Source organism: Myxococcus xanthus (assembly GCF_013116825.1).
GTDB lineage: Bacteria > Myxococcota > Myxococcia > Myxococcales > Myxococcaceae > Myxococcus > Myxococcus xanthus_B.
In genome coordinates, this window is sequence record NZ_JABFNS010000012.1 from 1 (window position 1) to 93771 (window position 93771).

Below are 93771 nucleotides of genomic sequence, written 5' to 3' on the forward strand. Positions count from 1 at the left end.
AGGGCGGGCGGGCGAAGGACACGCGGTGGGCACGCTCCTCGTGCTCCAGCTCGCGCTCGCGGAGCTCTGGCGCGCGTGCGGTCTGACCCCCGCCGCTGTTTCCGGCTTCGGCGTGGGAGCACTCTCCGCGGGAGTGGTCGCGGGAGCGCTCAGCGTGGACGACGCCGTGCGGATCGCCTTGCGGCTGGCTCCATCGCAGTCCGTGCGTCCTCAACCCGTGAAGTGCCCGTTCTTCTCCACCGCCGATGACGCCTGGGTCGAAGCGGGCGCCACGGTGGCGGGCGCTTACTGGGAGTCGCAGCGCGCCGAGGTGAGCAACCCGGCGTCATCCGTGGCGCACCTGGGGGCGCGGAACGCCTCGGCTTTCATACAGGTCTCTTGTGAGGCTTCCGTTGGGGAAGCGTTGGAGGCCGCTGCACGAAGCCGTGGAAGCAAGGCCGTCCTCCTGCGTGCCAGCAGGCCCGGCGATGATGCCTGGACGGGTGTCCTGGGCGTCATCGCGGGTGGGTACGCCTCCGGAGGCTCCATTCGCTTCGAGGAGCTCTTCACGAGGGCGCGAAAGACGGTGGTTCCGACGTACCCGTGGCAGCGTGAGCGCTACTGGTGGGACGGAGCGGTCGCTCCAGCGCCGAGCAGCGTGCAGCCCGTCCGGGATGCATCCCCCCGGGACCTCTTCTGCGAACTCACGTGGAATGCGCGCACGGTGGGGCAGGGGCCCGTGGACGCGGAGGGGCGCTGGCTCATCGTGAGCACGCAGCCGGCTGCCTCGGAGTCGCTTCGGCAAGCCCTGGCCACCGCCGGAGGCACGGTGCGCGTGGCCATCGCGGGCTCCGAGCAGGCGTCGGTGCTGCGGGAGTGGCTGTCCGAGAGCCCGGCGCCTCGAGGCGTCATCTACCTGTCGGGTTCGGAGCACCCCGAATCACTGGAAGGGCTGCACACAGCGGTTCAGCGAGAGGTCCACGCGGCGGCGTCGCTCGTGCAGATCCTGGCGCGGCAGTCGGTGCCTACGCTGCCTCGGTTGTTCCTCGTCACCCAGGGCGCGCAAGCCGCTGGCGAGGCGGCTGGACCCACCGCGGTTGCTGGCGCGCCGCTGTGGGGCCTGGGACGGGTCGTCGCCTACGAGCACCCGGAGCTTGCCTGCAAGCGCATCGACATCGAACCCGCGGCCTTCGGTGCGCTGGTGACGGAGCTGGCGCGCAAGGTCCCTGCTTCCGCTGACGACGACGAGGTCGTGCTGCGCGGCGAGCAGCGGTTGGTGCCCTCGCTCACGCAGACCCAGACGATTCCGGAAGGCGCGGGGGCGTTTCGTCCCCGGCACGACCGCACGTATCTGATTACGGGTGGGCTCGGTGGAATCGGACTGCGGCTCGCCGCCTGGCTGGTGGAGCGCGGCGCGCGGCACCTTGCCCTCTGTGGAAGAAAAGGTGAGACCGACGAGGCCCGGCAGGTCCTGGCGCCGCTGCGTGCGGCGGGCGCGCGGGTGGAGACCTTCCGCGTCGATGTGAGCCGCCCGGAGTCGGTGGCGGAGATGCTGGCCGCCGTCCGCCGAGGCGGAGCGCCGCTGGGGGGCATCTTCCACAGCGCGGGTGTGCTGGCGGACAGCTCGTTGTTGCAGTGGGAGCCCCAGGACTTCGAGACGGTCATGGGCCCCAAGGTGGACGGTGCCTGGAACCTCCATGCGCTGGCCACTGACACCACCCTCGAGCACTTCGTCCTGTTCTCCTCGACGGCGTCGCTGATGGGCTCGCCGGGGCAGGCCAGCTACGCCGCGGCCAACGCATTCCTCGATGCGCTGGCGCACTTCCGTCGCGCACGGGGACTGCCGGCCATCAGCCTCAACTGGGGGAGCTGGGGCGAGGTCGGCATGGCCGTCGCGGATGCCCGGCGTGGCGACCGGCTGGCGGAGCGGGGCATGTCGCCCATGTCCGTGGATGAAGCCCTGGCGGCCATGGCGCTGGTGCTCGCGGAGAACCGCGTCACCCGGGGCATCGCGCGCTTCGATGTGACGCGATGGACCGCCAGCCATCCTTCCATCGTGGCTTCGTCGCTGTTCCGGCCCGCGTCCGTCTCCGATGAGGTGCCTGACGTCGTGGAGGCGCCGCGCAAGCTGCGCGAGGTGTTGCTGGCGCTGGACGGCTCCGCGCGTCGCGGCGTCCTGGAGGCGCGGCTCAAGGAGATGGTCAGCGAGGTTGGAAAGATTCCGACGGCGAAGCTCTCGTCCACGGACTCGTTCGACGCGCTGGGGTTCGACTCCATCATGGCGCTCGAGTTGCGGGACATGGTGCTGGGCGAGCTCGACGTGAGCATGCCTCTCAAGAGTTTCGTCGATGAAAGTTCCATCGAGCAGGTGACGGCTGAGCTTCTCGGAAAGCTCGCCGTGGCCAGTGTGCTCAGCGCTGCCTCCTCGGAGCGCGATGAATCGAAGCGGGTCCTGCTATGACATTGAATGAGCTTCTTCAGGCCCTGGCTGGGCACGGCATCAAGCTGTCGGTGGAGGGGGACCGCCTGGCGGTCGATTCGCCCACTGGCGAGATTCCAGGAGCGCTGCGCGAGCAGCTCGTGGCGAACAAGGCCGCGCTGCTGACCCTGCTGTCGGAGCAGCGCATGCCCCAGGCGGAGGCGCTGCCGCAAATCACGCCCCGGCCCGAGGAGCGGCACGCGCCGTTCCCGATGACGGAGATTCAGCAGGCCTACAGCGTGGGCCGGCAGGCCGAGCTCGAGATGAACGCGGCGATGCACGCGTACAACGAGATTGACTGCCACGCGCTCGACCTGGGCCGCTTCGAGGACGCCTGGAACCTGCTCATCGCCCGCCACGAGATGCTTCGGGTGGTGGCGCTCCCGGGCTTCCAGCAGCGCATCCTCCCCGACGTGCCGCGCTACGTCCTGCCCGTGGAGGACCTGCGCGGACGCGACCCGGAAGAGACGGAGGCTCGCTTCCAGGCCATCCGCGAGCGGCTGTCGCAGCAGGTGTTGGCGCTCGACCAGTGGCCGTTGTTCGAGCTCCGCGTGTGCCAGCTCGACGGGGGCCGCTCGCGCCTCTTCATGAGCATCGATGGGACCTTCATCGATGGTTACAGCTTCCAGATTCTCTACCGGGAGCTCGTCCACCTCTACAAACACCTGGGTGGGGCGCCCGCGCTGCCTCAACTGGACCTGTCCTTCCGTGACTACGCGCTGGCGGTGCAGCATGCGCGCGGGGCTCGTTACGCGCGTTCGCTCGAGTACTGGCGCTCCCGCCTTCCGAACCTCCCGCCCGCGCCGGACCTCCCGCTCGACAAGGACCCGGGGTCGCTGCGGCGTCCTCGTTTCGGCCGCGTGTTTGAACGGCTGGGGCCGGATATCTGGCAGCCGCTCAAGCAGCGAGCCCGCGCGCGCAAGCTGACGGAGCCGGAGCTGCTGCTGGCGGCGTACGCGGAGGTCATGGCGCGCTGGAGCCGCAGCCCTCGCTTCACGCTCAACGTCCCGCACTTCAACCGGCTGCCCCTCCATCCCCAGGTCAACGAGATTGTCGGAACCTTCGCCAGCTTCACGCTGATCGAGGTGGACCACCGGCCGGAGCGGACGTTCACCGAGCGGGCGCTGGCCATCCGGGATCAGCTCTTCCTGGCGCTGGAGCACCGTGAGGTCAGCGGCGTCGAGCTGCTGCGGGAGCTGTTCAGGGCCCAGGGGCGTATCGCGGGCGCCATCATGCCCGTGGTGATGACGAGCTTCGCGTCTCACTCCAAGAGTAAGGACTCGCACTGGGTCGACTTCCTGGCGGAGGAGTTCGGCGAGCTCATCGAGGCGCTGACGCAGACGCCCCAGGTGTGGATCGACCTGCAGATTGTCTACCAGCGGGGCGGCGTCTTCCTGAACTGGGACGTGGCGGAGGAGCTGTTCCCGCCCGGCATGATTGAAGACATGTTCTCCAGCTTCTGCGCCCTGCTGAGGCGCCTGGCGGAGGACGACGCGGCGTGGGACCAGCAAGGGCTGGACACCCGTCCGGTCCGGCAGGTGGAGCTGCTGGCCCGCGTCAACGACACGGCGCGCGCGCAGAGCGGGGAGCTGCTCCACACGGGCTTCTACCGCCACGCCGCGGCGCGCCCGGACGCCCTGGCGCTGGCCTCGTCGAGCGTCAGCCTGAGCTATGGCGAGCTCGCCCGGCGCTCCAACCGGCTCGGACATGCGCTACGCGAGCGTGGCGCCGCGCCCAACCGCATCGTCGCGATTGTGATGGAGAAGGGGTGGGAGCAGGTCGTGGCCGCGCTGGGGGTCCTCAGCTCGGGAGCGGCGTACCTGCCCATCGACGCGGGGCTGCCGCACGAGCGGCGCGTCTACATGATGCGGAACGGCGGGGCCGAGCTGGCGGTGACGCAGCCGAAGTTCGCCCAGGAGTCCTGGCCCGAAGGGGTGCAGGTGCTGGTCGTCACGCCGGACGCCTTCAGTGAGTACAGCGAGGCGCCCCTGGCGCCCGTGCAGAAGCCCGAGGACCTGGCGCACATCCTCTACACCTCCGGCTCCACGGGGCAGCCCAACGGGGCCATGCTCACCCACGCGGGGATGGTCAACGGCGTGGAGTGGACGAACCGGAAGTTCGGCGTGGGGCCGGAAGACCGCGTCATCGCGCTCAGCGCGCTCCACCACGACTTCTCCGTCTACGACGTCTTCGGCACCCTGAGCGCGGGCGCGGCCCTGGTCATGCCGGACGCCTCCTCGCGCAGGGACCCCTCCCACTGGGCCGAGCTGATGTCCCGTCATGGCGTCTCCATCTGGAGCACCGTGCCGGCGATGATGGAGATGCTGCTGACGTATCTCGAAGGCAGCAACGCCCGGCTGACCTGCCCGCTGCGTCTGGTGATGCTCGGAGGAGATTGGCTCCCCGTCACCATGCCCGCACGGCTGCGGGCGAAGTTCGGCGACGTGAAGCTGATGAGCGTCGGCGGCCCGACAGAGACGTCCCTGTGGAACATCTCCCATCCGGTCGTCGAGGCCGATGAGCGGCGCCGCAGCATCCCGTACGGCAAGCCCATCTCGAACACGAAGTACTACGTGCTGGACGAGCACCTGGACGAGCGCCCCATCTGGGTGCCCGGCGAGCTGTGCTGCGCGGGCGTGGGCGTGGCGCTGGGCTACGTGGGCGCGGGAGCGGGCTCGAAGAAGTTCACCGTGCACCCACGGACGGGCGAGCGCCTCTACCGCACCGGCGACCTCGGGCGGTACCTGCCGGATGGCACCATCGAGTTCCTCGGCCGCGTCGACTTCCAGCTCTCCATCCGTGGCCAGCGCATCGAGCCGGGTGAAATCGAGGCCGCGCTGCTCCAGGAGCCGAGCATCAGCGCCGCGGTGGTCGGGGCGGTCGGCGAGCACCATGAGAAGCGCCTGGTCGCCTACGTCGTCGCCTCGGACACGAAGCGCGGCGTGGATACCCGGCACGTCCGCGAGTTTCTGTCCCGCAAGCTGCCCGAGCACCTGGTCCCAGCGACCTACGTCGTGCTGGAGGCGCTGCCGCTGACCCGCAACGCCAAGGTGGACCGCAAGGCGCTGCCGCATCCGGACCACGTCGCCCGGCCCACGCAGCGCGAGGAGAGCAAGCCCGCCGTCGCCGCCCGTCCAGGTCGTGAGGCCCAGGCGCTTCAGCAGTCCATCGCGAAGGCCGTGGCGGAGGTGCTGGGTGTTCCAGACGTCCACCCGGACCGGAACTTCTTCGAGCTGGGCGCCAACTCGGTGCACCTCATCAAGCTCCACCTCGAGCTCAAGGAGAAGCTGGGGCTGTCGGTTCCCGTCACGGACCTGTTCGGCAGGCCCACCGTCAAGGTGCTCGCGGCCAGGCTCGCGGCGGCAGGCGGGGAGACGAAGCCCGAGGTGGCACTCGCGCCGCGCGAGGAGACGCCGCGGACGGAGGATGCGCGGGACATCGCCATCATCGGCATGAGCTGCCGCTTCCCCGGGGCGTCGACGCCCGAGCAGTTCTGGCAGAACCTGATGCAGGGCGTGGAGTCGGTGGGCACCTTCACCGATGACGAGCTGCTGGCCGCGGGCGTCAGTCCGGAGGCGTTCCGGAATCCCGGGTACGTCCGCTCGTCGGCGGTGATGGAGGACTTCGACGCCTTCGACGCGGAGTTCTTCTCGCTGACGCCCCGCGAGGCGCGCGCGTTGGACCCGCAGCAGCGGGTGTTTCTGGAGTGCGCCTGGGAGGCGCTGGAGCACGCGGGCTATCCGCCGTCGGGGCGCAACGGGCTCGTCGGCGTGTATGCCGGGAAGAGCGTCAGCCACTATCGCTATCCCTACCCGGACCTGACGCGCCCCATCGGCTTCTTCCAGGACCTGATGGCCCAGGATAAGGACTTCCTGGCCACGCAGGTGTCCTACAAGCTCGACCTGCGCGGGCCCAGCATCAACGTCCAGACGGCGTGCTCCACGTCCCTGGTCGCGGTGTCCGCGGCGTGCGCGGCGCTGAATGAGGGCAGCTGCGACCTGGCGCTCGCGGGCGGCGTGGCCATCAAGGTGCCACACCGCGTGGGCTACTTGTACGAGGAAGGCAGCGTCTTCTCGCGCGACGGCCACTGCCGCCCCTTCGACGCCGGGGCCAACGGGACCATCCCGGGAAGCGGCGCGGGCATCGTGGTCCTCAAGCGCCTGAGCCAGGCGCTGGCGGATGGGGACCGGGTGCTCGCCGTCATCAAGGGCTCCGCCATCAACAACGACGGGCACCGCAAGGTGGGCTTCATGGCGCCCGGCGTCGAGGGCCAGACGGACGTGGTGCGCCGCGCGCATCAGCACGCGAAGGTGGACCCGCGGACCATCTCCTATGTCGAAGCCCATGGCACCGGAACGGCCATTGGTGACCCCATTGAAGTCTCCGCGCTGACGGAGGCGTTTGGGGGACAGGTCCAGACGCAGTCGTGCGGCCTGGGCTCGGTGAAGGGCAACATCGGCCACCTCGACAGCGCGGCGGGCGTCGCTGGGCTCATCAAGGTCGTGCTCGCGCTTCAGCACCGCACCTTGCCGCCCACGCTCCACTATCAGTCGCCGAACCCGCGGCTGGAGCTCCACAAGACGCCCTTCTACGTGGTGGACAAGGCCCGGCCGTGGACCGCGACGCAGGGTGCCTTGCGGGCGGGGCTCAGTTCGTTCGGAATCGGCGGCACCAACGTCCACGTGGTCGTCGAAGAGGCGCCGCCGCAAGCGACGCCAGCGCCGGACGTGCAGCAGATGGACCGCTCGCGGCACCTCCTAGCGCTCTCGGCGCGGAGCCCCGAGGCGCTGCGGCAGCTCGCGGGCCGCTACCGGGCGGCGCTCGAAGCACCGGGCGCATCACTCGCGGACGTGTGCTTCTCCGCGAACACCGGGCGTGTCGCCTTCGACCACCGGCTCGCGGTGGTGGGGGCGGACGCCGCGCAGGTGGCCGCCGTCCTGGGCGCGGCGGAGCGGAAGGAGGAGCACCCGGGAGTCATCCAGGGAGAGGCCGACACGAAGCAGGCGGTGAAGGTCGCGTTCCTGTTCTCCGGCCAGGGCTCGCAGTACGTCGGAGCCGCGCGCGAGCTGTACCAGACGCATCCGGGCTTCCGCCGGCGCATCGATTCGTTCGACCAGATGCTCCGTGAGTATTGGGACCGTTCGCTGATCTCCGTCCTCTACGCGGAGCCGGGGGCGCCATCGCCCATCGACCAGCTCGACTACGCCCAGCCAGTGGTCTTCGTGCTGGAGTACGCGCTGGCCGAGCTGTGGATGTCGTGGGGCATCCAGCCGGACGTGTTGCTGGGGCACAGCACGGGCGAGCTGGCGGCGGCCTGCATCGCGGGCGTGTTCAGCGTGGAGGATGGCCTGAAGCTGGCCGTTCACCGCGGACGGCTGATTCAGCAGCTTCCGGAGGGCAGCAACATCGCGGTCTCCGCCGCGGAGCCGGAGCTGCGCCAGTTCCTCGCCCAGGGCGGTTGGGCCAGCTCCATCGCGGCCGTCAACGGGCCGGACAACGTCGTCATCTCCGGCATCCCCGCGGAGATTGTGGAGATAGGCCGAGCGCTGGACGCGAAGGGCTACAAGGTCAAGCGGCTGAACATCCCGCGCGCGGCCCACTCGGTGATGATGGAGGCCATCCTCCCGGAGTTCCGGGCCGTCGCCGCGTCGCTGCGCTATTCGCCGCCGTCGATTCCGATGGTCTCCGGGATGACGGGCGAGCTCATCACCGACGGGCTCTGCACGCCGGACTACTGGTGCAGCCAGCTTCGCAACCCGGTGCAGTTCGGCCGGGGCGTGGAGGCGCTGTACCGCGACGGCATGCGCGTCTTCGTCGAGGTCGGCCCGAAGGCGACCCTGCTCGGCATGGCGGCGCGCTCGGTGCCCGAGGGCGCGGGCACATGGCTGCCGAGCCTGCGCGCCGATGACGGGGGCTGGCGGCAGATGCTGGAGAGCCTGGCGGCGCTGTACGTGCGCGGCGCTCCGGTGGACTGGGCGGCGGTGGATGCCGGCTACCCACGGCGCAAGGTGGAGGTCCCCACCTATGCCTTCCAGCGTCAGCGCTACTGGGAGGAGGGCGCGGGCCTCCAGCGTCCCAACGGGCGAAGCGTTTCCCGCGCCGAGCACCCGCTGATTGGCGAGCGCGTGCCCCTGGCCGTCCTGGAGGCCGGTGAGCTGTTGTTCGAGGCCACGCTGGGGCCTGCCTCGCAGGCGTTCCTGGGCCAGCACCGCGTCTTCGGAACGCCCACGCTGCCCGCGACGGGCTACGTCGAGATGGCATTGGCCGCTGGGAGCCGGCTGTTGGGCACGACCGCGCTGGAGTTGACGGACCTGGCCATCCTCAACGCGATGACCTTCCCGAAGGATGCCGAGCGGAAGGTGCAGTGCGCCGTGCGCCGCGACGGAGAGGGCAGGGCCGCTGTGCGCATCTTCAGCCGGACGGGTGAGGGCGCGGAGCGCGCCTGGAGCCTTCATGCGACGGGCACGCTCGCCGTCCTCGGTGATGATGCATCGGCCACCGAGGCGCACGACCTCGACAGCGTGTTGAAGGACCTGCAGACCCCGCTCCCGGTCGATGACTACTATCAGCGGGCGCGGAACGCGGGCGTCGACTTCGGGCCGGAGTTCCAGGGCATCACCGAGCTGCGCCGGGAAGGCGAGCAGGTCCTGGCGCGCATCGAGCGCCCGGCGGGCCTCGGGAGCGGCGGTGGCTACCTCGCGCATCCCGCCCTGATGGATGCCTGCCTTCAGGTGGTGGGCGGCGCCTATCCGGACATGGATGGCACCGAGCTGTACGTGCCGGTGCACATCGAGCGCCTCCACGTGCTGGGCAGCATCGAAGACGGCGTGTGGAGCCATGCCGTGGTGCGGCCGGTGGACGAGGCTGGGAAGCGGTTGCGCGCGGATGTCCGCATCTTCGGCAGAGATGGCGCCCTGCGCGCCTGGGTGCGCGGCCTGGAGCTTCAGCGCACGAGCCAGGAGGCGCTTCGCGCCGCGCTCTCCACCTCGCTGGATGAGTGGCTCTACGAGCGGCGGTGGGAGCCGCTCGCATTGGAGGGGACTCGTCCGGAGACGCTGGTCCCCGCGAGCGGCGCGTGTCTGATTCTCTCGGAGCGCGACGGTGTGGGGCAGCAGCTCGCACAGGTGCTGACGCGCGATGGCCGCGCCTGCTTCGTCGCCATCCGTGGCGCGGAGCCGCGCCGTATCGATGAGACCACCTTCGAGGTCCCCGACGCGCCCGACGCGCTCATGGAGGCCTTGCGAGCACTGCCACTTCCCGCGGCGCTGTCCGACGTCATCCTGATGTGGGGCTCCCACACCGGGGACGCGGAGACGCTGGATGCGGATGCGCTGGGGCAGGCGGCTCGGGTGACGGGTGGTGGCGCGCTGGGCGTGCTCCAGTTCCTGCTGGACCGTGGGTACTCCGGAACCGTGTGGCTGGTGTCGCGTGGCGCGCAGCCCGTGAAGCCGGGCGCTCCGTTGCCCGGGCTCGCCCAGTCGTTGCTGTGGGGCATGGCGCGGCCTCTGGGCATCGAGGCGTCGGAGTTGGACTGCCGGTGTGTCGACCTCGATGCCCAGGGCGAACCGAGCGCCCAGGTGGAGTTGCTCGCGCAGGAGATTCGCCGCCGCGCGGAGGTGGCGGAGGACCAGGTGGCCTATCGCGATGGCCGCTACGTCGCGCGACTCCGGAGGGTCGAGTCACGGAAGCTCGTCGAAGCGTCCGCGGAGCGCGTCGAGTCCTTCCGGGCGGACCGCACCTACCTCGTGGCGGGCGGACTCGGGCGTCTGGGCTTGCTGACCGCGGAGTTGCTGGCGAGCCGGGGGGCACGCAACCTGGTGCTGACAGGCCGGGGGGCTCCGGGGCCGCAGGCGGTGGAGCGTCTGGAGCACCTGCGTCAGCAGGGCGTCCGCGTCGAGTACCGGAAGGTCGACATCGCGGATGTGGAGCCGCTGGCCGCGCTGTTGAGCGAAGTGGCGCGGGACATGGCCCCTCTGGGCGGCGTGTTCCACTCGGCCGGTGTGCTGGATGACGGCGTGCTGCGGCAGCAGCGCTGGGAGCGCTTCGAGACCGTGCTGCGGCCGAAGTTGCGTGGCGCCTGGAACCTGCATCGCCTGACCGCGGGGCTTCCGCTGGACTACTTCGTGATGTTCTCCTCCGTCGCATCGCTCGTCGGCTCGGCGGGACAGTCCAATCACTGCGCGGCGAACGCCTTCGAGGATGCGCTGGCGCACCACCGCTGTGCCCTGGGGCTGCCTGCCCTGAGCATCAACTGGGGCATCTGGGCCGGTGACGCGGGCGCCCAGGTGTCGGTGAGCGAGGAGGCTCGGACGCCGGGCTTCGGCGTCATTCCCAAGGCGCAGGGCCTGCGCGCGCTGGAGCTGCTCCTCACGTCGCGCGTTCCGCAGGTCGGCGTGGCCGCCATCGACTGGGCTGTCTTCGGAAGCGGCCGGCCCACGCCCTACATCGCGGAGTTGCGCGAGCGGGCAGGGGGCGAGCGCACGGAGGAGCGCGCGTCGTTCCTGGACACGCTCACGGCGGCGCCTACCGAGATGCGTCGGCAGTTGCTGATGGACTACGTGCGCGAGCAGGTGGCGTGGATGCGAGGCGTGGGCTCCAGCGAGTCCATCGACCCGGCGCGTGGGTTCCACGAGCTGGGCATCGACTCGCTGGCGGCGCTCCAGCTCAAGAACCGGCTTCAGAGCGGGCTCGGCGTGTCGCTGCCGGCGACGCTCGTCTTCAACTACCCGACGGCGGAGAAGCTCGCGACGCAGCTCATGGACGCGTTCATCCCTCTGGAGTTCACGGAGGAAGCGCGCGTCACGTCGAAGTCAGACGCCCCGGTCGAAAGCCCACTGGAAGGGCTGGCTGAAGCGAACCTCGCGCACCTGCTCTCCGAGCAGCTGTCGAAGATGAACTAGGGACGGAACGATGTCAGCGCAAGGAAGTGATACGAGCTACGGCGAGCTGATGAAGCGCGCACTCCTGAAGTTGCAGGAGACGCAGTCGAAGCTCGATGCCCATGAGCAGGAGAAGCACGGGGCCATTGCCATTGTCGGCATCGGCTGCCGTTTCCCGGGGGGCGTTACCAGCCCTGGCGATTATTGGCGCCTGCTCTCCGAGGGCGTGGACACCGTCACCGAGATTCCATCCGACCGGTGGAACGCGGACAGCTTCTTCCACCCCGACCCGGACCATCCCGGTGGCATCTACACGCGCCACGGGAGCTTCCTAAGGGACATCGACCAGTTCGAACCGCGCTTCTTCGGCATCTCCCCGCGTGAGGCGGCGCGGATGGACCCGCAGCACCGGCTGTTGCTGGAGGTCGCCTGGGAGGCCGTGGAGCGTGGCGGCCGGAACCCCACGAGCCTGAGCGGGACGCGGACCGGCGTGTTCGTCGGGCTGATGGGGCAGGACTACACGCAGATTGCCACCCAGTCCCCGGAGCTCATCGACGCCCACACGGGCGCGGGAAACGGCGCGAGCGTCGCCGCGGGCCGCCTGTCGTATTCCTTCGGGCTCGAAGGGCCCAGCCTCACGGTCGATACCGCGTGCTCCTCGTCGCTGGTCGCGGTGCACCTGGCCATCCGCAGCCTGCGTCAGCGGGAGAGCGACTTCGCGCTGGCGGGCGGGGTGAACCTGGTCCTCTCTCCCGTCGCGACGCTGATTGAGTCGCGCACGCACATGCTGTCGCCCGATGGCCGGTGCAAGACCTTCGACGCCTCGGCCAACGGCATCGGGCGAGGGGAGGGCTGCGGGCTCGTCTTCCTGCGGCGCCTGTCGGACGCGATCGCGGATGGGGACCCCATCGTCGCGGTGATTCGCGGCTCGGCGGTGAACCAGGATGGGCGGACCAGCGGGCTTACGGTGCCCAATGGGCTGGCCCAGCAGCGCGTCATCCGGGATGCCCTGCGGGACGGACAGGTGGAGCCCGCGAAGGTGGGCTACGTCGAGGCCCACGGGACGGGGACGTCGCTGGGCGACCCCATCGAACTGGAGGCCCTCGCGTCCGTCTACTGCGCCAGGACGGGGCGGCAGCAGCCGCTGATGGCCGGCTCGGTGAAGACGAACATGGGGCACCTCGAAGGTGCGTCTGGAATCGCGGGGTTGATCAAATCCGCGTTGTGCCTGGCGAACGAGGAGGTCCCGCCGCATCTCCACCTGCGCACGCCCACGTCGCATGTGGATTGGAAGCAGCTGGCCATCGAAGTGCCGACCGCGCGCCGTCCGTGGCAGGGGACGGAGTCGCGCTTCGCGGCGGTGAGCTCGTTTGGCTTCTCGGGGACGAACGCGCACGTCGTCCTGGAGTCCGCGCCACGGCCGAAGTCTCCGGTCCGGGACGTGGAACGCCCTCGGCACGTCCTGGCGCTCTCCGCACGCTCGAACGCCAGTCTTCGCAGGCTGGCCGGGTCCGTCGCGGAGGAGCTGTCGCTGTGCCCCGCGGAAGGGCTCGCGGATGTCTGCCACACGGCGAACACCGGCCGGAGCGCCATGGAAGAGCGCGCGGCCTTCACGGCTACGACTCCCGAGGAGCTGGCCGAGGCGCTGCGTGCGTTCAGCCGAGGAGCGCCCACCGTCCCCGGGACCTGCGTGGAAGGCCGCCGCGACGCCGAGGCACCGCGCGTCGCGCTCCTCTTCACGGGCCAGGGCTCCCAGTACGCGGGCATGGGCCGGGAGCTGTTCGACACGCAGCCCGAGTTCCGCCGCGAACTCCTGCGCTTCGAGGGCATCCTGACGCCGCACCTGGAACGGCCGCTCACCGAGGTGCTCTTCCACGACACGGAAGGAGCGCTGGACGAGACGCGATACACCCAGCCGGCGCTGGTGGCGCTGGAGCTGGCGTTGGCGCACCTGCTGCGAGCGTGGGGCGTGCGCGCCGACGCGGTCCTGGGCCACAGCGTGGGCGAGTACGCGGCGGCCATGTTCGCGGGCGTCCTGGAGCCCGAGGTCGGCTTGCCCCTGGTGGCTGAGCGCGCTCGCCTGATGCAGGCGCTGCCCGAGCGCGGCGCGATGCTGGCCGTGTTCGCCGAGCCATCGCGCGTGCTGCCGCTCATCGCCGGGCATCCCCGGGTATCGCTGGCGGCCATCAACGGGCCGCGGAACACCGTCATCTCGGGGGACAGCACGGCCATCGAAGCCGTGGTCCAGGCGCTCGTGGAGTCGGGCATCGAGAGCCGGCGACTGAAGGTGTCACACGCGTTCCACTCTCCGCTGATGCAGCCCATGCTGGCGGAGTTCGAGCGGGCCGCCAGCCGCGCCACCTTCCAGAAGCCGCGCCTTCCCCTCATCTCGAACCTCGACGGACGCGAAGCAGGCGAGGCCATCACCCAGCCGGGCTACTGGTCCCGGCATGTCCTCCAGCCCGTGCGCTTCGAGGATGGCATCCGGACGCTCCTCCAGCGCGGGGTGCGTGTGTTCCTGGAGGTAGGCCCCAAGCCCTCGCTGTCCAACCTCGCGCGGGACGTGGTGGCGGGTGAAGAGTCGCTGTGGCTGGAGACGCTTCACCCGCGTCGCTCCGACTGGGCCGGCCTGCTCCGGGCGATGTCCGAGCTGTATGTGCGCGGCGCCAGGCTGGACTGGGAGCGCTTCGATGCGGGCTATGGGCGGACCCGCAAGGCCCTGCCGACCTATCCCTTCGAGCGGCAGCGGTACTGGCTGGACGTGCCCGCGCCGTGGACGCGCGCGTCGCGCCGCGCGTCGACCCACCCGTTGCTGGGGACGCGTCTGGAGTCCGCCGCTTTGAAGGAGGGGACGACCGTCTTCTCCAGTGAGCTGTCGGCGGGAGCCGTGTCATTCGTGGCGGACCATCGGGTGTACGGCAAGGCGGTGGTCCCCGCGGCGGCCTACGTGGAGATGCTGGCCTCGGCGGCGGCGCAGGTGCTCGGGACGGAGTCGCTGCGGCTGGAGGACATCTCCCTGCTCCAACCGCTGGTGCTCCCCGAACAGCAGACGCGGGTCGTCCAGACGTTGCTGGAGGACCAGGGCGAGGCGGGCCTTGCGTGCAAGGTGGTGAGCCGGGGAGACGAGCGCTCGGAAGAGGGCGGCGGCGCGCGCACGGCCTGGGTCACCCACGTGACGTGCCGGGTGTCGGCATTGAGCGCCGTGGCCCCATCGGTGGATCGGGAGGCGTGGGGGCGTGACTGCTCGACGCCTGTCTCCATCGATGAACTCTCCGCCGTCTTCACGCACCACGGGCTCGACTATGGGCCGTCCCTGCGCGTGCTGACGTCGCTGCATCGGGGGGCGGGGGCCGCGCTGTCGTTGGGCCAGGTGGAGGACCGGAGCGGGCACTACCGCGTCCACCCGGCGCTCTTCGACGGCTGCTTGCGCACGGCGGCGGCGGTGTCACAGCTCACGGCGGAAGACGCGCTGCACCTCCCGGTGGCCTTGCAGACGCTCGACCTGTACCGGCCGCTGCCGGAGCGGGTCTGGACGTATGCGTCGCAGCCTCCCCGGGAGGGACAGGAGGGCTTCTCCGCGTCGGACCTGACCCTGTGTGACGACGATGGCGCCGTGGTGGCCGTCGTGTCCGGGTTCTCGGTGCGCAAGGCCGAACGCGACGTGTTGCTGCGTGGGCTCGACAACGACTTCCAGGACTGGCTGTACCGCCTCAACTGGGTGCCGCGTGCCGTCACGGAGGAAGCCCACTCCGCGAAGCAACATTGGGCCGTCTTCACCAGCGAGGACGACTTCGCCTCGGACCTGGTGCAGGTGCTCTCTCAGCGTGGCGAGCGCTGCACGTTGGTTCGCAAGGGGGCGTCGTTCAGCAGCACGCCGGAGGGCTTCCGCATCAATCCCGCCAACCCGGAGGACGCTGCGCGCCTGGTCGAGGCGTGGGCGAATCAGCCTCCCACGGGGCTGTTGTACCTCTGGGGCCTCGATGAGGGCGGCCAGGCGGGTGACGCGGGCGCCAGGCTCGACGCGGCTCAGGAGTCGGGATGCCTGGGCGCGCTGCGGTTGACGCAGGCCCTGTCGCGTGGGCAGGGCGCGTCGCCCCGGTTGGTGCTGGTGACGCGGGGCACGCAACGCCTGCCCTCGGATACACACGGTGCCCGCGTCGCGCAGGCGCCGCTGTGGGGCTTCGGCCAGGCCGTGGCGACGGAGTTGCCCGAACTGCGGTGCCTCCGCATCGACCTGCCCGCGGAGCTCCGGTCCGAAGACCTGGGCACCTTCGTGCGGGCGCTCGCGTTGCCGGATGGGGAGTCTGGCGCTGCCGTTCGCGGCGGCGGTCTCTACACCCCCCGGCTCGAGCGGGCCCGTTCACGGTCGGTCGCGGCGAAGAAGGTGTCCATCGTCGCGGAGGCCACCTATCTGGTCGCGGGCGGCCTGGGGGGACTCGGTCTGCGTGCGGCCAGCTGGTTGGCGGCGCAGGGCGCACGGCATCTGGTCCTGATGGGGCGCAGTGCTCCGGCGCCTGAGGCCCGCGCCCAGCTCGATGCGCTCGAGGCCCAGGGCGTGAAGGTGCGGGTCGCACGGGTGGACATCGCGTCTCACGACGCCATGGCAGACCTCTTCGCGAGCCTGCGCGAAGCCCCGCCCGTGCGCGGCATCATCCATTCGGCGGGCGTCCTCCGCGACGGAACGCTCGCCAACCAGACGCCTGAGCAGTTCCGGGAGGTGCTGGCCCCCAAGCTTCAGGGGGCGTGGAACCTCCATGCGCTCAGCCAGGGCATGGCGCTGGACTTCTTCGTCTGCTTCTCGTCCGCCGCCTCGCTCATCGGGTCGCCGGGCCAGGCGAACTACGTCGCCGCGAATGCCTTCCTCGATGCGCTGGTCCATCTGCGCCACGCGGAGGGGCTGCCGGCGCTGACGCTCAACTGGGGCTCGTGGGCGGAGACGGGCATGGCGGCGCGGCTGGAGCGGGCAACCTCCGCGCGGCCGGGGGCGCAGGGCTTCGGCGCCATCCCGGTCCAGCAGGGCTTCACCGTCCTGGAGCGCCTCATCGGCAGCGCGCAAGTCCAGTGGGGCGTCTTCCCCGTGGACTGGGCGCGGCTGGCGGAGCAGTTGCCAGGGCTCGCGCGGCAGGCGCTCGTCCAGGGCCTGCTGGGGAGCGTGCCACAGCGGGTGCAAGCGCCGGCCTTCCGCGCGCAGTTGGACGCGGCGCCGCCGAATCGCAAGGCGGAGTTGCTGCGTCAGCACGTCGCGGGGCAGGTGTCCGCGACGCTGGGCATGCCGGAGTCGGAGCGGCTGTCCGGAAACGAGCGCCTGTTCGAACTGGGCGTCGATTCGCTGCTGGCCATCGAAATCAAGAACCGGCTCGCGAGCAGCCTCGGGCGAAGCCTGCGTTCGACGTTGATTTTCGACTTCCCCACCGTGAACGGGCTCGTCGCGCATCTGGCGGAGGAGCTGGGGCTGGGGACCGAGGTTCAGAAGAAGCAGGAAGCATCGCGGGAGGCGCAGGGCGCGCTCTCCGCGGAGATTCAAGGGCTGTCGGAGCAGGAGCTGACGTCCCTCATCGACCAGGAGCTGGAGAGCGCGCTCACCAGATGAGACCCTGATGGCGAAACTATCTACACGCATTTCCGAATTGCCTGTCGTCAAGCTCGCGTACCTCGCGAGCCAGCTGCGCTCGAAGAAGGAGCTGCTGGCGGCCGAGCCCATCGCCGTGGTGGGCATGTCCTGTCGCTTCCCCGGCGGAGGTGACCTGCCAGAGACGTTCTGGGAGCTGCTCGCCGAGGGCCGCGACGCGACACGGGAGGTGCCTGCCTCTCGCTGGGACGTCGACGCGTTCTACGACCCCACGCCCGGTGTCCCGGGGAAGATGTACACGCGCCGAGGCGCCTTCATTGACGGTGTCGACCTGTTCGACCCTGGCTTCTTCGGCATCACGCCGCGTGACGCCAAGGGCATGGACCCACAGCAGCGCTTGTTGCTGGAGGAGTGCTGGCGCGCCCTGGAGCGCGCCGGCATCCCGCCCGCCGGCCTCACCGGGAGCCGCACCGGCATCTTCCTGGGGCTGATGCACAACGACTACAACCTGCTGGGCATCGCCGAGAACCTGGAGTTCCACTCGGCGTCGCTCAACTACCCGTCCGTCGCCGCGGGACGCATCTCCCACACGCTGGGCCTGCAGGGGCCCGCGGTCTCCGTGGACACGGCGTGCTCGTCGTCCGCGGTCGCCATCCACCTGGCCTGTCAGAGCCTCCGCAACGACGAGAGCGACCTCGCGCTCGCCGCGGGCGCGAACCTGAACCTCTCTCCCGTCACGGTGATGGTGGAGTGCCAGAACCGCATGCTGGCGGCGGATGGCCGCTGCAAGACGTTCGACGCCTCCGCGGACGGCTTCGGGCGCGGCGAGGGTTGCGGCGTCGTCGTGCTCAAGCGCCTGTCGGACGCGCTGGCCCATGGCGATGCCATCCTCGGCGTCATCCGGGGTTCGGCGGTCACGCATGACGGCCGCAGCAGCGGCCTGATGGTGCCGAACGGGCGCTCACAGGAGCGCGTCATCCGGGCGGCCCTGGACAGCTGCGGCGTGGAGCCGGACCAGGTGGGCTACATCGAGGCCCACGGGACGGGGACGCTGCTCGGCGACCCCATCGAGATGGAGGCGCTGCGGTCCGTCTTCGGGCGCAAGGGTGCTCGCGCTGAGCCGCTGTACGTCGGCTCGGTGAAGACGAACATCGGGCACCTGGAGGCCGCCGCAGGCGTCGCGGGGCTCATCAAGGTCCTGCTCGCGTTGCAGAACGAGGCCATCCCCGCCCACCTGAACTTCGAGCGGCCCAATCCGAACATCCGCTGGGACGACATGCCCGTCACCATCCCCACGGCCACGCGACCCTGGCTGCGGGGGGACAAGCGCCGCATCGCGGGCGTCAGCAGCTTCGGCTTCAGCGGCACCAACGTGCACATGGTCGTGGAAGAAGCCCCCGTGCTGGCGCGGCTCCGCGTGGAAGCGGAGCGCCCGGCCCATGTGCTGACGCTGTCTGCGAAGAGCGAAGCCGCGCTCGAAGCGCTGATGGAGGCGCAGGAGCGCGCGTTGCCGGAGGACCCGGTGACGCTGGGAGACTGGTGCTACACGGCGAACACGGGCCGCTCCCAGTTCGAGCACCGCGCCGCTGTTTCGGGCGCCACGGCCGCGGAGCTGCGCGCGAACCTGACGCGGCTGCGCGAAGAGAAGCTGCGCCCGGCGCGCGAACCCCTGCGCGGAACGGAGAGCCCCCGGCCCGTCTTCCTCTTCACGGGGCAGGGCGCGCTTCGACCTGGCGTGGGACGGGAACTCTTCGAGACGCAGCCGGTGTTCCGGGCCGCGGTGGAGCGGTGCTCGAAGGCGCTGGAGGGCCTGCTCGATTGCAGCCTCGAAGCGCTCCTCTTCGGGGACTCCTCGGCGACGCTTCTGGAGGACACGCGCCATGCGCAGCCCGCGCTGGTGGCCCTGGAGTATGCGCTGGCGGAGCTGTGGGGCGCCTGGGGCGTCACGCCAGCGGCCCTCATCGGGCACAGCCTGGGAGAGTATGCCGCGGCCGCTGTCGCGGGGGTGTTCAGCATCGAGGAGGCGCTGCGTCTGGTCGTGACGCGCGCGCGGCTCATCGGCGAGCTGCTGGGCCCCGGCGCGATGCTGGCGGTCTCTGCTTCGCTCGACGCGGTGAACCGGGCCATCGCGCCGCACGCCGGCGCGGCCTCCCTGGCGGCGGTCAACGGCCCTGATGACGTGGTCATCTCCGGGACGCCCGACGCCATCACCGAGGTGGAGCAGGCGCTGTCGAGCCAGGGCATCCAGACGAAGCGTCTGCGGATGTCCTACGCCTTCCACTCCACGCAGATGGAGCCCGTGCTGAAGCCCTTCGCCGAGTCCTTCCAAGGGCTCACGCTGTCGGCACCGCGCATCCCGCTGGTGTCCACGCTGGAGGGCCGGCGTGTCGGCGACGAAGTCTCCCGGCCCGAGTACTGGTGCCGCCAGATTCGAGAGCCCGTCGCCTTCGCCAAGGCGCTGGAGGCGTCGCGGGAGGACGGGCACCGGACCTATCTGGAGCTGGGGCCAGCGCCCATCCTGGCTGGCATTGGCCGCAGGACGTTCCAGTCGGAAGAGCTGTGCTGGCTCCCCAGCCTGCGTCCGTCCACCGGAGAGACAGCGCAGCTGCTCTCCAGCGTGGCGGAGCTGTACATGCGTGGCTTCGACGTGGACTGGGCTGCGTTCGATGCGCCTTTCGAGCGGCGTCCGCGCTGCTTGCCGACGCATCCCTTCCAACGTGAGCGCTACTGGTTGGACTCGCAAAGCCCCGAGAATCGCCGGGGCCATGTGGCGCGTGACGATGCCGCGCGAGGCGAGGCGCACTCCCTGCCGGGGACGCCGCTGTCGCTCGCGGGTGCGAAGGAAACGCGCTTCGCGGCCCGGCTGAGCAGGCACGAGCCCGCCTTCATCGCGGAGCATCGTGTGCTGGGCAACCCCGTGCTGCCAGCCGCCTGCTACGTCGAGATGGCGCTCGGCGCCGCGCACCACGCGGCATCGGGCGGGAAACCTCTGGCGCTCACGGCCATCGAGCTGGAGCGCGCGCTGGTCTTCGCCGAGGGACAGTCACAGGACGTCCAGACAGTGCTGACGCCTGAAGAGCAGGGCTCCCGCTTCGAGATCTTCGGGCAGACGACAGGGACGGCGGACCGGAGCTGGGCCCGGCTGGCGCAGGGCCGCGTCACAGAGGGCCGCACGCACCCGGAGAAGGTGGCCCTGGAATCGGAGCTGTTGCAGGCGTTCCCCCGGCAGGGCTCCGTCAGCGCGCACTACGACATGATGGCGCGCGGTGGGTTGGAGTACGGCCCTTCGTTCCGAGGCATCGATGCGTTGCGGTTCGGCGGGGAGGGATGCCTCGCCCACGTTCGGCTGCCCGATGCGCTCGTCATCGGTTTGGGGGACTACTGGCTGCATCCGTTGCTGCTCGACGCATGCTTCCAGACGGCGGCGGCGGCGTTCACGGACGGCGGCGCGCAGGTGGCGGGAGAAGGGCAGGGGCGCATCCCAGTCGCCATCGAGCGGCTGCGTTGGTTCAAGCGGCCCGGGAGCAGCATCTGGGTGCACGCCCGAACCGGGGCGCGCACGTCGCTCGCCGAAGGATTGGTGAGCGCCGACCTCCGCATCCTGGATGAAGACGGCGTCGTCGTCGCCGAAGTGGAAGGCCTGCTGCTCAAGCAGGTCGACCGCCGCGCGTTCCAGGCGGCCTTCTCGGGGGCGATGCAGGAGCTCCTCTTCGAGCTGGCGTGGCGGGAGCAGCCCGTGCCCTCCGCGCGTGACCAGGTGGCTTCGCAGTCCGGGCCCTGGCTGTTGCTGGTGGACTCGGACCGCGTCGCGGACGAAGTCAGGGAGTTGGCGCGGCAACGCGCTTGGACCTGCGTGGTGGCCACGCCCGGTGCATCCTACGAACGCGTCGACGCGACCCACTACCGGCTGTCCCCCCATGACGCCGCGGGCTTTGACCGGCTGCTCCAGGACGTCTCCGCTCCAGCGGCCGTGGCCTACCTGTGGGGGCTCGGCGACCGTTCTCCTGAATCGCTCTCCGGCGTGGTGATGGCGAGCACCGTGGGCGCGCTTCACCTCGTGAAGGCGATGGCGCGTGCCAACTGGCCGCAGCCGCCTGCCCTCTGGATGGTGACGGAGAGCGCGGTAGCCGCCACGCCCACGGATGCGGTGGAGGGCTTTGCTCAGGCCTCGCTCTGGGGCTTCGGCCGCGCGGTGGCCATCGAGCACACGGAGCTCATGTGCCGCACGGTGGACCTGGAGCCGGGCTCCGAGTCGCTGGAGCGCTTGTTCCACCTCATGGCCCAGCCGCCGCAGGAGAACGTCATGGCCCTGCGCGGCGGCCGGCTCCTGGGCGCGCGCCTCGTGCGTCCTGGCAAGCCGCCTGAACGCGCGGCCCCCGCGCGGATCCACCCGGAGGGCGTCTACCTCGTCACGGGAGGCCTCGGAGCGCTGGGGCTCGCGACGGCGGAGTGGCTGGTGGGGGCCGGAGCGCGGCACCTGCTGCTGGTGGGACGGAGCGAGCCCACGGACGCGGCGAACGCTCGGCTCGCGGCGCTGACCGCCCGGGGCGTCGGCGTCACCGTCGCGCGCGCCGATGTCTCTCGCCAGGAGGACGTGCAGCGGCTGGTGGCGGGCGTGTCCGAGCGGGGCCAGTCCCTGCGAGGCATCATCCACACGGCGGGTGTGCTGGATGACGGCGTCATCCTGCACCAGGATGCGGAGCGCTTCTCGCGCGTGTTCGCTCCCAAGGTGCAGGGCGCGTTGAACCTGCACCGCGCCACGGCCGGGATGCCGCTGGACCTCTTCGTCATGTACTCGTCCGCGGCCTCGCTGGTGGGCGTGGCGGGGCAGTCCAACTACGTGGCGGCGAACAGCGTCCTGGACTCGCTGGCGCACCACCGGAACCGCCTGGGACTGCCAGCCCTCAGCATCAACTGGGGACGGTGGGCGGGCGCGGGCATGGCCGCCAAGAGCGCGGACCGGCCGGAAGCGTCGGAGGCCGCCAGCCTCTCACCCGAAGTCGCGCTCCAGGTCTTTGAGCAGCTGCTGGAGCAGGGGGCCGTGCAGGTGGGCGTGGTGCCCTTCAGCGTCTCCTCGCTGGAGGCGGGGCCTTCGCCCGGCCATGGCCCCTTGTTCTCCGAGCTGATGCTCCGTGAGCAGGCCCGGTCCGCGACGGCTTCGCGGATGCATGAGCTGATGGAGGAGCTGAAGCGGGCGGACGGAGAGCGCCGGCGCGCGCTGCTGACACGGTACGTGCAGAGCCGGCTGGGGCCCTTGCTGGGCTTCGCCCCGGACCACGAGGTCCTCCAGAAGAGGATTTCCTTGAATGAGATGGGGCTCGATTCGCTGCGCGCGGTCGAGCTGAAGAACCGCATTGGCCGCGAGCTGGGAGTGGACCTGCTCATGGCGCGTTTCATCGACGGCACCACGCTCGACGGGATTGTGGATGCGCTGAGCACCCAGCTCGAGCTCAAGGAGTTGCTCGCGCGTGCTCCTGCGGCCGAGGCCGCAGCCGACATCGAGGAGTTGACGGTATGAACCTGGGGGAATTGCTCGCCGAGCTGAATCGGCGGGGCCTGGAAGTCCGGGTGGAAGGCGACGCGCTGAGGCTGCGCGGACCGAAAGGCGCCGCCACCTCGGAGCTTCGGCAGTCACTGGCGGAACACAAACCCGAGCTGCTCGAGCTCCTGCGTGCCCATGACCGGGGGCAGGAGGAGGCGCCCATCATCCCGGTTCAACGCACCGGGCCCGCGCCGCTCTCCTATGGGCAGACGCGGCTGTGGTTCCTCGACCGCCTGGAGCCCGGGAGCACCGCCTACAACCTGATGCTGGCGTTGCAGGTCGAAGGGCACCTCGACGTGGCCATCGTGAAGCGCTGCTTCACCGAGGTCATCCGCCGCCACGAGGTGCTGCGCACGCGGTATGCCGAGCACGCGGGCGTCCCGGTCCAGATTGTCGATCCGGAGCCCCGCTTCGACTTCCGCGTGCTCGACGAGCGCGAGGTGCTGGCCTCCGAACCCGCGGGCGTGGAGGCCTTCCTCCAGCGCGAGGGCAAGCGGCCCTTCGACCTGGCCACGGGCCCCGTGATGCGTGTGCTCATCATCGAGCGGGGGCCCCAGGGACAGTACCTCCAGCTCTGCCTGCACCACATCGCGGCGGACGTGTGGGCGCAGGCCATCCTCGTCCGCGAAATCGTGACGTTGTATGGCGCCTTCGCCAGTGGCCAACCTTCGCCGTTGCCGCCCCTGACGCTCCAGTACTCCGACTTCGCTGTCTGGCAGCGGGAGTACCTCCAGGGCGAGGTTCGCCAGAAGCTGGTGGACTACTGGCGCAAGAAGCTGGAGGGAGCACCTCCGCTGCTCGAGCTTCCCACGGACCATCCTCGCCCCAAGGTGCAGTCGAACCGAGGCGGCGAGGTGCGCTTCGAAGTGGGCCCCCAGCTCACCGGCGCCCTGAAGGCGCTGAGCCATACGGCCCGCACCACGCCCTTCGTGGGGATGCTGAGCGCGTTCTTCGTGCTCCTGCACCGCCTCACGGGGCGTGAGGACCTGGTCCTGGGCGCGAACTCCATCAACCGGACGCGCACGGAGCTGGAGCCGTTGGTGGGCTTCTTCGTGGACAACCTGGTGATGCGGGTGGACCTCGGCGGAAACCCGGGGTTCGCCGCGGTGCTGGAGCGCGTGCGTGAGACGGTGCTCGATGCCTTCGCTCACCAGGACCTGCCCTTCGACCTGCTCGTGGAGGAGCTGAGGCCCGCGCGCAGCCTGGGCTTCAACCCGTTGTTCCAGGTTGTCTTTGCGTGGGTCCGCGCTTCCGGCGAGGCCCAGGACGAGACGGGCCTGCGCATGCGGCCGATCGAGTTCGAGGCGGAATCATCCCGCTTCGACCTCAACCTCTTCGTGGATGACCACGGCGACCGGTTGTCGGCGCGGATGGTGTTCAACCGCGACCTCTTCGAGCAGGGCACCATCCAGCACTACGTGGACTGCTTCCAGGTGCTGCTCGAAGGGCTCGTGGCCGAGCCCCAGCGGCCGGTGGGCGAGCTGCCCGTGCTCCCCGCGGATGTCCGCGAGCGCGTGCTCCGGCAGTGGAACGACACGGGGACGCCGGAGGCGGAGGGCGCGTGCCTCCATGCCCTCATCGAAGCCCAGGCGCTGCGCACGCCGGATGCGGTGGCCGTCGTCGTGGATGACTGGGAGCTGACCTACGGCGAGCTCGACCAGCTCAGCGACCGGGTCGCGGCGTCACTCCAGGATTGGGACGTGGGACCGGAGGTGGTGGTCGGCGTCTACCTGGACCGCTCGGCGGAGCTCATCGTGAGCCTGCTGGCGGTGATGAAGGCAGGGGGCGCGTTCCTCGCGCTCGACGCAGACGAGCCCGTGGACAGGCTCCGCCACATCGTCGCGGATGCCCGGCCCCGGGTGGTGATTTCTTCCACGAAGCTGTCCGAGCGCCTCTGGGGCATGGGGGGCTTCGTCACGCTCCACGTGGACGAAGGCTTTCAGGGCGTGCCCGCCGCGCCCGGCCAGCAGCTCCGCCGTGACGTCCTCCCCGACCAACTGGCCTACATCCTCTACACGTCAGGTTCGACGGGCCGGCCCAAGGGCACGGAAATCACGCACCGGAGCATCGTCAACTACCTGCGCTGGAGCGTGGACGCCTACCGGCTTCGCGAAGGGACGGGGAGCCCGGTGATTGGCTCCGTCAGCTTCGACGGCACGCTGACGAGCCTCTTCGCGCCGCTCCTGGCGGGCCGCGCGCTGTTCCTCGTGCCACGCGGTCACGAAATCGACCAGCTGACGTCCCGGGACTACCCCGAGCAGGGCTTCAGCTTCATCAAGATGACGCCGTCGCACCTGCGGGCCTTCAACGGCCTGGGGCGCACGCGCGAGGTGCTCGGCCGCACCCACGCGGTGGTGCTGGGCGGGGAAGGGCTGCACGGCGTGGACCTGGCCGCCTGGCGGGAGCAGGGTATCCCCACGCGCGTCATCAACGAGTACGGCCCCACCGAGGCCGCGGTGGCGTGCTGCTTCGAGACGCTGCTGCCGGATGGCCCGCCGCCCCCGGAGCGGGTGCCCATTGGCCGGCCCATCCCGCACATGCGGTTGTACATCCTGGACCGGTATCTCCAGCCCGTGCCCGTTGGCGTACCCGGCGAGCTGTACATCGGCGGCGTCGGACTGGCCCGAGGCTACCTGCGCCGGCCGGACCTGACGGCGGAGCGCTTCGTCCCCAACCCCTTCGACGGGGGCCCCGAGGGCTCGCGGCTCTACCGCACGGGGGACCACGCCCGGTATCTCTCCGACGGCCGCATCGAATACCTGGGCCGCCAGGACGACCAGCTCAAGATTCGCGGTCACCGCGTCGAGGCGGGAGAGGTGGAGGCCGCGCTGGGCCGCCATCCCGACGTCGTCCAGGCCGCGGTGCTCCTGCAGCGCCTCCCAGGCGGGGCGCCGCGCCTGGTGGCCTACGTGCAGCCTCAGTCGATGGAGAACGGTGACCTGCGGGCCGAGCTGCGCAAGTCCCTGCGTGAGGTGTTGCCCGAGTACATGATGCCGGAGGTCATCGCGGTCCTCCCGGAGCTGCCGCTGACGCCCAGCGGGAAGATTGACCGCAAGGCGCTCCCGCCCGGGGTGTCCGAGGCCCCCGTCGCCGGCGCACTGGCCCGCACGGAGGCGCGGACCGACACGGAGCGGCAACTCCAGGCGCTGTTCGGCGAACTCCTGGGGCTGAGCACCGTGGCGCCCTCCGACAGCTTCTTCGAACTGGGAGGCCACTCGCTCCTCGCCGTCACGCTCATCTCGCGCATCTCCGCGAAGCTGGACATCGAGGTGCCCCTCAACGAGGTGTTCGACCGTCCCACCGTGGAGTCCCTGGCGCACTGGATTGAGGAACACTCCAGCAAGGTCACCGCGCTGATTCGCCAGCTTCCGGCCTGTGTGGTGGCGCTGAAGCCGCTGGGGCGCAAGCCGCCGCTGTTCCTCGCCCCGCCGTCCGCGGGCAGCCCGGCCGTCTACGTCGCCCTGGCCCGCCACCTGGACGCGGAGCAGCCCGTGTTCGGCTTCCAGATGCCTGGCGTCATGGACGACCAACTGCCTCCGGAGACCATCGAGGACACCGCCGCGCTGTATGTGGCGGCCCTGCGGCAGGTCCAGCCGCGCGGGCCGTACCGGATCGCGGGCTGGTCCTACGGAGGGCTCGTCGTCTGTGAGATGGCGCGGCAGCTCGAAGCGCTCGGGGAACAGGTGGCGCTGCTCGGCTTGATTGACGGCGCGGCGCTGGACCGGCTGGCCGCCCATGACGGTACCCCGCAGGAGATTCCCGCGGGCTCCCAGCTCATCAAGGTGCTGGGGGAGGCCCAGATGCCGCGGGACTACGCCAGCCTGAGATTGATAGGCGAATGGATGGGAATCAGCCTGCCCGAGGCATGGGCAGACCTGCTTCGTCGGGATACAGATGGGCAGTATTCATACCTGTGGCGTTTCTTGCGAGACAGCGCGCTGACAGCCCGGAATTTCCTGGCAACACGCCGCTCGGAGCAACTCTATACGTTCTCTTCGTATGGAGGATTCGCCACACTTTTCAGGACGGGTCCGGTGACGATTGGAGGCGATCCGCTCGTCGACAGTGTGCGCAGATTCGCGCTCGCGGGGACGGAAGTGATACCGGTTCCAGGCAATCACATGACGCTCATCATGGATGAGCGGAATGTCGCCGTGCTTGCAATTGAAATACAGAAATGTCTGGATAGGGTTTTGCCGCTACCGCCAATCGCAGAAGTGTCTCGGGCGGAAATGCCAGCAACGGGGCTGGCTGCGCAGCTCCCCATGGAGGTCATGTAATGCCGCACCGAGTCCTTGCAATGGATGGTACGTCTATTTCCGGCGGTGAGGGGTATGTCACCGCGGGCTTGCTCAAGTCGTTGAAGGAGACGCTGACCAGCCGAGGCGGCGGGCAGAGCCTGCTGAACGACGTGGAGCTGTTCTCCGGAACGTCCGCGGGGTCCTTCAACGCCGCGTTCTTCGCCACCTACGAGAACCCCGATGACGCCTTCCCCAAGATCCTCGACTTCTGGGGGGAGGTCGTCCAGATGAACCGCAAGGCGGTGTCGCTGGGGCGGACCGCCATGGCGCTGACGGGCAACGCCGCGCTGCTCGACTCCAGCTACATGCGCGACTTCTTCTGCAGCTACTTCGGCGCCACGTTGCGCCTGGGAGACCTGAAGCGGAAGGTGGCGCTGCCGTCCTTCCAGCTTGACGGCCACCGCAAGTCGCTGCGGACCTGGAAGGCCAAGATCTTCCACAACACCGGCCCGGACAACGACTCCGACCACAACGAGCTGGTGGTGGACGTGCTGATGCGCAGCGGTTCGCCTCCGCTCTCCTATCCCGTCTACCAGGGCATCCGGGAGCAGGGCAGCGGCTACGTCGACGGCGGCATCTTCGCCAACAACCCGTCGCTGGTGGCGCTGGCGCAGATCATCAACAACATCACCCGCAAGAGCCGCTCGGAGAAGGTGGAGACGCTGGAGACGGAGCCGCCCGACCTGACGAACATCCTGATGATGTCGGTGGGCAACGGCTGCATGTCGTCGTACCTCACGCCGCGCTTCTGCAAGGGCGTGGCCAACTGGGGCTTCTCCAAGTGGCTGCTGGACTTCCACGACCCCATGGTGCTCGTGAAGATGATGCTGGAGGCCGGCTCGGACGCGGCGGACTACCAGTGCCGCATGATTCTGCGGAAGAAGTACTTCCGGCTGAATCCCGTGGTGGACCAGACGCTCTCCGCGGCGAACCTCAAGCAGGTGGAGTCCACCGTCCAGAGCCTGCTGAGCACGCAGTCCACCGTCTCGCAGCTCAACCGTGCGCAGACGTGGCTCGGGAAGTCGGGCTGGGTGTCTGACGCGGCGAAGGCGGCCTAGCGCGAGAGGTGGATTGAGATGGCCAGGATCATTCTTGTCTCCGGTACCGGCGGTTCCGGGAAGACCACGGTGGCGGCCGCGACGGGGCTCGCGGCTTCCCGCCGGGGGCTTCGGACGCTCGTGCTTTCGTTCGACCTGTCTCGCGGCCTCAGCGCCGCCATGGGCGTCGAGAGTCCACTCTTCGCTGGCCCCCGGGGCGTTCCCGTGGGCGTCAACGACCACCTGTCCTTCCACGAGGTGGATGTTGGAGAAGAGCTCCGTCGGGGATGGAACGGAGGCCAGGGCGGACTGGCCGCGCTCGTGGATGGCGGGCCAGAGCGCGTGAACGCGGAGGAGGTGGCGATGACGGCCGAGGCGGCCCACGTCGTCATGCTCCTCCGGCTGGGCGAATACCTCCGCGAGCAGCAGCACGACCTCGTCATCGTGGATTGCCCGTCCACCCGCACCGCCCTGCAGTTGCTCAACACCGTGCCAGCGATGAGCTGGTACGCACGCAGGCAGCAGACCCCCACGCAGGCCGGGCGCAAGGCACGCCTGCTGGCGGCGAGCCTCCACGGCGCGGACGCGAGCCTGGAGGTTCGTGACCGGCTGAACGCCGTGGACGCGCTGCTGCATGACCCGGAGGTGACGACCCTCCGGCTGGTGACCACCGCGGACACGGTGTCCGGACAGGAGGCGCAGCGGGCGTACACGTACTTCAGCCTGCTCGGCCTCGCGGTGGACTGCGTCGTCGTCAACCGACTCGCACCGGAAGCCGCCGACGCCGGCTCCGACCCGGTGCGGGCGCAGCAGCCACACGTCGAGAGGCTCCAGCGCGCCTTTTCGTCGCTGCTGGTGTTGAAGGTCCCGCACCAGGCCACGGAGGTGGTGGGGGAGAAGCCGCTGGAGGTCTTCGCGGAGCAGCTCTACCAGGGAGAGGACCCCGTCCGTCTCACGGCCCCGCAGCCTGCCCTGGGCATCCGCAAGGACGCAGTGGATGCGTACTCGCTGGAGGTGCGGCTCCCCTTCGCGGCGAAGAGCGATGTCGAGCTCTCCCGTCGCGGCGCGGAGTTCGTCATCCAGGTCGGGGCCGTCCGGCGCAACGTCGTGTTGCCTCGGATGATTGCAGTCCTCCCGACGTCGGGCGCCCGCATGGAGGGTGACCGGCTGATCGTGAGTTTTCAGAAAGAGAGAGGTGTTTGATGTCCACGCAAGATGATCGTTATCCGCAGGGTTCCTTTGGCGCTTCGCCGGAGTACGGCGCTCGGTTCGCCGAGCTCACCAACGCCCTGATTCCGGGCGGGCGAGGCCTGGTGCAGCAGCTCTTCCGCGCGAAGCAGGAGGCGCTCAAGGGCGTCGCGCAAATCCTCGATGCGCAGATTCACGAGCTGCAGCACATCGACGCGGCCATCGAGGACCGGGCGAAGCAGGCGCACACGGCCCCGGCGGCGGGCCAGCCGCACCGGTCCGGCGTGTCGTTTGGCGATGTGCTCCAGAAGGCGGGGGACCTGATCCTCGCGAAGCGGCCGAAGGGGACGACGGGTTCCGAGGCTTGCGCCCGGCCCAGCGATCGCCGTGCGCCTCCTGAGAGCGCTACCACTCCGGATTCAAGCAGCCCGGCCGCTGCGTCCAGCTCCGCGCCGGAACCGTTGGAAAAGATCTCCATCAGCTAGTCGAAGCGAAAGGGGTGGGCAGTGTCGGATGAGTCCATTCGAGTGAGGATGTCCAACGAGGAGAATGCTCTCTCGATGGAGTCAATGACGCCCTTGCAACGGGCGGCATTGGCCATCAAGACCCTCCGGGCGCGCGTGGATGGATTGGAGCGCGCGCGCTCGGAGCCCATCGCCGTCATCGGCATGGGGTGCCGGTTCCCCGGCGGCGCGAACGACCCGCGCGCCTATTGGGAGCTGCTGCGCGGCGGCGTCGATGCCGTGAGCACCGTCCCACCGGACCGCTGGGACGTGGACGCGTACTACGCGGCGGACCCGGACGCGGGCTGGAAGATGGTGGTCCGTGAGGGTGGGTTCCTCAACCAACCCATCGCCGGCTTCGACAGTGAGTTCTTCGGCCTGTCTCCGCGCGAGGCGAACTACGTCGACCCGCAACAGCGCTTGATGCTGGAGGTGTCCTGGGAAGCCCTGGAGGACGCTGGAATCGCCCCGGGCTCCCTGGTGGGCAGCGACACGGGCGTCTATGTCGGCTTCCTGAGCAGTGACTACGGGCGCGTTCCCTTCAACGCGGTGCAGACGCGGGACCTGCCGTACATGGGGACCGGGAACGAGCTCAGCTTCTCCGCGGGGCGTGTGTCCTACGTGCTGGGCCTCCAGGGGCCGTCCATGGTGGTCGCGACCGCGTGCTCCTCGGCGCTCGTCTCCGCCCACCTGGCCTGCCAGGCGCTGCGGCAGGGGGAGTGTTCGCTGGCGCTCGCGGGCGGGGTGAACGTGATTCTCCGGCCGGACAACAACATCGTCCTGTCGAAGATGCGGGCGCTGGCGCCGGATGGGCGCTCGAAGACGTTCGACGCGTCCGCCAATGGCTACGGGCGCGGCGAAGGCTGCGGCGTCCTGGTGCTCAAGCGGCTCTCGGATGCGCAGCGGGACAAGGACCGCATCCTCGCCGTCATCCGCGGCTCCGCGGTGAACCATGACGGGCTCAGCGGCGGCCTGACGGTCCCCAACGGACCCGCGCAGGAGAAGCTGCTGCGCAAGGCGCTGGAGTCGGCGAGCCTGGCTCCAGCGGACGTGAACTACATCGAGGCCCATGGCACGGGGACGCCGCTGGGCGACCCGATCGAGCTGCGGGCGCTGGACGCGGTGCTCCGGCATGGGCGCGGCGCGGACGCGCCGTTGCTCGTCGGCTCCGCGAAGACGAACCTCGGGCACCTGGAGTCCGCCGCTGGGGCCGCGGGGATGATCAAGGTCGTCCTGTCGCTGGGACAGGACGAGATTCCTCCGCACCTGCACTTCCGTACGCCCAACCCGGCCGTGGACTGGCAGCAGTTGCAGATCGCCATCCCCACGCAGGTGACGCCGTGGCCCAAGGGCGACAAGCCCCGCGTGGCCGGTGTCAGCGGCTTCGGGCTCAGCGGCGTCAACGCGCATGTCCTCATCGAGGAAGCTCCGCCCGCGCCTGCCCGGACGCCGGATGTGGCGCCGCGGCCAATGCACGTCCTGACGCTGTCCGCGCGCAGCCCCCAGGCGCTGAACGAACTGGCGCAGCGCCATGCGCAGGCGCTGGGCGGCCCGGGGCTCGCTGCACAGTCGCTGGAGGACATCTGCTTCACCGCGAACACCGGGCGTGACGCCTTCCGGCACCGGCTCGCGGTGCTGGGGAGCTCACAGGAGGCCATGCAGGCGCAGCTGACGTCCTTCCTGTCCGGGCAGACGCCATCGTCGGTGCTGCGCGGGAAGGCGGACGGGGAGCCCCGGCTGGCCTTCCTGTTCACCGGGCAGGGCGCGCAGTGGCTGGGCATGGGGGAGGAGCTCTTCCGCACCGAGCCCACCTTCCGCGAGACGCTCCTGCGTTGCGACGCGGTGCTGAAGCCGTTGCTGGGCCAGTCGCTCATCGACCTGCTGCACCCCGCTGAACGCGACGCGCAGGCGCGAGCCCGGCTGGACGAGACGGGCTTCACCCAACCCGCGTTGTTCGCGCTCGAGTACGCCCTGGCGCAGGTGTGGATGCAGTGGGGCCTCCGCCCGGACTTCGTGATGGGGCACTCCGTGGGTGAGTTCGTGGCGGCCTGCGTGGCCGGCGTCTTCACCCTGGAAGAGGGATTGGAGCTCATCGCCACGCGCGCCCGGCTGATGCAGTCCCTGCCCGCGGGCGGGACGATGGCCGCCGTGTCCGCGGATGCCGCGGAGGTGGAGGCGCTGCTCTCCCGGTACGACGGGCAGGTGTCCATCGCGGCCCTCAACGGCCCCCGCAACGTGGTGATTTCGGGGCGCGAGGCCGCCGTCAATGAATGCGTGGCCGAGCTGACGCGGAAGGGCAAGCGCGGAACGATGCTGCGCGTCTCGCACGCGTTCCACTCCGCGTTGATGGACCCCATCCTCGACGCGTTCTCCAACGCCGTGGCGAAGGTGAAGCTCCAGCCTCCGTCCATCCCGCTGATCTCGAACCTGAGCGGGCACGAGGCCGGGAAGGAGATCCTGACGCCCGGGTACTGGGTGCAGCATCTTCGTGAGCCGGTGATGTTCGCCCGGGGCATGCAGACGCTGGAGCAGGCCGGCGTGAAGGCCTTCCTGGAGGTCGGCCCGAAGCCGACGCTGGTGACCATGGGCCAGTCCTGCATCACGCGGGAGGACACGCTCTGGGTGGGCAGCTTGAGGCCGGAGCGCTCGGACTGGCAGCAGATGCTGGAGGGGCTCGCGGCCCTTCACGTCGCGGGCGTGCCGGTGGACTGGCGGGGCGTGGACCAGGGGCGCGAGCGCCACAAGGTCGCGCTGCCCGTCTATCCCTTCCAGCGGCGCAATCACTGGATGGACCTCAACGGGTCCACCTGGGACATCCCGGGCGTGAGCTCCGCGCCGGAGGCAGGGGCCTCTCGAGGACATCCGCTCCTGGGCCAGCCGCACGCGTCGCCTTCACAGGTGCGTCAGTTCGAGTCCTCCGTGGGCGCCGCGAAGCCCGCCTTCCTGAAGGACCATGGCGTCTACGGACAGATTCTGATGCCGGGCGCGGCCTACGTGGAGATGGGGCTCGCCGCGGGGGCTTCGCTCTTCGGCTCAGCGGGCGGGACGGTGGACGAAATCACCTTCTCGCAGGCCCTCTTCCTTCCGGAGGAAGGGGCGCGCCGGGTGCACCTGCTCTACTCGCCGGAAGGCGAGCGCGCCGGGCGCTTCGAAATCCACAGCCAGGAGGAGCGCACGGGAGAGGGTGAGCCGGCGTGGATCCTCCATGCCCACGGAAAGCTCTCCGCGACGACGGCCTCGCCAGCCGAGCGCGTCGACGTGGAGCGTCTGCGGGCCTCGCTGACTCGCGAGGTGCCGGTGGAGGGCTACTACGCGAAGCTGGGGCAGGCGGGGCTCGCGTATGGCCCCAGCTTCCGGGGCATCCAGTCGCTCTGGCGGGGTGAGAACGCGGTGCTGGGGCGCCTGGCCCTCTCAGGCAGCGCCGCGGCGGACGCGGGGCAGTATCAGCTTCAGCCCGCGCTCCTGGATGCGTGCTTCCAGATGGTGGGCGCGGTGCTCGACGAGGAAGGGGATGCCGCCTACCTCCCCGTGGGCGTCGGCAAGGTGCAGGTGCAGCGCGGTGGGCTGGGTGAGGTGTGGGCCCATGCGACCCTGGCGCGGAGCGATGACCCGAAGGGCCCGGGCTACGTGTGCGACATCCAGTTGCTCACGGCGGATGGGGAGCGCGTGGCCACGGTGGAGAAGCTGCTGCTGCGGCGCATCACCCGGGAGGGGCTCCTGGGCGCGAAGAGCAAGCGCTACCAGAGCTGGCTGTACGAACTGGAGTGGCAGGCCCGGCCGCTGGAGGCGCCAGCGGCAGGGGCGGAGGAGGCGCACGCCGGGACACAGTGCCTCATCCTCGCCGACGCGGCGGGGCTGGGCGCGCGCCTGGCCGAGCGACTGACGCAGCGAGGCTGGCACGTGGTGACGGTCCCTGCTGGAGCGCGAGCCACGGTCGATGGCCGCGATTCGGCGCTCGCGCTCCTGGGCCAGTTGCGCCCGGAGGCGCTGCAAGGGCCCCTGCATGTCATCGACCTGTGGAGCCTGGACGGTGGTGGGGACGACATCCCCGCGCAGGCCCTTGGACACGGGACGCGGGTGCTCGTGCTCGCCCAGGCGCTCGTCGAGGCCAAGGGAAAGAGCACCTCGCTCTGGCTGGTGACTCGCGGTGCCCAGGCGACCTCGGAGAAGGAGCGCATCACCCACCTGGGGAGTTCGGTCCTCTGGGGCCTGGGCAAGTCCATCACCCGCGAGCATCCGGACCTCCATTGCCGGCGTGTGGACCTGGATGCCAGCGCGTCCGAGCATGAAGTCGCGCAGCTTCAGGCGGAGCTGCTCGGTGCGAGTGCCGAGGACGAACTCGCGTTTCGCGGAGCCACGCGTCGCGTGCCCCGGTTGGTGCGCAGCCGGAAGCTCCGTGGGGCGAGCGGCGAGCCCGCGCTGAAGCCGGACGCGAGCTATCTCGTCACGGGTGGCCTCGGCGGACTGGGGCTCATCGTCGCGGAGCGGCTGGCGGAACGCGGAGCCCGTCACCTGGTCCTGATGGGGCGGCGTGAGCCGGGGCCCGAGGCGCGCGCTCGGCTGGAGGCGCTGGAGCAGCGCGGCGTCACCATCCACTGCGTGCAGGGCGACGTGGCGGTGGCCGCCGACGTGGAGCGCGTCCTCGCCGGGCTCTCCGGACGAGTGCCGCCCCTGCGTGGCGTCATCCACTCCGCGGGCGTCATCGATGACGGCCTCTTCGTGCAGATGACGCCGGAGCGGCTGGCCAGGGCGTTCGCGCCCAAGGTCTCCGGTGGGTGGAATCTCCACCGTGCCTTGCAAGGCACGGCGCTGGACTTCTTCGTCGTGTTCTCCTCGGCGGCGTCGCTCATCGGCTCGGCGGGACAGGCCAACTATGTGGCCGCGAATGCCTTCCTGGATGCGCTGGCCCGCTCCCGCCAGGCCGACGGGCTGCCCGCCCTGAGCCTCAACTGGGGCGCCTGGGCCGAGGTGGGCGCGGCGGCGGAGGAGCAGATTCGACGCCGCATGGAGCAACTGGGCTTCGGCGTGATTCCTCCGGAAGACGGCCTCCAGGTGTTCGAGCAGTCCCTGGGGCTGAGCGGTCAGCTCGGTGTCCTTCCCGTGGATTGGGCGGTGCTCGGCCGGCGCGGACGGTCGCCGCTGTTCGAGGCCTTCATCGAGAAGGCCAGCCCCGCGGCGAGCGAGGGGATTCGTCAGCGGCTGGAGCGGCTCGAGCCCAAGGAGCGGCGCGGTGCCTTGCGTGCGCACGTGGGCGAGCTGGTCAACGGCGTGCTGGGGCGTCCCACGACGGAGTCGCTGGACCCGAACCAGGGCTTCTTCGAGTTCGGCATGGACTCGTTGATGTCCGTGGAGCTGCGCAACGTCCTGCAGCGGAGCCTGGGCACCTCGCTGCCCGCGACGGTGGCCTTCGACAACCCCACCGTCAACGGGCTGGTGGACTACCTGGCGGCCGAGGTCCTGGGCCTGAAGGAAGAGGCAGCCGCGCCCGTGGAGGAGGCTCCCGAGGACGCGGAGCTGGAGTCGCTCCTGGCGGACGTGGACAGCCTGGACGATGACACCGTCCAGGCCATGCTTCGCCGGGGCCGCTGAGCGGCTACGGCTGCCGGGGCCTCGCGTCGTAGACGAGGTCGGCGATGGCGGAGATCGTCTGAAGGTTCTCAACCTTCAGCGACTCCGAGGGAATGGTGATGCCGTACTTCTTCTGGACGAAGCCCATCATCCGGGCGGTCTCCAGCGAGTTCAGTACGCCGAGCTCCAAGAGGGGCGTGGAGGAGTCGAGGTCCTCCGCGTCCCCATCCAGGAGTTCATCCGCGACATAGCGAGTCAGGACATCGAGCAGGTCGTCTCTGTTCATGGTGTTGGGGTTGCTCCGACTGCGAGTTCGGCATGGACGGCCTGGACCACCTGGGCCGTCAGCTCGTTGAGGAAGAAGTGGCCGCCTGGGAACATCTTCATCGAGAAGGACTGCTGTGTTTGCAGTCGCCACTCGTCGAGCGCGGCTTCCGAGACGCGAGGGTCGCGAGTGCCACCGAAGGCACACAGCCGCACCGGAAGCGGAGGCTCCTCCTGGTAGGTGTAGCGCTCTGAAATCTTCAGGTCGGCGCGCAGGATGGGGAGGATGAGGTCCAGGATCTCCGGCTGCGCCAGGACCTGCTGCGGAATGCCGTCATAGCGAGCGGACAGCTCGCGGATGAAGTCGTCTCGCCGCAGGCCGCTCAGTGGGGGAAGTCCACTGCGCCGGGAGGGCGCCTCGGAGCCGGAGACGACCAGGGTGCCAGGCAGCGGAAGGCCCCGGCGGCGGAGCTCTCGCGTCAGCTCGAAGGCGATGAGCGCGCCCAGGCTGTGGCCGAAGAAGGCGAAGGGGCCATCGAAGAGGGGCGACAGCTCCCGCACGAGCGCGTCCAGCAGTCGTGGGAGTTCTTCCACGGACGGCTCATGCAGGCGGTTCTCCCGGCCGGGCGGCTGAACGGCGCACACCTCGATGTCCGCTTCGGGGAGCAGGTCGGGCCAACGGAAGTAGGGGAGGCTGCCGGCTCCCGCGTAGGGGAAGCAGAACAACCGGAGGGCAGGCGACGCCTGGGGTTTGCGGCGGACGAGCCAGGGGGACTCGGCCGCCGCGATGCTGGATTCAGGGTTCATTGACGATGGATGAGGTGATGGACAGGGGTTCTATTTCCGGCAGCCGTCGCGGACCCCGCGGGCCGTCGCCGCGAGGGCCTCGATTCCCAACGCGAGCCAGTCCGCGCCGTCGCGCGAGAACCGCTCGGCCAGCTCTGCGTCCACCACCGGGGCCCGCTTTGAGCCAGGGCGAAGCTGCTGGAGGAAGTTCTCCCGGGCGGTGACGGAGTTCCGAGCGGAGCGCTCCGCGAGCTTGATTCCGCTGGCGAAGACCTCCGACAGGTTGGGGTCGCGCAGGTTGGACGGAGAGCCCTCGGTCGATTCGCGGCAGCGCCGCGCGAAGTCCGCCGCCGTGTGCTGGGAGGGCGACGTCAACAGCACGCGCTCCAGCACGGAGGCCTCCGGCCCGGGCGTGTCGAAGTTCGCCGCGTCTCCCTCCGCCTCGCAGACATCCATGGCGTCCAGGGCCGCTGCTGGCGCCAGCGCCCGAGGGCAACCGCCGAGCTGTTGCAGCTCCCGCCGGCAGGACTCCACGTCCACGGGCGGAAGCGGCAGGGCGGAGATGAGGGAGAACAGCGAGTGCAGCACGGGCAGCTTCACGGTTTCCGAGCCCGGCAGCGCCTTCAGGACGCGCTGCACGGAGTCCCAGGGCTTGGGGTCCCCGGGTGTGTAGAGCTTGAGGTAGCCCTGCTGGAGGAAGCTCAGCCAGCCCTCCGCGAAGGCTTGGGCGCGCTTGCGGCTCTCAGGCGAGGCGATGCGAGAAGCTTCGTCATACACCGCGAGGAAGTACTCGAAGCAGATGGCCTTGCGCAGCCGGATGATGCGCTCCCCCGCGGTGGCGGCCAGCGTCGCGGGCGGCGTCGTGGACAGCCCCAGCAGCTCGAGCTCCTCCGCGCTCAACCACACGCGTCCCCGCTCGAGATCCGCCTGGAGGTCCACCCCATCATCGAACATCTGCAGGCCCACGGCGGAGAGCTTCGCGATGCGCCGCACCGTGGCTTCGTCCACGTCCTCAAGCTGGAGTCGCTGCGCCATGTAGGCGCCCGGCACGGCCTTCAGGTACCAGAGGGAGAACAGCTCATGCGCGGTGAGCGGACGGCCCTGGTCCAGCGCGTCCCGTTCCGCGGCGAAGGCGCGAAGCTGCTCCACGAGCCTCCGGCGGCCGTCCATGAGCGGGGGCGCGGCGGCCATGAACTCCCGCAGCGCCACGATGGCGTCCAGGTCCTCGGTGAGGAGGGAGGCGTCGTCGAGGGCCGCGTAGCCGTTCGCGCGGACCCACTCATCGATGCGCCGGACGCCAAACCAGTAGTACGTCCAGAGGCGACCTTCAGACTCCGTGGCGGCAATCTGTGGCAGGTAGCCCAGCACATCGACTTCGAGGAGCCATCGCCGCATCGCGGCGAGGGAGATGTCGCTCAGTGGGTTGCCCTGCAGGTCGACCGCGCTTTTCATGTCACGCCTCCTCGGGAAGAGCCAGGAGGGTGACAGGATAGTGAGGGGGGCTGCATGCTCCAGAATGCCCTACATCGGTTCTGCGAGGCACACTGCGCAGGTTGGGAAGCGGGCCGCTGGGACGAATGCCCAGCGGCCCCAGGCCATCAGGACTGCTGGCCAGGCCTGGGGGCTGACGGCGGATGCGTCAATCGCTGAGAATGATTGCGCGAGCCGCGTGTGGTTTCTTCAGAACGCCGCGCATCCCTTCACGCGTCGCGGCAATGACTTTTGCATCATGTCTCGCAGAGCGTCATGTCCAAACAGGCTCACGAGTTCCTCGACGCTGACTGCTACGCCGGAGTTGGTACCAGACGGACGCTTGGTTATAGTCGCGGCTCCCTTCAAGACGCCAAACAAGCACCCATGACGACCCAGAAATTCCATGTCGCGCAGCTGGCGATTTCGCTGGCACGCGAACCCCTTGACCACCCCCTGATGCAAGACTTTGTCGCGCAGCTCCGCCCCGTGAATGAGCTGGCGGACCGCTCACCTGGATTTGTCTGGCGGCTGCAGACGGACGAGGGCAACGCCACCGGAGTCCGGGGGTTCGACAACCCGTTGATCCTGCTGAACATGTCGACGTGGGAGTCGGTCGAGTCGCTCTTCGACTTCGTCTACAAGAGCGAGCACGTGGTGCCCTTCCGCGAGCGCCGGAAGTGGTTCCTTCCCGTCGAGGGACCGCCGTATGTGCTCTGGTGGGTGCCCGCCGGCCATCTTCCCACGGTCGCGGAGGCCAAGGAGCGGCTCGACCTGCTCGCGAGCGAAGGGCCTTCGTCCCGAGCCTTCGACTTCAGGCGTCGCTTTCCGGCCCCGGGTGAAGCGCATGCGCCGGTGGAGCCCCACGGCAAGAGCGCGTCAGGCCAGGTCTGACGCCAGGCCACCTCGAACGGAGCCCTTGAACCATGTCTGGCATCGTCGAACTCAGTCGAACGGAAGTCATTGAATTCCACCGTGTCCTGGAAGCGTGGCTTCGGGGGACGGGCCCCGCCGCCGCGTCTGGGACGGCCCGGATGGCGGAGGCCTTCGCGCCGGACTGCACGCTGTATGCTCCGGGCGGCGTGGCCGAGAAGAAGGCGGTGTTGTTGGAGCGCCTCTCCCAGGCCCTCGGCGCTCAGCCGGACATGAAAATCACCATTGATGATTTCGCTCCGGTGTGGGCCCGGGATGAGGTCGCCCTGGTGCGGTACGTGGAGTGGCGCGAGGCTGGCGGGCAGAAGACGGGCAGGTACGCCACGGTGCTGTTCCAGGCAGACGCAGCCGCGCCCGGCGGTGTGGTGTGGCTGCACATCCATGAAACCTGGATGGCCAACCACGGCCCCAGGTAGCGAGTGCGCCCGCTCCCGGAGAGGAAACACACGTGAGACTGAGTACGCTCGCCGACTTCGACCTTCACTACACCTGGATGGAGTACCTGGACTTCGGCAGTGGAGGCCAGTACCTCGCCATCGTCGACGGAGTCCTCACCGGCGAGCGGCTCGCGGGCCCGGTGCGCTTCTTGAACACGCCGGTGAAGCGGCCTGACAACGTGAATCTGCCCGCGCTGCGGGGCGTGCTCACCACCCCAGCGGGAGGCAAGGTCTTCCTGGAGTTGAATGGCGTCTCGCTGCTGCGAGCCCATGACAAGGCTCGTGTCTGCACAGCGTCCGTGATGTTCCGCAGCAACAGCGCGGAGCACGCCTGGCTGAACGATGCCTTCGGCCTCCTGGAGGGTGTCCTGGATGCCTCCAACCGGGCGCGCGGCCGGATCCACCTGTGTGAGAACACCATCGGCCTGGATGCGCCCGGGGGGCCGGCCCGCTGACGGACGCGCCGAGGCTCACGCCGTCCGGTTCTGGCGTCCCGGCCGGAGCTCCGCGTCGACCTCGGTGCCCAGCCGCCGCACCAGGCTCGGCAGGCGCTCGATGTCCGCGAGCGTGGTGTTGTTGTTCACGATGCAGACACGCAGCGCGGCCTGGCCTTCCACGTCTGTATGCGAGGGGTAGGCCGCGCCGCTGCGCTGCAGCCGCTTGAGCAGGGCCTTGTTCAGGGTGTTGAGGTAGTCGCGGTGCGCCTCCGCCTGGGGCTCGAGGTCCGCGGGGATGAAGCGGAACGTGGTGATGCTCAAGCCGTGGGTCAGCGGCTCCAGCTCGGGCTCGGCCTCGACACAGTCGTAGAGCCGGCGCGCGAGCCGGATGTCGTCGGAGATCATCCGCGCATAGCCCGCCCGTCCCTCGTGTTGAAGGCACAAGCGCACCTTGAGGGCGCGGAGGCTGCGGGTGGTCTGCGGCCCCAGGTCCCGGAGCTGGAGCGTCTCCGGGCCTCCCATCAGGAGCTGCTCGTCGCTGTCCGCGTAGTAGGAGGCGCCCTGGTGGAAGGTGTCATACAGCACGCGCCGGTTTCGCGTGAGCAGGCACCCGACATCCGCGGGCAGGTACATCCACTTGTGGGGGTCGACGACCAGCGAGTCCGCGAGCCGGAGCGCCCGCAGCTCCAGTGGCGCGTCGGGTGACAGCACGGCCAGCGCGCCGTACGCGCCGTCCACGTGGAACCACAGCCCCGCCTCCTGGCAGAGGGCGGAGATGTCGGGCAGCGGATCCACCGCGCCGGTGCCCGTCGTCCCCGCGGTCGCGGCGACCATGAAGGGCCGCAGCCCCGCCTTCCTGTCCGCGGCGAGCCGCTGCGCCAGGCTGCTGAACCGCATCCGTCCACTTCGGTCGGTGTCGATCTTGCGCACCGCGTTCGACCCGAGGCCGCAGAGGTTGGCGGCGGACACGATGCTCGTGTGGGACTCGGCGCTGGCATAGAGGCACAGGGGCGCGCCCGCTGGCCCCCGCACCCCTTCCGCGCGCACGTCCCAGCCGGCCTTGTCGTGCAGGGCCGCGCGCATGGCCACCAGGTTGGCCAGGGAGCCTCCGCCGAGGAACAGCCCGCCACAGTCCGTGGGGAAGCCGACGAGCCGCGCGAGCCAACGCACCGTCTGCGCCTCCAGCGACACGGTGATGGCGCACGTCGGGTAGCTGGTGACGGGCGGGTTGATGACGGACGCGAGCAGGTCCGCCAGCGCGCCCAGCGGGCTCGGCGAGCCCATGATGTAGGCCCAGAAGCGAGGATGCGCCGTGGAGACGGCGTGCTCACGCAGGAGCGTGAAGGCCCGCTCCAGCGCCACGCCAGGCGCCACTCCCTGCTCCGGAAAGGCGTCCTCCTCCAGGATCGCGCGGATGCGAGGCGCCGAGTCCTCGGACCGGACGGGCTGCTCCGGCAGCGCGGCCAGGAAGTCGCCAAGCTGGTCCACCAATCGGTGCCCCAGCTCCCGGAACTCGGCCGCGGACATGCCCGCGGCCCGGGTGCGCCCTCTGGCATCGGGACCTTCAGTCATCGGCGCGTTCCGCCTCTTCCCGGGCCAGCTCCGCGGCGACGGCGTTGGCCCCCGCGGTGATGAACGTCTCCAGGTCGGACGTCTGCAGGTGCTGCTTCATCACCTGGACGAGCCGCGCCTTGGCCTTGTCGTCCAGGGTGCTCTTTCCATGGGCGAGCTCACGGACCGTCTTCCGGTAGAGGTGCAGGTAGCGGCGCTGGGCCTCCAGGCTGGCCTTGGAGGCGCTGGGCGCGCCGTGCCCCGTGAACAGCAGCGCGTCCGCGGAGAGCTTCGCCTCCAGGCGGTCCAGGTTCTTCAGCCACAGGGCGGAGTGGCCGTCATTCATGAACGAGTGGACGCCGCCGAAGACGATGTCCCCCACGAACGCCACGGACGCGTCGCGGCCGACGACCCAGTAGCTGTCCCAGTGGGACTCGCCTTCCCCCAGCTCCCAGACGGTGAACGGGACGCCGTCGAAGTGCAGCGTCTCCCCCTCCTTGACGAACTGGTTGGGGAAGCGCCGCGTGGCGGGCCAGTCCTCGCCGAAGATGGGCTTCCACTGCTTCTCCTTGGCGTCGTCGATGCGGCGGATGACCGCGTCCACGCCCTTGGTCGCAATCATGGGCACGTCCAGGCCCCGGGTGATTTCGGCCGCGCCGTTGTAGTGGTCCGGGTGCCCGTGGGTGACGATGAGGCCGACGAGCGGCTTGCCCGTCGCCTCGACGCGCGCCCGCACCCCCCGGGCATCGGAGACGCGCATCATCGCGTCGATGACGACCACGGACCGGGCCGTCTCGACGATGAAGGCGTTGGTGAACAGCCCCTCGCTCCCCGAGTTGTGGACGTGGACCTTGAACTCATCGGCGGAGTGGGGGGCGGGACGTTCGCGCTGCTGTGGTTTCACGGATTCACCGGGGGGGAAGAAGGCTGGGAGTCCGCGAGCTCCCTCATGAGCGCGGAGAGCCCCTGGGCGGGCTCGGGGGAGACACGGGCCTGACACAGCAGCGCGCTCAACCGGGGCAGGTCCTTGGCCACGACGCCGGGGAAGACATGGTGCTCCCGGTGCAGCGTGCGCGGCAGCCCGCTGATGAGCAGCGCAGGCAGCAGCCCCAGCCGGGTGGAGCGCGCGTTCACATTGAGGTCGCCCTCCTCGCGGGTCCACCGGTGCTCCGTGAGGTCCATGAGCGTGAGAATCATGGGGTACACGGTGTACATGGGGAGCAGCCACAGGAGCAGGAAGGGACGCCAGAGGCCAAAGTACGCCACGGCGCCCAGCGCGACGGCGAAGAAGAGCAGCTTGAGGCGCCGCTCCCGCTCCATCTCCGCGTCGTCCCGGAACGGGAGGAGCAGCGCCCGAAGGTGGTTGTCCCGCCATTTGACGGTGTGGTTCCCCTGGGGCGGCACGTAGTCCTGGCGGCCTTTGAAGAACTCGAGGACGCTCAGGAGCCCCGCCTTCACGCACGTCCAGAGCAGGCGCCCTGGCGAATAGGGGCGCTGGGTATCTCCCCGCAGGTGTCTGCCCAGCCAGTTGGGGTCCTCCGGGGTGAACAGGTGCCGGTGGTGCAGCATGTGCACCCGCCGCCACTGGACGAAGGACCAGGCCTCCGGGTGGTGGAACATCACCAGGTTCGAGAACACCGTGCCGACAAAGACATTGGCCTTGTGGGAGCGGAAGAGGCCGTAGTGGCTCGCATCGTGGTTCAGGATGTAGAGCGAGTGCTGCCGACCCGCGATGATGACAATCGCGAGCAGGGTGACCAGCGGATGCTGGAACCAGGCCTCTGCGGCGAACGCCAGGGCAATCCCAGCATAGACTTCCAGATAGAGCAGCACGCTGCGCCAGGGCCGGGCCTTGTGCAGCGCCCGGACCTGCTGCCAGACGTCCTTGGGGAGCAGATGGCTTGCCTGCGCCCCCAACTCGGGCCAGTCCGGGCGCGCCACGGGCGCGGGCTCCCCGGAGATGGGAATCGGTTGACTCATTTCGTCAATTCCTTGGCGCCCCCGCGCCTAGAGCTTCTCACCCCGAGCGCGGGCCTCGCGGCGCAAGGCCACGCTCGTACCATGAACGCCCCAGTTCTCCGGATCGATTTCCTGGATGACAATGAACGTGGTCGCGGGGTCCTTGCCGAGCACATCCACGAAGACCTTCGTGATGCGCTGGATGAGCTCCAGCTTCTGCTCCGCGGCAAGCCTATCTCCAGTGAGCTGGACATTGACGTATGGCAATTTTGAGCCCTCGGCGTGGCCAGCCCCATTGGGACATGGGGCGGCCAGGAATGACAGTCGGTACGCGTCGATTCGAGCGTGAGCGCCACGGCGCCCCGCATCAAGGGACGACGTGCGAGCCGCGGTACGCCCCGACGGTGGACACCTGGAGGTTCTTGATGTGGGGGTAGAGCCTGTCAATCACGGCCCCCGCGGTGTCCAGGCGGAGCAGGATTCCCAGGACGATATCGGGCATGACGGCCGGGTTGCGCTCGAGGAGTGGCAGGATGATCTCCCCCATCCAGGCGTTGGCGTGCTCCACGTCGACCGTGGTGTGCTCCAGCAGGTACTCCAGCGGCTTGTCGCCCACGCCGAGTCGCCGCCAGCCCTGGATTTGCCACTCGAAGCGCCCGGGAATCATCGTCTCCGTCGCGAGCAGCGCGCCCAGGATCTCCGTCAGACGCGAGCGGTTCGTGGCCATGCTCATGTACATGTTGACGAGCGCCAGCTCCTCCCGCACCAGCAGGTCGAAATTGTGGGTGTAGACATCCTTCGGGAGGTCCAGGAACTCCATCAGCCGGAAGCGCATGTTCCGGTGGACGCGCTCGTCCTGCGCGTGGCCGACCTCATCCCAGAAGTTCTTGGCCAGCTCGAGCTTGATGCCGCCATACACGCCCGGCATCATCAGCGCGATGATGTCACCGAAGAGCGATTCGAGCGGCGTCTCCTGGAGGATGAACTCCCGCATCTGCTCGAAGGTGGCCTGGTCACGCAGGAACGCGAAGATGGGGTGCGTGACGTTGGATGAATGAGATTGGACGCGCTGCGTAACCCAATCACGAAACTGTGACGCGGGAGGCAACGCGGCAAGGATTGGGGCGTACTTCTTCCGCGAGGCCTGGTGCCAACACTTCTCCAGGATGCTCTTCATCTGGCCAAATAGCGGGTCGCCCACGTTCAGGCGCTCGACCGTCCACGGGGCGGTGAGCAGCGCCATGTTGATGGCGTAGAGCACCCGGTGCGCCTCGGTCAACGACGCGTCGTCGTCTTCCAGGAAGGCGCTGCGTGCCAGGAGTTCCACCTGCTCCCGCAACTGGTTCCGGGCCCCCACGGCCATGCTGTCGATGTCATGGGAATAGAGCCACGCCTTGACGTCCAAATGGATGTTCTGAAGTTTGGTTTGACCCGACATTTGGCATTCCTCGAGCTGATGAGGTCCAGGGATGATGAAAAGCCCGCTGCCAGCCCCCATCCGGCAGTAATCAGCGAGGCCGCACGCTGTGTACCAAACAAGACACACTGCGGATAGTGGCAAATTTGACTCTCGGAGAATTGGAACATTTTCGAGACACGGCCTTTTTAGAAGCCGCATCATGAACCGCTGCGTCATGGGCCGGAGAGGTCCCCAATGACACATGGGCCATACTCCTCGGGGGGTAGGTTCCCTGTCTTTCCGGCGCGTGGCTGAGATGCAACCCTGCGCGTGCATGCCCACGCTCACGCCGTTGAAGAGTCCCGCCGATTCCCTTTGCTGGGTGGCGCCGCCCGCGGAGAACCCCGAGCTGACCTCGGAAGACCCGCTCGCGCTCGACTATGTCTCGCAGCAGGTGGGGCTCTGGGGGCTGCCCACGCTGACGACTCGCTCCAGCAGGGCCCAGGCCTTCGCGATGGTGCTCTATGGATTGCAGCTCGTGGAGCGGGCCATCGAGCACCATTCCTACCCCGCGACGGACGAGGTTCGGCGAGAGCTCTTCGAGCGTTGGGAGCGCTTCTGGGCCCTGGCCACGCTGGAGTTTCGTGAGGGCCAGCTTCCTCGGGGCGATTGGGATTCCATGCGGGGCGTGCGAGGTGCGCGAAATGCGTGGCGCTCAGGTGCGTCGAGCCTGCCGCTCGACTTCCAGCTCATCTCGCGTCAGCAGGAGCTGGGGAACCTGGGGGCCTACCTGGCGCCGCTGCGGCGCTCCGGGCTCGTCATCGAGGGTTCCCTGCGGCCGGGCCCGGGCGCGCTGGCGCTCATCGACGCGTTCTGGGACGAGCCCTCGGAGAACAAACACCGGGGGCGATACGAGGAGTACGCGCTGGTCGCGCTGGACAGGAAGTCGACGAGCGTCGCGCGGGCCCATGGACGGCTGACGCTGGCTCAGGTGGGGCGGTTCAGTCGTCTGACCTCCCTGGTCGAGCGCGGACGCACCGCCCAGCAGCACCGGTTGTTCGAGGCCCTCTTCGTTCACGCGCGGGACCCGCACTCGTTCGCGATGAGCCAGCTGGTCGAGTCGGCCGCGAAGGCCGGGGTCTCTGCTCCGCGAGACATCCTCGACGCTGCGCTGGCGGGCCGGCTGGGGCGGCTCTCGGATGAGCTGCTGGCGCTCCTGCTGACAGCGCGCCGCTTCGGTGAGGTGATGCAGCAGCTCGTCGCTGCCTTCGACAGGGTCTATTCCTGCCTGGATGGCGCCGGGTGGGTCGCTCCCCGCGAGCGTATCGGGCGCGAGGCCCTCGATGCCGGGACACTTGGGGCGCTGAAGGGCGCATGCGCGGCGTTGCTGTCCTCGCCGAAGGTCGGCGCGATCCGGCGACTGCCCATGCATGGCGCCGCTCTTCTTCGATTGGTCGAGGCGCTGGTGGATGCGGATTCACTCGCGGCGCTCGACCTGTTGCTGCTCTATCACTCCAGTGTGCAGCGCGAGCGGCGACGCGGCGAAGGCTGGATTCGCAACGAGGCCGGCAAGCTCATGCTCAGCGTCACGTCCTACACCGCGCGTCCGGAGTCGGAACGCTTCCCCTCGTTCAAGCTGGATGTGGTCCGCACACTCCTGACGGACCTGGGACGGCTGCCCATGAGCCGGGAGCTGGATGCTCTGGAAGGTGCCGCATGATGATCGAGTCCCGAAGGCTCATCGAGCAGGTCCTCGTCTCCGAACAGCCTTGTCTGGGAGCCGTCTTCTGCTCCTACACGTTCGACCCTTCCTACTTCGAGGACCGCATCCTGCGTGCATTGCTGCGCCTGCAGGGGGATCCGGAGGAGGAGGCTGCCCGCTACCATGAGGAGGCCCGCGCGGCGCTCCGCGAGACACCGGTGGCGTGCTTTGTCGACGCCCATGTCCGCCGGGGAGGCCGTCGCCTGCCATACGACCTCCAGCTCATCCGGGAGCGGACGTTTCACCCGAAGGTCATCCTGGTGCTGTACGACGGGGAGGCGCGCGTCGCCGTGGGCTCGGGCAATGCCACCAGGCCGGGCCACGAGCAGAACGCCGAACTCTTCTTCACGCGCACGTTGCGCTACGACGTCCCCGCCGACGCGGCGTTCCTACGGGCGGTGGACAGGTTCCTCCGTAGTTGCGCGGCGCTCGCGACCCACCCGGGAACCCAGTTGACGCTGGTCCGCTCCGCGCTCGCGGCGAGAATCGCCGACACGCCGTTTCCCAGCGGCCACGCGCCGATGGATGCACTCTTCGTGGACACCTTCAGCGCGTCCATGCTCGATCATCTGAAGGATGCGCTCCCCGAGGACGCGCGAGTCACTCGTGTGGGCATCCTGTCCCCGTTCTTCGAACAAGATGACCTCGACATCGCGAATGACACAACGGGGCTCGCGTCGGTGCTCTCCGAGTTGCTCGCGCTTCGCCCCGGGAGTCGGCCGCCGCTGGATCTCGGCGTGCCCTGGGAGGACGCACCACTCGCCCCTCCCTATCGCGGGGGAGCGCCCGTGCTTGCGGAGGGCGAAGGGCGGCTGTGGGCGTCGCGCTATCGCGAGTCGGTCGACGGCGAGAATCTCGAGCGCCTGGAGTACTTTGGGGTCAACCGCGTCACGGCGAAGCGTGTCGAACTCCAGCTCGGCTCCGGGCGGGCGGGGCGGTACGAGCGAGAGGCATTCGAGCATGAAATCGCGGAGGGGCGGATGTGGCCGCTGGAGCCACCGACGGTCCATGCGCCGAGGCGGATCCTCGAACGCATCGTCCGCGAGCACGAGGTACAGCTCTGGCTCCATCCAACGGCGACGCTGACACCTGCCGGGCGCGCAAGCCGGCGCCCCCTGCATGCCAAGCTCTTTCTGCTGACGGTGACGAGCGCGGGCAGGACGCTGACCTATGCGCTCGTCGGGTCCGCCAACGCCTCCGCCGCCGCGCTTTCGCGTGGGGTGGAGCAGGGGGGCAACGCCGAGGCGGGCGTGCTGCTCTGCCTGGACGGCGAGGTGCGCTTGTCGGAGATGTTGCCCTCGCTGGTGTGCGCGCCCTTCGAGTCGGTGCGCTTCGAGGAGCGAGAGGCGCCCGGGGCCGACGTCGACTTCTCGGCGTGGATCGAGGACGTCGTCCATGACGCGGCCGTTCGTACATTGACCGTCACCTGGAGTCAGCAGGGGCCAGAGGGACTGGAGGCCTGGTCCTGGTGGTACCTGGACAGGGAGCTGGCGAAGGGCGTGGGGCCGGGCTCGGGTCCGGTGGTGCTCTCCGACTTCGATCTGGCCGCGGCGGGAGCCGAGCTGGAGTTCCGCGCGGGGGGACGGTCGTGGCTTGTTCCCATCCGCGTCGCGGACCTCGCGATGCTGCCCACGAGTGCGCATCTGGTGGGCCTGGGAGTCCGGGAGTTGCTGGCGCTGTTGGCGCGGCGTGTGGGCGCCGAGCGGCTGTCGACCCTTCGCGAGCAGCGAGGCGTGGCGGGGGTCGACTCCGTCCTGGACTCCGTGTTTGGCGAGGGCTTTGGCCCCACGGATGTCTTCAAGGCCTGGTGGGGACTGAAGGAGGATCTGCTCGCCGCATCGACGGTCTCCGCGTTTCGTTATCGGTTGTTGGGGCCGATGGGGGCCCGGACGCTCTGGGAGCGGCTGCGCGACCTGCCTCGGGACTCCGTGTCCGATGATGAAATCTGGGTCTACGGCTGCGAGCTGCTTCGAGAACTGGAGCAGCTCGTGTTGCCCGAGAGCGCGGATCGGGAGGCGAAGCAGGCGCTGCTCGCGGAGCTGCGGACCCTGCTGCGCGCGGACTTGACGCGGCTGCGACCGCGAGGTGCGGGGTGGCTGGACGGTGTCGTTCGTTTCTACGGGCTCGAGGGCACCCATGGAAAGACGTGAGCGGACGTGGTTGCGGAGCTTCCTGCACCTGGATGCACGGGCCGATTCGACGGTGGTGCCCCTGCGTGACATCGAGCGACAGGAGGACACCGTCCTCCGTGCGCTGGAGATGTTCGATGACCAGCCAGGAGTCGTGCTGGCGGATGAAGTGGGGATGGGGAAGACGTATGAGGCGCTCGGCGTCCTTGCGGCCCGGTTGCATCTGATGCCGGACGCCCGGGCGCTGATTCTCACCCCGGGGCCCGACCTCAATACGAAGTGGTCCAAGGAGCTGCGTGCCTTCTGTGACACCAGCCGCCCCATGTATCGGGGCTTCGCGGGGCAGTCCAAGGCCGCGAGCACCCTGGCGGAGCTGGTCGCGGCCGCTCGCGAGACGCGAATCACCATCGCGCCCGTGAACATCTTCGCGGGAAGTCGCTCCCTGGCGGACCAGGCCTGGCTGCTTTCGTTGTGGGCGGATGCACAGGGGCTCGCCGGCAATCAGGTGGCGGCCATCTTTCGTCGCTACCGGGAGGGCGCGGTGGCGCGCGTGGACGTCGAGCAGCAGGCGTTCCTTGATACCTTCGAGTGGTCGGTCATCAGGCCCCATGTCCGAGAGGCGTTGAGGAGACACAAGCAGCGCGCGGGAGAGGGCTCACTCGATGCGCTCTGGAAGAGCGAGGAGTACGACGGCTTCGCGAACCAGCGGTGGGTCGATGATGCGCTGATGGACCTGCGCTTCCGCCTGGTCGGGCAGCTCATCCCCGACTTCGACCTGCTCATCGTTGACGAGGCCCACAAGCTGAAGAACGTGGACTCGGTGCGGGCCACCGGGGTGCGCACTGTTTTCGAGGGGCGCTTCGACAAGGCGCTGTTCCTCACGGCCACGCCGTTTCAGCTCTCTGTCGACGAGCTGAAGCAGGTGCTCTCGCTCTTCGCCCTGGCCCGGTCCGCGCCTGCTGACCTGATGGAGCAGGCCCAGCGATTGTTGGACGACGTGGCGGACTACAAGCAGGCATACAACGAGCTTGAGCGTGTCTGGTCACAAGCGGACGAGGCCGTCGTCTCGGACTTCGGCGCGTTGTTTTCCAGGGACCCCCAACTCGTGGAGGAGCCGGCGGATGCGTCCCTGCGGGCGGTGGTCCTGTGCGCGCGCCGGTTGCTGTCCCTGAAGGCGGAGCGCATCGAGCCGGGCTTCCGGCGGTGGATGATTCGGAGCCTCCGGGAGGACAAGCGTGTCTACCGCAGGAGCCACCGCTCCCGGCTGCGGGCCCAGGGTGGGGCGGGCGTTCCCTTCATGCTTTACGAGCGGTTCATCGCGGAGCTCTTCCGGGAGAAGAGCCGAACCCATAAGGCGGCGGTTCAGATCAACATGGTCTCCTCCTACGGCGCCGCGCGCGAGGGGGCGCTGCTCTCGAGTGAGCGGCAGGCCCTGCCTGACGGCGACGCCGAGGTCTACCGCGGGCTCTTGCGAAGCGTGGTGGGGGAGCTGCGCGTGGAGCAGGGGGGCCACCCGAAGGTGGACCACGTCGTGCGGGACGCGCTGGAGGCTGTCGCTCGCGACGAGAAGACGCTCATCTTCTGCGCCCGCATCGAGACGCTCCGTGAGCTGAAGCGGAGAATCGAGGCGGAGTGGGAGAATCTCCTGCTGGAGCGATGGAGGAAGGTGTTTCCAGCCGCGAGCCACGGCGACATCTTCGAGCATGAATTGGGCGGCAAGCGGGTGGATGGACATCACTCTCGCCTGCGTGATCGGTTCGGCCGCGCTCAGGATGCGCTCTACCTCGCGCTGCGAGAGCGGTATACCGGTACGCTGCTGGAGAGCGTCGTGGTGGAAGGGGCCCACCTTGAACGCGTCATCGAGCGGGCGAACGGCCTCCTGCGCCAGCAACGCGTTTCGAAGACGCAAGCGGAGAGGATGGACTGGTCCCTGGTCAAACGCTGTGTCGAGCAGGCCGTGGCCCTCTTCGTGCGAGACGGAGTATTGGCGGGGGATGTCGACCCGGAGGTGTTGAGGCGCCTGACGGACGCGCGCTTCGTGGCGCTCGGCTTCGACCTCGTCGCCGACGATGTCGAGGACTCCGCCGAGGGGGACAGGACGCCTTCCTGGTCGATTGACGCAGGGGCCGCGGCCCTCGTGCTTCGCCGCGAGCATCTCTGGTCCTACCTCAAGGCGCCCCTGCTCGAGGTACCTCCCGAGCTGCGGATCCGCACCGTCGAGCGGCTCGCCAGCTACCTCGTCGCTCGCAATGTCCCCTTCCTTCCGGAGCTGCTGGCATTCGCGAAGGAGCAGGGCGTTGACGTGGAGGCGGTGGAGTCCCGGGCGCTGTTGTCGGTGGTGGACCGCTTCTGGACCACGCCTCGGGGACGGCCCTGGTTTGAATTGCTGAAGCGCTTCCTGACCTATGCGGGGAAGCTCGACGAGGAGCGGCGGCGCGAAGTGCTCGATGATGCGGTTCACGCGGGTGCGCTCGTCCGCCACACCGTGGATGGCGAGAGCCGGGAGCGGCTGCGCGAGGCCTTCAACACGCCCCTGTACCCGATGGTCCTCGTGGCCAACGAGGTCATGCAGGAGGGGCTGGACCTGCATCATCACTGCCGTCGGGTGGTTCATCACGACCTGGCGTGGAACCCCGCGCAGCTCGAGCAGCGCGTGGGGCGCGTCGACCGACTGGGGTCGCTCGTCCAGCGGCTTCGCGCGCGACAGCCGGACACCACCCTGGACGTTCACCTTCCGTTGATTGCCAACACCATCGACGAGCGCCTGGAGCGAACGGTTCGGCTGCGGGAGCGCTGGCTGGAGTTCCTTCTGGGGGCGGCGCCCCGCATCGAGGAGTACGGCTTGGCGGATGACCCCCTGAAGCCTCTGCCAGAGGCCTTCGCGCAGGCGCTCCGCGTGGAGCTGGGGCCCGTGGCGAAGGCACGGCTGCCAGACGGTTGATGCTCATTTCGGTACGGAGGCCGTATCGCAATCGAGCGCCGCCAGGTTCCTGGTTTTATTCGGTTTTTCTCGATTTGCGCCCCCATGCGGCCCTGCGGATTCCAAGATTTTGGGAAACCGGACGCAACTCCGGGAGGGCCGTGACGACAATGGGAACCAGGAGACCTGAATGTCCACGTCCATCAATTCGAGCCGCCGGGGAGCATCTTCCTCCTACCTGATTCGCAAGGGGGACACCCTCTCGGAGCTCGCCGTTCGCTTCAAGACGTCGGTGAAGGAGTTGGCGCGCATCAACAACATCGCCAATCCGGACCTCATCTACGCGGGGGCCACGCTGCGCCTCCCTGGGAGCGCTGGCGGCCGCGCCACGGGCCACAGCGGCAAGGACTCCTTCGACTCTGGCAAGAGCGGTCCGCGGGGCTCTGGCGGTGCGTCGGGCGGCGGAGCGGTCAGCGGGAGCGGCGGTGTGGCCCCGGGCCAGGCGACCCCCGCGATGCGCAGGCTCGCCGAGGCGGGCCGTCAGGCCGCGCTGAGCATGGGCGGGTACAACAGCCAGGGCCTGTGCGCCACGGGTGTGAGCCGGGCCATCCAGAACGCCTTCGGCTTCAAGGTCTGGGGCAACGGCAACCAGATCGACAACAACCTGCCGCGCGACAAGTTCAAGCAGGTCAACATGTCGCTCGAGCAGGCGCTGAAGATTCCGGGCCTCGTCCTCACCTGGGAGAGCACCTCCACTCGACTGGGCAGCATCTACGGCCACACGGCCATCACCACCGGCGACGGCCACTCGTCCGCCAGTGACTTCATCGAGCGCAACACGACCAACAGCGGCCGCACCGGCTTCAAGGTCTTCATGCCCCTCATCTAGTTCCGCCGCACGGTGGAACCTGTCGTCTCATCGCCTCCGGGGCATTTGACCGGAGGCGATGTCGTGTCCGGGATTCAAGTTCACGGGGGACCGGCGCCTGACGGAGCCCCCTCCACATGCCGGATTGCGGCCCAATCGAGTCACGTACTTGTCCGCGAAACAGCAGGCTCGGCACCTGTCATGACACGTCAAGTGAAAGCGCTTGACGCGTCAGTCGCTCCTTCCGGTCAAGTCCCTCATCTTGTGTCGTGGGTTCGGAGGGGGCGGGGTTGTTCCGCGTCCACCGAGGGGCGAGAGTGGGCGCCGCGATGAGTGAATCCCCTGATGCGTTCCTGCTCGGCATGTTCCAGAAGTCGGGCCTGGTCTGTGGCTCCGTGGACGAGGCCTGGCAGCGCTCCGAGTACCTCTATCCCTTGCTGGGCTGGCTGACGGCGCGGTTCCCCGAGCCCACGGCCTTCCAGATTTGTGCGGAGTGGTTGCGGCTGGCAGCGACGCGCGTCGAGGGCGCCGGCGCCGCCGCGGACCTCTTCGCCCAGGCCCGCGGTGAGGCCTATCGCCAGGGGCATGTCAGCGCGGGGGCGCTGGGGGACCTGCGCAACACGTCCATCCTCGAACAGAAGCCCGCCGTCGCCGCGTTCGCGGACGCCGCCAGCCACCTGTGTGAAGTCTGGGCCGCGGTGACGACGAACGAAGCGGACGCGGAGACGAATCCCTGGGCCCGCGCCAAGGCCGCCGCGGGCGCCATGGTGACGGCGCTGGTGGTGCAGCGAGGTCATGACGGGAACGAGCCGGCGGCGAAGGCGCAGGCGCGTGTCGAGCTCACCGAGCTCCTGCGCACTGCCCGGGCCGCCGTCACCGCCCGCTGAGGCAGCCGTCAACCCGGCGGCGAAGGTGTTGCCCCGCAGGACCGGTTCTCCCGGTCCTCGAATCTCCCTAGCTTGAGTGCGCCGATTCCTGGAAGCCCACATCGGATGCACCCCCCACCAGCCGTGTCGCGTCCTCCAGGTCTGGCGCGCACGGCTGTTCCGCACTCATGCCCATGACACGAACCGCTCCATACCACCCGGAAGACGCCGCGATGCCTGCGGCCGCACTGCACCCGTTGCGAGACTTCGCCGAGAAGCTCGGGCGTGAGTTGCGCTTCGAGGACATCCGTTCGGGCGCGTGGCACGCCCGGCTGGTGACCGCCTACGTGCGTCACTACGAGGCGCGGCGCGCCGGTACCGCGTCCGCCGTCCGTGCGTCCGAGACGGATGCCCTCATCCGGCGTGCCAGCAAGGAAGCTGCGCTGGTGGGGGCAAGCGCCGCGGGTATCTCCACCAGCGCGGCCATGTTCACCCTGGACACCGGCTTCGTGGGAGCACTCGTGGCCGTCCCCGTGGCCGGAGCCGCCATGGGATTGGACACGATGCTGCGCTCGCTCATCCAGGCCCGGATGATGTGCGACGTGGCGTCCGCGTTCGGCTTGCGCATCGACCCGGATGACCCGTGGGATCTGCTCCACCTGAACGCCCTCACGTCGGGCTCGGAGACGTGGGAGGACTCGGACCACGGCGGTGCCGGGCTCGTGGGCCGGATGCTGACCGAGGACACGGAGGCGGCGGAGCGGAAGCTGGGCAACCGCTTGATGGGCGAGGGCGTGCTGCGAAACCTCCTTCCCTTCGCCAGCGTCCTGACCTCCTCCGTCACCAGCTGGCGGCACACTCGCCGGCTGGGCGAGGCCTCGGTGGCGTATGCGCGCTACCGCCGCGCCCTGGATGATGCGTTCTCCGCCGTGCGCGCCGTGGACGCGCGGTGCGTGGAGCTGCTCATCGAAGGCGCCTGGTGCCTGTTTGGAACGGACGGGGACCTGCGGTCCGAGGCGACGGTCATGCTGGCGCACCTGCTGCGCAACAGCCCTTCCGCGGCGCGCAAGCGGCTGCTGGAGCGCCTGGGCGAAGACGAGGCGCAGTGGGTCGAGCGTCTCCACGAGGTACCCGAGCCCGCGCGGGATGCCTTCCTGCACGCGCTCGAGGTGATTGCCGCGGTGGACCTGTCCATGTCGAACGCGGAGTGGTTGCTGCTGCGACAGGCCGCCGCCGCGCTCAACCGCCCGTTGCGCCGCGAGCGGGTGCAGGCCCTGCTGAAGCAGTTCCGGACCCAAGGCGTCGTTCGTGCGCCGCAGGGCGACTCGTTCGAGCCGCGCGACGGGCGGATGCCGTCGTCTCCCGTCGTCGGGCTGGACGCTGACGCCCATGCCGCTCCGGGGGGGCTATGAAGACGGCGGTGGCATTCCTGGCGGGCGTGGCCAGCGGCTGGATGGCCCGGAGCACCGTCGACAACTCACGCGGCGCGGTCGTCTCCGTCGCGACGGCGGCGTTTGATTTGGTGGCGTGGACGCGGCGGGTCATCGCCACCGAGCGTGAGTACCTCTCCGACCTGGTGGCGGAGGCGCGCTCTCGGGCGAACCTCCATCAGGCCCACAGCCGGCGTGCGGCGGACGGTGGCGCCCGGCCCGTCGCGGACAGCCGAGAGGGGCACGCATGAGGCTCGACCCGGACTCGGGCACCATCGAAGGGGAGTGGTTGTTGCTCGTGCACCACTCCCCGGGCCGGCTTCGCGTGCGCGCGAGCTGCTTCCGAGATGACTCGGAAATCGCGGACCGCGTGCGCGGTGAGCTGGGGGAGACGCAAGGCGTGTTCGGCACCGTCCATTCTCCTCTCACGGGCAGCTTGCTCGTCGAATACAGCCCGGACGAGGCCGACGTGGAATCGCTCCTGGCGGCCATCGTCGACTCGGCGGGCCTGGACGGCATCGTTGACGCCAAGTTCATGGTGAAGTCGCGGAAGGCCCCGGCCGAGCACGTGGTGAGCGGCGCCCGGTGGCTGGACGGACTGGCGCGTGAGCTGACGGGGGCGGGCCTCTACGAGTTGATTCCCATGGTGCTGACGGCCACGGGCATCTACTCGCTGGTGGCGAACCCGTCGCAGAAGGGCTGGCTGCCTCGCTGGGACAACGCGCTGTACTGGGCCTACAGCGTGTTCCGTGACGGTGTGCGGGAGCAGGAGCTGGAAGACGCCGCTGGCGTCAGCGGGACAGTGGCCTTCCGGCCCCGGCCCCACGCGTGAGGCCGCGGTTGCACTGCGTTCAGCTCGGGGGGCGTTCATGCGGGCGGAGGTGGAGTTCCTGAGTGGCATGGCGCGCGGCTTCAAGGGGCGCGCGCACGATGTCCTGGATGGGCATCAGCGGCCCGTGTCCGTCCACGTCACGAACGTGGCTCCGGGCCGGCTCCTCATCCGAGGCGCGGCGGAGGATTCCAAGACGCTGCGCCAGTTGCTGGGCTGGTTGGAGTCCCGCCCCGAAGTCCAGGTGGCCACGTGTCAGCGGAGCACGGGCCTGGTCAAGGTGCACTACCAGGAGTCCCCGCGCTTCCCTGGCGCGTTCGCGCTGCGGGTGCGGGACTTCGCCTTCACGTTGCACCAGCTTCCGCCCAAGCCGTTCCAGGTGGAGCTGCTGCACGCAGTGCCCGGGCGCGTGCGCCTGCACGTCCGGGGGCTCGAGGACGACGACATCCTCAAGCTGGCGGCCTGGGCCGCGACGCTGGCGGGGGTGCACAAGGCGAGCGCCTCGCCGGCCATCCATTCGCTGGTGGTGAGCTTCGACCCGGAGATGCTCAACGCGAGCCAGTTGATGGTGGCCCTGCGCGCGAGCGACCCGTCCACCTGGCCCGCCGCGCCCGAGCCGCCCCGGCGGGAATGGGCCGCCACGGTCTTCAATTCGGCGGTGCTCGCCGCGTGCGTCGTGAATGCGGCGCCCATGCCCGTGTTGGCCGCGGGCGTCGCGTTGACGAGCCTGCCGCTGGCACAGCGCGCCTTCCAGTCGGTCGCGGAGCGGCGCATCACCGTGGACCTGCTCGACCTGGTGGCGGTGGGGGTATCCCTGGCCACGGGGCAGGTGCGGACCGCGGCGCTCATCACCTCCCTGCTGGGCATTGGCGACTTGTTGATTGAGCGCAGCGCGGACCGCGCCCGGTCCGCCATCTCCCGGTTGATGCGGCTGGAGGTGCTGTACGCCTGGCGGCTGCGGGTGGACGGAGAGGTGGAGCAGGTCCGGGCGGACCGGCTCAAGGAGGGCGACCTCATCATCGTGCACGCGGGGGAGAGCGTGCCCGCCGACGGGACGGTGGTGGCCGGCACCGCGTGGGTGGATGAGAAGGCGCTCACGGGTGAATCAGAGCCCCGGGTCCGCGAGGCGGGAGACCGCGTGCTGGCCGCGTCCGTGGTGGGCGAGGGCAGCCTGCGGGTGCGGGTGGTGCGCGCGGGCGTGGAGACCACGGCGGCCAAGATTCTCCACATCCTCGAAGGCGCAGGCGCCAAGCCCATGACGCTTCAGGCGAAGGTGGACTCGGTGGCGAACGGCGTTGTGCTGCCGACCTTCGGGCTCGCCGCGGCGACGGGGCTGTGGACGCGCGAGGCGTCACGGCCCATCAGCATCCTCATCACGGATTTCGGGACGGGGGTCCGCATCGTCGTGCCGGCGAGCGCGCTGGTGGCGATGACGCTCGCGGCGCGCCAGGGCATCCTCATCAAGGGGGCGCAGTACCTGGAGCGGCTGGCGCAGGCGGACACCATCGTCTTCGACAAGACGGGCACGCTGACCTTGGGTGTCCCGGAAGTGGTGGACGTCATTCCCGCGCGGGGCTGGGACGCGCGCGAGGTGCTGTCGCTGAGCGCCGCCGCCGAGCTGCGTCAGTCTCATCCCGTGGCGGAGGCGGTGCGCCAGCATGCCCAGGCGCAAGGCGTGGAGGTGCCGCAGCCCGAGGCGGGACTGGAGGAGTTCGTCCTGGGGCGGGGCGTCTGCGCCCAGGTGAAGGGGCGCCGCGTCTGTGTGGGCAGCGCGCGCTGGATGCAGCAGCAAGGTGTGGACGTGGCGGACGCGGGCTCGGCGCTGGCCTGGTCCGTGCCGCGCGATGTCGCCACCCTGTGGGTCACCGTGGATGGCGCGTTGGCCGGGTGCATCAGCTACGTGGAGACACTGCGGCCGGAGAGCGCGGGCGTGGTGCAGGCCCTGAAGGAGAACGGGCGCCGGCGCATCATGCTGCTGTCCGGGGACTCGCCGTCGCGGGTGGCGGAGGTCGCGAGCCGGTTGGGCGTGGACGAGGCCATCGCGGAGCTGCTTCCCGAGGACAAGGCCACGCACGTCCGCGCGCTCCGGCGCCAGGGACGCATCGTGGCCATGGTGGGGGATGGCATCAATGACGCCCCGGCGCTCGCGCTCGCCGACGTCGGTATCTCCTTGAGGGGGGCGACGGACGTGGCGCTGGAGACGGCGGACGTGGTGCTGCTGCGTGGCAGCCTCGATGACCTGTTGCTGGCGTTCGACGCGGGCCGCGACACCCTGGCCCGCGTGCACCTGGGGCTTGGGCTGGTGCTGGTGCCCAATGCCGTGGCCATGGTGCTCGCGGCGCTGGGGTGGCTGCCGCCTGTCGCCGCCGCCGTCATCAACAACGGCTCCACGGTGGTGGCTGGCTTCGCCGCGCTGGCGCCGCTGTTCCGTCAGGCGCGCGCCGCCCAGCGCGAGGATTCCATCACCCACTGAGCATCAGGGCGTCTGGGGCGCGGCCGCCTGGGGCCTGGGCTTCACGTCCGTGTTCTGGCCTGCCAGGATTTGCCACTGCCCGTTCTCGTGCTTCATCACGTACCGCATCTGCGTGCGCAGCAGGCCGGGCTCGGTGTCCTGGACACCGGGGGGCAGGCTGGGATGGCCCGTCACCTCGTGCAGGGTGTCGACGATGGCCAGGTCCTCCTGGATGAACTGGACCTTGCGCACGGTGACCTGGCTCTGGCTGCCCTTGAAGATGGTGGCGAAGATGCCCGCGTGGCGCTCCTGGATTTCATCGCGGCCTTCGAAGACGGTGCCCACGATGTTGATGAAGGCCGCGTCCGGGGCGAAGTCCTTGGACCAGGCCACCGCGTCCTGGCGGTTCCAGGCCTCCGTCTGATCGCTCACGAGTTGGAGGATGTCCGCCTCCGCTGGCGCCGTGCCGGGGGTCGCGCACGCGGACGCCAGCAGGAGGAGGGGGGCCAGGAAGCGAAGGGGAAGGGCGCGGCGCATCATTGGAAGCCTTCTTTCGGGAAAAGCCGGTTGTCGTGTCAGGTCCCATAACACGGCCGGCTTCTCCCGAGCGCCCTTCCCGGAGCCTCAGGCCTTCGCCTTGTCGCCGCGTTCGCCACCGCCGACCTTGATGCGCTTGGGCTGCTCCTCGGACTTCTTGGGGATGCGCACGTTGAGGACGCCGCTCTTGAAGTCTGCCTGGACGTCGTCGGTATTCACGCCTCGGGGGAGCGTGAAGGTGCGGCTGAACGAGCCATAGTTGCGCTCGTAGGCGTAGTAGCGGTCGCTTTCGTCGCGGCGCTCTTCTTCCCGCTTGCCGCTGATGGTGAGCCGGTTCTCCGCGAGGGTGATTTCCAGGTCCTTCTCCTCCACGCCGGGGACATCGGCCTTGAAGATGAAGGCATCCTGGGTCTCCTTCACCTCGAAGTCGGGCACGAAGCCGCCTTCCCGTGTGCCCTGGGGGCCGAGCATCCGGCCGAGGTCGAATCCCAAGAGCTCCTGCATGCGCTCGAAGGGGTCCCAGCCGCGTGGGGCTCCCAGCATGCCTCCGCCTCTGCGGGCAGGTAGGTCCGCCATGATTCCGTCTCCTTTCAGCCCTGCTCCGTTCGTCGAGGCAGGGGTTCAGGGACTCACGGTAGGGAGACGGTGGCCGAAGGGGAGGCACCGGGGAGCCTGCCGGTGCCTCGTCTCGCGCCTGGGATGGGCGCCCGGCGCCCCGCGTCAGTTCCCTTCGGCGTACTGGCGGCGGTGGTCGCGAATCTCCGTCAGCCGGAAGGCGCCGGGCGACGGCGCCACGGCCTCGGGCGCATCCGCTGGCAACCTCATCAGGCGCTCGTATTCCTCGATGGAGACGCGCTCGCGCCGGGCGAGCACCGCCTCCAGGTCCGCCTTCGCCATCCGCTCGGCGGCCTTCTCGCCCACCGTGCCGGAATAGAATTCGGCCGCGCAGCCGCTGCCATAGGACAGCAGGCCCATGCGCTGTCCCGCCAGCGCGCCGGCCTCGTGGTGCAGCAGGCCCGCCAGCGCCAGGTAGAGGGACGCGGTGTACACGTTGCCGATGCGCGCGTTGAGCCCCAGTGAAGTCGCCACCTGGGCGTCATAGCTGGCGGCCGACTTCGCCTGCGCCTCCCGCGACTCCGGCGTCGAAGCCGCCGCGCCCGCCGCATCCTCCAGGTCGCACAGGCGCAGCTGGGTGTGCGCCTTCCGGGCCATCTTGCAGAAGGGCACGTGGTAGGCGATGCGTGCCAGCTGTTCGCCGGGCAGCGCGTCCGACCAGCGGACCAGGCCCGCCGCCAGGGCCTTCTCGCGCCAGCCCCGGTAGGCGCCGGACAGGGCCTCCAGGTAGCAGGTGATGGAGTAGTGCCCGTCCACCAGCGCCTCCCGCCGGCCCACGGGCCGCCAGAAGTCATACACGTCCATGGTGCACACGCCGTTGAGGCCCACGTCCATGGCGAGCAGGTCGGGTTGCTCGGAGACCAGCAGCGCGACCGCGCCGCCGCCCTGGGTGGGCTCGCCCGCGGTGTGCAGCCCGTAGCGCGCGATGTCCGAGCACACCACCACGGCCACCTTGCCCGCGCCCGCGCCGGACGCAATCCACTCCACCGCCGCCATCAACCCGGCGGTGCCGCCGTAGCACGCGTGCTGCGTGTCATAGGTCCGCATGGTGCGTGGCAGCTTCAGCAGGCCCTGCACGTGCGAGGCGACGGGCTTCGAGTGGTCGATGCCCGTCTCCGTGCCCACCACCAGCATGCCGATGCGGGACGGGTCCACGTCCTGCTGACGGATGAGGCGGGCCGCCGCGGTGGCGGCCAGGGCCACGGTGTCCTCGCCGGGGTCGGTGACGGCCATCTCCCTGGCGCCCAGGCCCGCCGTGTACTTGGCCGGGTCCACGCCCCGTGCCCGGGCCAGGTCTTCGATGTCCACGTACCGGGACGGCACCGCGACCGCCAACGCTTCGATTCCCACGCGCTTCTTCATCGGACTCCTCGATTCCTTGTCGTGCTCTGGATTCCAGCCGCCGCTTCGCTCACGCCTCGGGGGGCACCAGCACCAGCCGGCCCGCCACCTCGCGGTTCTCCAGCCGGAAGTGGGCCTTCGCGGCCTCGGCCAGGGGCACCGCGTCCGTCACGAACTGCCGCACGCCGCCGGTGGCCGTCAGGCGCAGGGCCTCGTCCAGCTCCGCCTGCGTGGTGGCGTAGGCCCCCAGGATCTCCAGCTCCTTGACGATGACGAGCCCCGGGTTGAGCTGCACCATCCCCGACTCCAGGTTGCCCACCACCACCACGCGGCCTCCGGGCGCCATGGACTTCAGCGTCTGGTCGAACGTGGCGCTGCCGACGATTTCGACGGCCACGTCCACGCCCGCGCCCTGGGTGCGCTTGCGGACGTCCGACGCGAAGTCCAGCCCGCGCGACACGATGACCTCGTCCGCGCCCGCCTCCTTCAGCGCCTGCACCTTCGCCTCGCTGGACGTCACCGCGATGACGCGCGCGCCGTCCAGCCGCGCGAGCTGCACGGAGGACAGGCCCACGCCGCCACTGGCGCCGGTGATGAGCACCGTCTCGCCCGCGCGCACCTTGCCGCGCGTGCGCACCGTGTGGACGGCCGTGCCGGTGGTGCAGCACACGGTGGCCGCCTCGTTCCAGGGCAGCGACGCGGGCACCCGGCCCAGTCCGCCGACGGGGGCCACCATGAACTGGGCGTAGCCACCGGCCAGCTCCTCGCCGAAGAAGCGGTTGTCCGTCTTGCAGAGGCTGTTCCGGCCGCTGCGGCACAGGGCACAGTCGCCACACGACATGCGCTGGAGCGTCGCGGCGCGGTCTCCCGTCTTCCAGCCCGGCGTGTCCGGGCCGACTTCAATGACTTCACCCGCGGCCTCGTGGCCAAGAATCGCGGGCACGCTGGTGCGGGGCAGGTTGCCTCGGCGGTTGATGACGTCGTGGTAGCAGACGCCACAGGCATGCACGCGCAGGAGGACCTCGCCTCGCCCGGGACGGGGCATGGGCACGGTCTCCATCTTCAGGTTGCCCGCTTCACCAAAGCTGCGCAGTACGACGGCTTTCATCTGGGTGCCTCCGTGCATCTGAATTCGTGGAAGGGGAACGGCCCGGCTCAGGCGCCGACGAGCGCGTCGCGGTAGCCGCGCGGGTCGATGGCGCGAATGGCCGCCACCGTCCGGGCATCCGGAAGCGAGGTGACGGACAGCGCTTCGGAGACCTGGAAGGCGAAGCCCGTGCGCTCCGCGATGTGCGCTTCCGAGGCCCAGGGGTGTCGCGCGAGCAGCCGCGCGCCGGACGCGCCCAGTTCGAACACGCCCAGGTCGGAGATGAGCGTCACCGGCCGGCGCGGATCTCTCGTGGTGGCGACCTGCACCTCCGGCACCAGGTTGCGGCGCGACTGGCGCGGCACCAGGAGCACCGGCCGGCGCACCCACTGCCGCAGCGTCGCGGCGCCCGCCACGCCGGGGAACTTCGTCCGCGGCTTGTCCAGGCTGCCGCTGGCCGTCATGTTGGTGCGGCCCTCGGCATCCACCTCGGCCGCGCCGAAGAAGACGGTGTCCACCCGGCCGCGCCGCGCGTGGTCGAACAGGTCCGGAATGGTGATTTCCGCGGACCGGCCATCCAGGTAGCCCAGGTCCTCGGAGGAGGGCAGCAGCGTGGGAATGTCCGGGTCCAACGAGCCCACGCAGGCCAGGTACGTCAGGTCCGGCGCGTGCGTCGCGCGCGCCACGGCGATGGCCAGGATGGCCAGCGGTGACGCCACGCCCGTGGCCACCACGCCGCCGTCATCAATCTGCCGCGCCAGCAGGGAGACCACGGTCTCCGCTGGGGTGATGTCCAGCGTCGCGCTCATGCCGCCCTCCGCGTCAGCACCGTTTCCAGGAACTCCGCTTCACGGCCCGTCTCCGCCAGCGACAGGTAGCGGGCCAGCATCCCGTCGTCGTGCGGGTAGAGCCCGGCGCAGCCGGTGGGCAGGGCGCCGCCGGGCGCCAGGACGATGCGGTCCACCTGGAAGCCGGGCAGGGTGGCGCGGGGCAGCTTCGCCACCCGCTCCTCCACCGTGGCGATCACCCGCTTCGCCGCGCCCGCCACCAGCAGGTCCGTGGTCGGGTCTTCCATGTAGAGGTTGCCGCGCTCGTCCGCGGCGCGCGCGTGGAGCAGCGCCACGTCCGGATAGAAGGCAGGCTCCACCGCCACGCGCAGGCCGGTGAAGGGGTCCTCCACCGTGGGAGGCGGCTCCGTCCGCGCCAGCCCGGACACGTCCGCGTCCGGCGCGGGGATGAAGGGCAGCCCCATGGACGCGGCGCGCAGGCGCTGGACGACGCGGTAGCCGTCATGTTCGCGCCAGGCGAGGGTGCCTTGCTCCATGGCCCGCTTGAGGCAGGGCATGGGGCGCACGCGGCCCTGGAGGCTCAGCGCGCCGAAGGCGATCTCCAGCCTGCCCAGACAGCCGCCCGCCACCAGGAACTCCGCGGGCAGCGGGTTGGGGAGGGAGATGAGGCCCAGGTCGCGCTTGCCCTGCGCGATGAGCTCCATCACCAGCGCCATGGGGGCGCGACCCAGCATGAAGCCGCCGGTGGCCAGCGACGCGCCATCCGGAATGGAGGCCACCGCCTCCTCCAGCGAGCACCAGCGCGCCGTCTTCATGCGCCCTCCGGATCCGTGCCGGTGGCCGACACGCTCGGCACCATGCGCAACGGGGAGGGCCCTGCCTGTCCAGCGGTGTCCCCAGCGGCGGCGAAGGGCGGGAACAACATGCCCACCATGCCGTCGGCGATCTGCTCATCCGTGAGGCGCCCGTCCGGCTTGAACCACTTGTAGATCCACAGCACCATTCCCAGGAACGAGAAGGCGCCCACCGTCGGGTCCACGGGGCGGATGAGGCCCTGCTGCGATGCCTGCGAGAAGGCCTCCTCCAGGAAGTCCACGTACTTCTTCTTCCGGGCGTCGATGAAGGCGCGCGTCTCGCCGGTGAGCGTGGCGTGCTCGTGGAGGATGATGATGACCTCCTTGCTCCACCCCCGCGTCACCAGCAGGATGTTGTGGCGCATGCACGCGCGAAGCCGCTCCACCGGATTCGCGATGTCCTGCACCCGCGAGAGGACCTGCTCCTCGAACAGGTCCATCCCGTAGTTCATGATGGCGAAGAGCAGCTGCTCCTTGTTCTGGATGTGGTGGTAGAGGCCCGCCTTCGTCATCCGGCACGCGGCGGCGATCTCCTGCATCGACGTGCCCTCGTACCCCCGGTCACAGATGAGCCGCGCCGCCGTTTCAAGGATGGCTCGGTAGCGCTCGCCCTCGTCCGGCTTCCGTCCTCCGGTGTTCGTCACGTCTGCTCCCTTCTGGAGACCTACCGACCGGTAGGTAGCAGCGCCCGACGCGGAGTGTCAATCGCCAAAGTCGGCCCCCGGGCCGCCGAGCCTCCTAATTTCCCTGCTATTTCAAGGGGTTGGGGAGGGGCTGGCGGTTAGACTCCGCGGGCCATGCGGTACGCGCTCGTCCCCATCCTGTTGCTCTGTGTCGCCCTCACGACGGTGGGGGTGGGGGTGTTCACCCTGTTGGAGCGCAACCGGGAGGCGCAGTGGCACCAGTTCGCGGTGGAGCGCCAGGCCCAGTTGGATGAGGCCACGCGCGGGGTGGCGGAGACGCTGGATGACGTGGCGGAGGACCTGCGCTTCGCTGGGGAGCTGATGTCCCAGCCCGGCACGTTGGCGGAGCACCGGCGGGAGATGCGGGCCCTGTTGGAGGCGGTGGGCCAGTACAAGGTCCTCATCGCCTACGACGCCAGCGGCAAGGAATGGCTGCGCATGTTGGACCGGCGCATGGGCAAGCAGGTGGCGCGAGCGCCCGTGCTGGCGCAGATGGCGGAGGCGGCCCGGCGGGCCCTGCTGCGGCCGCCGGGGGACGTCACGTTGTCGCCTCCCATGGAGGAGGGCGGCTTGGACTCGCTGCGGGTCATGGCCACGGCGCTGCCCGTGGATGAGCAAGGCCGGCCCGAGGGCGCGGTGGCGGTGCTCGTCGACACGACATCGTTCTTCACACCGCTGCGCATCGTGACGTCGGACCCGGACGCGCGGCTGTTGCTCCTGGGCACCTATGGCCAGCCGACCTCCGCCAGCGACGCCACCCTGGCGGACTGGTTCCGGCGGCTGGAGGCGGAGGGCTCCTCATTGGTGCCGGGCTTCACGACGCTGGTGGCCCGCATGCGTGAGGGGGAGCGCGGCGCGTTGCCGCTGCGCGCGGAGGAGGCCGAGCGATTGGGCCTGGGCCGCTCGGAGGCCATCGCCGTGTTCACGCCCATCCGCGTCCGCGGTGGCAGCCATTGGGCCGCGGCCACGTTGGTGTCTACCGCGACGCTGCGAGCGCATCAGCAGGCCCTCATCTGGCGGCTCCTGGCCGCGGCGCTGCTCGTGGCGCTCTTCCTGGTGACGTTCGCCGTGTACGTGGTGCTGGCGCAGCGCCGCGCGGCCGCCTTGCGAGAGAGCCGCCAGCACGCGGACCAACTGGCGCACCTGCACGACAAGACGCAGAAGATTCTCGACCACATTCCTTCCGGGGTGCTGGCGCTCACCGTGGACGGGCGCATCAGCGCGGTGAACCAGGTGCTCCGCGAGCGCATGCCTCCGGACGCCATCGGCGCGCCGTTGGAGACGGCGTTCCCCCAGGCACCGGCACCCGTGGTGTCCCGGATTCGCGCCCTGGTGGAGGCCGCCGCGAGCGAGTCGCGCGCCCATGGCATCCTGGGTGAGACGCTGGTGCTCTTCGGTGAGGAGGGCCGCTTCAATCTCCACGCGGTGCCGCTGGAGGCGCGCCACCCGGAGGTCCAGACCTTGTTGGTGGTGGAGGACCTGAGCAACGTGCGCGCGCTGGAGACGCAGTTGCTGCGCGCGGAGAAGCTGGCCACGGTAGGCGTGCTCGCCGCCGGTATCGCGCATGAGATTGGTACGCCGCTGGGCGTGGTGCGTGGGCGCGCGGAGTACGTGCTGGGCAAGCTGGGCCGGGAGCACCCGCAGGGGCCTGGCATCGCCGTCATCATCGAGCAGATCGACCGGGTGAGCCGCACGCTGCGGCAGCTCCTGGACTTCTCGCGCCTCCAGCCCACGGCGGTGCGGCCGGTGCCGCTCATCTCCCTGCTCCGGGACGTCCAGGAGTTGCTGCGCATGGAGGTGGAGCGGCGCGGGGTTCGCTTCGAGGTGACCGTTCCGGAGACGCTGCCTCCCCTGGCCGCGGATCCGGACCAGCTCCAGCAGGTGCTGGTGAATCTGGCGCTCAACGCCTGCCACGCGTGTGGCGAGGGCGGGCAGGTGACGCTGTCCGCGGCGGTGCCAGAGGCGGAGCCGTGGGGGCTGGTGGCGCTCACCCTCCGCGACGACGGCTGCGGCATTCCGCGGGAGCACCTCAATCAGGTATTCGACCCCTTCTTCACCACCAAGAAGCGGGGACAGGGCACGGGACTGGGCCTGACGATGGTGGCTCACGTCGTGCGCAACCATGGTGGCCGGCTGGAGCTGGAGAGCGAGGAGGGGCGGGGCACCTGCGTCACGGTGCTCTGGCCCATCGCGAAGCCCAGCGCGGAGGAGCGGTATGTCGGTTGAAGGACGCATCCTGGTCGTTGATGACCACGTGGACATGGGCCTCATGCTGCGGGAGCCCCTCACGGACGCGGGCTACGTCGTGGACCTGGCCACGGGCGGCGAAGAGGCCATCCGGATGGCGCGCGCACAGGCCTACGACGCGGTGCTGTGTGATTTGCGCATGGAAGGGGTGGACGGCCTGGACGTTCTGGAGGCCGTGCGGGCGCTCGACTCGGACATCCCCGTGTTGATGATGACGGCCTTCGGCGGCGTGGAGAGCGCGGTGGAGGCGATGAAGCGCGGCGCGTACCACTACTTCACCAAGCCCTTCCGCTTGGATGAGGTGCTGCTCTTCCTCGAGCGTGCCTTGAAGGAGCGCAGGCTCCAGGCGGAGAACCGGGCCCTGCGGCGCGCCGCCGCCGAGCGCAGCGGGCTGGGGGCGCTGGTGGGCCGAAGCGCGGCGATGCGGAACCTCTACGAGCTCATCGACCGCGTGGCCTACGCCCAGGCGGCGGTGCTGCTGCGAGGCCCGAGCGGCACGGGCAAGGAGCTGGTGGCGCGCGCGCTGCACTTCCAGGGGCCTCGCGCCTCCGGGCCCTTCGTGGCGGTCAACTGCACGGCGCTGCCACATGACTTGCTGGAGAGCGAGCTGTTCGGTCACCTCAAGGGGGCCTTCACCGGCGCGACCCACGCCCGCCGCGGCCTCTTCGTGGAGGCGGATGGGGGCACGCTGTTCCTGGACGAGATTGGCGACATGCCGCTGGAGCTCCAGGCTCGCCTGCTGCGCGTCCTGGAGGACGGCGAGGTGCGCGCGGTGGGCGCCGACGGCAGCCGCACCGTGGACGTGCGCATCGTCGCCGCCACGCACCAGGACCTGGACGCCCGCGTGCGCGAGGGCCGCTTCCGCGCGGACCTGTTCTACCGGCTCAATGTCGTGACGCTGCTGTTGCCTCCGCTGGCGGAGCGGCGCGAGGACATCCCCTTGCTGGTGGAGCACTTCACGGCTCGCGCCCGCGCGCGCAACCCTCGCTCCCGCATGCAGTCCCTGGCTCCGGAGGCGGTGGCCGCGCTCGCGACCTTGCCTTGGCCGGGAAACGTGCGTGAGCTGGAGAACCTGATAGAGCGGCTGGCGGTGATGGTGGCGAGCGAAGTCGTGGGGCTGGAGGAGTTGCGCCCACACCTGCCACCCGAGGCGCCGGAGGTGCAGCCCTTGGTGATGGCGCAGCACGCGCTGTGGCCCCTGCGGCGGCTGGAGGCGGAGTACATCGCGTGGATGGTGACACGCTGCGGCGGGAACAAGACGCGCGCCGCGGAGGTGCTCGGCATCGATGTGTCCACCATCCACCGCCGCGAGCGGGAGCGCGGGTAGGGGCGCGCGAGACACCGTGGTAATCCGCCAGGGACGTCTGGCGTGATGCAACGGTTCGCCCGCACGTTGCCCGGACTCTCGGGGCGGGGACAGCGGGCATGGGCATTGCTTGATGTTGCAACGTGAAGTCCTCGTCCATCGCCCGTGCCCTCCTGCTCGGAGGGGATGCGTCGCTCAGCTCGCTCCTGATGGACGTGCTGGCCGAGCTGGGCATCGCGCTGGAGTCGGGCGCGCCGGCCGGTGGGTGTCCGGACCTCGTGCTCGTCCACGTCGAGCGCGGTGAGAGTCTCCAGCGTCGGCTTCAGCGCGCCCGGGAGCTTGCGCCCCAGGGGCCCATCATCGTGTTGCTGCCCTTCGCCGATGAGCGGCTGATGGGACTCGCCCTGCGGCTGGGCGCCCGCGACTGTTTCGCGCTGGGCGGGCCGCTCGGTGAGCTGCGCCGGGTGTTGCTGGCCCACGTTCCAGGTCATCCGAGTTCCGTATTCATCTCTCCCGGCGGGGCCGTGCCGCCGTCGACCGAGTCGCCCCATGATTGAGCCTCTCGCCGTGTCCGCGGTGCCCGCCACTCCCGCGTTTCCGGACCGCCCGCTGGTTGCGCCGCCCGCTCCTTCCGAAGTGCCGCTCTTCCAGGACGCCGGCCTGCGGGTGACGACCGAGCGGATCGTCGCCCGGGGCAGGATGCTGCTGCTCGCGGACGTCCAGCGGGTGGAGACGGTGCGGCGCACGCCTCGCATGGTCCCCGTGCTGGCCACGCTGGGCCTGTGCATGAGCGTGGGGCTGCCGGCCCTGTCCGCGCTGTCCGTCTCCAGCAGCACGGCGAAGGGCGTCTACGAGGCGGCGCTGATCGCCGTCGTCATGATCATCTTCGGGTGCATCGCGCGGCTCGTCCTCGCCGAGGAGTCGTACCGGCTGGTGCTGCATACCCGCGCCGGCTCCTGGCGCGTGCGCGCGAGCAAGGACCCGAAGTCCCTCAAGCTGCTCGCCGGGCTCATCCAGGACGCCGTCGCGGCGCGGGGCCGGCACTGAGCGCAGCGGGAGCAGGGCGGGCCGACGCCAGGACGTGGTCGCGCGGTGGCGATACTGCGCGAGCCGCCCATCGCTGCGGGAGCGACGCGAGACTTCAGCTGGGCATGGCGCGGAGGCGGGGGCCGCCAGCGCCAGGTCGCGCTGAGAAGGCAGCCCTGGCCCAGTGACGCCGGCGTAGGTGTCTCGTGCTACGGCACGACATCCCCGCGCAGGCGTTCGGCTTCCAGCGCATCGTGGATGGGACGGCCCCATTGCTCCGCCAGGGCCCGCCCATGCGATGAGACGCGGCGCGCCTTCTCCTCCGTGTCGTCCTCGAAGGGCAGCACGGGGTTCTTCGCGTTCCGCTCCAGGACGTCGCGCAAGCGCGGGGTGTCCTCGTCCGTCAGCTCGAGAGCGAACAGCTCCGTGAGCACCCGCAGTCCTTCCGGCTGGAGCTGCCGGTAGTCCATCAGCCGCGCCTGGGCTGTCCGCGCGCGATAGCCTTGGAGGCCCGCTTCGCAAATGGCCGCGAGGACGCGCGCGCCGTACTCGTCCAGGGGCATGCCTGCGATTTGCCCGGGCTCCAGGCCCAGGTGCGCGGGGTTCAGCAGTCCCGGCAACATGTGCGCGCCCCGGTGATTCTGATGCGACGCCATGACCTCGACCGGATCCCGGTAGAGGAACATCCACGGCACACCGGGGAAGGCGCGCTGGAGCAGCGGGAGCTCCAGGACGTGCCACGCGTCCAGCTTGAGGAACACCGCGTGCTCCTCCGGATGCCGCTGCTGTCCGAGGGCTCCCACCACCGCGCGCAGCCATTCGATGCGCTGCGTGTCCGTGACGCCTGGCACGTACTGGTGCGCGCGCAGCACCGTGTCCACGGGTCCGGCTTCGGACAGCACGACGTGGCGCGGCAGCGCGGCCAGCAGCTGCGCCACCAGCGTGGAGCCGCAACGGGACATGTGGAAGACGAGCCCGCGCACTGGCAGGCCGGGCTTCGCGGCATGTCGTGCGACCAGCGCGTCCATGGACGTCTGATGCCGGAAGAGCAGGGCGAATGGGTGGCGGAGCCTGCGCTCCAGCGTCTCGTTGAAGAATGGCTCCGTGAATCGCTGGCCTCCCAGGTGGCACCAGTCCACCCGCGGTTGTCCGCCGTCCAGGTGGATGCGCGCGGGCATCCAGCCTTCGAGGTCTGGTGTCATATCCATCGCTGCCGCCAGTCCCGGCGGGCCGCGCGCAGGGCTTCGTGGATGTCCTCGGCGCTGAAGTGACAGTCGTGCGCGGCGCCCAGTTGGATGGCGCGTGCCACGAAGGCCGGGGTGTCCGGAGTCTCGCGCAGTGCATCCTGGAGCGTGGCGTCCTCCAGGACGCGGAGACGGAATCGTTCAAACGCCTCAGCGCTCATTCACGGCCCTCATGAAGACGTCTCGCATCCAGTCATTCACGTCGCAGTCCAGCACCAGGTGGACGCGGTCGGTGTCGCTGGGGTTGTCCACCCGGTGGGGACGGTTGAAGTCCAGGTACCAGCACTCACCGGGCTGGAGGATGACTCGCTCGCCGCCAAGGAAGAAGGCCACGTCGGGGTGCGTGGTGATGGGGACGTGGAGACGCACCTCGCCGTCCGCGTAACCCAGGTTGTAATCGGTGTGCTCGCGGATGCGCGCGCCCGCCGCGAGCTTCAGCAGACGCGCGGCGCCGATGGGACACTGGAACGTGGCCAGCACGGCGCGGAGCGCGGGGCAGCGCGCCAGCAGGGGCGTGTCGGCGTAGCGCTCGCGCCCTGTCGGATCCGGATAGATGCGGCCTTCCATGCCGCCAATGGAGCGCAGGGGCACGCCGCTCCACTCGCCTTCGTATTCGCGCTTGTTGAAGTGGGGAACCCACGCCTCGGCGGGCAACGCCGCGAGCTCCTGCTGGAGCGGCGCGACGTCGAAGTGGAAGGGCAGGCGGAGGCGGTCGGGAACGGGCGTCGACATGCGGTGCTCCTCGTCGCGGTGAACGGTTCCAGCGTGGCTCATGCCAGCCGCAGTGGCCGGTGTCCCGTCTTGGCCCGGATGAGCGCTGCCTGGGCTCGGGCCAGCGTTCCCTGGGGGTCTTCCTCGCCCTCGACGGTGACGGTGGTGGACACCACATCGGGTGCGCCAGGGGTGTCGCGCAGCTTCTGGCGCAGTGCTTCGGCCCGCGCCGCGTCCACGCCAGGAAGGGCCAGGAGGAACGCCCCGCCTTCCCAGCGCACCGCGAAGCCTCCAGGGACTCCCAGGGCTTCGATGGTGCGGGCTCCATCTCGCAGCGTGGCGTCCCCCGCGTCGAAACCTCGCGTCGCGTTGATGCGCCCCAGTCCCACAAGGTCCGCGAGCAGCACGCTGAAGGGCATGCCATCCCTGCGGCAGCGGCCAATCTCGCGCAGCACCCGTTCCTCGCCCGCGCGCCGCGACACCAGTCCCGTCAGCGCGTCCACCCGGTGCTGCCGCTCCCGCTCCTCACGGGCTGGCCGGATGTGTCCGATGTCAGCGAGCGTCAGCATCTGCGCCATGCCGCCAGGGATGGGGAAGGGCCGCGCCACCCAGCGCAGCCGGTGCGGCTGGGGCCGCTCCAGGACCAGCGTCAGGCGGAGGCCTCGCGACGATTCGGAGGCCAGGTCGAGCTGCCGCAGCGTGCTCGCCGGGTCCGCGGTGAGTCCCGCGACGTGCTGGCAGAAGGCATCGAACGACATGGCCGGGAAGGGCTCCGGCGGCAGGCCCAGCAGGTCCGTCATCGCGGTGTTGCACGCGTGGGGTTTGCGTCCAGGCGCCACCAGCAGGGCTGCGACATCCAGGGCCTGCACCGCATCACGCAGGAGCCCCAGGGCCGACGCTTCGGTGAGCGCGGGCTCTGCCGGGGCCTTTCCGGTGGCCGGTTTCATCCGGGCCCGTTGTTCCAGGTCCTCCGCGACACGGTTCGCGAGCTCCCGCAGCGCGGCCAGGTCCTCGGCTCCCAGGACGAGCGGGCGCGTGTCGATGACGCACAGCGAGCCCAGGACTTCGCCCGTGGACGTCAGCAGCGGTGCGCCCGCGTAGCTGCCCACGATGCCATCGCGCACCAGCGGGTTGTCACGGAAGTAGGGATGGCGCCGGGCGTCCGGTACGACGAGCGGCTCGCGCCCCTGCACCACGTGGTGACAGAACGCCCAGTCGCGCGGCGTGCCCCGGTCCTTCGCGAGGGCGGGTGGCAGGCCGACGTGGGCCTTGAACCACTGGCGCTCGCCCAGCACCAGCGTCAGCAGCGCCACGGGAACACCGAAGGCCTGGGCGACCTCCTTCACGAGCTGCTGGAGCTCCGTCTCGGGCGGTCCGTTGTCGACCAGGTGCATGGCCGCGATGCTCGCCAGCCGTTGCCGCTCCTGCTCCGCGGCCCCCTCCGCCGGAGGCGGCTGTGGCGCGAGCTGCCCCGCGAGTACGCGACGCAGCGTGTCCCGCATCACCTCCGAGGAGGCCCGGCGACTGAGCAACGCATGGATGCCCAGCGCCTCCTTGAGCTGCCATGCGCGGACGCGCAGCTCGTCGAAGGCAGTGACCACCACGACCTGCGTTGCGGCGGAGTCCTCCTGTTCCCGGAGCCACGTCAGCAACGCGAAGCCGTCCAGCCGGGGCAGCGCCAGGTCCGTGACGAGCAGCAGGGGCGCACCGCGCTGGCGCACGACATCTTGGGCTTCCGCTCCATCCTTGGCGACGACGCCTTCCAGGCCTTCCTCCGTCATCAGGGACAAGAGGCCAGCGGCTCGCTGTGGATCGGGCTCGGCGATGAGGGCGTAGCGGCGCATGCGGGAGCGAGGATGCTGCCACGGCTGCTGCCTGGCTCAAGGCTTCGTGTGGCGCGGGTTCGCCCGGAGCGGTTGTTTGGCCACCTGCTAGTCCTGGTGCGCTGCGTCGGCGCGGGCGCGCTGGGCGTCTCGCCGCGGCGCCGTCGGCTCCACCGATGCCTGGGGGTAGCGGATGAAGAGCCGGCGGAGGGCGCCTCGCTGCCGGCCCATCTCCTGCGCGCGCGACGCCGCGTCCACCACCAGCATCAGCATGAGGCCCACCCACGAGGGGACCAGCGGAATCACCCAGCCCGGGTCCGACGCCAGCCACGCCACCAGCGCCGTGTGCAGGATCGCCAGCGTCACCGCCCATCGGAGGACCGCGCCGGACGTGCGCGCGCGGCGGCAAAGCCAGACGAAGGCCGCGAGCACCACCGCGGTCTCCAGAACGCCCAGCAGCGCCACCAGTCCGGATGAGCGCATCAGCCGGCCCGACCGCAGGTTGTCCAGGGCGAAGGCGTGAATCTCCACGCCGGGCACCGCCACCTGGCCGGGCAGGGTGCTCTGTCCATGCAGCCCCGTGGCGGTGACACCCACGAACACTGTCTTGCCTCGCAGCGCCAGGTCCAAGCCCACCGAGCGCGGGTCCGCGTGGAGCAGGTCCGCCAGACTCACCCGGGGAAGCCAGTCGGGCGCGGGCAGCCGCATCAAGGGTGCGCCGTGGTCCCATGCCGCCAGCTTCCGCAGAGGCTCCGCCCGTTCGGGCGTCAGGTGCAGCGCGGTGGCCAGTGCCAGCGAAGGCCAGGCCTGTCCGCTCACGCCCACGGCGTAGGGATAGCGACGGATGACGCCGTCACCGTCCACCAGCATGTTGAGGGTTCCACTGCCCCGAGCCGCCATGCGCAGGGGCGCGATGCTCCCCGCCACCTCCTGGGCCTGGAGCCGCAGCGCGTGGGGGGGCAGGGCCAGCGGCGTGCCCAGGGCGCCATCCTGGAGGGGCGCCATCACCGGGACGTCGTCCGTGAGCGCCGCGGCTCCCAGGACGACACCGTTCCCTTCCGAGATCGCTTCGGCCAGCCGGGCATCGCCGTCGCGCGCGAGGAGCCGGGCCTCCAGGTCCGCCGCCAAGGCTTCACCCGCGGGCTGCTCCGTCAGTCCAGAGCGGCGGAGCGCCTCCAGGATGTCCTCACCCATTTCCAACGCATCACGCGGCCCGGGCTGGTCGAAGACGACGTCCACCGCCACCGCGGCGGGGCGCTGGGCGGCGAGCGCTTGGAATGCGCGTGCCCACGTGGTGCGTGAAAGCGGCCAACGCTCACCCAGCGTCGCGAGGGCGCGGTCATCCACTTCCACCAGCACCAGGTCCGCGCTCGGCGGCACGGCGGGCAGCAGCCGGCTCACCGCCTGGTCGTAGAGCGAGCGCTCCAGGAAGCCCGGCGCGCCGCCGGTGGCCGCCGTCGCCCCCGCCAGCGCGATGCCCACGCACGCACCCAGCACCCGCAATACGGCGGGCGAGGGCAGACGGAGACCGTCGCGGCGGTGGGGCTCGGCGGGACTGGAGTCCATGGGCGGGGGCCTGCTGTCAGGCAGGGCCCGGCCATCATGCGTGCGCGGGTGGGCGCACGCAACGCAACAGTCTCAGGGCGGGACGTCGAACGCGTAGATCTTCGAGGGGAAGCCCACGAAGCCGTCTGGGTCCACGGCCATCACCCGCCAGAACCACTTGCCGTGGCGGGGCCCGGGAATCGCCAGCTCCGGGCTGGCGCTGTCATAGGTCTGGACGCTCGCGGCGAAGTCCGCCGTGCGGGCCACCTCCACGCGGTATGTCGCGGCGCCCTCGAGCGACCGCCAGGACACCTTCGGGGCCGTGGCGAACGCGCCTCCCCGAGGGCCCACCAGCGTGGGCGCTGGCAACAGCGGGCGAGGCGGCTCCGGTGGCGAGCCCGGCTTCGCGCGCGAGCCATGTCCGCCCGACACCTCGACCTCGGCCTGCTCCGCGCTGAGGGCCACCTTGCCTTCCAGTGTTTCCAGCCGGCTGGTGCCGTCGTCCTGGGCCGACACGCGGAACCGGGTGCCCCGCACACCGGCCACCGCGCCGCGCGTTCGGACCTCGAAGATGGAGCCCGCGCCACCCGGCGCCGCGTCCGTCTCCACGGTGCCTCGCAGCAAGTCCAACTGCACCTTGCGCTGGAGGTTCGCCATCAGCTCGATGGCGCCCACCTTGATGAGACTGTTCTCCACCACGCGCACCATGCTGCCGTCCGCCAGGGCCAGCTCCGCCCGGGCGTCCGCGCCGGTGCGCAGCAGCTCGCCCGGGTAGAGCGAGTCACCCACCGTCCGCGCGAGGAGTCGGGCTTCCGTCGCGCCGGCCTCCACCGCGCCGCTGGCCGCCCGTAGCCGGGCCACCGCGGGCTGTGCGGGCCGCTCCACGTAGGCGAACTGGAGCTGTGCGGGCTCGCCCTCCACGGACGGTGGCGCCATGGCGGACACGCGCGTGCGGGGCACGCCCGCCGCCACCAGCACATCCGCGGCCCGTTTCGCCGCGGCCAGGCCCCGGCCGTCCAGCCGGTCCGCGTCCGGAAGCTTCGCCGCCACCGTCACGGAACGGATGGCGGGGCGCGCCAGGAGCGCTTGGGCCACGTGCGCCAGGCACGCGTCCGTCTCCGCGCCCTGGGGGGCCAGCGGCCGGCCGAACACGATCCGGCCGCTGTCGAAGCGCAGCCCGCCGCACGGCGCCTGCGTCTGCGCGGCGAGCGCGGGTGGACCCGCCAACATCACCGCCATCATCCAAGGGGCTGTCCGCATCAACGCGTGCCTCCTCCCGTCGAAGGCTCGGCGACCTTCACGATGTTGAACTCGACGCGCCGGTTGTTCTCGCGCCCCTTGGCCGTCTCGTTGGTGTCGACCGGCTTCGCCTCACCATAGCCCACCGCGTCCAGCCGCTGCGCCGCGATGCCATCCTTCACCAGGAAGGCCACCACATTCCTCGCCCGCCGCTGGGACAGGTCCAGGTTCTTCGCGTCATTGCCCTGGTCGTCCGTGTGGCCTTCCACACGGACCATCTGGAGCTGCGGGTTCGCCTTGAGCGTGGCGGCCACCTGCCGCAGCAGGCCGTGGGACCTGGCCAGAATCACGTCCTGGCCCGTGCCGAAGTACACCTTGTCCAGGATGACGATGCGCGCGCCCTCCACGCGCACCTGCGCCTTGCCCGGGTCCGGGCAGCCGTCGTCATCCTTCACGCCGTTGATGGTCTCCGCCTCCAGCGGGCACCGGTCCTCTGCGTCCGGGATGCCATCCTGGTCGTTGTCGGGGTCCGGGCAACCGTCTTCGTCCTCGAAGCCGTCCAGGTCCTCCGGCTCGGCCGGGCACAGGTCCTCCGCGTCGGCGACGCCATCCTGGTCGGTATCCACCGGCGCGGGCGGCAGCGCCAGGGGCGCCGGGGCCGGTGCGGGCTGGCCCGCCTCGGTGGGCGGCTGGTGGGCGTTCGGGTCGTCCGGGCAGCCGTCCTCGTCTTGGAAGCCGTTGAAGCTCTCCGGCTCGGTGGGGCACACATCGGTGATGTCGGGGATGCCGTCACCGTCGTCGTCCGGGTCCAGGCAGTTGTCGTCGTCCTGGAAGCCATCGAAGTCCTCGGGCCCCAGGTCGCAGACCGGCGCGGCGGAGGCGGGGCCTCCCTTGGATTCGAACGGCGTCCAGGCCACACCCGCGAGCACGCGGAAGGACGGGGTGCCATAGCCCCGCGACAGGCCCGGGCCCGCGCCCACATGCGCGGCCAGCCCCGGAGTGAAGCGGTACTTCAGCGCGGCCAGGACTTCCATGGGCCGCTCCTCGGCGCTCGTCTCCTTCAGGCCCAGCGCGCCCGCGAGGGTGGCCTGCGCCGTGAGGGCCTGCGTGAGGGGCACCTCGGCGCCCACCGCGTAGGCGAACTCGTTGCCCACGCGGAGGTTGCGCAGCTGCTCCTCGCGGCGGACGTTGAAGCCCACGTTGGCCAGCAGGCGGACGGCGGTGGTGGCCCACTCCGCCACGAAGCGCGGCTGGAACGTCACCGTGTCCGAGCCCAGGAACTTCGAGCCGCCGCCCGTGGGCAACGTCAGGGGCGCCGTCACCGCCAGGTGGATGCCGATGTCGGTGGAGAGCAGGCGGACCTTCGGCACCAGCCGCAGGTCACCCACGCCCGTGGTCCCCACGCCGTTCGACAGGTCCGGCGCCACCGCGGCGGCGGGTTCAGACGTCGTGTGGGAGATGGGCAGCGCGACGCCAAGCTCCACCCGGTCGAACAGGGAGATGGCGCCCATCAGGTCCAGCGTGAGCTGGCTGTCCACGATGCGGTAGAGGAACCGGTCCGCTCGCGGGTCCACGAGGTTGAGCGGATCATTCGCGTAGTTGAGCGACGCGCCCAGGTTCCAGGAAAGGTGCGGCGCGATGCGCGCGCCATGCATGCCGAGCACGTCATGGGCACCCGGGGCCGGCTTGTACTGCTGCACGTCGATGGCCTGCGACGCAGCGGGCTGGGCGCTGGCGGTGGCCGTAGCCACCAGCAACAACGAGGCGGCGAGCCGTGTCACGCGGCGAAGGAAGCTGCGCGGTGAGGACGGTGTGAAGTGAGGAATGCGCATGGAAGGTCGAGGCTGGGACGGGCCCCGCCGAGGAGCCGCGAAGGTTGTCACCGGCGGATGACCGACTCAAGAAACGATGAGCCGTCGGTGTCCCAGTGGTTCGGGGCGTCCCGGCGACATGCAACTCGATGACGCGTCGTCGCGCGGGGGCTGGGCGGCGCGCACGCGGCGGCGGGAGCGCGCACTACACGGCCGCGGCGAGCAGGCGTGAGACGTGCTCAGCCAACGCGGGCAGCGGCTGCGGCTTGGAAAGCACCAGGTCCACGCCCAGCGCCTGCGCGCGGTCGGTGAGCTCCTGGGTTGCGAACGCCGTCAGCAGCACCACCCGCGTCTGGGGCGTGTAGCGGCGCACGAAGTCCGCCAGCATCAGCCCTTCTTCGGAGAGCGTTCCGCTCAGGCGCAGGTCGCTGATGACCAGGTCGTAGCGGCCCGTCGTCATCAGGTCCAGGGCCTCGTCCAGCGCGCCGGCCGAGTCCACGCGGTAGCCGGCCCCGGAGAAGAACTGGCCCAACACCCAGCAGAGGGAGGACTCGTCGTCGACGATCAGGATGTTCTGGGCCACGGAGTGGGCCCCCCAAGCAAGCTCAGGGCCAGAGACGCGCTTGTCTCGGTTCCAAGCAAATTCGGGTACTTGTTCCCGCGCAAGGGCTTGAGACTGCTTGCTGCGTCCAGGCTACGGATCCGGTTTCTGGAATCCGGACCGGTTGATGCCCAGGCGCTTCAGCCGCTCGTAGAGGGATGACCGGGGGATGCCGAGCCGCGCGGCGGCGCGCTCCACGTGTCCGTGCTCGAGGCGGAGGATGCGCTCGATGTGGCGGCGCTCCAGCTCCTCGAGGGTGAGGTGGTCGTCGGCGTCGGAGGCGGGCTCGCCGGCGCTGGCCTCGAAGCGCAAGTCCCCCCGGGACAGGGGCCCGCCGCCGGACAGCAGCACCGCGCGCTCCAGCACGTTGCGCAGCTCGCGGATGTTGCCAGGCCAGGCGTAGCGGGTGAGGGCCGTCTCCGCGTCGGGTTGCAGCCCCACGCCGCCGCGGCCTCGCGCCGCGCCCAGCTCCGCCAGGAATTGGTGCGCCATCCCGACGATGTCCTCGGGCCGCTCACGCAGCGGGGGGACATGGAGGATGAGCGTGCTGACGCGGAAGTAGAGGTCGCTGCGGAACCGCTTGTCCCGGGCGGCCACGGCCAGGTCCTGGTGCGTGGCCGCGATGAGGCGCACGTCCACGCGGCGGTCCCGCACGTCGCCCAGCCGCCGGAAGCGCTTCTCCTCCAGCACCTTCAGGAGCTTGGGCTGGACGGCCGAGTCCATGTCGCCAATCTCGTCCAGGAAGAGGGTTCCCCGGTCGGCGACCTCCAGGAGTCCCTGCTTGGCGGCCACCGCGCCGGTGAAGGCGCCCTTCTCGTGGCCGAACAGCTCCGAGTCGAGCAGGTCCTTGGAGAGCGCCGCGCAGTTGAGGTCCACGAAGGGCGCGTCCTTGCGCGGGCCGCCTTCATGCAACCACCGCGCGAGCACGCTCTTGCCGCTGCCCGTCTCGCCGGTGATGAGCACCGGGCTGTCGCTTTCGAGAATGCGTTCGGCCTGCGCCTCGAGCGCGCGGATGGCGGCGCTGCCACCCATGAAGGGGTTCACCTTCCCTCGGACGATGCGCGAACGCTCCGCCAGCAGGCGCTGCCGCTCGCGGCGCTGCGACACCAGCCGGTCCAGCACCACCTTGAGGACGGCCAGCTCCACCGGCTTGGTGAGGAACTGCTCGGCGCCTTCCTTCACGGCCTGGACGGCCAGCTCGATGGAGCCATGGCCGGTGAGCACCACCAGCGGCACGGAGGCGTCGATGTCCTTGAGGCGCGGCAGCAGCTCCAGCGCGGTGCCGTCCGTGAGCCGGTAGTCCACCACGGCCACGTCCGGACGCGAGGTGCGGAACGCCTCCTGCGCCTCGACGAGGCTGGTGGCCTCGTCCACGTCGAACCCATGGGCGGTGAGGAAGCCTCTCATGCCCAGGCGGATGCCGGGCTCGTCGTCCACGAGGAGGATTCGAGTGCGCGTCATGAAGTCAGGGAGTCTACGTGCTGGGGTGATACACGCGAAGAAACAACAGGAAGCAGCAGCGTGACCTCCGCGCCGCCCTCCGGGTGATTGCGCAAGCGGATGATACCCTGATGCTCCTCCAGGATGCGTTGGACGATGGACAGGCCCAGCCCCGTGCCGCCGCGCCGCTTGCTGAAGAAGGGCTCAAAGACATGGGACAGGTCCTCCGCGCGGAAGCCTGGCCCACCGTCGCGCACGGTGCACCGCACCCAGGACCGGCCCGCCTCTTCCACCTCTTCCGTCGCCACCCGCACCGCGCTGCCCGCCGGCGAATGTTGCACGGCGTTCTCCACCACGTTGCGAAACACGTGAAACAAGCGCCGGGCGTCCATGCGAACGCGGGGCAGCTCCGCCGCCAACTCGCGATTCACATTCACACCGGCTCGCTCACTGGCCAGGGCGCACGCGGACAGTGCATCCATCATCACCGGGAGCACGGGGCCTTCCACCCATTCACCGCGGGTGGGGCGGCCGTACTCGAAGAGCTCCTGCGTGAGGTGGTTGAGGCGCTTCACCTCGCCGCGCAGCACGTCGACGTAGGGCTTGAGCTCCGCGCGCGCGCCGAAGGTCGCCTCTACCGCGTCGACCACCGCGGAGATGGAGAAGAGGGGGTTGCGGACCTCGTGGGCCACGCCCGCGACGATGGCGCCCATGGCGGCCATCGTCTCGCTGCGCCGCAGGCTGGCCTGGAGCTCGAGGAGATGCGTCAGCTCCGTGGCCACCAGGATGACGCGCGAGTCCTCGCCGCTCGCTTCCTCCACCCAGGTGGCGGACACCTCCCACGTGCGGCGCGACACCGGGTCGCCCAGCTCGCGCGTGGCGCTGGCGCGGGTGCGGCGCAGCTCCTCCACCAACGGAAGCGCGTGGGACCAGGGTGGGGCGCTGGCCGCGGTGAACAGCGGCTGGCCGGACGGGTCCATGCCTCCGAAGAGCGCGATGGCGGCGGCGTTGAGGCGCTGGACGGTGCCATCCGCCCCCAACACCATCAGCGGCGAGGCCACCGCGTCGAAGGTGCGGCGCCATTCCTGGGCGGAGCGGCGGAAGCTGTCATGCAGGCGCTGGCGCAGGTCATCCGCGAGCCGCCGGTCGGTGATGTCGGTGACGACGCAGCCGACATGCAGCTCCGCCTGCGCATCCAATGCGGAAGCGGCGGCGCGGCTGCGCACCCAACGCACGCGGCCGTCGGCGCAGATGAGCCGGTGCTCCAGCTCCGCCTCGGCGCCAGGGGCCAGGCCCTCGATGCTGGCCCGGTAGCGGGCGCGGTCCTCGGGGTGGATCATCTCCGCCCACAGCGGCGGCGGTCCGCCATCCGGCGCGGGCTGGACGAACGCGGAGGCGGCATAGCCGGTGGTGCGCTCGATGACGGGCGTGCAGTAGAAGTCGCGCAGTCTCCCGCCGCGCAGCTTGCCGCCCCACAGGTAGTCCGGCAGCGAGCGCGTCAGCACGTCCAACCGGCCCTCGTGCTCCTGGAGGCTCTTCTCCGCGCGCATGCGCTCGGTGAGCTCGGACATCGCGGCGATGACACCCAGCACCTCGCCGTTCGCGCCGCACACGCGCAGATAGCTGCCGAACCAGAAGCGGCTCTCGCCCGGCGCGGCGGGCGTCTCCACCTGGAGCAGCGTGTCCTGGATGGCGGCACCCGTGCTGAGCGCCAGTTGGAGGCGCGGAGCGATGCGCTTGCCCAGGTCGGGCATCACCTCGGTAACGTGCCGGCCCAGGTGCCGCTCCGCGGGCAGGCCATGCATCGCCGCCAGGGCCGCGTTGATGTGAACGTAACGCAGCTCACGGTCGAAGAAGGCGAAGCCCACGGGCGTCACGTCCATGACGGCTGTGCGAAGCGCGCTGGCGTCATCCGCGCTGCGCAGGGCGGCGTCCCGTGCGCGGTGAGCGCGCTCCCGGGTTCGCAGGAGCAACAGCGCCAGGGTGCCGCTGATGAGCAGCCCCACGGCGGCGGTGAGGAGAACGCGGGCAGGGGGGCTCACCGCCCCGGAGTAGCTCCAGACCCCCTCGACTGCCGCGGAGAGAGTCGTGGCCACGAGGACGGCCAGCAGCAACTGTCGACGGGAAGGAAACTCGTGCATGCGGTGGGCGGCGAGCGCAGGAGCTTAACCGCAATCCCCGGTCGGACGGTGGCTCGTCGGGCATTCGCGTGAAGCGGTTGGTGGACATCCTGGTGGGGCGGACGTCCACGCGCGCGTGGGGGCCCGCTCCGCGCGGCGCCGGGCTCAGGCGGAGGGCTGTGTTTCGCTGGCAGCCCCTTCCCGGGTTGCCTCGGCGAGCAGGGCGCGCACCTCGTCGTCCTCCGTCTGCGCGAAGTCGCGGTACCAAAGGCCCACGGAATAGAAGGGCTCGGGCATGCGGACGCAGACGACCTCGTCCGCCACCTGGGCCAGGCTTTCGCAGGACTCGGCCGCGCCCACGGGCACGGCCACGATGATGGCCGCGGGCTCCAGGAGCCGCAGCGCCGCCACGGCCGCCCGCATCGTCGTTCCCGTGGCCAGCCCGTCATCCACCAGGAGGACCGTGCGCCCACGCACGTCGGGGAGCGGCCGGCCTTCCCGGTATCTCTCTTCACGCCGCTGGAGCTCCACGGCCTCGCGGCGGGCCGCGGCTTCAATCTGTTCGCGGCCGATGTTCAGCTCGTCCACCACCTCACGGTTGAGCACGCGCACGCCCCCGGAGGCGATGGCGCCCATGGCCAGCTCCTCGTGGCCGGGCGTGCCCAGCTTGCGGACCAGGAAGACATCGAGCGGCACTCCGAGCTTCCGCGCGACTTCGGCGCCCACGGGCACGCCGCCCCGTGGCAGCGCCAGCACCAGGGTGCCGGGTTGCCGCGCATGGCGCCGCAGGTGGTCCGCGAGCACGCGGCCTCCCTCATAGCGGTCCTGGAATTCGGGCCCTCGCATACCGCCACTCCTCGCCGCTCCCTGGAGTGGAACGGGCGCTCGTCAGGAAAAAGCTGGCCACGCCGGTGGCCTCGTGGAACGGGACGGGCGTTCGTGCTGGCACTCGTTGCTCGCCTGGGCTCCCGTCTTCCCAGCGCTGGGGGCGGCGTGCTCGTCCGCCGCGCTCCCGGCGTTGCTCACGCGATGATTTCTGGCCGCCCTGGCTGATTGGGCACCGGCGGGTCCTGAATGCCCGGTGGCTTGATTTCGGGCGGCTGCGGCGGCTCGATTTCCGGCGGCTGGCGCGTGGGCGGGTCCTTCTTCGGCGGCGCCTGCGGCCCGGGAGGCTCTCGCCCGGGCCTCTTGTCGGGGTCGGGCTCCTTCACGGGCGAGTCAGGTGTCGTCGGTACCTCGGGCATGCCGTGTTGCTCCTCTCGGGTTGACCAGCACGAAAGACAGTGGGCACGCCCGGGCCCGCGGGCACCGCCCTCGTTGCCCAGTCAACGCGAGGGCCTCCGGGCCCCGGGCCGCCCGGTTGGTGGTCAGGCATCCCCCGCGGACGCGAGCGAGGCAGCCCCTTCCCGTCTGCTGCACCGCGCCATCGCCGCCGTCACGTTCCGTGGAGCGAAGGACACGAGCCAGAAGGAGGCGGACGATGAAAGCTGCCCTATGGGGAATCGGTGGCGCGGGGCTGGGCCTGGGGCTGATGTACTGGACGGACCCACGCAGCGGCCGCTGGCGCAGGTCCCATCTGCAGGGGAAGGCCGTCCACGCGGCGCATGAGGCGGGAGGCGCGGTGGGCGTCGTCGCTCGGGACCTCTCGCAGCGCTCGCGCGGCGTCTTTTTCGAGTCGATGCGCAAGCTGCACCGGGAACCCGTGGAGGACCTTGTCCTGGAGGAACGGGTGCGCTCGGCCCTGGGCCGGGTGTGCTCGCATCCCGGAGCGATTCGCGTGATGGCTCGGGATGGCGTGGTTCGGTTGGAAGGCCCCATTCTTCGCGAGGAACTCCGGCGCGTGCTGCCCCGCATCGGCAAGGTGCAGGGGGTGCATGGGCTGGACAACCAGCTTGTTCCGTATGCGGAGGGCTCAGCGCACCCGGCGCTGCAAGGAGGCAGCATGCGCTCGGGTGAGTCGAGGCCCTTCTTCCAGGAGCACTGGTCGCCTTCCGAGCGGCTCTTCGGAGCGCTGGGCGGCTTGACCCTGACGGCCTGGGGGCTGGGGCGCCGGGGAGTGACGGGAACCCTGGCGACCCTGGGCGGCGTGATGTTGGGCACGCGGGCCTTCACGAACCTGGGGCTGCGGCAGCTCACGGGGATGGGCGCGGGACGGCGGGCCATCACCCTTCACAAGGACATCAACGTGAACGCGCCGGTGGAGGAGGTGTTCGCCTTCTGGAGGGAGATGCAGAACTTCCCCCGGTTCATGACACACGTGGATGAAGTGATTCCGGGCGTCGAGGGTCGCTCGCACTGGAAGGTGCGCGGGCCCGCGGGGCTGCACTTCGAATGGGACGCCGTCGTCACGAAGTTCGTGCCCAACAAGGTGCTGGCTTGGAAGAGCGTGGAGGGCACGGCGGTGGAGAACCAGGGCGTCATCCACTTCGAGTCCACGCCGCGCGGCGGCACTCGGGTGGACATCCGGCTGTCCTACAACCCGCCAGCGGGGGCCATTGGCCATGCCTTCGCGAAGCTGCTGGGCGCGGACCCGAAGAAGCAGATGGATGACGACCTGCTGCGCTTCAAGTCGCTGCTGGAGCGAGGGAGGGCCACCGGCCGTGAGACGGTGACGCGCGAGCAGGTCGCGCCCCGGCGCATGGCGTCCCGGGGCCCCCTCACGCACTAGGCGGTGCCGGCCCCGGCGCTTCCATCCATCCCTGGGTCGCTGGGGCTCCGTTTCTCTGCTGGGGCTCATAAGGAGGCGCTGTTCGAGGCGACCATTCAGCGGGCCAGGACACCTGTGCCACGTTCCAGCTGTCGAGGGCTCTGGGGATTCGCCATGAACCCATGTTCGCGTGCAAACCTTGCGCCTTCAGAATCCGGATGAGGGGGGTGTCCTTCTTGCGCGCACTTCTTGCGTGCGTTCTTGGGCCGCCCTCCGCGCACAGGCACTGGCCTGGGGCTTGCTGACGCGCTCTCGCCGGGCCGGAATGGCCGGGCTCCAGGAGCCTACATGGTCATTCGCGGTGCGCCACAGGGGGGCCATGTCATGTCCCCGGCGGAGTCCTTGGACTCGCGGGCCGTGGCCCCTGGGCGGTGTGCCGAGCCAGCGCGACGCGGGGGAGGAAGTTCCTGCGCTCATGCGTTCAGCGCGGATAGGCTCTTACCCCAGGACTCATGGCGGAAACCTTGTTCGAGGAATTGAAGCGGTACGTGGGGTTCAGCTCGGCGGACGAGCAGGCTCTCGTGTCCTTGCACGCCACCGCGAAGCCCCACTTCCCGCGCTTCGCTCGCATCTTCTACGACCGCATCCTGGAGCATGAGGGGGCTCGGCAGGCGCTCGAAGGGGGAGAGAGCCAGGTGGGGCACCTGCGCGGCACCCTGCAGGTGTGGATGGACCAGCTCCTCCGCGGCCCCTGGGACGAGGTCTATTACGCGCTGCGCTGCCGCATTGGCCGCATGCACGTGCGCATCGCCCTGCCGCAGCACTACATGTTCGGCGCGATGAACATCCTGCGGCAGGAGTTCAACAGCCACATCGACGCCACCTACCTGGAGCAGCCCGCGGCGCTCCGCGCGGCCCGCTCCGCGGTGGGGAAGATCCTCGACCTGGAGCTGGCCATCATGCTCCACACGTACCGGGAAGATCTGCTGGCGCAGCAGGCGCGCAGCGAGCGGCTGTCCACCTTTGGCCAACTGGTGGGTTCCATCGGCCACGAGCTGCGCAATCCGCTGGGCGTCATCGAGACGTCGCTCTACATCCTCCGGGGGCGCCCGGGGGCCGTGGACGAGCGCACGATGAAGCACCTGGACCGGATTGGCGATCAGGTGGGCATCGCCAACCGCATCGTCTCCGACCTGCTGGACATGATTCGGGACCGGCCTCTGCACCGGCAGGAGGTCTGGTTGGACGAGGTCTGGCAGGAAGCGCTCAAGGCCGTGCAGCGGCCCGACACTGTCGTCGTGAGCGCGGAGGGACTGACCTCATTGCCCGCGGTTCAAGGAGACGCGGGGCAGCTGCGCCAGGTGTTCGTGAACCTGCTCGACAACGCCGTCCAGGCCCTGGAGGAGACGGGCGGGACGGTGTCTCTGTCCGCTGCCACGCGCGAGCCGGGGATGGTGGAGCTGGTGCTGGAGGACTCCGGGCCGGGCGTCAGCGACGTCATCCGCCGCCGCCTCTTCGAGCCGCTGATGACGACGAAGGCGCGTGGCATCGGGCTCGGGCTCGCGCTGGTCAAGCGCATCGTGGAGCGGCATGGGGGGAGCATCGCGTATGTCCCCCGTCCCGGAGCGGGTGCGCGCTTCGAGATTCGGCTTTCCCTCGTCGCTTCGGAGGAGACGCGTGCGCCAGTACCTCCTGTTGGATGACAACCGGGCGTTCGCGGAGAACCTCGCGGAGATTCTGCGCGACGGCGGGGACGCGGCCACGGTCGTCACGAGCGGTGACGAGGCCGTGCGGTTGGCGCGCACCACGCGCTTCGACGTCCTGCTGACCGACATGCGCATGCCCGGCATGAGCGGCGCGGATGCCGTGCACCACCTCCGCCGCGTGGACCCGGGCTTGGCCGCGGTGGTCATCACCGCGCACCCACGCCAGGATGACCTGGAGACGGCCCGGCGCGAAGGGCTGCTCGCGGTGCTTCCCAAACCCGTGCCCATCCCCGCGTTGGTGGAGCTGCTGTCCGGTGCTCGCCGGGATGGGCTGGTGGTGCTGGTGGAGGATGACCCGGCGCTGAGCGACAACATCGCCGAGCTGCTGCGCGGGCGCGGCTTCTCCTGTGTGACGGCGGCCTCGGTGCTGGACGCGGACCGAATCCTCTGCGCGCAGCCCTTCGCCGCGCTGGTGGACCTGCGCATCCCCGGTGGGCCGGATGGTGAGGCCCTGCGACGGCTGCGCGCGCGCTATCCGCACCTGCCCACGTTTGTCATGACCGCCTATCCCGACGCGGCCCCGCTGGATGGGACCACGGGCGTCTTCTCCAAACCCTTCGACCCAGGCGCGCTGATGGAGGTGCTGGAAACGGCGCACGCGGCACGCCCCACCCACGCCTCATGAGCGAGCCCACCTCTCCATCCCGTCCGTCCGTCCTGGTGGTGGATGACAACGCGGCCTTCCTGGACAACCTGGAGGAGCTGCTCGGGGACGCGGGCTATGCCGTCCGCGGCGCGTCCAGTTGCAAGGCGGCGCGCGAGCGGGTCCGGGAGGGCTTCGACGTGGCGCTGGTGGACCTGCGCCTGCCGGACGGAGATGGGACGGCGCTGGCCGCCGAGCTGAAGGCCGCGTCTCCGGACTCGGAGGTGGTGCTGCTCACGGGCTTCGCCACGTTGGAGACGGCGGTGGCCGCGGTGCGGGCGGGCGCGTGTGCGTACCTGATGAAGCCTTGCGCGCCGCAGGAGCTGCTGCTGACGCTGGAGCAGGCGATGCGGCAGGTGCGCCTGCACGCGGAGAAGCGCGAGCTGGCACGGCGCGCCCAGGTGACGGAGAAGCTGGCGGCCGTGGGGACGATGACGGCGGGCCTGTCCCACGAAATCCGCAACCCGCTGAACGCGGCGGCGCTCCAGCTCTCCGTCCTCGAGCGGCGTCTACGGCGTCTTCCGGATGGGCAGCAGGCGCCCTTGCTGGAGCCGCTGCTGTTGGTGCGTGATGAGATTCGCCGCCTGGACCACATCCTGGAGGACTTCCTCCAGTTCGCGCGGCCTCGCGAGTTCCGTCCCGCCTCCGTGGACGTGAACGAGCTGCTGCGGCGGGTGGTGGACCTGCTGAGCGGACAGGCCGCGTCCCGCAAGGTGTCGCTGGAAGTCTCGCCACGCGAGTCGCCGGTGCCGTCGGTGGCGGGTGAGGAGGAGCGGCTGCGTCAGGTGCTCATCAACCTGTGCCTCAACGCGCTGGAGGCCACGCCAGCGGGAGGCACCGTGACGCTGTCCGCGGGGCACGAGGGCGGGCGCGTGTGGCTCACCGTGGACGACAGCGGCCCGGGTGTTCCCCAGGAGGTTCGGGACCGCATCTTCGAGCCCTTCTTCACCACGAAGGCTCAGGGCTCGGGGCTGGGGCTGTCCATCGTCCATGCCATCGTCACGCAGCATGGCGGTTCGCTGGAGGTGGACTCGGCGCCCGGTGGGGGCGCTCGTTTCATCCTCCGGATGCCGCTGGCGGGGTAGGGCCCGTCAGCGGAAGGCGGGATGCGCTACCGCTGCGCCGTCGGGCTGTGGAACTCGAAGGCGTCGCAGTCGTCGCACGTCCCTGGGGCCGCGGCGCCCACCACATCGGAGATGTCGAGGCCCGCGAAGTGCCGGGACTCGTGCATTCCGCCGCCCGGCTCCTTCGTGAACCAGATGTCGAAGACGTAGCGCACGGCCACGGGTCTCCCGTTGAGCGTGGCGGGCTCGTAGCGCCAGGTGGAGAGCGTGCGGATGACGCCTTCCTCCAGGCCCCGCAGGCCCTGGATGGGCTGGCATTCGGTGACGGAGCCCTGCGTGGTGATGATGCAGCGAGCCACCACCGCGCCCTTGGGGAAGCCTCCGAAGTGGGACTGAATCCCGTAGGCGATACTGGGGAGGTGGATGCGCTCGCCCGAGAGGAACCGGGGCGGGGTGATTCCGGGCCGGAGCGTCTTGACGGGAGCCGACGCCTTCATGGCCTTGTAGACGGCGTCGAGCGCGGAGGCGCGCGAGGGCGCCGGCGCGGAGACGACCACCCGGGGCAGCTCGGTGGCGTGCTCGTCGGCGTGCGCGGAGGCCGCCTCGGCCAGGGTGGTGTCGGGCGACTCCTGGGAGGTGTCCTCGAGCAGGACGGGCGCGGCGGGCTCACCGTCGAGCGAGTAGGGCACGCGCGACAGCTCCGTGCGGGCAATTGTCCCCGTGTCCGGGATGAGGAGGGGGGCGGGCCGCGTGGGACGAGGCTTCGCCGCGGGTGCTCGCTCTGCCTTCGCCGCCGCCTTCGGGCGCTCGATGGGGGCGGGGGCCTGCGGGGCCTGGGCGGAGAAGGTCGCCGGGGCCACGAGCAGATGGTGCATGGGCATGGTGCTGGACAGTCGCTGCACCGTGCCAGGGGTTGCCTCCACGTGGAGGGGCGGCGCGCTCACCGGCTCCGTGGCGTGGGCCGTCTCCGGCAGTTGCGACGACCCCAGGGCCACGGCGAGCACGGCGCTGCCCAGTCCGCTGGCGAGCCGCCAGGACCTGCGCGGCGTCGTGTCCTCGGACGCGGACAGCAGCCGGCGTACGCGCATCAGCAGCGAGCCATCGCTGACGCCCAAGGCGGGGTGGGGTGATGGGGCCAGACGCAGCTCCTCGATGTGGGCCAGGGCGCGGGCGTAGAGCAGCGCATCCCCGCAGCACTGGACGGCCAGGTCATCCGCGCAGTGCTCACGCTCCTCGCGGATGCGGTGGGACAGCCACCAGACGGCCGGGTGGTAGAACAGGAGGGTCTCCACGAAGGACTGGAGGAGGTTGACCACGTAGTCGTGGCGCCGGATGTGGCCCAGCTCGTGGGCGAGGATGGCCTCCAACTGCGCGGCGGACAGCCCGGTGATGGCACCCGCCGGCACCAGGATGAGGGGGCGCCACAGGCCAATGACCATGGGCACGTCGACGCGGGCGGAGGCCAGCAGGCGCACGGGCCGGGACAGGCGGACGTGGCGCAACGCACGGGTCAGCGCCTCGCTCCAGTGGGCCGAGGGGGCTTGCGTCTCCTGCCGGGCCATCCGGTGGGTGATGAGCCAGGCGGCCACGGTCCGGGCCGACAGGAGGAGCACACCGCAGCACCACGCCGGCAGCAGCCAGGGCCGGAGCACCTCCGTCCAGTGCGGCGCCGCCAGGGAGGTGGACTCCGTCGTGACCACGGCCAGCATGTTGGACTGGGTCAGGGACTCGAAGGCGCCGAACGTCACGGCGCGCGAGGCCTCCGCCAGCGCGGTCAGGAACGTCACCACGGGCAGCACGGCCATGGCCACCATTCCCAGACACGCGGTGGCGTAGCGCGCCCGAGCGGCACGCTGCGGCGTCAGGGACAGGATACCCGCGACCGCCAGGGCCACCACCGCGCCCTGCCACAGGAAGCCGAGCAGCGCCTGCTCCAGGGCGTGGAGATAACGCGCGTCCATCACTTCCCCCGCTTTTCGTGTGCGTCGAGCAGCCTGCGAATCTCCGCCAGCTCCTCGGCGGACGCGCGCTTCATGGACAACGCCTGGGCCACGACCGACGTGGCGGATCCCCCGAAGGCGCGGTCCATCAAGTCGCGCAGGAGGTCGCGCTGGGTGCGCGTCTCGCTGATGGCGGCTTCATAGACATGGGTCCGCTCGCTCTCGTCACGCTGGACGATGCCCTTCTCCGTCATGTTCTGCAGGAGCTTGAGGACCGTGGTGTAGCCGGTGTCCTTGTCCTGGGTGCCCCGAAGCAGCTCGTGCACCTGTCGGACGGTGCTGGGGCCCTGCTTCCAGAGCACGCGGAGGATGGCCAGCTCGGCCCGCGTCGGCTGCGGGAGGGCGTGGGTGGTCATCTCGCGGAGTATTACGACGGTCGTCGTAAGAGTCAACGACGCCCGTCGTAGATGTCCGATCCAGGGGCATTGCCCTTGTCAGGGGGAGCCAGGGCTTTGAGCTCGCGGAGCGGGTCGAGGGTGGTCAGCGAGGATGCCAGGATTTGGAGTGCGAAGGGGCCCCTGAGGGCGCTCGTGGGAATCAGCCGCGCCGCCAGGGGACGCTCGTCCCCTGCGCCCGGCCCTGCATCGTCATCCATTACCGTGAACCCTTGCTCCCAGATGGACGCCAGCAGTTGCGTGGGGCAGTGGCCCGCCGCGCTGGCTGTCTTGAGTTCCAGGTACGCCTGCCGGTGCGTGCCTTTCGCGTAGGGTTCCAGGTAACGGCCTCGAAGGGCGGCTTCCACCAGGCCAATACAGCGGCCAATCGCCGGCTCACACGCGCGTGCCTTCTCGCTGACCTCCACGGGAGAAGCGATGCTCGAAAAGGCAGCGGCGGACCACAGCACGGCCTTGAAGCGCTTCTGTTGTTCGAGGCTCATGGGCCGCCAGTCAGGCGGGGGATTCTCGAAGGTGGCGTGGAGCTTGTGTTCGACGGTGAGCAATGAGAGGGCGACCATGCCGCCCAACAGCGTGTCCGTGCGGTAGGCCAGCCACGCGAGCTGCCTCACGTCGCGCACGGCTTCTAGCGGCGTCCCCTGTTCAATCGCATGCCGGAGCCGCAACTTCGACCAGAGCACCAGGAGCGAGAACTCCGGAAAGGACGCGGACATCAGGTCGAAAGGCTTGTCCGGTGCGATGGACGCACGGGGAATGGCATTCCAGTGGTCGAACGCATGCATCTGGCGCATCCAGCCGAAGTCCAGGCTGGAGAGGTCCAGGTCCGACGTTACCCAGTCATCCTTGCTCTCGGCCTTCTGGAGCAACAGAAGGTGTGCCGGGAGCCGAAGGGGTGACTCTTCAAGACCGGGCGGGCCGGAAGCCGCGCGGAGCCATTCGTTGAGCAGCGGGCCCGCATCGCCCGAGCCCCGCGGCTCGTGAAACCACGGCTCCGCGCCCACCAGCGCCTGTTGTTCGCAGAAGAACTCCACCTGCGCCGTGACGTCGGCCCGGAACTGCCCGATGGCGGGGCCATATTGGCGCTGAGACCAGACGTGGAAGGCCGCGACGGCCAACATGGCGAGCAGCAGGATTCCGCTCGCACCCCATATCAGGACCCGCAGCAGCACGTTGCCCCGGTGAACCGAGGCTCGCCTCGAACGCCATCCCATCCAGGGCACGGTAGCAGTGCCCCAGCCCCCCATCAAACCGCTACGACTCCGCGGCCAGGTCCTCCGCCTCGTCGGCCACGACCTTCAGCGGCGCGCCATCCGGCGTGCTGTACTCCTTGAGCCGGTATTGAATCTTCCGCACGCTGATGCCCAGCACCTCAGCGGCCCGGGACGTGGAGCCCTGCACCATCTCCAGCGTGCGCAGGATGGCCTCGCGCTCGATGGCCGCCAGCGTGGCTCCCGGGATGAGCGCGCCCGTGGACGTCCCATGCGGCCGGGGTCCGCGCAGCACGGGCGGCAGGTCATCGGTGGTCAGCTCCTGTCCCTGCGCCAGCACCACCGCCCGCTCGATGGCGTTCTCCAACTCGCGGATGTTGCCCGGCCAGTCATGGGACAGCAGCGCCTGGAGCGTCCCGGGCGCCAGGCCTCGCACCTGCTTGCCGTATGAATCGCTGTACTTCTCCAGGAAGTGGTTCACCAGCGCGGGGACGTCGCTCTTGCGGTCCCTCAGCGGCGGCAGCGTCACGCTCACCACGTTGAGCCGGTAGTAGAGGTCCTCGCGGAACCGCCCCGCCTTCACCTCGGCCACCAGGTCCCGGTGCGTGGCCGCGACGATGCGCACGTCCACCTTCAGCGTCTGGGTGCCGCCCACGCGCTCGAACTCACGCTGCTGGAGGACGCGCAGCAGCTTCACCTGCACGGCGGGAGAGATTTCGCCAATCTCGTCCAGGAACAGCGTGCCACCGTCCGCCAACTCGAAGCGGCCTTCCTTCCGGGCCAGCGCTCCCGTGAATGAGCCCTTCTCATGGCCGAACAGCTCGCTCTCCAGCAGGTTCTCGGACAGGGCCGCGCAGTGCACACGGATGAAGGGCTTGTCCTTGCGTGGCGACTCCTGGTGCAGGGCCTGGGCAATCAACTCCTTGCCCGTGCCCGATTCGCCCAGGATGAGCACCGTGGCGCGAGTGCCCGCCGCCCTCCGGATGACGTCGTAGATGCCCTGGAGCTGGGGCGATTCGCCGATGATGTCGTGGAAGCGGCGGACGCGCGAGCGCACCTGGTCCCGCAGCGCCTCGGCCTCCTGGCGCAGGCTGCGCTTCTCCAGCACCTTGCCCAGGGTGACGAGCACCTGGTCGGCGTCCAACGGCTTGAGCAGGAAGTTGTCCGCGCCGGACTTCATGGCCTCCACGGCCGTCTCCACGCTGGCGAACGCCGTCATCATCACGAAGGTGGCGTCGCTGCCCTGCTCGCGGGCCGTCTTCAGCAGCGTGAGGCCGTCCATCTGCGGCATGCGCACGTCGGTGAGCACCACCGCGGGGGAGAACTCGCCGATGCGAGCCAGGGCCTCGGCGCCGTTGGCGGCCTCGGCCACTTCATAGCCTTCCTCATTCAGGATGGTGGCAATCGCCCGGCGGGCATTGTCCTCATCGTCGACGACCAGGATGCGCTGTGGGGACATGGGGGAGGTGGGGCCTTTGCTGTCAGGTCAGGATGCGGGGGCGGTCGCGGCGGGTACGCTTCGACCACTGCTACGAGCGTGCCACGTCTCGACCACCGGTTCGATGCGCGGAGTGATGTTGACGACGGAGCTGGGGAAGCACTGCGCGGGGAGCTCGGTGAAGATGAGGCGGACGGCCTCCGCGTCGGCCTCGGTGGCCACGGCCACGTGTGGGCGCACGATGAGGTCCGTGAGGTGTGGAGGCTGGTCCGCGCCACACACCACGCGGGCCACCGCGGAGCTCTGGTAGAAGAGCACGCGCACGTCCGCTTCCCGGGCCTGCTCCAGGAACGCCAGCAGGGTGCGTCCCTCCACCGCCCCCACGAGCAGGGCCTCCGGGGACCAGGGGCCCACGGCCACGGTGTCCTGCCCGGTCAGCGGCTGGCCAATGGGCACGGGCGGCGCACGGTCGCTCGTCAGAACGGCGCCGCGCTCGCCCTGCCAGTAGAGGCGCGTTTCATACTCAGTGATGGTCACGTTCGTCACGGGCTCACCTCCGCCGAAGCCTGAGCAGGCAGTGCCCCTTCAACGCGCATGCCGCGCGACTGCTTCTTCCGGGACACCGCGTTCGTACCGTGGTGCCGAGCAGGCGGGGAGAGAAACTCATGGCAACCCAAAGAGGCGCAGCACGGCAGGTCCCGAGAGGCTAACCAGCAGACAGCCGCCCAACATCAGGGGAACCCCCAACTTCATCAGCTCGGAGGAGGCCAGCCCCTCGCCCACCGTCATCGCATTGGGCGGGGTGCTGATGACGAAGGGCATGCCCAGCGAGCATCCCAGCGCGATGAGGATGGGCGTCGAAGCGGCGGGATGGAGCTGCGAGGCCAGGGGGATGAGGAGCGCCGCCGTCCCCGTGTTGCTCATCAGCGCGGACAGCACCGCCGCGACGGCCACCAATACCCCCAACTGCACCGGCACCGGCCAAGCTGCAAGGTCCGCGCCGGCAAGTGCGCGAGCGATGAGCCCGGAGTGCTCCAGCAGCCGGCCCAGGGCGATGCCGCCAGCGATGAGCAGCAGCGTGGCCCAGTCCAACCGGCCCAGGTCCTCGCGCCTCAGCAGGCCGCTGCCGAAGAGCAGCGCGGTGGCGCCCAGCGCCACCACGGGCGCGGGCACCCCGTGGAGCGGCTCCGACAGCCAGGCCACCACGCACGCCGCGCTCACCCACAGCACGCGGCGTCCCGAGCGCGCCAGGGACACGGGCGCTTCGGTGGGCATCGTCAGCCGGCCGCCCACGCGGAAGCGCAGCAGCACCAGGCCGAAGCCCGCGAGCAGCAAAAGCAGCGTGAGCGGCAGGGCGAAGGACATCCACTTCGCGAAGGTGACTTGCGCATGCTCGGACGCGGCGGAGACGGCGAGCGCATTGGGACCGCTGCCCACGGGCGTGGCGATGCCGCCGACGTTGGCGCCCAGGGCCACGCCCAGCAGCAGCGCGGGCCGCAGCGGCGCACCCGCGGGCATGGCCTGGAGCAGGGGGCGCAGCGCGGCCAGCATCATCGCCGCCGCGGCCACGTTGGACATCCACATGGAGAGGAAGGCGACGCCCGCCATCACCAGCAACACCAGCCGCCGCGGCCGTCCACCCGACAGCCGCATCACGTGCCGCGCCACCGAGGCATCCAGGCCGTGCCGCATGGCGGCCACTTCCAGAGTGAAGCCACCCAGGAACAGGATGAGCACCGGGTCCGCGCACCACGCGAGCACCGACGGCAGCTGATAGGCACGGTCCAGCGGCCCCAGGAGGACGGGCGTGGCGCCCAACAGCAACAGCGTGGGCACGAACGAGGGCACCACCTCCGTCAGCCAGAGCACCAGACAGACACCGCCGATGAGCACCGTGCGCGTGGCCACCGGTCCCTCGACGCCGAGGAGCGCCACCAGCGCGACCCCCGTGAGCCCGGCCAGCGCGAACGCATGGCGGGACGCGGAGACGCCGGGTGGAGTCGCGGAGAGGGGGGCCTCGGGGGAGGCCGCGCCGGCCCTGTCTCTTATACACAA

Annotated in this window: 61 protein-coding genes and 1 pseudogene; 29 read left to right on the top strand and 33 right to left on the bottom strand. The window is 70.0% G+C overall.

Translation table 11 applies throughout. The features are described from left to right. From HNV26_RS05110 to HNV26_RS05150, 9 genes are all read left to right on the top strand, one after another. A partial coding sequence (locus tag HNV26_RS05110) for an SDR family NAD(P)-dependent oxidoreductase (protein WP_171452771.1) occupies positions 1–2440 on the top strand: 2440 nt, incomplete at its 5' end. Next, positions 2437–11358, top strand: coding sequence for a non-ribosomal peptide synthetase/type I polyketide synthase (locus HNV26_RS05115; protein WP_171440679.1), 8922 nt, complete (start codon positions 2437–2439; stop codon positions 11356–11358). The genes HNV26_RS05110 and HNV26_RS05115, both read left to right, overlap by 4 nt. A 10-nt stretch (positions 11359–11368) precedes the next feature. Beyond that, complete coding sequence (locus HNV26_RS05120; protein WP_171440680.1) at positions 11369–16927, top strand: type I polyketide synthase; 5559 nt, start codon at positions 11369–11371, stop codon at positions 16925–16927. Between the two features lie 7 nt (positions 16928–16934). Beyond that, the gene (locus HNV26_RS05125; RefSeq protein WP_171440681.1) at positions 16935–22424 is read left to right on the top strand and encodes a type I polyketide synthase; all 5490 of its coding nucleotides are present in this window, start codon (positions 16935–16937) and stop codon (positions 22422–22424) included. Continuing rightward, a complete protein-coding gene (locus tag HNV26_RS05130) occupies positions 22421–26728 on the top strand; it encodes a non-ribosomal peptide synthetase (RefSeq protein WP_171440682.1) in 4308 nt (1435 codons plus the stop codon). Before HNV26_RS05125 ends, HNV26_RS05130 begins: the two co-directional genes overlap by 4 nt. Continuing rightward, the gene (locus HNV26_RS05135; protein ID WP_171440683.1) at positions 26728–27807 is read left to right on the top strand and encodes a patatin-like phospholipase family protein; all 1080 of its coding nucleotides are present in this window, start codon (positions 26728–26730) and stop codon (positions 27805–27807) included. Before HNV26_RS05130 ends, HNV26_RS05135 begins: the two co-directional genes overlap by 1 nt. Before the next feature lie 18 nt (positions 27808–27825). Beyond that, positions 27826–28989: an ArsA family ATPase gene (locus HNV26_RS05140; protein WP_171440684.1), complete on the top strand. Its 1164-nt coding sequence runs from the start codon at positions 27826–27828 to the stop codon at positions 28987–28989. Beyond that, the gene (locus HNV26_RS05145) at positions 28989–29459 is read left to right on the top strand and encodes a hypothetical protein (RefSeq protein ID WP_253816250.1); all 471 of its coding nucleotides are present in this window, start codon (positions 28989–28991) and stop codon (positions 29457–29459) included. The genes HNV26_RS05140 and HNV26_RS05145 overlap by 1 nt, the downstream gene beginning before the upstream one ends. A gap of 75 nt (positions 29460–29534) precedes the next feature. Beyond that, positions 29535–35066 (top strand): type I polyketide synthase, encoded by a 5532-nt coding sequence (locus HNV26_RS05150; RefSeq protein WP_253816251.1) that lies wholly within the window; start codon positions 29535–29537, stop codon positions 35064–35066. A 4-nt stretch (positions 35067–35070) separates the two neighbouring features. Here the strand turns inward: HNV26_RS05150 and HNV26_RS05155 are convergent, their stop codons facing one another. Genes HNV26_RS05155 through HNV26_RS05165 form a run of 3 tightly spaced genes read right to left on the bottom strand, consistent with a single transcriptional unit; the run spans position 35071 to position 37547 of the window. Beyond that, positions 35071–35331, bottom strand: coding sequence for an acyl carrier protein (locus HNV26_RS05155; RefSeq protein ID WP_090490716.1), 261 nt, complete (start codon positions 35329–35331; stop codon positions 35071–35073). Continuing rightward, positions 35328–36116, bottom strand: coding sequence for a thioesterase II family protein (locus HNV26_RS05160; RefSeq protein ID WP_171440687.1), 789 nt, complete (start codon positions 36114–36116; stop codon positions 35328–35330). Before HNV26_RS05160 ends, HNV26_RS05155 begins: the two co-directional genes overlap by 4 nt. Before the next feature lie 30 nt (positions 36117–36146). Continuing rightward, the gene (locus tag HNV26_RS05165) at positions 36147–37547 is read right to left on the bottom strand and encodes a hypothetical protein (protein WP_171440688.1); all 1401 of its coding nucleotides are present in this window, start codon (positions 37545–37547) and stop codon (positions 36147–36149) included. A gap of 405 nt (positions 37548–37952) precedes the next feature. Here HNV26_RS05165 and HNV26_RS05170 point away from each other — a divergent pair, with 405 nt between their 5' ends. Genes HNV26_RS05170 through HNV26_RS05180 form a run of 3 tightly spaced genes read left to right on the top strand, consistent with a single transcriptional unit; the run spans position 37953 to position 39390 of the window. Then, positions 37953–38459: a DUF3291 domain-containing protein gene (locus tag HNV26_RS05170; protein ID WP_171440689.1), complete on the top strand. Its 507-nt coding sequence runs from the start codon at positions 37953–37955 to the stop codon at positions 38457–38459. A gap of 32 nt (positions 38460–38491) precedes the next feature. After that, positions 38492–38914: a DUF4440 domain-containing protein gene (locus HNV26_RS05175; protein ID WP_140792780.1), complete on the top strand. Its 423-nt coding sequence runs from the start codon at positions 38492–38494 to the stop codon at positions 38912–38914. A 32-nt stretch (positions 38915–38946) separates the two neighbouring features. After that, positions 38947–39390 carry a hypothetical protein gene (locus tag HNV26_RS05180; protein ID WP_171440690.1) on the top strand — a complete coding sequence of 148 codons (444 nt, stop codon included), beginning with the start codon at positions 38947–38949 and terminating at the stop codon, positions 39388–39390. A gap of 15 nt (positions 39391–39405) precedes the next feature. Here the strand turns inward: HNV26_RS05180 and HNV26_RS05185 are convergent, their stop codons facing one another. The 5 genes from HNV26_RS05185 to HNV26_RS05205 form a co-directional block, all read right to left on the bottom strand. Beyond that, positions 39406–40944, bottom strand: a complete 1539-nt coding sequence (locus tag HNV26_RS05185; RefSeq protein ID WP_171440691.1) for a pyridoxal phosphate-dependent decarboxylase family protein — start codon at positions 40942–40944, stop codon at positions 39406–39408. Next, positions 40937–41827: an MBL fold metallo-hydrolase gene (locus HNV26_RS05190; protein ID WP_171440692.1), complete on the bottom strand. Its 891-nt coding sequence runs from the start codon at positions 41825–41827 to the stop codon at positions 40937–40939. The genes HNV26_RS05185 and HNV26_RS05190 overlap by 8 nt, the downstream gene beginning before the upstream one ends. After that, positions 41824–42903, bottom strand: a complete 1080-nt coding sequence (locus HNV26_RS05195) for a fatty acid desaturase family protein (RefSeq protein WP_171440693.1) — start codon at positions 42901–42903, stop codon at positions 41824–41826. The genes HNV26_RS05190 and HNV26_RS05195 overlap by 4 nt, the downstream gene beginning before the upstream one ends. Before the next feature lie 27 nt (positions 42904–42930). Beyond that, complete coding sequence (locus HNV26_RS05200; protein WP_140792773.1) at positions 42931–43149, bottom strand: tautomerase family protein; 219 nt, start codon at positions 43147–43149, stop codon at positions 42931–42933. A gap of 100 nt (positions 43150–43249) precedes the next feature. Further along, the gene (locus tag HNV26_RS05205; protein ID WP_171440694.1) at positions 43250–44320 is read right to left on the bottom strand and encodes an iron-containing redox enzyme family protein; all 1071 of its coding nucleotides are present in this window, start codon (positions 44318–44320) and stop codon (positions 43250–43252) included. Positions 44321–44615: 295 nt separating this feature from the next. Here HNV26_RS05205 and HNV26_RS05210 point away from each other — a divergent pair, with 295 nt between their 5' ends. The 9 genes from HNV26_RS05210 to HNV26_RS05250 all read left to right on the top strand — a co-directional run bounded on the left by HNV26_RS05210 (position 44616) and on the right by HNV26_RS05250 (position 57558). Further along, a complete protein-coding gene (locus HNV26_RS05210; RefSeq protein WP_253816253.1) occupies positions 44616–46001 on the top strand; it encodes a hypothetical protein in 1386 nt (461 codons plus the stop codon). Continuing rightward, positions 45998–48193 (top strand): phospholipase D family protein, encoded by a 2196-nt coding sequence (locus tag HNV26_RS05215; protein WP_253816254.1) that lies wholly within the window; start codon positions 45998–46000, stop codon positions 48191–48193. The genes HNV26_RS05210 and HNV26_RS05215 overlap by 4 nt, the downstream gene beginning before the upstream one ends. Continuing rightward, entirely contained in the window at positions 48180–51113 is a 2934-nt protein-coding gene (locus HNV26_RS05220) for a helicase-related protein (protein ID WP_253816255.1), read from the top strand. Before HNV26_RS05215 ends, HNV26_RS05220 begins: the two co-directional genes overlap by 14 nt. 169 nt (positions 51114–51282) lie before the next feature. Next, positions 51283–51981 (top strand): LysM peptidoglycan-binding domain-containing protein, encoded by a 699-nt coding sequence (locus tag HNV26_RS05225; RefSeq protein WP_171440695.1) that lies wholly within the window; start codon positions 51283–51285, stop codon positions 51979–51981. A 308-nt stretch (positions 51982–52289) separates the two neighbouring features. Continuing rightward, positions 52290–52847 carry a hypothetical protein gene (locus HNV26_RS05230; RefSeq protein ID WP_171440696.1) on the top strand — a complete coding sequence of 186 codons (558 nt, stop codon included), beginning with the start codon at positions 52290–52292 and terminating at the stop codon, positions 52845–52847. A 212-nt stretch (positions 52848–53059) separates the two neighbouring features. After that, a complete protein-coding gene (locus HNV26_RS05235) occupies positions 53060–54238 on the top strand; it encodes a hypothetical protein (RefSeq protein ID WP_253816256.1) in 1179 nt (392 codons plus the stop codon). Then, positions 54235–54507, top strand: coding sequence for a hypothetical protein (locus HNV26_RS05240; protein WP_171440698.1), 273 nt, complete (start codon positions 54235–54237; stop codon positions 54505–54507). Before HNV26_RS05235 ends, HNV26_RS05240 begins: the two co-directional genes overlap by 4 nt. After that, positions 54504–55088 carry an HMA2 domain-containing protein gene (locus HNV26_RS05245; RefSeq protein WP_171440699.1) on the top strand — a complete coding sequence of 195 codons (585 nt, stop codon included), beginning with the start codon at positions 54504–54506 and terminating at the stop codon, positions 55086–55088. Before HNV26_RS05240 ends, HNV26_RS05245 begins: the two co-directional genes overlap by 4 nt. 37 nt (positions 55089–55125) lie before the next feature. Next, the gene (locus HNV26_RS05250; protein ID WP_171440700.1) at positions 55126–57558 is read left to right on the top strand and encodes a heavy metal translocating P-type ATPase; all 2433 of its coding nucleotides are present in this window, start codon (positions 55126–55128) and stop codon (positions 57556–57558) included. A gap of 3 nt (positions 57559–57561) precedes the next feature. On the opposite strand, the gene HNV26_RS05255 is transcribed toward HNV26_RS05250, so the two are convergent. From HNV26_RS05255 to HNV26_RS05285, 7 genes are all read right to left on the bottom strand, one after another. After that, entirely contained in the window at positions 57562–58077 is a 516-nt protein-coding gene (locus HNV26_RS05255; RefSeq protein ID WP_171440701.1) for an SgcJ/EcaC family oxidoreductase, read from the bottom strand. 84 nt (positions 58078–58161) lie between these two features. Then, the gene (locus tag HNV26_RS05260) at positions 58162–58650 is read right to left on the bottom strand and encodes an Hsp20/alpha crystallin family protein (RefSeq protein WP_171440702.1); all 489 of its coding nucleotides are present in this window, start codon (positions 58648–58650) and stop codon (positions 58162–58164) included. A 144-nt stretch (positions 58651–58794) separates the two neighbouring features. Next, on the bottom strand, positions 58795–60051 hold the full coding sequence (locus HNV26_RS05265; RefSeq protein WP_171440703.1) for a hydroxymethylglutaryl-CoA synthase family protein: 1257 nt from the start codon (positions 60049–60051) through the stop codon (positions 58795–58797). Positions 60052–60100: 49 nt separating this feature from the next. After that, the gene (locus tag HNV26_RS05270; RefSeq protein WP_140792741.1) at positions 60101–61138 is read right to left on the bottom strand and encodes an alcohol dehydrogenase catalytic domain-containing protein; all 1038 of its coding nucleotides are present in this window, start codon (positions 61136–61138) and stop codon (positions 60101–60103) included. 47 nt (positions 61139–61185) lie between these two features. Further along, entirely contained in the window at positions 61186–61926 is a 741-nt protein-coding gene (locus HNV26_RS05275) for a CoA-transferase subunit beta (RefSeq protein WP_171440704.1), read from the bottom strand. After that, on the bottom strand, positions 61923–62720 hold the full coding sequence (locus HNV26_RS05280; protein WP_171440705.1) for a CoA transferase subunit A: 798 nt from the start codon (positions 62718–62720) through the stop codon (positions 61923–61925). Before HNV26_RS05280 ends, HNV26_RS05275 begins: the two co-directional genes overlap by 4 nt. Continuing rightward, positions 62717–63403, bottom strand: a complete 687-nt coding sequence (locus HNV26_RS05285) for a TetR/AcrR family transcriptional regulator (RefSeq protein WP_171440706.1) — start codon at positions 63401–63403, stop codon at positions 62717–62719. The genes HNV26_RS05280 and HNV26_RS05285 overlap by 4 nt, the downstream gene beginning before the upstream one ends. A 153-nt stretch (positions 63404–63556) precedes the next feature. Between HNV26_RS05285 and HNV26_RS05290 the strand changes: the two genes are divergently transcribed. From HNV26_RS05290 to HNV26_RS05305, 4 genes are all read left to right on the top strand, one after another. Next, a complete protein-coding gene (locus HNV26_RS05290; RefSeq protein ID WP_171440707.1) occupies positions 63557–65668 on the top strand; it encodes a two-component system sensor histidine kinase NtrB in 2112 nt (703 codons plus the stop codon). Then, positions 65658–67016: a sigma-54-dependent transcriptional regulator gene (locus HNV26_RS05295; protein ID WP_171440708.1), complete on the top strand. Its 1359-nt coding sequence runs from the start codon at positions 65658–65660 to the stop codon at positions 67014–67016. The genes HNV26_RS05290 and HNV26_RS05295 overlap by 11 nt, the downstream gene beginning before the upstream one ends. A 122-nt stretch (positions 67017–67138) precedes the next feature. Further along, the gene (locus HNV26_RS05300) at positions 67139–67552 is read left to right on the top strand and encodes a DNA-binding transcriptional response regulator (RefSeq protein ID WP_171440709.1); all 414 of its coding nucleotides are present in this window, start codon (positions 67139–67141) and stop codon (positions 67550–67552) included. Next, entirely contained in the window at positions 67545–68042 is a 498-nt protein-coding gene (locus tag HNV26_RS05305) for a DUF6232 family protein (RefSeq protein ID WP_171440710.1), read from the top strand. Before HNV26_RS05300 ends, HNV26_RS05305 begins: the two co-directional genes overlap by 8 nt. Before the next feature lie 188 nt (positions 68043–68230). On the opposite strand, the gene HNV26_RS05310 is transcribed toward HNV26_RS05305, so the two are convergent. The 12 genes and pseudogenes from HNV26_RS05310 to HNV26_RS05365 all read right to left on the bottom strand — a co-directional run bounded on the left by HNV26_RS05310 (position 68231) and on the right by HNV26_RS05365 (position 81799). Continuing rightward, complete coding sequence (locus tag HNV26_RS05310) at positions 68231–69229, bottom strand: sulfotransferase family protein (protein WP_253816257.1); 999 nt, start codon at positions 69227–69229, stop codon at positions 68231–68233. Then, the gene (locus tag HNV26_RS05315) at positions 69220–69426 is read right to left on the bottom strand and encodes a Nif11 family protein (protein ID WP_171440711.1); all 207 of its coding nucleotides are present in this window, start codon (positions 69424–69426) and stop codon (positions 69220–69222) included. Before HNV26_RS05315 ends, HNV26_RS05310 begins: the two co-directional genes overlap by 10 nt. After that, entirely contained in the window at positions 69416–69997 is a 582-nt protein-coding gene (locus HNV26_RS05320) for an aspartyl/asparaginyl beta-hydroxylase domain-containing protein (RefSeq protein ID WP_171440712.1), read from the bottom strand. The genes HNV26_RS05315 and HNV26_RS05320 overlap by 11 nt, the downstream gene beginning before the upstream one ends. Before the next feature lie 38 nt (positions 69998–70035). After that, the gene (locus HNV26_RS05325; RefSeq protein WP_171440713.1) at positions 70036–71820 is read right to left on the bottom strand and encodes a GGDEF domain-containing response regulator; all 1785 of its coding nucleotides are present in this window, start codon (positions 71818–71820) and stop codon (positions 70036–70038) included. A gap of 87 nt (positions 71821–71907) precedes the next feature. After that, positions 71908–73365 (bottom strand): CHASE2 domain-containing protein, encoded by a 1458-nt coding sequence (locus tag HNV26_RS05330; RefSeq protein WP_171440714.1) that lies wholly within the window; start codon positions 73363–73365, stop codon positions 71908–71910. A 72-nt stretch (positions 73366–73437) separates the two neighbouring features. Next, positions 73438–74604 (bottom strand): FecR family protein, encoded by a 1167-nt coding sequence (locus tag HNV26_RS05335; protein WP_253816258.1) that lies wholly within the window; start codon positions 74602–74604, stop codon positions 73438–73440. Further along, a pseudogene (locus HNV26_RS05340) lies at positions 74604–76403 on the bottom strand (OmpA family protein); the annotation flags it as partial. The gene HNV26_RS05335 and the pseudogene HNV26_RS05340, both read right to left, overlap by 1 nt. A 196-nt stretch (positions 76404–76599) precedes the next feature. Beyond that, positions 76600–76977: a response regulator gene (locus tag HNV26_RS05345; RefSeq protein WP_171440717.1), complete on the bottom strand. Its 378-nt coding sequence runs from the start codon at positions 76975–76977 to the stop codon at positions 76600–76602. 111 nt (positions 76978–77088) lie between these two features. Continuing rightward, positions 77089–78456, bottom strand: coding sequence for a sigma-54-dependent transcriptional regulator (locus HNV26_RS05350; protein WP_171440718.1), 1368 nt, complete (start codon positions 78454–78456; stop codon positions 77089–77091). Then, positions 78453–80576: a PAS domain-containing sensor histidine kinase gene (locus HNV26_RS05355; RefSeq protein WP_171440719.1), complete on the bottom strand. Its 2124-nt coding sequence runs from the start codon at positions 80574–80576 to the stop codon at positions 78453–78455. Before HNV26_RS05355 ends, HNV26_RS05350 begins: the two co-directional genes overlap by 4 nt. Positions 80577–80720: 144 nt before the next feature. Continuing rightward, positions 80721–81401, bottom strand: coding sequence for a phosphoribosyltransferase (locus HNV26_RS05360; RefSeq protein ID WP_171440720.1), 681 nt, complete (start codon positions 81399–81401; stop codon positions 80721–80723). A gap of 176 nt (positions 81402–81577) precedes the next feature. Then, the gene (locus HNV26_RS05365) at positions 81578–81799 is read right to left on the bottom strand and encodes a hypothetical protein (RefSeq protein WP_171440721.1); all 222 of its coding nucleotides are present in this window, start codon (positions 81797–81799) and stop codon (positions 81578–81580) included. A gap of 236 nt (positions 81800–82035) precedes the next feature. Here HNV26_RS05365 and HNV26_RS05370 point away from each other — a divergent pair, with 236 nt between their 5' ends. The 4 genes from HNV26_RS05370 to HNV26_RS05385 all read left to right on the top strand — a co-directional run bounded on the left by HNV26_RS05370 (position 82036) and on the right by HNV26_RS05385 (position 86696). Further along, positions 82036–83223, top strand: a complete 1188-nt coding sequence (locus HNV26_RS05370; protein WP_253816259.1) for an SRPBCC family protein — start codon at positions 82036–82038, stop codon at positions 83221–83223. Between the two features lie 491 nt (positions 83224–83714). Further along, positions 83715–84905 (top strand): sensor histidine kinase, encoded by a 1191-nt coding sequence (locus tag HNV26_RS05375; RefSeq protein WP_171440723.1) that lies wholly within the window; start codon positions 83715–83717, stop codon positions 84903–84905. Continuing rightward, positions 84880–85593 (top strand): response regulator, encoded by a 714-nt coding sequence (locus HNV26_RS05380; RefSeq protein WP_171440724.1) that lies wholly within the window; start codon positions 84880–84882, stop codon positions 85591–85593. The genes HNV26_RS05375 and HNV26_RS05380 overlap by 26 nt, the downstream gene beginning before the upstream one ends. Then, entirely contained in the window at positions 85590–86696 is a 1107-nt protein-coding gene (locus tag HNV26_RS05385) for a sensor histidine kinase (protein ID WP_140863660.1), read from the top strand. Before HNV26_RS05380 ends, HNV26_RS05385 begins: the two co-directional genes overlap by 4 nt. A gap of 26 nt (positions 86697–86722) precedes the next feature. On the opposite strand, the gene HNV26_RS05390 is transcribed toward HNV26_RS05385, so the two are convergent. The 6 genes from HNV26_RS05390 to HNV26_RS05415 all read right to left on the bottom strand — a co-directional run bounded on the left by HNV26_RS05390 (position 86723) and on the right by HNV26_RS05415 (position 93771). Beyond that, a complete protein-coding gene (locus HNV26_RS05390) occupies positions 86723–88636 on the bottom strand; it encodes a M56 family metallopeptidase (protein ID WP_216611821.1) in 1914 nt (637 codons plus the stop codon). Further along, the gene (locus HNV26_RS05395; RefSeq protein WP_140863658.1) at positions 88636–89031 is read right to left on the bottom strand and encodes a BlaI/MecI/CopY family transcriptional regulator; all 396 of its coding nucleotides are present in this window, start codon (positions 89029–89031) and stop codon (positions 88636–88638) included. The genes HNV26_RS05390 and HNV26_RS05395 overlap by 1 nt, the downstream gene beginning before the upstream one ends. Positions 89032–89063: 32 nt before the next feature. After that, positions 89064–90281, bottom strand: coding sequence for a hypothetical protein (locus HNV26_RS05400; RefSeq protein ID WP_216611822.1), 1218 nt, complete (start codon positions 90279–90281; stop codon positions 89064–89066). Positions 90282–90321: 40 nt separating this feature from the next. Next, on the bottom strand, positions 90322–91737 hold the full coding sequence (locus HNV26_RS05405) for a sigma-54-dependent transcriptional regulator (RefSeq protein WP_090490665.1): 1416 nt from the start codon (positions 91735–91737) through the stop codon (positions 90322–90324). Positions 91738–91764: 27 nt separating this feature from the next. Then, positions 91765–92262, bottom strand: a complete 498-nt coding sequence (locus tag HNV26_RS05410) for an OsmC family protein (RefSeq protein ID WP_171445465.1) — start codon at positions 92260–92262, stop codon at positions 91765–91767. Positions 92263–92379: 117 nt separating this feature from the next. Then, a complete protein-coding gene (locus HNV26_RS05415) occupies positions 92380–93771 on the bottom strand; it encodes an SLC13 family permease (RefSeq protein WP_171452773.1) in 1392 nt (463 codons plus the stop codon).

Coding starts and splice junctions, on each gene's coding strand:
- HNV26_RS05400 (WP_216611822.1), bottom strand. CDS start 90,281: ATGGGATGGCGTTCGAGGCGAGCCTCGGTTCACCGGGGCAACGTGCTG.
- HNV26_RS05170 (WP_171440689.1), top strand. CDS start 37,953: ATGACGACCCAGAAATTCCATGTCGCGCAGCTGGCGATTTCGCTGGCA.
- HNV26_RS05375 (WP_171440723.1), top strand. CDS start 83,715: ATGGCGGAAACCTTGTTCGAGGAATTGAAGCGGTACGTGGGGTTCAGC.
- HNV26_RS05270 (WP_140792741.1), bottom strand. CDS start 61,138: ATGAAAGCCGTCGTACTGCGCAGCTTTGGTGAAGCGGGCAACCTGAAG.
- HNV26_RS05385 (WP_140863660.1), top strand. CDS start 85,590: ATGAGCGAGCCCACCTCTCCATCCCGTCCGTCCGTCCTGGTGGTGGAT.
- HNV26_RS05220 (WP_253816255.1), top strand. CDS start 48,180: ATGGAAAGACGTGAGCGGACGTGGTTGCGGAGCTTCCTGCACCTGGAT.
- HNV26_RS05265 (WP_171440703.1), bottom strand. CDS start 60,051: ATGAAGAAGCGCGTGGGAATCGAAGCGTTGGCGGTCGCGGTGCCGTCC.
- HNV26_RS05230 (WP_171440696.1), top strand. CDS start 52,290: ATGAGTGAATCCCCTGATGCGTTCCTGCTCGGCATGTTCCAGAAGTCG.
- HNV26_RS05350 (WP_171440718.1), bottom strand. CDS start 78,456: ATGACGCGCACTCGAATCCTCCTCGTGGACGACGAGCCCGGCATCCGC.
- HNV26_RS05150 (WP_253816251.1), top strand. CDS start 29,535: ATGGAGTCAATGACGCCCTTGCAACGGGCGGCATTGGCCATCAAGACC.
- HNV26_RS05280 (WP_171440705.1), bottom strand. CDS start 62,720: ATGAAGACGGCGCGCTGGTGCTCGCTGGAGGAGGCGGTGGCCTCCATT.
- HNV26_RS05155 (WP_090490716.1), bottom strand. CDS start 35,331: ATGAACAGAGACGACCTGCTCGATGTCCTGACTCGCTATGTCGCGGAT.
- HNV26_RS05145 (WP_253816250.1), top strand. CDS start 28,989: ATGTCCACGCAAGATGATCGTTATCCGCAGGGTTCCTTTGGCGCTTCG.
- HNV26_RS05125 (WP_171440681.1), top strand. CDS start 16,935: ATGGCGAAACTATCTACACGCATTTCCGAATTGCCTGTCGTCAAGCTC.
- HNV26_RS05140 (WP_171440684.1), top strand. CDS start 27,826: ATGGCCAGGATCATTCTTGTCTCCGGTACCGGCGGTTCCGGGAAGACC.
- HNV26_RS05295 (WP_171440708.1), top strand. CDS start 65,658: ATGTCGGTTGAAGGACGCATCCTGGTCGTTGATGACCACGTGGACATG.
- HNV26_RS05405 (WP_090490665.1), bottom strand. CDS start 91,737: ATGTCCCCACAGCGCATCCTGGTCGTCGACGATGAGGACAATGCCCGC.
- HNV26_RS05235 (WP_253816256.1), top strand. CDS start 53,060: ATGCCTGCGGCCGCACTGCACCCGTTGCGAGACTTCGCCGAGAAGCTC.
- HNV26_RS05390 (WP_216611821.1), bottom strand. CDS start 88,636: ATGGACGCGCGTTATCTCCACGCCCTGGAGCAGGCGCTGCTCGGCTTC.
- HNV26_RS05310 (WP_253816257.1), bottom strand. CDS start 69,229: ATGGATATGACACCAGACCTCGAAGGCTGGATGCCCGCGCGCATCCAC.
- HNV26_RS05275 (WP_171440704.1), bottom strand. CDS start 61,926: ATGAGCGCGACGCTGGACATCACCCCAGCGGAGACCGTGGTCTCCCTG.
- HNV26_RS05205 (WP_171440694.1), bottom strand. CDS start 44,320: ATGTCGGGTCAAACCAAACTTCAGAACATCCATTTGGACGTCAAGGCG.
- HNV26_RS05210 (WP_253816253.1), top strand. CDS start 44,616: ATGCCCACGCTCACGCCGTTGAAGAGTCCCGCCGATTCCCTTTGCTGG.
- HNV26_RS05185 (WP_171440691.1), bottom strand. CDS start 40,944: ATGACTGAAGGTCCCGATGCCAGAGGGCGCACCCGGGCCGCGGGCATG.
- HNV26_RS05320 (WP_171440712.1), bottom strand. CDS start 69,997: ATGTCGACGCCCGTTCCCGACCGCCTCCGCCTGCCCTTCCACTTCGAC.
- HNV26_RS05215 (WP_253816254.1), top strand. CDS start 45,998: ATGATGATCGAGTCCCGAAGGCTCATCGAGCAGGTCCTCGTCTCCGAA.
- HNV26_RS05165 (WP_171440688.1), bottom strand. CDS start 37,547: ATGAAAAGCGCGGTCGACCTGCAGGGCAACCCACTGAGCGACATCTCC.
- HNV26_RS05315 (WP_171440711.1), bottom strand. CDS start 69,426: ATGAGCGCTGAGGCGTTTGAACGATTCCGTCTCCGCGTCCTGGAGGAC.
- HNV26_RS05135 (WP_171440683.1), top strand. CDS start 26,728: ATGCCGCACCGAGTCCTTGCAATGGATGGTACGTCTATTTCCGGCGGT.
- HNV26_RS05115 (WP_171440679.1), top strand. CDS start 2,437: ATGACATTGAATGAGCTTCTTCAGGCCCTGGCTGGGCACGGCATCAAG.
- HNV26_RS05240 (WP_171440698.1), top strand. CDS start 54,235: ATGAAGACGGCGGTGGCATTCCTGGCGGGCGTGGCCAGCGGCTGGATG.
- HNV26_RS05195 (WP_171440693.1), bottom strand. CDS start 42,903: ATGAGTCAACCGATTCCCATCTCCGGGGAGCCCGCGCCCGTGGCGCGC.
- HNV26_RS05225 (WP_171440695.1), top strand. CDS start 51,283: ATGTCCACGTCCATCAATTCGAGCCGCCGGGGAGCATCTTCCTCCTAC.
- HNV26_RS05370 (WP_253816259.1), top strand. CDS start 82,036: ATGAAAGCTGCCCTATGGGGAATCGGTGGCGCGGGGCTGGGCCTGGGG.
- HNV26_RS05245 (WP_171440699.1), top strand. CDS start 54,504: ATGAGGCTCGACCCGGACTCGGGCACCATCGAAGGGGAGTGGTTGTTG.
- HNV26_RS05250 (WP_171440700.1), top strand. CDS start 55,126: ATGCGGGCGGAGGTGGAGTTCCTGAGTGGCATGGCGCGCGGCTTCAAG.
- HNV26_RS05335 (WP_253816258.1), bottom strand. CDS start 74,604: ATGCGGACAGCCCCTTGGATGATGGCGGTGATGTTGGCGGGTCCACCC.
- HNV26_RS05130 (WP_171440682.1), top strand. CDS start 22,421: ATGAACCTGGGGGAATTGCTCGCCGAGCTGAATCGGCGGGGCCTGGAA.
- HNV26_RS05260 (WP_171440702.1), bottom strand. CDS start 58,650: ATGGCGGACCTACCTGCCCGCAGAGGCGGAGGCATGCTGGGAGCCCCA.
- HNV26_RS05160 (WP_171440687.1), bottom strand. CDS start 36,116: ATGAACCCTGAATCCAGCATCGCGGCGGCCGAGTCCCCCTGGCTCGTC.
- HNV26_RS05290 (WP_171440707.1), top strand. CDS start 63,557: ATGCGGTACGCGCTCGTCCCCATCCTGTTGCTCTGTGTCGCCCTCACG.
- HNV26_RS05255 (WP_171440701.1), bottom strand. CDS start 58,077: ATGATGCGCCGCGCCCTTCCCCTTCGCTTCCTGGCCCCCCTCCTCCTG.
- HNV26_RS05305 (WP_171440710.1), top strand. CDS start 67,545: ATGATTGAGCCTCTCGCCGTGTCCGCGGTGCCCGCCACTCCCGCGTTT.
- HNV26_RS05365 (WP_171440721.1), bottom strand. CDS start 81,799: ATGCCCGAGGTACCGACGACACCTGACTCGCCCGTGAAGGAGCCCGAC.
- HNV26_RS05330 (WP_171440714.1), bottom strand. CDS start 73,365: ATGGACTCCAGTCCCGCCGAGCCCCACCGCCGCGACGGTCTCCGTCTG.
- HNV26_RS05360 (WP_171440720.1), bottom strand. CDS start 81,401: ATGCGAGGGCCCGAATTCCAGGACCGCTATGAGGGAGGCCGCGTGCTC.
- HNV26_RS05325 (WP_171440713.1), bottom strand. CDS start 71,820: ATGCGCCGCTACGCCCTCATCGCCGAGCCCGATCCACAGCGAGCCGCT.
- HNV26_RS05355 (WP_171440719.1), bottom strand. CDS start 80,576: ATGCACGAGTTTCCTTCCCGTCGACAGTTGCTGCTGGCCGTCCTCGTG.
- HNV26_RS05120 (WP_171440680.1), top strand. CDS start 11,369: ATGTCAGCGCAAGGAAGTGATACGAGCTACGGCGAGCTGATGAAGCGC.
- HNV26_RS05175 (WP_140792780.1), top strand. CDS start 38,492: ATGTCTGGCATCGTCGAACTCAGTCGAACGGAAGTCATTGAATTCCAC.
- HNV26_RS05395 (WP_140863658.1), bottom strand. CDS start 89,031: ATGACCACCCACGCCCTCCCGCAGCCGACGCGGGCCGAGCTGGCCATC.